We start from the raw sequence: 115,343 nt of genomic DNA, 5'->3' as shown, positions 1-115,343 counted from the left end.
TTATCAAAAGGCACAAACAATGAGCGTACATCATCGCCTTTGATGTTATTAAAACCACCATTAACCGGCGCCATATAGTTGCTTTTAAGTAACGTGCCACTAAACGAAATAGCGGTAAGGAAATAATTTTTATCAGCATAAGTATAAAATACCTGTTTCATTTGTGGCAAACCTTTAGCGGTTAGCCATATGATATGCTTAAAGCCCTTACCAAAACCATCCCGGATACCCAGCCGGGTATATTTTCTTAAACGGTAATCTTTCGACCTAATGGTATCGGCATTTACTTTGGCCGTTGCATAAATATCCGGGAAGATAAGCACACCCTTTTGGTAAACGTTGTAAGTACCGGTGTTTAAATTATAGCTGATCTTGCCGTTATTACCGAACTGAATACTTACTGTACCAATGGCGGCCGCAGGTTTTGCGCCGGCATTTACCTTAAACATAAAAGCAAAGGGAAACAGGATACCTATGAAGTATCGGGCATAAGTTTTTAGCATGTTTTTATTCAGATAACAATTAATTGGTTATGCCTTTACCGTAGAAATGGTTTTTACCTGCCCGTTTATTTTTACTTTTACCTTTCGGGGGCGTGAGGAGATTATCCGGTAATTGATCACCTTTCCGTCTTTCCAGCTAAAATTTACGGTGTAGTTTCCACGGGCTTTTAAGCCCTTAACCTCGCCCGATGCCTTCCAGCTATCGGGCACGGCAGGCAATAATTCAATAAAACCGGCATGGCTTTGTATCAGCATTTCGGCAATACCGGCGGTGGTGCCAAAGTTACCATCAATTTGAAATGGTGGCCCTGCCGATAATAAATTGGGATAAATGCCGCCACCTGCGCCATAGTTAATATCGGTTTTAAGGGTAGGTTTCATTATTTCGGTAAATAGTTTGTATGCCCGGTTACCATCATGCAGGCGTGCCCAAAACAGAAGCTTGTATGCGATAGACCAGCTTGGCCCGTCGTCTCCCCTAACTTCTAATGTTTTTTTACAGGCTTCGGCTAATGCCGGAGTTGCCTCGGGTGTTATTAACGATGCAGGGTACAGCCCATATAAGTGCGAAATATGCCGGTGCTGAGGTTCGGTTTCTTTATAATCTTCCAGCCACTCCATCAGGCGGCCGTCCTTGCTGATTTGTCCGGCGGGCGGCAGCTGTTTTAACTTGGCAGCAAGGTCTTTTCTTAACACTTCATCCTTACCTAAAAGCCTGGCCGCGGTGATCACGTTATTGAATAACTCCCTGATGATCTGGTTATCGATTGTTGGGCCAACGCAAATGCTGGCCGTTTTACCATTTGGCAGGTAAAAGCTATTCTCGGGCGATGAAGATGGCGAAGTTACCAGCCAGCCGGTTTTATCATCTTTAGTAAGCATACTGCTGTAAAACTGCGCCGAGCCTTTTAATATAGGATAGATCTCTCGCAGGTAATTCTTATCTTCCGAATAGGCATAATGTTCCCAAAGGTTATTGCACAGCCAGCCCGAGCCGGATTTGGTTACCCCCCAGGACGCACTTTCACCCGGTTCCGTAAAACCCCACACATTGGTTATTACGTGGGCAACCCACCCATTTGCATTATAATAAGCTTTTGCTGTGCGCTCGCCGGGCTTTACCATTCCTTTAACCAACTGGGCCAAAGGCAGGTTAAGTTCCGACAGGTTTGATACCTCCACCGGCCAGTGGTTCATTTGTACGTTCACATCCAGGTGGTAATCGCCGTTCCAGGGAGTGTTTATTTGATTGGCCCATAATCCCTGTAAATTTGGCGGCAACAACCCCACCCGCGTGCTGCTGATGGTAAGGTACCGCCCATACTGGTAAAAAAGCACCGGTAAATATTTATCAGCATTGGGGTTTTTATGAAAACTGATAAGCCTTTTATCGGTAGTTTCATCAGGTGCGGTGCCTGTACCCAGGTTTACCGCAACTCGCTCAAACAATTTTTGATATTTGGCAATATGTTGTGCCCGCTCCTGCGCGTAAGGCGTTTTTAACGCTGCCTCAAGGTTACTATCTACATTTTTTTTGTAATCTGCACCTCTAAAATTTGTACCGGCTGATAGGTAGATGATGACCTCGGTAGCATTTTTCACCACCAGTTTGTTGTCGTCGTGACTTAATGTACCGCCTTTTAAACGGGTTTTAACTTTGGTTAGGTACTGCATGCCGCCCGCATCTGTACCGCTTTTAAGCTGCCCGTACATTTGCAGTTCGCCATTTTTTTCGACGGTCATTGATCGCTCGGGGCGGGATAGGTCTATAATAAAATTTAATTGCCCCGGCTTATCTGCCGATAGTTTGATGATACTTACATCGTTACCAAAGCTTGTAAAATATTCTCTTTTATAGGTAACACCGTCAACCACAAAACTGGAGCTGGCAATGGCGTTATCCAGCGATAGCTCGCGTTTGTAGTTGGCAGGAGAGTTGGCCTTATCAGGGTTTGCGTAATTAAACTTTAGCTTCAGATCGCCAAGTACCTGATATTTACCAAACGGCTCGCTGCCTGATCCTGCCCCTGTGCAGATAAAATTTTTATCGACCAGGGCCTGCGCCTCGTTATTCTTTCCTTCAGCAAGCAGCTTCCTTATCTCTGGCAGGCTTTTATAAGCTTCGTAATTATTGGCATCCTGCGGCGCGCCCGACCATAGCGTAATATCGTTTAAAAGGATGTGTTCTTCGTTTATACCGCCATCGGGCATCATACCTAAATGGCCATTGCCCAAAGGCAGCGTCTCTTCCCACTGTGCGGCCGGCTTATCATACCAAAGCTTTAGTGGTTTGTTTTGTCCGTAGGCTATATCGCTTAATAAACAAATTATGGTAATCAGGTATAAGGATCTTTTCATTATCGGTTAGTTAACAAATGGCCTGTTAAACCGCCGGGGTTTGAGCAGGCTATTTTTACAATTGGTGAAATACTAATTGGCTGGCTAAAAATAAAAGCTTGTTTTCTGCTTTAAAATGGACAAATCCAGCAAATAAATGGATTATTCGTTCCTCAGGAAATATACGATGCGGCAGGCATTGCCCTTACTGTTTGGATTATGATGACCGGCTATTTTTAGCTTTAACACATGCCTGCCTTTGGCAAGGTTGCCATCAAATAATACATACCATGGCAGGTGCAGCCAGCCGCTCCATTGGGTGTACAGGTCTGTCTCTTTAAAAGCGCCACCATCAATAGAATAAGAAACCACCCCTGCGTCGCCACCCGAAACAACGCCCATGCCAATGGCTGTGCCGTTAAAAGGCAATGTAAGTTCCGCGCCTGCTTTTTCAGTAACGAGGGTTGGTACGTTTACAAAACCGGGGCGTGTGTCCAAACTATCTTTAGGTGTCCAGTTATCGTCTATCGCCCAATTTTTATCGTAATCTGCATTGGTGATGCTGTAATAGTTACCATGTTCAAAGTTCGATTTGTTTAATGGTTTAGGCAACGGCGTTACTGCGAATTTTTTAACAGGCTGCTCCGCGCAGCTTTGCAGCAGGCTTTTTATATTGGCGAAGTACAATTCCTGGCCAAACTGCGCGGGGTGTATGTCTTTAAAATCATTAAGCCAGCTAAACTCCTTGTTTTGTATCTTATCGTAAACTTCTTTCGCAAGGTTAATGGAGGGCAGGTTATAGTACTTCGCGACCAGTTCGTGGTTTGCTACTTCGGCAGGTGTTTTTCCTTTTCCGTAATCGTTGCTCTTATCCGGGTCGGCGAAGGACATCAGGATAATATCCATTAAAGGGTTGTTGCGTTTTGCATGCCTTACGATACCCTCCAGATCGCGCACCTGCGTGAGGCTGTCGGTTCCGTTCACCCGGTCGTTTACGGCAGCTTCTAAAAATAAAAGATCAACCCGGCCGGAATCGAGCACGTCGCGTTTTAAACGAAAAGCATGCGGCAAACTTCCTAATGATGGTATACCCGCCTGTATAAACCTGAACTTTGTTTTTGGATAGCGATCTTTAAGGTAACTACATACCTTATCGCGCCAGCCGGGGTTAAACGTTATGGATCCACCTAAAAAAGCGACAGTAGCAACATGTTTTTGGGTTACTGCCGAAAGAAAATGATTTAGCCCCCCTCTTGTATGGTAATAATTACGGTAAGGCAACGCTTGTTTGTAAGCTTGCTGCGCCTTAGCAGGCATTACAAACGATAGAGACACAAACATGGCAGCAATGCATTTTAACATAGGTTGATATATAGCCGGTTTATTAAAAAACAAATTTAAAGCTTTACACAAATAAACCATCCTTTGCAGGGATGGCTTATTTAATGAGATATAGCGGGGCGTAAGCTTCTTATTTTAGCACATCGTTAAAAAAAGTCATTTCGCTGATGTTGCTATAGTAGCCATCGCCGGTGGTTACATGTTTAACCCTAACGCGGATGTATCTTACAGGTGGTATCGCCGCATCAAAATTGATCTTGATGAGCGCCTGCCCGTCATCGTTACGGGTTACATCTTTTAATAGTGTCCAGCCTTTGGCCTGCATTTCGGTTGTCCAGCCGTTATCATTTGGCGACAGGTTTGTGGCAGCGTTAGTAATATCAGCTATTCCCCATATCTCAAACTGGTCGGGATTATTACAGCAGTTACGGCCGGTTTCTTCCATGCTGGTAAGCACTTTATAAACCTTGCCCATATCAAATGTAAAAGTATGCGGCATGTGGTGGTCGCCATCGCTGTGGAAGATATTTGGATAGCCCTGCGGGCCTACCGAACCATCCCAAAGTTTACTTACGCTTGTCTGGCCTTCATACGTCCCAACGTCGCCGTTCAGTTTATTTTCTTTGAATAACGATTTTGCGCATTGGCTTATACCGTTAATTTCGGGGAAAGTGCTGTAGTTTTCTACATAAAATGTATCAATAGCCCCCTTTACCGGGATATAACCCGAACGGAAACTCACAGGCTCGCCCGATTTATAATCGGTAATGGTGTAGGATGTGCTATCGGGGTCCAGGTCTTTTTCTACAACATCACCATCCCTGTTGGTATATTTTATAATGGTTGATACATTTAAGGATGAGGTATCGGCTGCTAAAAAGTTAAGTTTAACGTTACCATTTTCGGATACGTTGAACGGGTTAGCAGCATCATAAACCCTATTTAATAACCCACTTTGATAAATCGGGCCATAAACCTTAACATTATTAATATCCAGCGGAACAGATTTATTGCCTTTGGAATCAAGCGATACGATGGTGAACGAATAAATATATTCGCTAAGCCCCGGTATTACGGCGGTTACCGAATCGGATGTGTTATGGTTGGTTGAATTAACCACCAGCGAATCGGCTTTGTTATTCCAATAAATAACATATTTACTAACGCTTGGATCGGGGCTTGGGCTCCAAACCAGGGCGGTGCGTAAATTACCCGGTTTAGAGTGCGGGTTTATTACTTTACCGGGATAGGTTATTTCCTTATCGCCCAAAAATTTCTTAAACTCCTCATCCTTTTTCTCGCAACCAATAAAGGCCGCTACAATAAAGAAGATGAGACAAATACGAAAAAGGTTTTTCATAATTTCTTATTTAAATTATATATCAAATATTATTGCGGTTTGCCATAAACCGTTACTTCCATTAAATGGGCTGCATCGCCTTTACCCCAGGTATCGTGCACTAAAAGGCGCAGGTACTTTACCGCGGGTGCGGTTGCCGGCACCAGGAAATCTACCCCTGCCAATACAAATTTCTCATCTGCCTGATTGGTAAAGCCCGGTTGTAAACCCGACGGAGGGTTTGGATAACGATAATTGCCCAGATTAACCCAGTCACCAATAACTGCTCCAACAGGTGCCGACTGCGGAAGCACAACGTCCTGCGGTGAATCTACAGTAGAGCCCCACCAGCTAAAGTTTTTAGGATTACCATGGAAGAAAGCATATTCCAGCGGGCGTTCAAATATCTTTATGCGGCTTATCTGCGCGGTTACACCAATACCAAATGTGCATTGCATAGGCTTGCCGGTACCGGGGTTGGTATGCCAGCCATTGGAATAGCCATCAATTTTACCATCCCAAAGATAAGGTAGGTCCCAGCCGTACCCTATTTCGCTATCGCTTGGTTTGCGGTACACCGTAAATTTGGTTTTATCCAACTGGGTTTCAAAAAGCGGGGTGATATCCAGCAAAGTGGTATCAGATATATTGCCGTAATTATCGGTTATGTACACACCAAATTTGCGCTGCTCGGATGGAAACCCGCGTACAGAATAGTCGATGGTATCCTGGTTAGTGTAGTGCTGGTCGCTCACTTCGAGCGCCTGGGTAGAATTATCCATCGCTATTAAAATTACCCCAACTTCTTTTTTGTTAGGATTAAGCGCCTGTATATGCACACCTCCAAAATCGGTAGTGAGCGATACGGTTGGCTTTATCAATTTATAGTAAGGCACATCGGGGTTAACGGTTACCGTTAGCGGGTCGGATTTTACATTGGCCCGGCTTACGGTGTAAAGCGTTACCTCGTAGGGTTTATTAGTGGCAAACCCTTCAACCTTTACCGTATCGGTGTAATAACTGGATTTTGTTTCCCTGGATGTTTTATCGTTTATTTTATATTGAGCCAGCACGTACAAAATATTATCGGAGTTGGGCAAATTATAAGTTATAAACGCACCTCCGTTATAGTTTGTAACCTTTATGTTAGTAACTACATCGGGTTTAGTTTTATCGGTAGATACCGGCTGGGTATTGTATCCCTCGTTCTTTTTACAGGCCGAAAGCAAACAAACAAAAGCTAATATCTGCAGGCTAAACAAGGCCTTAGCGGAATATTTATTTATCTTTTTCATAATCAATTTCTTTTATAGCTATTTTTCATCTCTCACCTAATGCCTACCAGTATGGGTTTTGAACCAGGTTGTCGTTTATTATCAGGTCACGGTCTTTTATAGGCCACAAATAATTGCGAACACCAAATATCGCTGAGAACAAAGTACGCGGCTGGTAGTAATTGGCCGGCTGTGTTTCGTAAAGGTTCCATCCCTGCATTGGCTGGCTTAGCACATTCTGCAATTCCTTCCAACGGCGCAGGTCCCATCCGGATGTTCCTTCAAACATTAGCTCGAGCCTGCGCTCCTGGTGTATTATCTGGCGCAGGCCATCTTTGGTATTAACCCTATCGGGAGTTTTGGAGTAGTTTGTCCAGGCTTCAACAACCCCCGGTAAACCTGCCCTTGTGCGCACTTTATCGATATAAGTATATGCTTCAGCTGTTGGGCCATGCACTTCGTTCAAAGCCTCGGCGTATAACAGGTATAAACCGGCAAGCCTTATTAAAGGTAAACGATAGCCAATTTCCTGGAAACCATCATCATACACCGATTGGTAATGAACCAGTTTTTTTGGCCATATACCGGTAATGTTAAGCGTATTGATATCCTTAGGGCCAGCGAATGACTCGATACCGCGGGCCTCTACATGGTACATGTCGGTTAAGTTTGTTTTGCCGTTACCAAACCATATGCCACCATCAAAACCAAGGCTGGCGTAAAAACGCGGCTCGCGGTTAAAGTGCTCTTTTACTGTCGAGTAATTTTTCGCGATGTAAAAACGGCTGTTCTCGTCGCCTGTTTTTATGGAATATCTGCCAGCATAATCAAAGGTTTTATCCTCGTTAATAGGCACCCCTTTATCAGAATAGAACAGCTCCTGTATTGCAAGCGGCACCGCAAAGGTAGAGGGGTTTGAAAAAATATTTACAACACCCTTTTGTGTTAAGCGCGGCGTTGAGTAGCCCTGCCATTGAAAAGTAGGGTTTAGCGCCCATATCAGTTCGGGATTTAGCTCCCATTTTTCGGTAACCGCATTTTGTAAGGTAAGTACTTTCTTTAACGAGTCTGGTAAGGATGTAATAGTTGCAGGGGCAATAAAGCTGTAAAGCCTTAAACCATTTGCCTCGCAAATATCAATAGCCACTTTACATGCTGCGGCGGCCCTTTCCCATTTTGCCGGGTCGTAAGTGCCGGGGAAAAGTTTTTCTCCATCTTTATTTTGAACACTAATGTAGTCGGGGTTACCATTAAACAATGGGCTTGCGGCGGTTGTAAGTACCTCGGCTTTTACAGAAAGCGCGATTGTTTGAGTGATACGGCCCAATTCCTGTGCCTGGTTATTAATAACCGGCGGAAGATCAGGGATGGCTTCATCTAAAAGTGAAACAATATAGTTGAAAGTAGAATCAACAGGTGAGCGTTTAACCTTTATCTCTTCGGTAGATGCGGTAATAGCTAAATTGTTTTTTATTAATGGTATAGGGCCATACATCCGGGCCAGATAAAAGTGATAGTAAGCCTTTAAAAATTTCACTTCGGCAATCCATCTTTTCTTTTCGGCGAAAGACAGATCGATAGGTTTATCTATGTTTTCGAGCATGGTGTTACACCTGCGTATCGACCGGAAGATGGCTTTACCGCTCCTTTCGCCATCCCAATAGTTAAGGCCCGGCTGTGCGCTGTTTTGCGAGCCCCTTATCATATCAAACCCTGTTTCATCAATGGGATGTTTGGTTAAATTATCAGGGTAAATGATCTCGCCCGAGGTTGTAAAACTTGGGTTTGTGGTAGCCTCGGCAAATTGCTGTAATGTTGCGTAACAGGTGAACAAATAATTTTCGGCCTCGTTACGGTTCCTGAAAGCATACTCCAGTGTGCCCGTGTTATTGGGGGCCAGATCGAGGTACTTTTTACAGGATACACCCGATAGTAATAATACTGCCGCGCATAAGATCTGAGATATTCTTTTCATATAACTGATATAAAAATTGTAATACGTTATTATAAATTGACGTTTAGCCCTACGTTAAACACCTTTTGTATAGGGTACGAAAATCCGTTTCCGCCAATTTCCGGGTCCCATAATTTGAATGGGCTCCAGGTGTATAAGTTAAGACCGTTAAAATAAACACGAACTTTATTCATTTTCCACTTTTGAGTGATACGCGTAGGGATGGTGTAACCAACCTCTACAGATTTTAAGCGCAGGAAACTGCCATCGCGCATCCACCATGTACTATTCTGCCTGTTGTTTTCTATCTGTTTACCATTTACGCCCAGCCTTGGGTATTGTGCATAAAGGTTTTGATTATCTACAGACCAGTGATCATCTGCAAATGCTTTTAACAATTGGGTGTTACCGCTTGCGTAAGCACCATCGGGGCTTTGTATGAAAGGGCTTGTGCGGCTTGGGTCGATAAAGAAGCTAACCTGCGCCTGGCCCTGGAAGAAGGCCGAAAGATCGAAGCCTTTATACCCGCTGGAAAAACCATAACCGTAAACAATTTGCGGCACAGTAGGGTAACCTAAAAAAGTTTGATCGGCATCATCAATTTTACCGTCATTATTTAAATCGCGGTATTTGATATCGCCACCCTTGGGGGCTATACCGCCCGGGCTAAATATCTGGGTTGGCGAGTTTGCTGCTTCATTATCATCAACAAATAAACGCTCGGCAACGTAGCCAATAGAGCGGCCAAGGGTTTGCCCTACAAGGTAACGGTACGATTCGGCAAACCGGGGTTCTTCAAATTTGGTGTACTTGCTCGAAGAAACCGTTAAGTTACCCCTGGCTTGTATAAAACCGCTTTTACCTATCACCCTTTTATAATCCATTTGCAAATCAATACCTTTGGTTTCGGCGGCCCCAAAGTTGGCGCTGATATCGGCTTCTAAGCCCATTGTGCTTGGTATTGATGAGCGGGTTTGTAATATATTGGTACGGTTAAATTTGTATACCTCGGCAACCACGTTCAGGTCTTTAAACAACGAGAACTCTAAACCTAAATTTAACTGTTTAGATGTTTCCCAGGTGATCTCGGCATTAGGATAACTGTTAACTACCACACCGTTGCGGCCATAACCGTTATTAGTACCAAAGTAGGCAGGGTTACCGCCATTAAGGTCAACACGCGAAAGGTAGAAGAAACGTTCGGAACCGATCTGATCGTAACCTACTGACCCATAACTTGCACGAAGTTTTAAACGGTTGATAACCTGATAGAGGCCATCTGCCCAGAATTTTTCGTCGGATACGATCCATGAAGCGCCAATTGTAGGGAAGAAACCAAACCTATGCTGTTCAGAAAAACGTTCGGTACCATTGTACCCGAAGTTGAATTCTAAAAAGTAACGGCTTTTGAATGAGTAAGTTGCACGGCCAGCAAGGGTAAGGTTACGGTATGGCAATGAATTAAATAAGTTATCGGCATTACCGTAAAGCGTTTGCTGCTGTGTACCTATTAACGAACTGCTGATGTTATGATCTCCAAACCGTTTGCTGTAATCAATAATTCCCTGGAAGAACAGGTAGGTATTTGCCTGGGTGTTATTAAAATTGCGGCTGTAGTTTAAATACTCGGTTGCCTGGCCGGGCTGCGAGTTTAACCATGATAAGGTATAGGTGTTGCTCGGCTTATCGTACGAGCCTATGTTGTAATAAAATGGATTATACCCCATCGAAGACTCGAAGTACGAGTACCTGTTGGTGTGAAACAATCCGTGGAAATTTAAACCATTCGTCAGAAAATCAAGATTTTGGTTTAACTCCAACTGAGCCGACATGCGCGATTGCGAGAAGTTTTTATGACCTCGTAGCAGCGACGCATAGGGATTTACATAGGCTACAGCGTTTGAGCCTGTACTGCCGGCTGCCGGCGCGTTACCAAATAATATGTGTTGTGTATTTATATTAGCTTCATCTGCCGGGTACGACGGTGCAAACAATACAGGGCTTGTGTGCATGGCGATGTTGTACAGATCGGTAGAGAACGAAGCATCAGCCGTAAGCGGGCCGTTATATTCGTTAAACGTGCCTGATAACCTCACGATCATCTCTGTCGATTTGGTTAAATTAATATTTACGTTCGAACGCAACTGATAATTACGAAAATTTACGTTGTTATCGTTATTGTTCATAATATCCTGTTTTAAGATACCATGATCGATATTGTATGAACCTGCTACATAATACCGCGCTACACCACCGCCACCGCTTACACTCATGTTGGCCCTTTGGGTGTTGGTACGATCTTTAAACAGTGTTTTCAACCAATCTACCGCAGGGTAAACATATTTGTTGCTTCCGGGGGCGTTAGCTAAAGTGGCTTCGGTATTTATTATTTTGTTTTGGCTAAAAGGTATAGGGCTTAACGCGTCGCGTGTTATGGTGGCTTCGTTAAATAAGCGCATGTAAGTAATAGGGTCGGCCAGCTCCAGGTTTTTTACGGATTGCGAAACCGAGTTTTCTACCCTGAAATTTATTTGAGCTTTACCTACTTTGCCTTCTTTGGTGGTAACTAATATAACGCCGTTTGCGCCCCTCGCGCCATAAAGCGCGGTTGCACTGGCATCTTTAAGGATGGAGAAGCTTGCAATATCATCAACCTGCAAACGTGCCAGATCTGAAGTAGAAAGTTCCACGTTATCTATCAAAATAAGCGGGTCTTTTTTGTAACCGAAGGTAGTTACGCCCCTGATAAAGAACGACGAATTATCTAAACCGGGCTGGCCGCTTGGCTGGTATGCAATAACGCCGGCCACCTGGCCTGCAAGGGCATTGGTCAAGTTACTTGCCGGTATCTTAAGGTCGCCGGGAGAAATAGTTGTTACTGAACCTACAACAGCTTCCTTGCGTTGCTTACGGCCATATGCGGTAATAACCACATCTGCAAATTCGTTTCTCACAACAGCCATTGTGATGCTGTAAGTACGCTTATCAGCCAGTACAGTAAAGGTTGTTTCCTTATACCCTACATATGTAACCCTGAAAATGGTTCCGGGTTCGGCATCAATAACAAACTTACCGTTAACATCCGTTGCTGTACTTACATTTTTGCGATTGGTGGCTACTATGTTAGCGCCAATTATGCTGGTACCAGTTGTATCGGCAATAACCCCGGTAATGGTTACTTTGGTTTGCGCGTAAGTATTTGTGCTGGTTATAGCACACAATATTAATATACAATACAGCGTGCCTGCAACTTTACCAAGCGCAACTTTTGGCAGCCAAAAATCTTTTATGCGTTTGTAAAATGGTTTCATATATGTTTCCTCATAATTTGTTTTTATAGTTCTTTATAGCCTTAAAGTTTTGAGCGCTTTTATCAGAACCCTGGCATTACTATTTTAGGGTGGTGCTTGCTAAAACGGCATAAGTTTCCCATGCTGCAGCCATACCTTTAGTATCATATAGCTACACGCTCTATTTTAAATTCTGTACAATTCGATGATTATGCAGCGTATTTAAACCCTTAAATCCGCAGCAGAAAATAAGCTGCCTGGAAGGGTTTGCATCTGGCTTGGCGCGTATAATAAAAACTGACGGGGCATATTTATTGCCTGATATTTGTAAAAGTGTTTCATAATTATAAGAATTGGTTAATTGGTTCGCTAAATTTAGATGCTTAATAATAGCTTTAAAATGGATTAAGCTTTAAAGGTGATGGACTATTATATTATTTTTGTTACAAATGTAGCTTTAACAGGTAAATCATAATTATTGTAAAAATTTCGCAGAAGTTAATAACGTTATAGGTAATGTTTGCAGCACAATTTAGCCTACCTGAAAACCCAGAACAACACTACCATTACCAAAATAAGCAGCACCGATAAAAACTTATAATTGCCAAATCCGCCCCACCCCGGGCTTTGTAACGATTCCATTGGCGACTTCCAGTAAAGCTTCGAGCTTTCAATGGTGTGCTTAGCGGGGTAAGCCAGTGTAAGCCCTATTTGCAGCAGCATACAAAAAACAAACAGGTAAAAGGCCATCATCATAAATGGCACCTCTCCTATTAGCGTATGCGGCAAAAGCTTACTGTATGCAAATACCAATACACCCGCCGCCGAACCAATATAAAGCGTTAGCTGCGCTGATCTCGCAGATGCCTTGCCCCAGAAAACCCCTAATAAAAATACGCAGGTTATAGGCGGGGCAATGTGGGCGATAATATCGTTTAGTCCGTTAAAAATACTCTCGTAACTGTTTAAAAGGGGCAAAAGCAATAACGATAATACAAAGGACAAACCGGCGGCTATCTTGCCCGCGCTTACCAGCTTTTCGTCAGTAGCTTCAGGCTTGTAGCGCTTATATATATCATAACTGGCCATTGTAGATATTGAGTTTAACGCGCCCGAGATCTGGCTCATTAAACCGGATAATAACGCGGCAACCAATACACCCGCCAATCCTTTGGGGATAAGCTGCAGTATCATAAGTGTGTAGATCCCTTTACTGTTAACCACCTCTTTTCCGTCGACCACAGTTTTCAAACTGCCTACATCTAAATGCCCGGTTTGGTAAAGTGCATAAGCGAACAACCCTGGCATTACAAATATGAATACCGGCAATATTTTGATAAAGCCGCAAAACAAAGGGCCTACACGTGCATTGTTCTCGTCTTTGGCGCCTAAAACGCGCTGCACAATGGTTTGGTCGGCGCACCAGTACCAAATGCCCAAAACCGGGTAACCCAGCAATACGGCATACCAGGGCAGGCCACTACTATCGCCATGCGGACGCATCATGGATAGTTTACTCAGTTCATTCTTTTGCTCTAAAACATGCACCATGCTATCCCATCCATCCATTTTATTGTAAGCCACAACGCTCATGATAACTGCGCCTGATAACAACACTACCGTTTGGATAGACTCGGTAACCACAACGGCCTTTAAACCACCAACTATCGTGTAAATAGTTGTTATCACTGATATGATTATTACGCTGGTATACATATTAACCCCAAACAGGGTTTGTAATACAATGCCACCTGCTAATAAAGAGAATGAGATGTGTATAATAATAGCCGATAGTATGGATATAAAAGCCAGCCAGTCGCGGCTGGCGCGGTTATAGCGTTTTTCTAAAAAGTCGGGCAGAGTAGAAACGCCGGATTTGATGTAGAACGGTACAAAGAACAGGGCCAGCAAAATAAGCGTGAATGATGCCATCCACTCAAAAGTGCCGTTCAGCAAGCCGGTATCAAAGCCGCTTTGCGCAAGGCTCACCAAGTGCACGCACGAAATATTGGTAGCAAACAAAGCCAACCCTATCATTGGCCAGCGCAAGCTTTTACCAGCCAAAAAGTATTCGCTGGCTACGTTCGTTTTTTTACTTGCACTGCGGTGCCTTAAGCCCGTCCACAACCCTATTGCCAGTATGGCTATAACATATAAAATACTTACGGTGGCATCAAACGAACCTATCATATGCTATTTTATAAAAATTGATTTTTTAAACCTACCAGGTCGCAGCTGCTGCCGGCTTCCTGCGGGGTTTTATAAACACCGTTCACAATTTGCGCCGGGTGTACAAAATGCTTTTGCAAATGCGGTATATGCTCCAAAAACAATGCCTGGTGCCCCATAGCTATATGGTTAAACAACACCAGGTGCTGGTGCAGCTGCCCCATATCGCCTACGTGTGGTACAACGGGCACGCCAAACTTTTTGCACAACAGGCTAATAGTAATAAACTCGCTAACACCGCCTACCCGCACCGCGTCGACCTGCATAAATGATGACGACCCCGATTGCAGGTAATTTTTAAAGATGATCTTGTTAGGTACGTGCTCCCCCAATGCAAGTTTAACCGGGGTAATGGCCTGCGCCAGTTTAGCATGGGCGTTTAGATCATCAGGGTGGGTTGGTTCTTCTATCCAGTAGGGATTCATCCCTTTTAGCCGGGTGCAGATCTCAATAGCTTGCGGTAAATTCCATTGCTGATTGGCATCAAGCATTACTTTAATACCATCGCCGGCTACATCGCGCACGATATGCGCCCTGCGGATATCCCTGTCCGGGTCAACAGAACCTACTTTCAGTTTCATGGCGGTAAAACCTTCGGCCAGCGCTTTTTTGCAGTTTTCCCTCACCAATTCATCCGGGTAATTGAACCAGCCGATGGAGGTATCGTAACCGGGGTATCCTTTATAAAGTATGGTTTTTCTTTCTTCTTTTTGTGATTGTTGTCCTTTCAGCATTTCAAGCGCCTGTGTGTATGTCAGTTCATCTTCAAGGTAAGAAAGATCGAGCGTGTTGACAATTTGCTCCGGCGACAGATCGATAAGCAGTTTCCATAAAGGTACACCACGTTTCTTGGCCCAAAGATCGTAGCAGGCGTTTGTTACCGATGCCAGTGCCAGGTGTACAACACCCTTATGCGGCCCCAGCCAGCGAAACTGCTGATCATTGGACAGCTTTTTAAATAGTTCACCAAAATTGGCCATGGTATCCTCTATATCCTTACCCGTAAGCTGGCGTGCGTAGTATTCTGCGGCCTTGCAAACAAGGTCGTTACCCTCGCCTAAAGTAAAGGCAAAGCCTGTGCCTGTAATACCACTATCGTCCTTTAACTGTGTTACGGCGTATGAGTATACCGGGTCGCGGTGAATAGCGTCGCTGCCGGCATGGCCATCCAACGGGAAACGGACATCTGAGATCTTTACTTTGGTGATCATTATAGCTTTACTTTTTGATCATCAACTTTTTGTAAAGGCTGGCCCATATACTTACGGTAACCTAATTCGGCGCCACCCGATACCGGTAAGATACAACCTGTAATAAACCTGGCCTGGTCTGATGCCAGGAAAAGACAGGCATCAGCCACTACATCGCCTTCGGGGCAATAACCTAAAGGATGGATCTCATCCAAATAGTTTTTTATATGAGCGGCGTTTGGCTGCTGGTTGCTCCATCGCCTCAGCATGGGTGTCCACACACCGGCAGGCGCTACGGCATTAACACGGATGCCATGCTCCGCGTAATCAAGCGCCATTGATTTGGTGAGTGCGTTAACCGCCCCTTTGGTTGCGGTATAAGCCGCATGGAGTTCCTGCCCTATGTTACCAACAAGACTGCTGCTGTTAAGTATATTGCCCTTACTTGCTTTTAAAGCTTCGATACCAAACTTTGTGGTATGGTAAATACCTTTAACATTTACGTTAAATACCTTGTCCCATTCCTCTTCGGTTGTATCGCAAACCGTTTTTGAGGGGCTGGAAACACCTGCATTATTATGGATGATATCAATTTTGCCAAAACGGCTTATGGTTTCGTTGATGGCGCGCTGCACATCTGCCGATACGGAAACATCCGCCAGGATATAGTGGATATCATCATTAAAAAATTGCATGCGGCATTGATGCAGGCTTTGCGCCTTATGGGTAATGATGCTGACCTTTGCCCCGGCTTTATGATATGCTTGGGCACATTCATAGCCAATCCCTTCGGTACCGCCGGTTAAAAAAACAACCTTATTTTTTAGTAATTGCATATATAGTTTTTACAAGCGTTACCCTATATTGTATTAACCTAACAATATAAGCCGCTTTAGTATTTGTGCATATGTACCCGCGTTTAATCTAATTCGTCACATAAAAAACTACGCGCTTTTGCCGATGACGGTTATAATTGGTTTTGTTAAATACGGTGACCAAATTTAGTTTCCGGTTAAAAGGTATCTAATAGCCAATTCGTCTATTTTAATGGATAATTCTATCGGTATTTGCAAACACATGGTATTAATTTGTAAATAACTACTATCAGTATATTAAATAAAGCTTATTTTAGCTTAACCAATTGGCAATATTGCCATCCTAATGGAATATCCTATTAATAACTGTAAATAAGAACATGGCGGGTTCCTTTAAAAGAAAAGATGGGTTTGACGGCGAGAAACTAATGAGTTTACCGCAAAAAGTATTAAAAGACTTTGTTAAAAAATACCCCGCGCTTTTTAATATTTATATTACCCAGATAGGGTATTTCCCGAAGGCATCGTACCACTATAAAGAGCGGCGAAAGGGCTGCGAGGATAATATATTGATATACTGCCTTAAAGGAAAAGGTTACTATATCATCGACAAGAAAAAATTTGAGGTTATACCTAACCAGTTTTTTATACTACCGGCTACCGAGGTTTATATGCGCTATTGGGCCGATGAGGAAGACCCCTGGACGATATACTGGGTGCATTTTACCGGTAATGACATTGCCAGCTTTAACACGTCGTTAAACATAGGCTTATTTAAAGGCCCGGTACAGATCCCTTTTAATAATAAAGCGCTCGAGATCTGGAACAACATCTACCAAAACCTGGAGATGGGTTACAGTATCGAGAATTTGTGCAACGCTACTTTTTGTTTATATAATATGATAGCCACCTTTTTATTCCCGGATAAACATGTGGTGAGCGAGCAGGAAGATTCGCCGGATATAATTACTACAACCATCATCAATATGAAAAATAATATTGAAAAGAAGATGACGGTTGAAGAGATGGCGGGGCAGCATAAGCTATCAAGTTCGCATTTTTCCAGTTTGTTCCGCAAGGCCACCGGCATGCCGCCTATCGATTACTTTATTCATCTTAAAATGCAAAAGGCCTGCCAATACCTTTATGCCAACGAAGCCAAAATAAAAACCATTGCCATGGACCTGGGTTATGATGATCCATATTACTTTTCGCGTGTTTTTAAGAAATACATGGGGATGTCGCCCGAGCAGTACAAACTTAACACCAACGTGCGTTCGCAGATGTAATGTTTGGTAGAACCGGACAGTAAAAAATTCAGTATTTTATTTAAAAGCAATTAGCTTTAACGGTAATGGTGCACCCTACCTGTATTATTTACTTTCAAAAACAGTTTTATTACAGCTGATACATAATAATATTTCGTTTTAAAACAACCAAATATACCCATAAACACCTTTGTTACAATAGTGTATATATTTGATAATGTAGTGTAATCATCGGCATTTGTTGCTTCTTAACTTCGGATTAATTATTTAACCAAAATCTAATAAGTTATGAAAAAAATCAATCAAATGTCGGTAGGCGGCGTATTGCTGCTGGCCCTGTGTTTCGGCTGCGCCAAGGATGCTAACAAACCAACTACAGCAACCAACCAATCAGAAACCACTGTACCGCGCGCGGCAGTACCGCAAAGCGCGTTTAACCTTTGGAAAACCTGTAATGGAACACCCTACAACATTTCGGGCACAAACGGTATTTGTGTGCCGGTAGGCAATTGCAGCACCGATATTGATGCCGCACAACAAAAGACAGGGCAAAATGCAACCGGCCTGCAATTTAACGGTTGCTTTAAAGGAGGTTCAAATGCTTACAGTTCGGCAAGCGAGCAGGCTGTGTTCCTGGCGGATAATGTTTCGCAGTGGAACGGCAACGAGATGGGCTTTGTAAAAACCTTAAATGATAATGCTTTAAAGGCTTACTTACAGGGTGGCGGGCAATATTATACACAAGTGCTATCCATTAACGATAATGGTTACCACACTTACAAATGCCAGGCAAAATCAAACAATACCCACCAGGTTGATTTTTATGTTGACGGTGTTTATAAATGCACGCTTACTAATAACAGCGGCAGCTACTATAATAAATACTATTACTTTGTTGGCACCAACCACTGGTATGGCGGTTCGAACCCTGCCGGCCAGCAAATTGAAATGTACAATATGACCACCTACTAATCCTCATCTCAAAATAAAGCCCTCTCCGGATTTACTGAAGAGGGCTTTTACTTAATTTAATGCTATTTCTTTTCGAGCACCAGCACTACTTTGTTAAAGTCGGATGAAGCATTGATGATCTTCCTGAACTGGTCAAACTGGGTTAGCGGGTAGTACGTTTTCCGGTACTCTTCCCTAATATGAACCGAAAGTATATCGCCTTTAATTTCATACGTGGATACAAAGCCCATGGTTAGGTCGCCATTATCTTTAAATACCTGGTTCATTTTCAGGTCTTCAGCATTGCTTATGGCATATCCTTTTGGTATCACAAAGTCTATCTTCCTGTCCTCGATATGTCCAAAATCCATATTAACAGGTTCCTGCCTTTGCTTTTCCTGGTACATTTCTACCTGCGGGCCAATGGCAAGGCCAATTTTTAAAAGCAGTTTATTACCTGCCCGCTCTATCATGTCGCTGGCTTTGGTTTTGCTGTGCATAATAAAAGGCAGGTCGGTACTTTCAAAATCCTTATTCAACGCTTCCGAAAAAAGGATATGATCGGTACCCGATACCATTTTTACCATCTCTTTAGTGATGTCCTTTTTTTGCTCCTCGTTAGAAAAATTGAAGGCATCCCGGTAATTCACAGCCGGATACCCTGCATATATTTGCCTGGCATCAATAGTTAACGAATCCAGATCGTTATTAAGCTCAAGCCTGGTTTCCAGATTTTGGAACGATTTGGTGTAATCTTCCAGTTCGATGTTTTTAACTTCGGCAATAGCAGTAGTAAAGTTGCCGATCGATGTGCCTTTTAAAAATATCCCGTTTGTATCGCCCCATGCAGGGTTGATATACGGATAGCGGTAATCGGGCCGGGTTGGCGCAATATATTTGCCGGTGGCAGGGAAGTATATAAGCGGGTTATCGCAGTTGTTCCAATTCTCAAACTCCCGGTCGATAACCATTTTGGTACGGTCGCCGGTTAATACAAACTGGTAATTAACACCCAGCAACTTATAAATAGCGCCGTATAAACGCACAATGCCGGGTGTACCGCCAATTTTATTTTGAATAACGCCTTCCAGTTGGTTACCCTCGTCACTATTCAGATCCTCGTTGTATGAATAGGTCTTTTTTACATAATTTTCAACGGCTGTAACCTTTTTTAATTCGTCGGTTAATTTATCCCAGCCGTTAGCTTTAACCAGTTCCTGCACTTTCCTGGTTTCCTTTTCAGAGTAAACAGCATACATACTAAACACTCTTTTAGCTAACTCATTCCAGGTAAATAACCGCTCACCTTTTTGGTTTGCATCGTTATAAGCCAGTTTAAATTCAACTCTTTTCAGGTTTGAGCGGTAGTAGGCGTACTTCTCGTCCTCGGCGCCTGCAATATCCTTAAAAGTACATTGTATTATCTTCTTCTTATTTATGAGCGTATCTGTTGATACCTCGCTGCCATTGTAGGTTTTTACTGCAAAGCGAAGCCTTTCGGGGCTTACGATCTGAAAGGTGCTATGTTGTACCGGGAAAACACCCTGTATAGCTTCGGTACCAAAAAACGACGTAGGCCTTTTAAAGGTATAAAAGTATTCAACCTCGCAACCTTTACTTAAACCATCCATGGCAAATATCTTATAGGTGCTTCCGTCGTCTTCTTTAATATCTTTAATGTTATCCTTATTCAGTTCGATGATCTTGCCACCCGGCAGTATGGCGCGGGCCCTGATATCTACCACATCAGATTTTTCGTTAAACCCCAGGTATATTTTGTTAAAGTTTTCTATCCCCCGGTCGTCATTAATGTGGATGAGTTTATGCAGCGTATAATATTGGGCCAATTCATCTTTGGGTTCATCTATATACTCTATCCTTCTTTTATCCAGCAATATCACGGCCGATTCTTTGCTGTATTTACTGTCAATAGTGTGTATTACCGGCTTATTGGCCCAGGTCTCTTTTTCAAGGGTGTTATCCTGGCTGTGTGCAAACTGAAAAGATGCTAAAACAACAGCTAAGGTTAGTACTTGTACTTTCATTTTATCGTTTAAATTTTTATAAGGCTTAAGGTTTCTTTATATAAAGGCGACAGGTTTTCGAGCACTTTATTCCATGGCTGAAACTGGTCGCTGGTTAGTAAAAGGTTCTCGTTATCAAGTTCCTGGGTAAGTATCACATAATTCCCTTTTTGTTCGTACTGCAGGTTAAATCCCCAAACATTATTGTGGAAGCTTTTGCCTTTAGGCAGGTAACTCACCTTATAGCCGTCAGGAATTTTCAACATGGTGACATACCTTTTTATGTATTTAAAATCGAACTCAACAGGCATCGATCTTCGCGGATAATCTATCTGCTCGTTGGCGTAAAATTTAAACAGGTTTAGGTTAAGGTAATACTCGTTTCCTATTTTCTTGGCGTAATCGGGCAGGCTAAAATCTGCAAAAAGCGAAACATGATCGGCTATTTGCTTTTTATCAACGTGAAAAGTATCCAGCCTGAATTTATTCGATCCTCTTGCAAACTCGGCCTTCATGCTTTCATCCATCGTCCTGCCATTCATGTACATCAACTTGGCATAAGCGTTAGAAGCAAAATAACCCTGCAAACTCTGTTTTATTTGCCCTTTTATACCTGTTGGTGTAATCTCAAGCCAGGTAGTATCAGTAAGTACATTGGTTGCTTTTTCAATGGTGGGTACTTTCACTATTTTGTACTCGTTTTCGTTTATCGATATCATTGCCTCTTTATCCTGTATGGCGTACGATGGGGTACCAAAAACACAGGTTGGGTCGGTGCCGTCCAAAAACACAAACTTGCCATCGAGTTTTATAGCGCAGATCATGTGGTTGCTTACAATGGGTAATGGCACCTCGCTAAATTTATAGGGCAGATCGCGTGTGCCGATCCAGGTAAAGTAGGCCGGTACCCCCGCAGTGTTTATCATTTCGGTAAGGATGCTGGCCATGTCTTTGCAGTCGCCAAAACGCCTGTTACAAACAAGGCCCGCGTCGCGCGGTACAAAACCCTCCATCCCATTTTCAAAAGCAACATATTTAATATTACGCTGTACCCAGTTGTAAATATTTTTTGCTTTAACATCCGGCAGGGTGATATTCTTAGTGAGTGAATCAACAATATGCTTTAGCTCGGGGTTAATGGTTTTGTTTATAGCTTTAATGTAACTATAATTAAGCCTGTACAGGTCATCGGCGTTTGACAGGTATGAAATAGCCTTGCCGTATTGATCTTTATAATTTTCGATATAAAACAGCACATGCGGCGAAAACCATGCAAAATCCGGTGCATCAGGGTAGCGCCTTTCCGAAGGGACGTTTTTGTACATGAAGCTGTAAACCTTATTGCCATGGCTATTTTCAACCTTAATAACAATACGGCTGGTATCCTGCCCCATAAGGTGGTATTTAATTGACACATCTTTTGACACCGTTACCCTTAGCTCGCTGTTAACCATAGGCATATAGTTTGCAAAGTAATAAGGGCTAAGCAGGTGCGGATCTTTATTTTGCCATGATACCTCCAGGTTGCCTACAGCTCCCGGTTCAACAGCCGGGAAATTAAAGGTAGTACGCTTATAATCATCGTAAAAAACGGAGCTTTCTTTGCTTGTGCTGGTTTTAAACTCGGTTACCTTTAATTTTTTATCCTGGGGTGTTTTGGTGAATGCTTTATAAGTTACCAGCTTTTGGAAATCGCTATGCGAAAAACCATACTCGCTCATGTAGGCTGTAGCGCTGCTCAGTAAATATGCTATCTGCTGCACCTCGTTGCTTTCCACGTATGGTTGCCCTTCTTTTACACTGATGTTGTACTCCAGTTTCCGGTTCAGCATTACAGCTTTTTCATCGGGATACTGCTTGCGCAATTCATCAAAGCTTTGCGCTTTTAAACTATTCTGCTGCAAAAAAACACAAATAAATACAGCCCCTACATACCCAATACTCAGTTTATTTTTCATTTTTTACAGACATCAGTTTACCATAGCTATAAAGCATAGTTTTGGTAAGTTTACCACTTTCATCATAATATTTTGCCGGGCCGTGGTTAACGCCGCCAAAATAATTCATTTCTGTTTTTAGCTTACCACTTTTATAATATTCTTTACCAGGCCCTTCAACGTTATCGGCCACATAATTATATTCCGATTTTAATTTACCATCGGGATAAAAATCCTGGGCTAAACCTTCGTTGCTGCCGTAACTGGTATTATCAATGGCGCGGATCTGTCCGTTTGTATAAAACAGTGTCATTTTACCGTGCTTAACCCCCTCAACGTATGTACACTCCCTTGATGGCTTACCGTTGGGGTAAAATGTTTTAAAGGTACTGTTGCTGTTATCAATAGGTATAAAAGGTACCGGTTTGCCATCCTTGCCGGTGTAGCTGTACGATACCAGGTCGCCCTTCTCAAATATCATTTGGTAGGCTAAGGTGCCATCCGGGTCATATTTCTGGCCAAGGCCATCAAGTTCGTCGTCTTTATAGTTCGCTACAAAATCCTTGGTCCCCGTGCTGTTGTAGTCTATCTTTTCGCCCTGCAGTACATCATTTACATATATACTAATGCTTGATAACACCCCGTCTTCGTTGTACGATGTCCATTTTCCGGTTTTGTTACCTTTATGATATACACCTTCGGTGCGTTTTGCGCCGCCATAGTAAAAGCTTTTGTAGGTGCTATCTACCAACCCGTTGCTATAAAACATGCTGCTTTCCAGGCTTCCATCAAAATAAAAGGTTTTATACGGGCCTGTAAAATTGCCGTTAACGTAATTGGTTTGCGCCATAACCTTTCCGTTTGGATATAGAAGCGTGTACTTGCCCGATGCTTTGGGGAAGCTATCAACTGCGATTACCTTTCCGGCGTTATTATACTGGCTCATTTCTATCAGTGTGCCCTTATAATACTTCTGCTCGGTTGTTTTACTGCCGTCGGGTTCAAATTCTTCCCTGTAGCCGTTTAACTCACTGTCAAGGTAATACGATCTGGTAGATAGTTTGCCATGTACATCGTAGTTTAACCACTCACCCTGGTAAATCCCGTCTTTTATCCAGCCCTCTGTTTGAGGAACGCCATTTACATAAAAGCTGGTATAGTATCCGTCGTTGTCGCCATCGGTCATGTTTATTTCCGACTTTTTGTTGCCGTTTAGCCAATAATTTACAACCGGGCCGTTTACCTTGCCGCTAACATATTTGCTCACCTGTGTTATCTTTCCTGTCTCCGAAAAAACGGTGTCGGGGCCGGTAAGGTCACCTTTTTGATCGTATGCAAAACGCTCCCTTTTAATCCCCTTTTCGTTATAGGAAACGATATCTATCAGGTTGCCCTTCAGTTCTGAAGAATAGATCTGTTTGCCCGAAGGGTCAAAGTATTTTACATTTTTAATAACACCATTGTCGTAAAAATATTTAGAGTAAACCTTCCCATCTTTTGAATAAAAAACTGCTTCGCCGTTTATTTTACCTTTCTTTACGGTGTAGCTGGTAGATAGCTGGCCACTTTCGTAATACTCCTGGTGTAAACCATCTTCCTGGTTAGTGATATAATTGCGCTTTTCTTTCAGCTTTCCGCTGTCGTAAAATGATTTCCACTCGCCGTTAACATCTTCTTTAACAAAACTCATTTCGGCAGATACCTTGCCGCTTTCGTTAAAGGAGTTATACAAGCCTTCGGTTTTGCCGTTAACATACTGGCCTGCCGCTTTTAACGTACCGGTTTTGTAGTACTCTTTAGCAGGCCCGGTCAATACGCCATCGGTGTAATTATTTATAGCTTTCAAGTTGCCGTTATCGAAATATATTTTTTCGACACCCTGCTTTTTACCAAGTTTATAGCCCACGTCCAGCTTTTTTGTTCCGCTGTAATAATAGGTGGTGGCAGGCCCGTCAAGCTGGTCGTTTGTTTCAACCTCGCGCGATGATGGGTTACCGTTATCATAATAATATTCCTGGCTGCCTTGCAGCTTACCGTTAGCGTAATGCTCTTTCGAACGTAAGGCCCCGGCATAGGTCTGATAAGGCCATTCACCTTCACGGTTGCCTGCCTGGTTGTATTTTCCAACACTTTTAAGGTTACCTGCCGGATAAAAAAACTCCCACAGCCCCACAAGCGTTTTGCCGTTGTTAATGAGTGACCCTTTCCCTACAAGCCTGCCGTTATCATAAACAAACTTCCTGGTAACTGTATCCCGTTTATTGTAAACCAACTCTTGTGTGGAACGGATAAGGTTTTAATAGTCGGCGGCTTCGTTGATAAAACCCTCCATCGATTTTTTATTTTTCTTTAGATAATCCTGTATCACATCAACCTTGGCGTTTGAGAACGCGTGGTTAATAAACGGTTCGAATTTACCATCCTTATACACCTTTTTGTAGTATGGTAAGTAATATTGAATATAAAAATCCTTACTGCCGGCATCATACTCCAGTTTTTCAAACAACACCTGTATCTGGCGCGATAAAACATCATCCAGCACTATGATTGGTTTGTATTGTTTATCAAGGGCTATTTTGGACAGGATGATCTCTTCCATCATCTGGTAATTAGCATCGGGTGTTTCCTTTCGTTCGTTTTTCAGTTTTAAAACCTCGTCGGTACTTTTAGATATCTGGCTGAGTATGTTAATTGCGTTTGAAAAGTACTTCCCTTCGGGGTTTACAAAAAGATAGGCCACACTGCTCATAAAAGCCGGTATCAGTTTTCCCTGCTGCAGCGCCGCAAGGGATAACTGGTAATGCGCGCTATACATATAGGGGTTTATTAAAAGCGCTTTTTGAAACTCCAGCTCGGCATCTCGCGATTTTTCAATCTGCAGCAACACCACTCCTTTATTAAAATGTAATAACGAGTAATGCGGGTATTTGGCAATGGCAGCATCAAAAACTTTTATAGCCTGTTCATACAGCTTAGAGTCGCTTAAGGTATTGCCGTAAGTATTGTACAGGTCGGGCTCATACTCTCGCATTTCCTTAAGTGCAAGGCCTTCTTTACAATATTTAATGGCTTGGGTGTATTGGCTATCGGCCTCGCAGGTTAGCGCTTTTTGATATAGCGCCCATACATAATTTGTATCACTGCGGTTAACCTTATCAAATAATATCAGCGCTTTTTTGTATTCGCTCGAATCGTGAAGTTGAATCCCTTCTTTAATTACTTCGCCGGAATTGATCAATCCGGACTTTTGTGCTGATGCGGTAATAGACATTGTTAGAAAAACCAGCAGCACAATTGCAGTACATCTCATGTTATAGAATATCGTATTTTAGTGAGGCATTAAAGTAAATATATTTTAGGAATTTGACGGTCTGAAATATAAAAAAGTGTAATAAATTAAAACAATTGGCTTGTTTAAATTGTATGGCACCGCTTTTCTGTTTGCACAACACTGTGTATGAGATGATTAATAAAGCCCGATCTAAAATATCCCAACCCCGATATAGCATTATAAAGCTTCCTTACTAAAAGGGCCTTATTTAAAATACAAAATATGTAATTTTGAGATCGCGTGTTTTAAACGTTATCCAAGCTATCTTAATAAATGCCGCAAACCAATTTGTCTACATATAATAACCACCCTTACAAACCAGGTGGCAGCGCTGTTAAACGGGTATTGTGGTATTATGCCAGTTCGGTATTTTTTAAAACAGGTTTGTTACCAATAAGTGCATTTAAAGTTTTTTTATTACGCTTGTTTGGCGCCAGGGTTGGCAGCGGGGTGGTTATAAAGCCCGGCGTAAACATAAAATATCCCTGGCATTTAAAAATTGGCAACCACAGTTGGATAGGCGAACGCGTTTGGATTGATAACCTGGTAGCGGTTAACATTGGTAACAATGTCTGTATATCGCAGGGTGCCATATTGCAAACAGGCAGTCACAACTATAAAAAGCAATCGTTTGATCTGATAACAGGCATCATTACTATTGAAGATGGTGTTTGGATAGGTTGCGGCGCTATGGTTAACCAGGGGATAACGGCAGCCGGCCATACTGTGCTTACAAGCGGCTCGGTAGCCAATAAAAACCTGGAAGCCGGTTTTATTTACCAGGGAAACCCTGCAGTTAAAGTACGCCCCCGCGTTATTCAGTAATACTACCACCTATGCAAAAATCATACACGCCGATACACAGAATCATTCTTTTAACCGTATTTGTTGTAGTAACTGTGTTAGGCGTGCTTACCATTATAACCCCTTCCGCCATTTTTCCTGATGCCAGCTGGGGGTTCCTTGTTATGCGGTCGATGCAAATGGGTGGTGCATTTAATGTTCTTACCAAACCCGATCAGCAAAATATAGCTTCAAATGTAAGCGAGTTTATATCGTGGTGGTCGCCGGGGCAATATCTGCTGCCGCATTTTTTCAAAACTATTTTCGGCCTTAATACCGGGCAAGCCGCCGCGGTTACCACCGCCCTTTGCCAGATAATAGGGCTTGCCGGCTTTTATTCATTTTTTAAAAAAGCGGGCTTTACGCCATTAATAACCGCCTTAAGCCTGGTTGTGATCATATGCCAGCAGGCATTTTTTACACCTTATATTTTTTATACCGGCGGCGAAATATTGTTGTTTGCTTTTACCGGGTGGTTTTTATACGGCTGCCTTGTTTTCACAAAGGCCAACTGGAAGTTTGCCTTGTTCGTGCTGCTTTCGGGCTGGATAGGTTTTATTTGTAAATCATCGTTTATATGGATCTACGCGGCGGGGTTGCTTTTTACCTGGGTACAAATTTCAAAAGGGTTAAGTGGCATCAGGGCCTGGGTATTAAAAGGTTTTTGGGTGGCTATACCGGCTGTTGCTTCGGTAGTTGTTATTTACATATTGTATTTAAATAAAGGGGTTAACCCATCTTCAGGTTCAAACGGTTTCGATCTGAGCTGGAAGACGCTTGCATTCCCTATCGCTTCGCCCCTGCTCTCGGGCTTTTCGGTTGATGACCTATTTAACGGCCTTATATTTCATAATGATGATGCTATCCTGTCGCCCGGGTGGGTAATGTTAGTGATTTTATTGCTGGCTGTTTTAAGCGTGGTGCTTATTTATGCCATATACCGGAATGCGCCCAATAAAAGCTATCAGGCAATACTTATAATATTCTATAGCGTATCCATCCTGTTTTTTGGTTCGGCTTATATGCGCAAACTGGATATATCGTACGAGGCCCGGCACTTCCGGGTAATGGGTTTATTAATTATCCCCGGTTTACTGCATCTTTTTAGCCATTATAAAATGGTATTCAGGGTGGCATTGGGGCTGGCTATTGGCGGCATCATGTTTTTTACTATTCAGTTTTATTTAACAGGCTATTACGGATTAAAAAACTATACCGCTTACGGCACATCGGGTATTGGCCAGCAGTTTATAGATCAGCAAAGCCTTAATTATATTAAGCTGCTTGATGACCGGAACAAAAACGCCACATTTGTATTCTTTAGCCCCGATATTGGTTTAGAGATACAACATAACCGCGCTATTATTTTGCCCGCGCTTAGTAAAGACATCAATATAAATTTTGATGAATACCTGCACAAAGGCCATGCAGGGCCATTATATATTCTAATGCCATCGCATTATATTGGCATCAGGGCAAGCGTAATCCTCAAATCGTTTCCGGGGTATAAAGGTTTTTCGCTTAAAGAACTAAGCGATGATTACGTACTTTATTTTGCTACGAAAGCCCGCTAATACCTGACCAGGACATGTATCCATAAACGATACAGGGATGCGGCATATTCACTACGGTAAAAAGCTATTTTTGCCCTATACAAATTGCGCCCTTAAACTCATTTTTGCATAGTGTGGTATAATGTTTCAAATAAATCGGCAAGGTTTATTTATTTAACAGAATGCAGTACCGGTTGAAATTTATAAGTAATATTTGTAACTTGCTGGAATTCAAGTATTACTACCTGTCTTTTGTTTTTTGATGACAAACATTTAACCGTTGTGTAATATACGGGGGTTTAAACGGCCCATTTTGCTTTTTAAACAACCCGAAACTGTGGTGAATTTGTTCGTAAAAAATTGTAACGAGATTTCGACCGGATTTTTTTCCGTAACTCTGAATTAAATTTAAATAAAAACGGGGGAAAGCCCGGCTATTTTATACCCTGATTAAAATAAACGATTAAACCCATTATATGGAGATAACTTTACTTAAGCTTTACTTTCCCAAGACTTCGATACCAACGTTTAAACACCAATGTTAGGTGATTTAACACGCTGATTTGCCCTTACCCCATTCTAAAAAGCGATTATTGTTACCCCCTTGTAATTACTATTGACTAACTATTATATCATTCCCCAATGAGTTCATCTTTACCCATTAGCAAAAGCTTGTTATTATTAAAAAACATATGCTTTGCAACCCTGCTTAGTTTAGGTTTTAATACCGTAAACGCGCAGCCAACATTAAGCTATGGTACAGCGCAAACTTTTGCAACAAACACTGCCATTACCCCGGTAACGCCTACCGCATCTAACATATCAGCGCCAGGTTACAATTCAGCCCAGGTTTTTGCAACGCCGGCTTTCAACCCCTCATACTTCAGGATGGATTCTCAAGGCAATATTTACTTTTTAGACGCTGATCATACAGACATAAAAAAAGTTGATGTTTCCGGAAATATTTCTGTTTATAGTTCGGGTTACATGTTTCCTGCTAACATTGCCATGGATGCCAATGATAATTTGTACGTAATAGACCCCGACGCAAACAAAATAGTAAAAACCTATGCCAGCGACGGCCATACCGAAGATATTGTTATCGGTGTTAACGGCTTAATAGCAGCCAATAAAGCAGGCGACCTTTATTATACTTTTTACGACGGCACCAACACCAAACTGAATAAGAAGTACGCATCAGACGGCCATACCGAAACCCTGAGCAATACTTTTGGTAACCCGATAAGCATGGTTACAGATGCCAATGATAACTTGTATGTACTGGATAATAATAACGGCAGCATAACCAAAATTAAACCCAATAATACTTCAAATGTTGAGATATCTGTACCAACACAATCTATAGTAATGGTGGCTGTTGATGGCGCAGGTGATATTTACTGGACCAATCAGACTAATATCATTCACAAAAAAAATGTCAGCAATAACACTTACCTGGATATCCCCCTGCCAACTAACGCTATATATGGTTTAGCGGTACGCAAGGATGGTAAGGTTTTTTATGGTGATTATGGCGGCAAAAAAATTTACCAGGTTGTGCCATCAGGCGGTTATTACCTGGATAAAATATTGCCCGCTGGGCTTGTTTTTGATAGCGCTACGGGTACCATCAGCGGTACGCCTACAGCATCATCGCCAGCTAAAGATTACACAATAACTGCTTATGGCGCCGGCAGCGCTGCAACATCAACCATTAACATTACTGTATTATCAGGTAATACAGATCTAAGCGCGCTAACCGTTACCGGGGCCACTGTTAGCCCGGCATTTGATGCGGGTACCATATCTTATTCAGGTACGGTGGGCGCAACTGTAGCATCTATAGATGTTACACCAACTGTAGTAGTCGCGGGTTCAATAATTACTTATAACGGCAGCCCGGTTACTTCCGGGTCGGCGGTAACAATTCCGCTTAACGGGGGCATCAATAGCCTTCCATTTATTGTAACTGCCCCGGGTGGCGCTACAAAAACATATACCATCACTATTACCAAAAGAATAGCGCCAACAGTTAGCTATGCACCTAAAACTTTTGCCATTAACACTGCTGCTACGCCATTAACACCTACAGCGGCAAATGTTGCGACATTTGGGTATGGCGGCGCGGTTAATTTTGGAGGCACCTTTTTGCAGATCGGAAACATTAAAAGAGACAATCTGGGTAACACCTATATGCTTGATCTTGGCAATTATAAAATATTCAAATATAACACATATGGCACTACCGGGGTTGAAGTAGGAACTGATGGCGCGTACCCAAGCGCTATAACTCTTGACGATGCGGGCAACTTATATTTGGCTGATGCCGGCTATGGAGTTATTAAAAAGATAGCGGCGGGCACGAATACGGTTACTACTATAGCGACCGGCATCAGCTATATATATAACATGACGATGGCAAAAGACGGCACTATCTACATGGCCGACGGCGGAAGCGGCAGCATCAAAAAATTATCACCAGGCGCCGGTACGGCCGTTGAAATTGGCATTGCTTTTAGTAACGCAACAGATGTGGCTGTTGATGATGACGGTAACCTTTTTGTTGCTGACCAAAACAATATGGCCATCAAAAAAATATGGTACTCGACGGATAGCCATGTGGAAACTATTTATACCGGCAGCCAGGTAATTTCTTTGGTTTTTGACAAAGCGGGTAACCTTTTTGCCGGAGACGCACAATATTCGCGATTGCTTGAAATTCCTGCGGATGGCAGTGGAGTGAAAATCCTTGCTGCGGGTAGTGCCTATCAATATCCGGGTGGTTTATTTTTAGATGAAAAAGGCTCTATCTATATGGCAACCTATGCTGCCAATGCTAAAATAATTACTCCTACAGGCGGCTATTTTATCGATAGTAAATTACCTAAAGGTTTAAGCTTTAACCAAAATACGGGTGCTATTGGTGGTACACCTACAGTGCTATCGACTGCTACCTCATATAGCGTTACTGCTTATAATGATGTCGAAAGTATTACAAGCACCGCTGTCATCGGCGTAGCATCAAACAATGCCGATTTGAGCACACTTGCTGTAACAGGGGCCACCATAAGCCCTGTGTTTAATGCAGGTACAATAGCTTATACCGCGACGGTGCCTTCAAGTTTAGCATCGTTAAATATTACTCCAACAGTGGCTGATGCAAGCGCAGCAATAACCTATAACGGCGCTCCCGTTACTTCAGGTTCGGCGGTAACAGTTCCGCTTGCTATTGGCATTAATAATATTGAATTTGTAGTAACAGCAGCAGCCGGCGCTACAAAAACTTACACCATTACTGTTACTAAAGTAGTGCCACCAACCGTAAGCTATGGTACCGCGCAAACTTTTATAGTAAACACCGCTAATACACCGGTTACGCCAACGGCAACTGATGTTAATACATTTGGGTATAGCACTAATTATACATCATTGGGTAACGGTGAAATAAGCCAGGCTTATAAAATAAAACTCGATCCGCAGGGAAATGTCTATTTGTTAGATAACTCATATCCAAGCAAGTTATTTAAATATCCTGCTGATGGCAGCCCGGCAGTTGAAATTGCAACAGACAATATTTCTACAAAAGCCATGGCATTTGACGATGCCGGTAACTTGTATTTAGCCGATGCAAGCACTCATGTTGTCAAAAAGATGGCTGTAGGCACAGGCGAAGTTACTGTACTTTCAAGTTCAGGCGTAAACTATCCATTTGGTATGGCAATAGCTAAAAACGGAACAATATATGTAGCTGATTTTGGAGACAGCAATATAAAACAGATCCCGGCCGGCGGCGGTACCCCGGTGGTAGTAGGTACCGGCTTTAACCAGCCAACAGATGTAGCTGTTGATGCTGCAGGTAACGTTTACGTGGCCGACCAGGGTAACGGTAAGCTGAAAAAGATCTGGATAACAACCGACGGGCATACCGAAGATGTAACTGATATACGCCAGCCGGTAGCGGTTACTGTTGATAATGCTGATAACGTATTTGTGTCCGACCTGTCAAACTTTCGCATTTATGAATTGCCTGCCAATGGCAGCGGCCCGCAAATTATAGCTTCAGGCCTGGATCTTCAGAATATTTATGGACTTGACGTAAATGATAAAGGTGTAATATATTCAGCGCAAATAAGTAACAACCATGCTAATGTGATTACTCCATCGGGTGGTTATTTCATCAACAGCAAGCTACCTGCAGGGTTAACCTTCAATCAAAATACCGGTATTATAAGCGGCACGCCAACAGTTTTATCGCCAGCTAAAAATTACATTGTAACCGCCTATGGTACAGGTGGCGTTATATCATCAACCATTAGTGTTGCGGTTGTATCAAACAATGCCGATCTAAGCGCATTGGCTGTATCCGGGGCGGGCTTAAGCCCTGCGTTTAATGCGAATACAATAACCTATACATCATCAGTATCTTCAACGGTAACATCCGTAACTATAACCCCAACAGCAGCTGCAACCGATGCAACAATAACTTATAATGGTAACCCGGTTACATCAGATTCAGTAATAACAGTTCCGCTTGTTAATGGTACCAATACTATTGCTTTCATAGTTACAGCAGGATCGGGTGATACAAAAACTTACACCTTAACTATTAATAAATTAATACCGCCAACTTTAAGCTACGAGGCTTCAAAAAGTTTAGTAATTAACGCAGCTGTAACAATAACGCCTACAGCTGCCAATGTGGGTGCGCTTAGTTACAATAACCCGCTTACCAACTTTGGATCAAACCTGGGCGGCCAGGCCGTGAGGGCTGTGTTTGATAGCCACGGCAATGCTTATATCTTAAGTAACTTTAGAGGCAACGTAGAAGTTGTTCCGGCCGATGGCAGCCCCGCTTACACTATAGGCGGCCCATTCAATTTCCCGCTGGCATTGGCCATTGATAAAGATAACAATTTATATATATCTGACTATGCCGGCTCTACCTCCCCCATTTACAAAATAGCAGCCGGTACTACAACGTCAACGCTTCTTACATCGGCATATCAATACATATTAGGTATAACACCGGATAACCAGGGCAACCTTTATTTGGCAGATGTATATGGCCACAGTGTATCTAAATACAATATTGGCACCAATACAGGGGTTAGCATAAGTAATGCCTTTACCTATCCATGTACGGTGGTATTACGCGACGATAAACTGTTTGTACAGGACCTGCAAACTACGCAGATCTTCCGTATGGGCCTTGATGGAAGCAATATGACACAGATAATTGCTTACAGCGGTTCATCTTCATTTGATATAGATGCTACTGGTTTTATTTATTCCGGAAATTCCAATTTAATACGATGGAACCTTGATGGCAGTGGTGCATTAACTATCCCAACCGGCATAAACGATATATATACAACAAGTGCCGATACAAAAGGTAAAGTTTACATAGGTAAGATTGGCGGCAACGAAATGAAGGTACTTCAGCCATCGGGTGGTTACTTTATTGATAAATTATTGCCTGCAGGTTTAAGCTTTAATGCAAATACCGGTACAATTAGTGGTACGCCAACAAAATTAAACCCCGCTACTCAATACAGGATCACCGCTTATAACGGGCAGGACAGCACAAGTGCGCGTATTACGCTTGGTGTAGAGGCAAACAAAAATCTGAGCAACCTGGTTACCGATGCCGGGGTATTGACGCCGATATTTAACGCTGATAGTATAAGTTATAAAATAAGCGCTGATAATAGCTTAACAACAACAAATATAACCGCTACATTAAGTGAACTTAGCAACAGTTTAACTATAAATGGCACTACAGCAGCTTCAGGTACACCTGTTAGCGTAGCATTAAATGTAGGTGATAACATTATCCCTGTTGTAATAACATCACCGCTGGATAATTCGACCAAAAGTTACACGGTGAATATTCACCGGATCTCTAACGATTATAAGCTATCTGATCTTACAACCAGCGAGGGCTCGCTGACACCATCTTTTGATGCTGATGTATTTAATTACACCGTTGATTTACCAATGGGCACAACTTCGGCAAAATTAAGGCCATCGGCATACCCGCTTGCAACAATTAACGTTGCAGGTGTACCTGTTACAAGCGGTGCGGAATCGCAGATATTAACACTTATCCCAGGTGATAATAGTGTTGAGGTAAGTGTACTTGCCGAGGATGGCACATCAACCGGCACCTATACAGTTAACCTGCGCGTCCCGGTACCATCATCACTACTGTTAAGCAAAATTCTGGTAAACGGCACCTTGCGCCCAGGCTTTACACCCGAGCAAACAACTTACCATGTTGATGTACCTAACTCTTTCGAGAACGTATTTATTTCGACGGCAAGCGATGATGCATTGTCGGCAATTAAAATTAACGGTACCGATCCGGGGCCGACAGGCGAAGCGCTTATACCTATAAACCTGGGTGACAACATTATCCCGATAGTAGTAACATCAAATAACGGTGACACCAAAACTTACACAATTACCGTTACCAGGCTTATACCAGAGCCTACAAGTTCGCCTATAGCTGCGCAGCTTTATAAAACCGGCGTAACCATAACCCCGTTAAGTACAGGATTTGGTAACGTAGATGCACCTGGTTATTTGCCTTTGGCCGATACACTAACCAAAGCCATACCAACCCCAACAGGTATTGCCATTAACCAGGCAGGCGATTTGTTTATAGCCGATGTTACGGCCGGTGCTGTTTACAAAATAGATGCAGGTGGCGGTGCTCCGGTTGCTATACTTACGGGGCTAAATACACCACTTGGCGTTGCAACCGATGCCGATGGCAATGTGTATGCTGCAGCCTTGGGTAACAGCACAATAAAAAAGGTAACCCCTGGAGGCGTTATCACCAATTTGGGTAGCGGTTTATTATTCCCGACGGGTTTAACGGTAGATGCAGCAGGTAATATTTATGTTGATGAAACCGCAAACCACGCGGTTAAAAAGATAACCCCGGCCGGTATTACAACAACATTAACAACTGATCTGAGTTTCCCTTATGGCATAACTGTAGATGCCAATTATTTTTATGTTGCTGATAACTCCGCCGGAACCATTGAACGGTTTAATTTGAGCGGTGGTGCAAAAACCACCTTTATCAGCGGCCTTACCAACCCTACGGATGTAAAAATAGATGCCACAGGTAACATTTACGTAAACCAGGGCGGAACCAACATTGTTACCAAATATGATAAAACAGGTAATAACCCGGTTGATATATCTACAGACTATTCAGGCTTATTTGGTATTGCCCTTGGTAAAAACGGTGAAATTTACACCACAGATAACGGAAGGCAAACAATAGAAAAACTTACCCCATCAGGTGGGTATTACCTAAGCGACGTTTTACCTGATGGTTTAGTATTTGATACCGCGACAGGTATCATCAGTGGTACGCCAACAACCGTTACCGCGGCTAAGGATTACACAATAACTGCGTATAACCGTGGCGGTAGTGCAACATCGATAGTAAATATTGGCGTTACAACGCCAATTGCCACCCTGGTAAACCTTACCCTTAGCATAGGCACACTGAACCCTGTTTTTGATGGTGCCGTTACAACCTATACAGCTACAGTACCAAACGAAACTACCGACATCACCCCTATTGCAACAGATGCAGGCGCAATAATATCCGTAAACGGGACACCGGTAATATCCGGAACGCCACTGACGCTAACATTAGCTGAGGGCGCCAACCCTTTTACAGTGCTTGTAACAAACGGCACTGCAACAAAAACATATGATCTTGTTTTAACCCGTACAATCTCAAGCATAGCAAACGTAAGCTTTACTTTAAACCCCGTTGCTGTACTTACGCCTGTACCCGGCACAGCCGACCGTAACTTTGCTACTTCGGTATCAGCATCAACAGGATTTGTTACCATTACGCCAAAAGCCGTTGGGCCGGGTGCCATTATTACCATAAATGGTGTACCGGTAGCTAATCGCACATCATCGGGGCCAATAGCCCTTGATTTTGGCGCCACAGTTATTAATGCCCTGGTTACCGCTCAGGATGGTACTACTACTAAAACGTACAAGATCACTGTTACCCGTAATGGTTCTACCAATGCGGTAGCCAGTTTCAGACTCGACCCTAACGTAACACTTGTATCTACAACCGGGGACGCATCAACTAACTACAGCACCTCGGTAAACCCCGGCGTGAATACTGTATCAGTAACACCAACAACACTCGACGGTGCAACCGTAACTATTGATGGCACAGCGGTAGCCAGCGGCTCGGCTTCGGCGCCTATAAGGTTAAGTGCCGGCGTTACCCTTATCAACGCGGTGGTTACTTCACAAAACGGTACGGTTATTAAAACTTATAGTATAGCTGTTAAGCGGCTTGGTTCAAATAACGCTTCGGCAAGCTTTAAGCTTAACCCGGTATCAACACTTACCGCCGCAACCGGTACAGCCGATAAAAACTTTACCGCTTCGGTTGCATCGGGCACTACCACAGTTACCCTAACCCCCGAAGCAATTGACGCGGGTGCTACCATAACTATAAATGGTGTAGCAGTGGCAAGCGGCGTAGCTTCTGCCCCTATAGCGTTGGACGCCGGAGCAACAACTATAAGCGCAGTTGTAACCGCACAAGATGGTGTTACTGTTAAAACCTATAACATCACAGTTACCCGTAATGGCTCTAACAATGCAGTAGTAAGTTTAAAACTAACGCCAACCGCTATACTAACGGCAACAACAGGTGCTGCAACGGTCAACTACAGCACATCGGTAGCAGCAGCTACAAGTAGTATAACGCTTACCGCTACCGCTCAGGATGCAAACGCTACCATCACCATAAACGGGATAGCTGTGGCCAGTGGCGTTGCTTCGGCCCCTATTACGCTTAGTATGGGCGCCACTACCATTACTACTACAGTTGTGGCGCAGGACGGTGTAACAACCCGCACCTATGCTATTGTTGTTAACCGCTCCGGTTCCAGCAATGCATCGGCCAGTTTTAAACTTAGTAATAATGTATCCCTGCAAGATGCCGCCGGTACTGCCGATAAAAATTATTCAACAAGCGTAGAGGCGTCAATTGCCAGTATCCGTGTAACGCCAAAAGCAATAGATGCAGGTGCTACAATAACCATAAATGGTATGGCAGTAGTTAGTGGTACAGCATCTGACCAGATAACCCTTGCCACAGGCGAAAATGTTATTAATGCAATAGTAACCGCCCAGGATGGCACCACTGTTAAAACATATAACCTGTATATCACAAGGCAGCCAAATTCGTTTATGATTGATAAGGCAAACGCCGGTTTGTTGTTTGCCAATAAAGCAAACAACAATTTATTGCCGACAGGCGATGATGGCGTGGTGGTACACCAGGGGGTATCGCCAAACGGTGATGGCTCAAACGATTTCCTATCGGTAGAAGGATTAAGCGCCTATCCAAACAACAGGGTCTCTATCATGAACGCCAACGGCGTGCTTGTATTCGAAGCCAGGGATTACGGTAAGGATGGCTCAAACCTATTTGACGGGCACTCTAACAAAACCGGCGTGTTATTAAAACCGGGCACCTATTACTACCAGATAGAGTATAAAGCGGGTAAAGAAAACAAACGTAAAACAGGATATCTGATACTTAAATATTAACAGCAAAAATCATTAACAACAAAGCCTTTTAGGATATCTGGAAGGCTTTGTTGTATGTATATAAAACATTGTAAATACTATTTTAAAACGGGCGCAATAATAAAATAAGCTAACCATAATAAAACAAAAAACCCTTAAATCAATGATTTAAGGGTTTTGATCGATTGGTATCGCTTTCGTCGGGATGGCAGGATTCGAACCTGCGGCCTCCACATCCCAAATGTGGCGCGATACCGGGCTACGCTACATCCCGATTGGGATTGCAAAGGTAGCTTTTTTGTATAGCTGTGCAAACTTTTTTTAAAAGAATTTAAGGGTAGATATTTAACCAATTCATTTGCACAAACTTAAGGGCAAAAATATTTTCTGATACAGGCAAAATGCCTTTGTACACACAAAAAATACTACATATGTAGTATTGATGATGAGTAAAATTGATTGCAATTTTAATGCAGGCAATATTACCGGTACAAGGTATACTGCAAAAATACTTATAGCCCGAAAACTGGCGGGCCGTAAGGTTATATTATCAAAAGGTTATACTATTAAAAATAGGGGGAATATAACCGTTTGATAAAAAGCCCTGCATCAGCAAGTGATACAGGGCTTTGTTCTTTAATATCATTATTATATAATGCCTACTTGTATTTATCCTTCAAAAACTTAACAGACGAAACAACCATTTGGCGTAAAACCCCTTCGTCAATATCCGCCAGTTTTTTAACATGAATACAACTACCCGACATTTTATGCTTACCCAGGTTTTGTAAAAGTGGTTCTTTAGCATTGGCATCTTGCGCCAGATACAGCGAAAAGTCTTTTGACCGTGGTGAAAATGCCGCCAGTGGTGCATCGCCCTCGCGCCCGCTTTCGTATTTATAATGATAGCTGCCAAAGCCTACTATAGCGTTTCCCCACATTTTTGCTTCAAAACCCGATTCTTGCTGCATAATATCAGCCAGGCTATGGCCATCCTTTCGCTTAGTTTCATCTTCAATGCGGTTTAAAAAATCGGCAACGCTGTCTGTGTTTTCGGTGGTTTTATTTTTTGCCATACTGTTTATAATATTACTACAAGTTAAGTATATCCATTAAAATTATGCAGACATTATTTCATTAAAACAATTAGTACATTTTTTCATTTCATATAGCACATTTATTTCTTAAACATTTAATAATTTGAAAAATAAGAAACGTATTGCCATTTTGGGTGGTGGGCCAAGTGGTTTGTTTATGTTTAAACGGTTGGTTAATGCTAACCGGCACGACATCGCGATTGCTATTTTCGAAAAAAAGAAACAACTGGGGGCTGGTATGCCTTACAGCGCCGATGGTGCAAACGATGAGCATATCACCAACGTATCAGGCAACGAGATACCTGATCTTGTAACTTCGATAAACGACTGGATAAAAACCGTTCCTAAAGACACACTTGATAAATTCCATATCGATCCACTTAAATTTAACGAATACAAAGTGCTGCCCCGGTTGCTGTTCGGCCAGTACCTTACTGCCCAGTTCGGCTTGTTGCAGCAGCAGGCCAAAAACAACGGGATAGATTTTGAAGTGCATTATGATAGTATTGTAACTGATATAAACGACTACCCTGAACAAGGTATAGTAACTGTTGAAATAAATAATAACAGTAAATTTGAATACGACCAGGTTATTATTTGTACCGGGCATAATTGGCCGATAAAAAATGAAGGGGTTGTACCCAGGTTTTACGATTCGCCCTACCCTCCCGTCAAACTCGCTTTAAAGGTAAACCATCCCGTAGCTATAAAAGGCTCATCACTTACGGCTATTGATGCCATACGTACGCTGTCGCGCCACAACGGGGCTTATGACAAAGATGATAAAGGCAAACTTACTTACCGTATAGCGGCAGACAGTAGTAGATTTAAAATGGTGATGCATTCGCGTAATGGTTTGCTGCCGGCTATAAGGTTCCATCTGGAAGATTCGCATTTAGCAACAGGTGCATCACTTACGCCCGAAGACATACAACAAAACAGGGCCGGCAACGACGGTTTCCTATCGCTCGATTTGGTTTTTGAAAAGGATTTTAAAATTGCCTTTCGCGACAAACGCCCGGAGTTTTACGAGCGAATAAAGGATATGAGCATGGAAGACTTTGTGGAGGATATGATGGCGCTTCGCGAAAGTATAGACCCGTTTGAGTTATTTGAAATTGAATATGCTGAAGCCGAAAAGTCAATTGAACGGCGCGAATCTGTATATTGGAAAGAGATGCTGGGCGTACTTAGTTTTGCTATGAACTATCCTGCCAAATATTTTTCGGCAGAGGATATGATGAGGCTGCAGAAAGTATTGATGCCACTAATATCAGTGGTTATAGCTTATGTGCCGCAAAGCTCGGTTGAAGAAATGCTTGCTTTACACAAGGCAGGTGTACTGGAAATTATCACAGTTGGCGAAGACAGCTATGTTGAGCCTTTAAAACAGGGTGGCGCGATATACCATTATACCAGCTATGACAACAAAAAGCATGCTTATGAGTATAAAACATTTGTAGATTGTGTAGGCCAGCCGCATCTTAGTTACGATGAATTTCCGTACAAAGGGTTGCAAAATAAACGTACGGTCACCCCTGCGCGGCTGCGGTTTAAAAATGCGAATGAGGGCATTAAGGCAATAGATGAAGGCAACAAAGCCGTGGAAACTGATGGTAAAGGCAATTACTATCTTAAAGTTTCGGGTATAACCATTAACGATAACTTTCAGGCGGTTGACGATTATGGGGCATTGAACGAACGTATTTATATTATGGCTGTACCTTATATTGGCGGATATAACCCTGACTACTCCGGGCTTGATTTTTGCGAGGAAGCATCGGGCAATATTATTGCCAGTATTGTTGATAACCTTTAATGCATGGATAATATATTTTCAGATACTAAACTTAAACTTTACATGATACTTTTAGGGTCAAAGGCACCCGGAAGGCACGTAGAGCAGCACGATTTCTTTTTTGGTATAGCCGCATCTTTAAAAGACCTTGTACCTAACATTAAAGCTTTTTGGCGCAATACAGGCTCCAGTTTGCATATTGATGGCTGGCGCGAAGTAAATACTGTTGACGGGTACCGTATAAATGTGGTTTTAAAAGAAAAGGGCAATTTGATAACCGATAACCGTTTGTTTTTTATAAACCTGGGTGGTTACCTGGCCAACAAATTGGAAGAACAGCATTACACCGTACTCACGGTTCAAAAAGACCGTGCCCTTGCCATTCAGGAATCAAAAAAGGCTATATTCTTTCGTACCAACACTATCCCGGCAGTTAAAGGTGCAAATGCACATATTGATGATAAATATGGCATTGATGTGGATGATATTTACCGTATTGAAGAAATGTTGTCGCCTGCTTTTAAGAACAAATACCACATCGAAATAACCCCCTCCCCGGATTTACCCGAGGACAAGGTGCATTTGGGCTATTTTAAATTAGATAAGCTTACCTAAGTGTTAATCCCAGTTAAAATCAACCTCCCGGTTGTTTAGCTTCCATTTAGTAGGGAATTGGTTGGTTAGCCAATCCAGAGGCTCGCCGTTGGGCTGCACCCTGGCGGCATTTGCAAAAGCTTGTTTTACAGCAGCTTTTTTATCGTTATCTAAAATATCCAGTTCTGCCGATATAAATAATGGCGAGCCGCTTTCTGCAAGCAGCTGCAGCCATTGCTTGTTCTTGTCCCAGGCTACGTCTTTGGTTAGCCCTACGCAATCGCCATCGGCGGCATAAAAAGTATTGTTTTGCGGCAAACGGAAGCCCAAAGTGTTAACTCCCATTTTTTTGGTGCGCGCCCACTCCCTGCCGCTGGTATCATCGCCAATACGGTTAAGTTCGAACACTCCTGCCGATAAGTGGCTTAAAGTATTACAGCCAATAAGGTACATATCCCCTGCCGATTCGCGGATAGCACCGTAGAGGTTGTTTATGATCTCGGCATTGGTTTTGGTTTGGTCGTGAAACTTCCAGCCGGGGGCGGTAAAAGTATCTTTCATTTGCATACCCCATTTGCCAAAAATATCCCAGCTGCTGTAATCGTGCTTTACCATGTGGTAGCCCCATTGCTTATACAAAGCTATATTGCGTTTAACACGGGCAATATTCTCGGGGATGGTTGGGTCAAGTATCAGTTCGTCATCCTGGCCGCGGCCAGGTATTTTTGGCGAAAGCAAGGTTTTACTATCATCTTTGCGGGCAATTAAAGGGCGTGTCCATAAACCAGGGCGCATGCCATGGCTTTTTATTTCTTCGGCCATTTTGTGCATATCCTTAAACTTATCGTTCACTATCGAAAAATCGTCGGGCTGCTGCCAGCCATCGTCGATTACCGAAAACGGGCGGTTAGTTGTATCGCTAACAAGTTCGGCCATTGCCTTGGTCTGGTCTTTTATAGTTTGGAACGAGTTTTTGCCATAAACTACATACCAATCGTTAATGCCATAAACAGGCATTTTTGGCAACCGTGGTTTAGCGCACATAACTTTACAAAAATTTGTTGATGCGTTGTAAGGGCTTTCATTTATTTTGCTGATACCTGTTACTATATCAGCCGCATGCAGGATGCGCTGCCCCAACTTTACGCCTACCCCACCAGATTGGGTATCCATAGTTAACTCTATATTATCAGGTTTGATACCCCAGTAGCAAATGGTATTGGCACCTGTTTTTACACCAAAACAGGCGGTTTGCTTATCATCGTATAATAATGCATACCAAGGGTTTTTAGTGTTGGCTTCGGGCGCCTTCCAGGCCATATCGCCATAGCTGCGTTCCCAGTGATCGCCAAACACTTTCGAATATTTTGCAGTGTTGTACTTCCATTTAAACCTTATGGCCTGTAGTTCGCTATCAGGTGCGTGCACGTACACCGCGCGGGCATCAGTGCTGGTTTTAATCTCAATTTTTATATCCTGATGGGTAAATACCGAACCGCCTTTGCCGTTAAGCTTTACCCATTGGTCGGCAACCTGTGCCCAGGCTTCGTCTGGTTGATTAATAAGCGACCCGCCGTTAACAGTAGCATAAGTTAGCCTGCTATACATAACCGAGGCAAAGCCCGTGGCCGATAATTTTATAAAATTGCGTCGTAACATAGGATGTGTGTAAGGATGGCTAAATTAACAATTACAAACTTTTATGCAATATAACCGCCCTATTTATTGACGGGACTCTTATCAGCTCTTACGAAGTAACCAAAAAACGTTACCTGGTTATTAATTTTAAAGCTTCGTTGATGTAAAACAAGCCTTTTTCAGAGTAACTTAATGTAAGTGCAAACGCATGGCCGTCCGCATCCATTTTCAACAATGATCTTTTGAGGATGTTGATCACTTTATCGGGTTCATGTTTTGGATAAAAATCCTCGTACTGAAACTCCAGAAAAACCAGGCAAAGGGCATTTTCTATAACCTGCACTTCAGCATCCGTTTTTATTCGCTGTTTTAATATGATCTGTTTTACCCTTTCTACCTGTACATCGGTGTAACCTACCCGCCGCAAAATATCCGATGCTACACCAGCATGGTGTATAGCAAGGTTTTTGCGCCATTGCAGGTAAGCCTCCCTTCCTTCAGGATAACTTTCGCGCGGGATTTCCCATCGGCCTATGTGCTGGCTGCGGGATGCCAGTAGCAATTCTTCGCTTGCAGCGGGGTCAAGCTTTAACACCCATTGGTAAAGTTTAATAGCTAAAAAATATTCCTGCGGGCAGGCAATACCATTCCAGGTAAATATGTTGGGGTCGGTTTTATTGTATTTATCAAACAGAGCAAATGCGGTTTCCAGTTTATTCATCGCACTAAACTACTTATTAAGGTTCTGAAACAGGGTATCAATTTATTTAAATTAATGCCATAAAATAATTATACATTAAGGTAATACCTGTGCCAGTGTTTGTTTACTGCCGGCTACAATTACAGGAATTTTTTCGCCTTGATAAACTATATATCCATCATCCGGATTGCCACCAACACTTTCAATTATTTCCTTTTTATCTTTTTCGGTTTTGCAAATAATGGCCATAACGTTAGATGCTAATGGTATCTGATGCCAAAACATCTGTTCGTTATTTGCTATTACACTTGTACCCTTTACCATGTCATTAAAGCTGCGGTTCCTGGAGCTCTCGGCTTGTTGTTCCCATAGATCAAACGAATCCAAACCTGGCTCAGCCATCATCTTACCTGTTACACCCGGCGCTTTACCCATTAAATCTGTTGAGCTGTGCCTCCATGCAGGGACAGATGTAAGTATCCGTGGCCGCAAAACGATCTGTGCTTTGCTATCCCCGCTTCCAACACCCTGACCAAACGCAGGCCAGCGCGCGTGTTTTATACCCACAGCCCTTGTATAAACAGCCAACCCGCCTCCGCCATTTTTATCTGCATCGCGGCTGTAGTTTCCAGTCGGCCCCTCACGGCCATAAGCACTTGACAGATATCCTTTTTCAAATGCACCCGATATAAATTTGGTTCCTATGCCATGAACCAGCGCCAGCGTATTTTTAACATCAATAGCGGGTGGTACACCAGAGCCGGCCTTAAACCCGGGTGCTACACCCTGGTTAAAAGAACCATCTTCGTTTTGTGTAGCCGGTAAACGTGCGCGGCTTTCATCACGAGGTGAAAAGTTGATAACCGGTTTAGGAGCTGCACCACGTGATAAAACTGCTTTTTTCCTGACCAGCGATACCTCAACACGTTGCGTATCGGGTACTTCGGGAGTAATGCGGTCGGTTTTTACCAGCGGTTCACTAACCGGCAATGAAGACTTTTTAGGCGGTAATTTCCCGCTAAAACCTTGTAAAAGTGATAATATATTTGCCGGGCCCGGCCCGCTTGCCGCTGCAAATCTTTTAAAAGCCCTGGCTATGTGGTTTTCTGGTTCCATTAATGATTGTATCCCATTAAACTCAATCTGTGCAGCTAATTCTTCGGGTTTTGAATCTTTAGGTGCCCCGCCCCTTGTGTTACCGCCGGTCCCTAAAATCAATTTTATTACCTCGTTGATATGGGCATCGTCTTCATCGGCGCCCATTGCCTTTGTGTTTACCAATACGTTTCTTTTCGATGCATATTTTTGCCTCATGCCCGTGTATGTGCGTACGTATTCGTAAGAATCTGCCCCCGCTATCAGCGCTGCGCCCTGCTCATGCTCATCAAGTTCATCCCACGATTTTTTAGTTAGCGAAATTTTCCCTTTAAGTTTAAGGCATTCGGCTGCCCATTTGTAAACAGCTGGTATAGGTTTACCGTGGAGTTTACCTTTAGTATCCCTTTTAAGCTGATCATCAAACATCGCTCCCTGCTTATTTTCAGCAAGTTTGTCATCTTCAACATTATTAGCCGCATCGTGCCATAATGCCGCCATCGATAATGCCTTTAGATGCTGTTCGTCAACCGGGAATTTAAACTCATGCTTTTGAGAGATAATATTTACAAGCCTTAATACGCTTGCCGCCACTCTTATACCATGCCCAAGCCCGTGATCTCTGCGTGCACGATATTTTTCTGTAGTTACTTTTTTCTGCCCGTTAAAGCCGGTATGGTATCGGGTACGGGCCTTATTGTACATTTCATTTTGAAAAGGGTCTGCTTCTACATGCTCGGGCAATTCTTCATCATCTGTTTTTTCGCCTGGTCTTATGTGTTCAGCACCATCTTGTAAAGGCCCGAGCCGTTCAAAATGGCTCCCACTTGAGTATATCTTGATAAGCGGCCTTTCGTCACTTACATTAAAAGGATTTGTTTCCTGCACCCCACCCATAAGATCGTTCTCAAACAACTGCACACTCTTAACATGCTGTATGGCAAGTGCCTGTAACTGTTCGGCATTAAGCCAATGATGCTGGCTCTTAAGTAAGGCTATATATGCATGTTTCACAGCATCGTTTTGAAGTGCCCGTTCAACAAACATATTGCTGTTTATTTTCCCTTTAACGTATGGTTTAAGTAGCCAATATATCGACTCTGCTTTATACTTCATATTTTCGGGTAGTACAGCCTCAATGTTTTCCGGGCTAATTTCCGGCACGGCCACGGTGTCTTCTTCACTAAGGATGCCACCCTCTTTTAAAACACGCATAATATCGGCACCCGAAATATCATCAATTACGTTATCAAAAGCTGTATGCTGTACTATTTTAGTAACCGACTCCTCGTAACGCCCGGCGTTTACGTGGTGGATAGCTTTTAACAGGTTCTCTTTAAGTTGCTTTTCAGATACTGTCTTACCTTCAGCAACCTCCTCTTCTTTTGGGCCATCTTCCGCTTCAGCTAACGAAGGCTTACCTTCCGTATGATCTGTAAGAAGCTTGTTAGCAAACTTCCGGATAGTATTTTCCCGCGCCGCATTCATTTTATCCATGGCATCCGGGTGAAGCCCGCCACCCTGATAATTATCTGCAAGTGCTTCCCTGTTTTGCTGCGCGGTATCACACACTAAAGTTCCATCTTTATCCTCGCCCAAAAGCGCATGTATCGAGCAATTACCATCACCAAGTGTATCCTGAGGCTCGAGCCCTTTTTGGGCCAGCTGCTCTTTCTGCGACGAAGGCCCGGTAAGTTCGTCATCGCCATAAAATATTAACCCTCCAAGTATATTCGCTGTAATTGATTGCTTTTGATTTTCGTCAATAGAATAATTACTGATTATACCGTTAATTAATGCCTGTATTTCCGGGCGGGCGCCCTCATTGAACGGCCCGATAGATTCGATATGATCGTACAACTCATGTATAAAATTAATTAATCCGGCATCGATAGTTCCCGGTTTTTCCTGATGTATATTTTCATCAGCCTTATCAGATACAACCGATTTTTCTCCGTCATCAATTACCGGCTCTAATCCTTTTACAGGTTCATCTTTAGGCAGTTCCTTTACCGGTGGTGTTTTTTTTACGAGAGTAGTATTTGTGACAGGTTTTCTTAAAGTTTGAGGCGGAACCCTTGTAGCCGAAGATCTAACTGTGCTTTGCTGCAATGCTTTTTGTGGCCCTGTTTTTGGCCGGTTATCGGTCAATGGTTTTGGCCCGGCTGTTTTTACCGTAGTGGTACCGCCCGGCTGCGCTTGCCGCCGTACAAATGTAGCGGCCCCAGGCCGCCTGTTTGCCAGCAAAACGCCACGGCCGGTAGTAAGCGGCTGCCGCCCGGGTGCTTTGCCTGATTTATCCTCAGCTTTATCAGTTGGTTTCCTATCCATGTTTTTTGCTATCCCTGCCTATTTATTTGGTAGGTATTATTACTATTATTCGCGATAAAAGCTATTTACCCTTTCATAAACGTATACATACGACTGGTTTTTTGCTGTTTCAAAAGAATCTTCATCATGCATGGTCCTTTTACCGCCTATGTCATCATGTTTATGCCATTTGTCGTCCATGTTTTTAACATGCGACAGGTAGTGGCCGCCGCCATATACCCCGGAATGTTCTACAAAATGCACAAGCCTGTATCTTATTACCTGGTTTTTTAAGTCTCCGGCTAAACATGCAGCAGGAATAGTTAATAAAGTTGGTGCAACTATTGGTTTTGTGATTTTTTGACCTAAACCGTCCCCATTAAAACCAAATCGTTTTAAAACAATGGTTAATACCGTTGGTAAATTTGTAAACCTTACTTGTTTTGGAACCGTTATATTCCCTCCGCCATGTTTATAATCTGTTATTTGTTCAACAGACGAAAAGTTTGTAAGTGCATCCTGCATTGTGTGTATATCCCGCCCAATTGGCAATTGAAGCGTAGACTCCCGGATATTTGTTTTGCTCCCCCCAAATCCGGCTTCATGGTTACGGCCAAGTTTGCTTTGCATATGAATTTTTAAATCGTTGCCAGGTTGCAGGTAGGATAGTATCTTAATTAAAACCTCGGCTGCATCCTGCTGAACGCCCCATGATGCCGGCCTCGATTTTTTTGAAAATATCAGTAACGGTTTAACCTTATCGCGCCTAAGGCTTTTACTTGTTTCGATAGACTTACCTGCTTTAACTATTTTCTCTTTTTCAAGCATTTCAGCAGATATCTCGCTTGCTTTGGCGTCAAGCTCTTTAGGTTTTGGTGTTAAAGTTTTTGCAGCAGGTGCATGTGCATCAATTATATCCCCAATTAACCCTAAAAATGTCATGATATCTGACATTACTTTTTTAGTAACCACACCCCGGGGGTTGCGTAACTCAAGCACTGCTTCCCCTATCCTGCTTGCCATTTGAATGGCTCTGCCCTTCTTGCGGTCGGCTTGCCTTATCAGTAAATTTCCTACCGGCCCATCTTCAAGCGGGATTTGACGCCCGGGCCTAAACAGGTTTGTAAAGCGCGCATTACTTGCAAACAAATGTATTATTGCCGAAAGGTAACAAGTGTTTTGTTCGTGCATTATCCTACCCGTGTCAAACTCATCATTATCATGTTCGGATGCATTATCTTCTTCCTCTTCATCAAAATCACTACTTCTATCTTCTGAAGATGATCCCTCTTCCTCGTCAGACGAATGATCGGAAGATGATGAATCCGACGAATCTCCGGGGTCTCCGCCATCGGGTATGCGCCTTTTGCCCTTTAAGACGTTGGGCATACCTGTTGGCAAAAATGTATAGGCATCCACTTTTGACACTGTTTGTTTTTCTCCTGTAGTAGATAAATATTGCCCGTCTTTAGTAAGTATATAAACTATGCCATTGACCAGTACCTTGTTTAAACCCTTTAAACTTTCCGGAGGTACAAAACAAGCGATCTTCGGGTCCCAGTCCTTTACATAAAACATTCTGGTTGAGGATACACTTTCAGCAAGCGTGCGCATTTTTTCATTTTTGGAATCGCTTTTCGTCCCGGTTTTTATGCCTGTAATAACCCTAACCGCCCAACCGGCGTCACGCAGCCCCAGTATAATGCGCGATATATTTACATAATTGTATTTTTTCTCTTTATCAACTTCATAAATAGCCGGAAAATCGAGCAAGAAATTAACATATCCTTCATATTGTTGTTTAGCCTCCCGCCAATCGGTTTTATCTGTCAGTTTTGCTACAATTTTCCAAAAGCGGATAAGTTCAACTGTCAATTCGCGCGCGCAGCCAATGCAGGTAGACCGGTTTAAAACCAACTGCAATGTATTAAAGGATAGTTTACTTAACTTATCAGGCTTGTTCTCGCTGGCGTTAATTTCTGCTGTAAGTTTATCAATTAAATTTATCCAAGTTTGTGTACCAATCAGCGCTTGTTCAGCATGCGTATGGGAATCAACCCCTTTTGAAATATTCCCCGGCGCATGCTTTTTAAATAATTCGGCAGCAGCCGATGAACTGCCATCAACCAGGCCTTTTTTTATGCTTATTTTATCCTTACTGATTTTATTCGCTTCCTCAATATCTTCATCAGTTGGCCTAAGGCTGCTTCCAAAAACTATTGCCTCTACGTGTGGCCTTATCTGGTCGGCCAAAAATCCTCTTAATTCCTGTATCTTTTCATCACGCAGGTTAGCGTCCTTTTTATTTCTTATCTTTTTATTTAATTCATCCAACTCAAGAAATAGCTTGTTCCGTTTATCTAACAGGGGTTTAATTTTTGCTTCAACCTGCCGCATCCTTTTTCTGTGCCCAAGTGTGTTAGTGGTGCCGTTAATATTGCGTGGTACAAGCTGCCCATTTTTAAACAATGCCAAATAAGTATCGGCATGCGGCAGGCCTGTAACCAAGTCCCTGAATTCTCTGTCTGCCTCATCTATACCATACACATGCGACCGGTTGGCAACAGCCGACATTGAGAGCCTGTATTTTCGAAGGCGTTCGTCCGGGTCGTACTCTTCATCGCTCGACTCCGAATCAGCTTCGTTATCAAAAGTAGATGGTGGTTTTTTTGTGCTTTTGTCATCGTCGCCGCTCTTTTTTCTTTTGGTACGGCCTTTTGGGGCTTTAGAGGATAGCAATTCTTCGTATGCAGCCAAATCGTTTTTTGCCTTGATAACATCCTCCCGTATTTTTTTTGAAACTTTACGGTCTACTTTTGTGGTTATCAAAGCTGGTAAGGCATGCTCGATGTCATCTATTTCTTTTAAAGGCAAAGGGGTATCTTCCGAACTTTCTGCAAGCCTTTTTTGCACACTTTCTATAGTCCAGGTTTTTGGGGTGTATGGCACTTCCTTGTCCATCTCATCGTCAGCACCCGACTCGTGCAATTGCTCTCCGTTATCTTCATCTTTATCAGATAATTCTTCTTCGTCATCAGATAAATAATCATCTTCTGTTAATTGTGCATTACTTCCCTCTTCATCACTATCCAAATCTTCTTCGTCGTCACTTTCGCTGTGTAACACGCTATCCCGATCATCAGGTTTGGGCGTGCGGCTAACCTGTTCGTAAAGGCCCATCAGGTTAAATTGCGGGTCGTCAAACGGTCGTATCAGTTCGTTACCATCCTCATCCTTCAATCTATAATTTAGTTTCCCTAAAAATTGCTCCGTACCTACTATCCGGTATACAACGTTGCCCGGGCCTTTAACCCTGCGGCCCGAATGAAGCATACCGCCCGGGCCAATAACATACTGGATGATATTTGAAGATGCTTTTGAATATAAAGGCTTATTGCGCGGCGAATCACCTGCGGGTACATTAACGGTTTGCTGAAGCGCTTTCGCGCCCATTATATCGGCTTCTTTCTCTAACCCGCTATCATCATTAACATTTGCCATACCCTTCATTTGCAGGGTTGGCTTTACCCTCCCCTGTTTTTGCTGTGCCACGTGCCATGCCTCGTGGGGTAAATGCTTCTCCTGCCCCGGCCCCAGGTGAATAGACGTACCCTGGGCATAGGCAAGTGCTTTAAACTGCGCAGGTTTGCCTGAGTTATAATGCACCTTTACATCATCCATTGATATGCCCGAAAGCCCCTCGATACCTGTTTTTAACTGCAATGGCAACCCTAACTTGTTGCTATTGTTTACATTAGCTGATGCCGGTATTGAGTTATGATCAACGCCACCCCCTTGTTTTTTTTGCAAAACTGATTGAGGGCGATGGTCCTGCAAATAAAAATGATCGTTATTTCCCGGGCGGTTTTCTACCCTGTGCGCCAGATCTGCCCTGTCGTTTTTATTATTTTGTTGTTGCGGTGAGATTTTCCGTTCCATAACAATCTGGATTCAAATAAACTGCAGGGCCAATTAATACACTTTACATACCATTATAACAGGGCCAACACCACCACTGTATTCTATGGCCGATGAAAAATCCCCGTTCAATATCTGCTTTTGAAGTTTCCGGTAATAGTACTTATTAAAAGGCGATCGCAGCCTGCCGCCGGTGAACAAACTGGTTACCAGGGCATCTTCTATAACTATACAATTTAGTTCTGCGGAGTGCATGTCAACAATTTTATAACCTTTGTTCATAATATCGCCGGTTGTTTTATCAGATCTCATCATTCTTTTTAAAGCATCTGTAATCAATTTTTGCACAGCACCCAGTTCTCTTTTTTCGCATGCAGGTACCAGGTATATCTCTGTTACATTTATAAGATAGCCGTAAATAACGAGTTGCCCTTTACTCACCAGTTCGTTAAGCGTACGGGCAATCAGTATCTTATGTTCCCTGATATTACACCCATAGCCAGGATAGTTGAACGTGAATTTTAAAGTAACATCGGCAGTGTGGAGCGGCGCCCCTGCAGGCTGTTTTTGTTTGTGTGTTGAAGACTCCCGTTTTGCCATGAGTTTGCTATGATCATAAAATATTTACCCCAAATGTTTTATTATCCTTCTTATATTCCCGCCTTATACCGGCCAATAGTTCGGCCTGCGTTACAATATTATCGTTCCGCGAAATAGCCGACATAGCGCAATACCTTAATACATTGATAATAGCACCGCCAGATAGTTCAAATGTTTCTGCTATATGGTATACATCAATATCGGGATGTAACCGGCATTTTCCCGAGAAGGCGTTTTTCCATAACGTGAAGCGTTCATCCGTATCCGGCATTGCAAAATGTATCATTCCCTGAAACCTCCTGGTAAAGGCATCGTCCATATTGGCTTTAAGGTTGGTAGCCAGTATAACTACACCCGGATAATCTTCTATCCTTTGAAGCAGGTAGGATGTTTGCTGGTTGGCGTGCCTGTCATTTGACGAACTGGCGGCTGTACGTTTGCCAAAAAGGGCATCGGCCTCATCAAAAAACAATATCCAATCTTTATCCATCGCTATATCAAATATCCGCGACAAGTTTTTTTCAGTTTCGCCTATGTACTTATCAACCACAAGGGAAACATCTACCCGGTAAACATCACGGCCGGTTTGCTTGCCAATAAGCGTGGCAGTAAGCGTTTTACCCGTACCTGGCGGCCCGTAAAACAGCACGCGGTAACCGGGTTTTATTTTACGGATGAGCCCCCAGTCCTGCAATAGTATTTCGCCATGAGTTATCCAGGTGGTTATTTCGTTAACATGTGACAGGGTTACATGATCCAGTACAACATCTTCCCAATCCATCAGCGTAGATATTTTTTGAGCAGGGAACGCCGGGTCATGCGTGGGTACCATTTTTTCACCGGTAATAAAATACCGTACCCACTGTTTGTTCATAATAAGCTGCCCATCCAATGCGGGCAATCCAGCTTCCGGTTCGCCAAGGCTTATAACCTTTTCTTTGATAAGCACGCTTTCATCTGCAAGCACCCTGCTCAATTCAATGGTTTTAGACAAATCGTTAGCTGTTAGCAAAAAACTAAGCGTTTGCCCTGATGGGATGAAACCCGGGTGGTTTTTCTCCAGATATCCGCCAAACTCTGTAAAAGGCCTGTCGGTTAACTGGTTGCGGCCAAAAAAAACATCCAGCACCTCCGGGCGTATATGGGGGGCCATGGCAAGCGCCAGGGCAATTCTTTCGTATACGCTGAGGTTCCAATTTTTAACAGTATCTGCATATGGCGATACGGAATCTGTTAGATCCGGTACAGGGAGTTCTGTCCAGTTCTTTTCATAGCCATCGTGCAGCAGGTAGAACCCCACTGCTTGTTGTATAACTTCCTGCAGCCAGTTAAGCTCTGCCTGTATATCATTTAATAACCCTTCAGTTTGCATATTTTGGAAATAATGCCTCCACATCGTCAAGGTTCATATCGGCCCATTTAAAATAGAGCAGCGCGGTATTAGCGTTTAGTTCATTGGCGCGCAATGTGTCCAGCAAACTACATTCGGGATTACCGCTTATTGGATGTATATAAGGGGAAACGGAAGAAAACTGATCGTAAAAACCCAGTGCCCATTCCTGCTGCTTGCGACGCTGCATAATCAACTCGTTAATAAAAACACCTATCTTCTCGTCCTGCACAACAAGCTTTTTCGCACGGATAAACGCGGGCCTTCTGTGCTTTTCCAAATGATAGTATTCTACATTTTTCGATTGTATGGTCCTTACATCTGGGTGATCAAAAATATCCACAAGGCCAAAATTCTCTGTGGCGGTAGCTATTTCAAGCTCTGCATCAGGGCTTCCTCCAACAGCCAGGCTCCAATGCGAAGCGCTTGCGCTTTCTGTTACCACATACACTTCCCTAAACGAATAATAAACCTGTGTAAGCTTGATAATCAGCTGGTCCTGAAGATCGTTCCAGTTGCCAATCCTAACCAGATTGCGGTCGGCAGATGAGAAAACAAAGCTTCCATAGTCTGCAAAGGCAAGTACTTGTTTACTAAATTCAAATTCACCAATACCTGCCCCGTGCCCGCTGCTCCTGCCAGAATAAGGCCTGCTTATGCCATCTTCAAATTTCCATTCGGCACCGTTCAGATGCTCATCGTAGATAAGATTGATATCCTCGGGTTTAATAATTTGGCTGAAAAAAACATTACCTAAAACAACCATCTCTCCGTTCCTGATCTGAAAAAAATCTCCGGGGTAAAGCGGATGGCTCAAAGGTTTGGCTGGTATATATCCGCCGGTTTTTAAATAAAAGTTCCTATAAAACTTATGGAAAAGGTTACTCATACTGCATGTGTTAAGATTCGCTCCCCGGCACAACCGGGGGGCGAATCATGGAAAAGATACTTAAGAAGCTAAGGCGGCGGCATTTGCTGCGGCAAGGCCAAGCTGGTATGATCTGAGCTTGATTTGCGCCTGAACAAGATTTGCTGTGGCCACACTAAGTTGCTGGTTGGTAGCATCCGACGCTTTTACCGACTGGTCGTAAATCTTTTTGGCGTTTTCGTATGCATTATCCAGCAGTGTGCTTAATGAATTTTCAGCGTCTTTTTCATCCTCATCCTGTCCGGATAAAACATCATACAATTTTATTGCTTGTGTGTATTGCAGCGCGGATGCCGCTTCTGACTGTAAGTTGGAGGCTTGTGCCGCATAGGCCGACTGAAGTGCTACAAGGGTTAAAGCCACCGCATTATTTGCATCGGCCCCTGCGGTACTAACCTTGGCAACCAGGTCATCGTTAATTAAAGGGTTAAGCGCTTTTTTCCTGATGATAAGATTGGATAGCTTGTTAATCACTTCTGCCGAATATATCAATTTATCTATAAGTACTTTTACGCCAACAGCAACGTCCCTGGTTTTTGAATCGGCAATAACAATAGCGTTAAATGCTGTTTCCGAGTTTTGTTGCAGGCTTGTAGCTGATTGAAGGATCTGCGTCAGCATATTCCTGTTGCTCAGTGTCCGCGCCCTGTTATTGTCGTTAGTAACAACATATGCCTGGAAATTTGCTGCCTTAGTGGTAAGCGAATCAACAATAGCCTGCATTTGCTGCACATCATATTGTGTATCGGTAACCTGTATGGTCAAGGCATCCAGTTCAGATTTTTTCTTTTCGGTAACCCCATACCTTTTTGGAGAGGGTATTAAATGTGTAGTGCTCATACTTTTTCGTTTTTAGATGGTAATGAAGTTGGTTCATATTTAAACGGCGTTGTTTTTGCATAGTCAGACAGGGAGCTTTTATATTGCACCATATCTTCTTCCGGAACATCGGCCACAGACAAGATAACCGGAATATAACGATACCCCGGAATAAGCGGATCGCCAAAATTATCGGTTATAGCGGTGCTTAAATCTGCATGGACATGGCCATTTTTAGCATCATCGGGTTTGGCGGATGGCTTTGCAACAGTGTAATTTGCGAACGATACCTGCTCGGCTATTTTAACATTAAAATAAAAACCGGGATGGTCCTGCTTTGCAGGTTTAATGCTTTGCAATTCCGTGTCTCTTTTCTTGCGCATTGATGCTAATTCTTTTTTAAGATGTGCATATTCTTTTTTGGAAGCACTCAGAGCTTTTTGATCATCCGAACCAGAGCTTGAACTTGATGTGTTATCAGGTTTTTCGGCGGTGGTTTCATTATCGGTTGCCGCATCGGCAGGGGGTTCATTGCCGGCATCTATCCTATCACTTGTAGCATCTATATTTGCCTGAAGCGTTAATATCTCAGCTTCAAGGTCTGCAATAATAGGGTCGTATTTATCAGCGATCCTTTCCAGCTTTAATACTTCTTTTTCAATGCTGCGCAAACCTTGCTCTGATAACAAGCCGCTGATAAGGCCTTTATTATCGGGCAGATATATAACCCGGTGCTGCACATTGGGAGCTGGCTCGATAACGGTAAACTTAACCTTGCCTTCTTTTTGTTCGATAGATTTAGTTTCGGGGCTAACCAGGTCAACTGTTAATGCAAACGACTCTGATGGGGCAGACAGGTAATCATCAAAATTATTGATAAGTTTTTTGTAATCTTCCCTTAGCTGAGCGAATACGAAAATGGCATATTTTACACCAAGCTGCATCGATTGTCCATCTGAATCAACCAGGTCGTCTATTGAAACGGTAGTTTGGATCAGCCGTTTATTGGGGGACTGGGGCAACGTTACCAGCTTTCTTTGCCTGTGGTTTAAAAGCATGTTCTCGGCGTTCGAGATCGTAAATACCTGCTTTTTGCTATCCTTTACCAACATAAGGTAATAGTTTTGCACCGGATAGCTGTCAACAGTTGTTTCAGATTTGGTTGATGCATGTTTTTTTCCAAGCCCGAACGGGGCATTGTAATAGTTAAAATACACATCATAGGATATGTTGGTTTTATTTGTAATAGTGAGGTTTAGGTTTAGCTCGCGATTGTTAAGGCGGTAAGCCGACCTCACAGAAAAATATTCGGCGTTGCTTGATTCCAATGTACCTTCCGCTATTTTTTCTATAGCGCCGGCACTTGCCAGCGCCGCGTGGTCTGTTGTTACAATGGCCGCTATGGCATTAAAGTCAGCATCGGTAGCCGCCAGTAAATTTGTAACGGCAGAATTAGTGGCTGTAGCTTCATCGGCAACTGTATCTGAAGATACCTCGGCAGTATATGTTGAGGCTTCCATAGCAGTTTGAGATAGTTTTTCTGCATCGTAAGCTGTTGCATTTATCAAGCTATAGGCCATTTCGCCCTGTAAATATAGTTCACCTTCAGCATCGGCAGCCTTTAGTATACTGAAGATATTGCCAACATCGCCGGCCAGCCGCACAACCGCGTTAGACGCTATTTGTATATTGGATGCACTAACAGCAGCATTGGTAACAGATTGCGCCGTATAGCTTTTTTGCTGCATGGCTGATGCTGTTAAATTTGCAGCAATGTTTGCGTTTTTAACCGCTTGCGAGCTAATATTCTGCTGTTGTTTATATTTAACATTTGCCAGGTTAAGGTTTTCGCTTGCCGTAATAATTGCGCCTTCGGCATAATAAAGGCTAAAAATGGAAGAATCCAGGTTTGACTTGAGGTTTTTTTCTGCCAGCTCAAGCGTTTGCAGCGTTGTGATCACACTGGAATGCAGATTGTCGTTGTAAGAATTCATAATTTATTTTTTTGGGTGATTTAATTTTGTTTGTTATGCTTTGCCAAAATAATTTCAGCTGCTGTCCATTTTTAAAATGTTCTGTTTCATAAGTTCTTTATTATATCTTCCATTTTACATGAAGGGGTTTGCCCATCCACTGATATTTAATAATTGAATAAGAAAAGGGGAATTGATTGATCAAAATATCATAAGGCCTTGGTTCTACAACCAGTTCCCATCTCTCTTCCGACTCTGAAAGCAAGCCGTCGCGAACCAGCCAGTTGCCCCTAAAACCGTCTACACTTGTTTTGCCGATAGCTGCCCATTGCCCAACCATGTTAAGTATCATTCCCGATATCAATTCTTGCTGCTTGGCAGTAAGTGTTATACCGGGTGTCACAGGCTCGGCCAGCGGCAAACCACAAAAAACCTTATTCAGGGGAAGGTATGGTTCTGATGTATGCATCATTCCGGTAACTGCATATTGCAACACGTGCACCGCATCTAAACGGGCGCCGGCATTTGCAAACTCCTGCCCGGTTAGCAGGTTCATATGCCTGAAAAGCGCGGGCACATATTCACTTAGCAATACCATCCCGGCATTTTTTACAGGGATAGGTTCTGATAATATCTCCGTTTTGTTGATTAAAGCCGGTTTATCTTTCATCGGGATATCTTTTATTTTTAGGATACTTTTTTCACCTTTTGCCCCGGCAACGGTAACAAGTTGCCGTAATGCTGCCCTGTATGCCGGTGCAAGTCCATCCATCCGGCTTGCAGCCTGCAGCATTACGTTATCTTTTGATATTTTATAAGTAACAAACAAGTCCCAGATAAGCTCCTGCCAAACATGGGAAGCTGATAACAAAGCCCGGTTGCCCGATTTCCAGGCGAGCAATAATTTACGGTAAAGCAGCATTTGTACCTGCCGGCCTGATACTGTACCAAATGACATTTCTCCTAAAACTTTGTAAAGGCATTCCAGTTCGTTTGCAAGGGGTTTAATAGAATGATACGGATCGGACAACATATATATCAATCGTTGAAAAGGCACCATTCCCGCAAGTTGTTTAAGTTCCTGCGCGTTTAAGTGTTCGGTTTTCAATAGATTTAAAAGCGTGTGCGGGTAACGGCATATAATTTCTTCGGCAAGCATAGCTACCGGGTACGTTGGCCGGGCACTAAACCACGAAGGGACACGCTGTTCGGTAATGATCAGGTATAATAGCTGTTCCGTTATATTTCGTTGGTAAGCGTTGTTTAAGTCTTTTTTCAGTGTTTTTAGCGCATCCCCTTTACCTCTGTCTTGTTTGCCGTCCGCAGGCCAACTATATCCAATTTCAGCAATCCCCGATGATTTTAATCCGGCAGCATTCAACCGGCCTATCAATTGATGGTGGGCCGGCAATATTGAGAATAAGAGTTTTAGCATACCCGCAGATACCTTGAAACCGGCAACATTAAATTTACTAATGAGCTGATCGTTTATGGCAAGCCTTGAACCCCGCACTGCAAGGGCTTGGTTCAAAAGTTTATCGCGTCCTGTTCGCCAGTTTCCCTGCTGCTGATTTAACAACAGTAACTGTTTATAAATATTAAGCAGGGCATTATCCTCAATAACACCCGCTCGGGAAGTATTAAAAAGGAAATATATAAGGGCAAGGTCACCTATCCGGCCTGACAATGCTGGTGTGCTGATATTTAATTGATAAAGAACTTGTTCAAAATCGACCGTCCGCAAAAAGCGAATGATCTCTTTGTCGGACAACTTCAGTTCGACTAATAATTTACCGGGTTTACGTTGATGTGCAATTGCAGTTAACAGTATCTCTGTTAAGCTGATGCGTTGTCCGCCCCATGTAACTGTGTTATTGCCGGCTGTTATTGCAGTTTTAACCTTATAGGCGAGCTCTGCAATCTTTGAAGGCTCAAGGTCCATTAATATCATTTCGGGCCGGTGCACCCGGTCTTTCGGAGCGTTTGTTATAATACCAGCTATTGCTACTGCGGGGTAATTATAGTTGACAGCCGCTTTAAAGTTGTCTTTTAGGCCCGCGAACCCATTGCGGCACCATGATTTGCTTATAAAACATTCCCAAAACAGATCGTTTAATTTTTTTTCTACAGATTGTTTGTTCAAACCTGGGGTAATTTTAAGAACATTGTTAAGAGTGGCATTCACCATTGCTTTAACCTCATGAGCGCCATTATTAAAAAACCTGTTAAATAATAGCCCGGATAAATGACTGTCGCTGCGGATGGTATGGATCAATGGGTGGTTAACACGGTATTGATGCAGAATATCTAAAACACTGGTTAAAGGTTTTTTAACATCCTGCAAGTGCTTATACAGTAATGCAACAATCTTTTTGTTATTGTATCGGGTTTGGCTGCTTGTAATCTCATCCGTTTCATCTGCCTGTATCTGTTCAAGTCCTAATTGTTTTCTTAGTCGTATCAAAAACTCAGTATTAAACCGTCCCGATAATTCTGCCCGGGCTATCAGCTCTGTAAAAAACAACTTTGGCGGAAGACCCGGTTGAAGGATAAGCGCTTTAAAAGCCAACCGTAATGCGTTCTTTTGCAGCCATGCTATTTCGTTACTACCGGCTAAAAAGCCTGTACTGGCTATAACTGTCTTGAACTTATCAATTGCTTTAGGTACAGGTCCTTTATCGGCTGTAAGCAAGATATTTATCAGAGCTTTATTGCTTAAAACCGGTACTATATCAAATAAAACGGATCTGTTTTTCAACCCCCTCAATATTCGCAGTATGCTGACCGCATCCAACCTGATAAGCTGGCCCAAATCATATCGAAGCAAACTTAAAAACCGGCGGTCGGTTACGCTACCCGTTACCTGCAAGCAATACTTATTCAGGTTACGAACAAGATCTGCGAATGGGTCGGTATTATATTTTGTATATGTGACCTGCGCCGATTCAACTATTAAATTGTATTTACTATTTAGCAAACCGCTCTGCAAGTGACGGGCTACCAATCCACCGCATATTTTATCGTATATCTCTTCCCTGTCTATCCCGCTGATTTTTGCACATTGCGCTATGAAGAAATCAAAAAATATCTTAGGGTTAATTTTTTCTTTATAAATAAGCACATATGCTATACATACAGCCCGCATTGCACGCTGATTAATACGTGATATGATCCTGTCAGGTAACTGTGAAAAAAATGCTATTAGCTTAACCACCTTTGCCGGCCAGATATAACTGCAGGCACTGTAAAACACATCCATAAACCGATCGTCCAGTTTTTTTGCATGTTTAAGCCAGTATTCAATGCTGGTTGGTAGTGACAGCAGCGATGAATGACTATTTTGATAACCTGCCTGTACAATATTAACGGCCAATTCTTCCGGGCTTAAATTCATATACGCCTTTTTACCTTCTGACGGAAGGGTACCCAGCCGCTGCGAACCTTTACTTACGCGGTTATGCACAGATAATTTTTGCTGTTGCGACAGCATATTTATCACCGTCATAAATTCACCTTTTACATGAAATGCAAGGTTTGGCTTTACAATAGCTTTTTCTACCAATAAGAGCAAATCTTCATAATCAATATTATGACGGTGTGCCATTTGTTCAAGGATACCTCTCATAAAGGCGAGGTTATTAAATATAGTACCCCTATCGCTAAGCAGGTAATTTAATATCCACAATCTAATTTCTTTTCCCAGATCGGCAACGCTGCTGCGCACAAACTGTTCTTTATGCTGCAAGCGTACCATTTCGCCAGACAGGCAATTAATTTGATCATAACTTACAGGCTCGAACCCGCGGATAGTTTCATTAAAATTCGGCTCATCAAATTGCCATGCCATCCGTTTCCTGGCCGCGATGGATGCGCTGCCTGTTTCACGCAGTAGCTCGATCGTTTTATGCTGTTGTTTTTTAAAAAGATCTGAAACCAGCATATTAAGATCACCGCCGTTATAGTTCCAGGGCATAACCCCATTTACAAGAAAATACCGCAGGCTTTCCATTGATGCCAGGCTTTGTACCGTCAGTATCAAGTTTTGATCCGGCGAAGGATAACTCAGCATATCTGCAAGTTTTTCCCTCAAGGTTGATTCCAGCCTTTTTTTTAACTGAGCTTCGAGATCTTTAACTTCAATTTCGCCAAGGTCTATTTCAAGCGAATTGATAGATAAGGACATTCCTTTAGGGCATATCTGTTTAAAAACATAGTCCAGTTCGCCGGGCATAACAAATTTACTCCACTGGCTAATGCGATTTTGAAGATCAAAACCCAGCGCCTTGTCATCAAATGTTGTTGCCCAGCTTAACGTAGATATGATATGCCCCTCACGCTGTTCCATGATGATGTTTTTGTTTAAAGATCAATTGATTATGCCAATACATAAATGCAGGTATAAAGGCCTGTAGCTGCTCTGTCCCCAAAAAATGAATATCGTAGGTGAGGTGTACCGGCAGGCTTTGGTGTAAAAAGTATTGTATCCTTTTTTTAAAAACAGGCTGGTCTGGTGGTAAAATAAAGGCGGGGTATATCAGCTCCAGGTCGCTTTTAAAAACCGGAAACTCATCAAATTTTTCAATTTCCTTTTTCCCATCAATTTTTACTGTAAAGTAATACGCAGCATCGGGAACCTGTTTAAAATATTTATTTTTCTGCTGATCTCCGGATGCTGCAACCAAGCTGTAATGTGCCCCGTTTACATTAATACCCTCGCTCTCATAATCATCCTGATGTTCCTTATTATCGGTTAAAACCTGTACGGTTTCCCAGGCCTGGCTATAATTTAATAAATTACCAACCTGAAAATACGGGCCATCCTGCAGGTTTCTTGTAATAATAACCTGGTACGTAAAATTTCTTTGCAATAAACCATTTTCAATTAGCATTAAACCCTTACGTTCGGTGATCATCCACATGGCGTAACATAAGTTAGCTTCCTGATCTGTTTGCCCATAATTGCAAAGTATAAAGTTGAGGTAGGTCATCCGCAGGCCAAATAACAAACACATCTTCAGCTCTATTGCCGAGTAGTTTTCAAAATCGGTTACCGTGAGTTTTTCAAGAGCATCAATTTTCGCGGCATCAAATATGAAGTCGCGGTTGTTACCGTTTAATATCTGGTGCTCAAAGTCAGAAGGGATAGCTTTTGGAACACCGGCTATTTTTTTGCGGCCAGCATATTATATCCCTTCTGCCTGAAATAGGATAAAAGACCCAAATTTTGGAGATAAAGACTTTTGAAGATAACAAGGTCTTTTGATCCGTTTCCGCTGTATACCGACCCGTTAAGCATATGATCTATAGTCAACGGCGACTCACCGTGCCTGGCCAGTAAATGATCGAGCATAGCATTACGGCGTGTGATACTAATTTTTTCGTCTTCAATAAATTCAGACAATCCGTGAATATAGGCGTTATAAGGGTCGTGTTTAAAAGACTCCCAACTGTCGTAATCAAGTTCCTTTTGTGTTTTTTGGCCGGTATAAAACCGCTTTACATCATTATCTTTTAATAAAGGCCTGATGTTGGGCACATCGTATAGCGACCGGTAATAATAGGTGGGCGAAAAATAAATATACGGTGCCGGATATTCGGGAAATACCCTTTGTTCGGTATTAAGTGTACTGTAATACGAAGCTTCGTCGGTTGGGTCGGCAGAGAGCGAGTTTTTGAAAGAAAACAGGCGGCTAATACCGGCCAGTTGTGCAAACTGATTTGCCAAAACCTGATCAAACAGTGTTAAATAAGCCTTTAACTGCCGCGACTGCGCTACCGAATATTGTGCAGGATTACCGGTTGCTGCATCGCCTCCAACTGAAAATATAGCAGGGAATGTATTTTGGATAGAATAATAACTACTTATATCCCTGTAAGTACCAGATTTTACCTGGTCCTTTTGATCAACCATATCAAGGTAAACATCACCGGTGTTTATGCCGCGGGGTTTGCTGGGCTCGGTAAGTTTATAATTTGCCGGGATGGGGGCGCCTTTGTATATGATACTGAGGCCGTTCAAAAGCGAGGACGGGAAATCCAGATGGGGAAGCAAGCCCGGTGACAGCATCATTTGATCCATAACCTGCCCGTACACATACATGGTTAACTGACCAACCTGGCTAACACCTTTTACGTTACCTATAACGCCCATTAAATCCATTATATTTAGCTTTAACCTTGGGGCGCCAAGTGTTTCCTGCGTAAACCAACCGTTGCTAAGTACAGGTCCGTCAAAAATCTCCGACGTATCGTACCCCTGCTGTCGTAACTTATCGTACCCTTGTTGTACAGCAGTGGGGAAAATATACTGCTGAATGGCATTATTGATGGCAGCCAATGTTTGGTTAACTGATGCTGTGCCATCAATATCGATACGCCCGCTAATAGTAAACGGGAAAGTACCAAATGGCTGCGGGGTAAAAAATAGTTCGCCTATGTTCCGGCTTTTATTAAGACTGTAATAAGCTTCAGTACAAATATCATTTTTTTCTTTTTCGGTTAATCGTTCATCCAATAACAGGTATGCCTGGTATATATACCGCATGTATGGCAATATTGCCGGATATGCTATAACGATAGCATTTTTTATAGCCTTATTACTGTCTATTAAATACTTCCGGTAGTCATCCGTTGTCACCGCGCTGGTTGTCAATATAGCTTGCGGCAGGTAAAACTCATCATTTGTAACAATACGGCCCCTGGGGTCTGTTAAAATATCTTCTATTGGAAAATCGTTGCAATAGCCAAGTTCGGTTAATGCAAAGCAAACCTGATCAAGTATGGTTACCCCCGGATCGCTGGGGTTAAAATTTGTCCATTCGCTTCCGCTGTGTTTTTTCAGGAACGATAGTCCGGCTGATTTCAATGCCTGGAAATCCTGGGTTTGAGGTAGCGGCTGATCGACAATGAATAACTGCTGTTTCATGATGCTTTACAGTTAATGTTGTGATCAAGAAAAGAAACCAAAAGCATGGAAGGCCTAAAAGGCTTTACCTGAGTTGTATAAGCAACCCCTGACGGGTCTGTCGATGGGTCAGACCATGTTTGTAAGCGTACATTATTTACCTGCAGCACACCATTTAAACCTGCAACAAAGCCCGCTACCTGTACAGCGGTAATTTCAGTGTCGATAGCTACCTGCACACTATCTGACGATATCCAGGGGGATAAAAACAAATTAAGCTGCTGCCCTATCTGTGCAGCCACCTCATTTGTGCCATTTCCCTGGTCAACAATCAGGTCGGCGGTTACCCTGATAAACTGAAAACTAAAGTTAGATACCCCAATACTTATAAAACAAGATGATTTGGCTATAAGCAGAGCACGGATCTTTTCTTCGGCACAGGCGCTTATCAATGGTGTAAAAGCCCCTGTAACTTCCGGCCCGGTAAAAGATTTAACCAAATACACTTCATTTGTATTGGTTGTATAGTTAAAAACTGTTTTGGCATAAAAAACATCCGGGAAGGATTGGATAATGATGCGGAAAAAATCATCTGTCGAGCATGCCCGGCCCTTGGTTTTTATCCGGTTGCTTACGCGCAGGTCCATCTGCCAATCCGTTTCATCTACCTTACCGCCAAAAGAAGGGAACGGTTGTTGTATGGTAGCCAGATGCGGCACAGCAGACAATGTTTTGGAAATTGTTGCCGCTGCAAGATGTGTAACAGATGCGCCTTGCTGCTGCCCGGTACGGCAGGCAATAAAACCATTAGCCGCACAATAAATGGTTTGCGGGTATGATTGAGGGGGGGCTGATACCGAGATCGCTAACCAGCATTTTCCGGGTTGGTTTTGTAATCCATTATAATCAATATCCGGTGGGATATTGATTTTTATAATGCCCGAACAGCTAAAATCACCGGTGCCGTCAGCAAGTACCTCTAAATTTTTCCACCCTGTAGTACTCAGATAAGTATAAGATGCCGCCTGGCTTGTGTTGGCAAGTGAGTATACCCTGGCAAGTTCAAAGTACAGACTTAGCTGGGCTGGCGCAAAAAGCTTTTCGATACCTATAAAAAGGCAACCGCTACTGTTAAGCGGGGCAAACATGGGTATCCCGGTAGTATCTGTGTTTTTACCCCCGTTAAATGTATAGTTATATTTAGCGATCCCCGAGCAGGCATCATAAACCTTATAGTTTTGAAAAGGCGTATACAGGAAACATTGTATTGGATATGTGCTATCGGAGGTAGTAAATATTACTGTTGTACTGGCGCCATATGCAGCGGATATTGATGACACCTTTGGCACAAATGGTATAGGGGTAAGTGTAGTAAAAGCCGGGGGAAGAGCATCAGCAATTTGCTGCGCATTATCCAGCGTTATCTGAAAAACTATTGCAGGATATAATAAAGACCCAAAGCCATCATCAGGGCCGGTTAATGTCATTTTCAAAAATCCGCTGGTATTTTGCCCGGTATATTTCAAAGGGATACTTTGCAAGCTAACATCTGGAATAATTGCATCCTTAGGGATATATTGATAAATAGAACAGGTATCAAGTACAGAGTTTGTGGTGGAGAACATGGTAGTATCCGCAGGCGGAAGGTTTACGTTACCAACCCCTGTATCGGCAATACACCCGCCTGAATTACGAAGATCAATTTTTGCCCACAGCTGATCCTGCAGCAATTGAAAAGCTACTGTAAAACAGCAGTTGTTAAAAACCGCTTTAGGCTTTTTTACTTTTGATGCTGCCGGTTTAGTACCGGCTATGGTATTTTTAAGGTTTGTTAACCAGCATGGCTTGGCAGGCGGCGGGATATTCATATCGCCCTCCAGGTATTGGTTATACTGCAAATAGTAGGTCTCAAAATCTTTTGGAACCCCGTTCCAGTCCAATTCAACGGAAAGGCTTTTTACCGGTTTGCTAAATATTTCGCTGCTTCCGATAATAAAATTTGCTCCTTTCATCGGGGCCGGGCCCATAAACGGAAATGGCGCTTTTGTGCTGAGTGAACCATAATCATTATACAGCTGCAGACTTTTAACGCCGTTAACTAATACATCTATTTCTAACTTGGTAATTACCGGCGGGTTTGCCGGATCGGGCACCTGCTGAAACTGGATCTTAAAAAGCGGCCATTGCGTTTCTAACAGGTCCGGATTTTTTTTAAATGGTTCAATAGGAGGCTGTGTAGCATCAAGCTGAAACTGCAGTACCAGTACATTCGTCGGTTCAAGCGGTACAGGCAAAGGCGTGGCCATTACCTGCAACCAATTGTTAACAGTACTAAAATAAAAAGCGGCATTGTTAAATATCGAGTTATCGATATTTTTACCGCAGGTGATAGTTAGGGTGATGGTGCGGGCGCCTTCCTTTAACAAAAACATAGGTGAAGCAAAGGAAATTCCTGTGGCCACCAGTGCACCCTGGTTGTTGGTGTTTCCGAAGGTATTAAACCCTATAATATTGCCTTGCTGATCTTTCTGAACCGTACCAGGGGCAGGTACAGTGTTCATGTAAATGCCAGTACTGCCGGTAGTAACCTGCGATACAGATAGTGTGGCGAGACTGGTAATTATACCCGGATTTAGTATTACAGCCCCCGGGTTTGAGAACACGACCGGCTTTTTCTGATTATCTGTTCCGGCATTGAACAGGGTATTAGCAGGCAATGTAAACGTCATGCCCGGTTTAGCAAGGGTAGCACTCATATAGGCGCTGTCCGGCGATCCGGGTAAGGCTTCCTGTTGTAAAATATCCCGGTAATAAAAATCAAGGTGCTTTTTTGAAATACCGTTGAGCTGGCCCTGGTGCTGTTTTAAGAGGTCGACAAATCCGCGCAGAAGTAATGTATCGGGATAACTGCTTTTTTTTTGTTTAAGATAACTATATTCCTTAGCCGCATAACTGATACATTTTTCAAAAAAATCAAAAACTATCTCGCCGCTTTTTTGCAAAATATCAAGTACATCGGTAGGCTGGGTATTAATAGTTATGCGATGGCCCATATCAAGCACTTCCCAATAAGGAGCTTTGCCCATTCCGGTTTCCCAGATAATTTGTTCGGTATAATTATATATTTCATTGGCCGGGTTAAATGGAGCGGTTATCCCGGGGACGATGCGGGTTTTATGCATCGCTTCCTTTAACGATATCAGCGCCCAAAAATATTGGCTGTAATGATCGCGGATGTTGGTAGTAACATACCTTTTAAACTCGTACTGAATGTGCGAGCGTTCCATATAATAGACCCAGTCCCTGAAATAGCGATACACCTGGTCTATCTGGTCGAATAACTTATTGAAGGAAAAAGAGATAAAAGCAGTGGTATCCGGGTCTGTTCCATTATTATCTGCAATACAAGTATTAAGGGTTTGGCAGTTATTGAGGAAAGTAATATAAAGTTCTTTGCTATTTGTCCTGCTGATCATCGCGGTAAGAAAAACCGGATCTTTCAAAATAAACGGCACCCAGTTACCCTGTACCTGGTTATCCTGATCATAGAAGTTAATAACCGAAGCGAACTTAGCCAGGAAACAAAGCATATCCTCTTCGCTCCTGCCATCTATTAAGGTAGCCGAAGGGACGAGAGCGCTCTTTAACGAGCTATATGCGCTATTTTGATCTATCCCGCTTATCATCTCACTTCAAATTTGTTCCTTCCATTATCGAAAATGGAAATGTGTGGTTATGCCTTGTATTGGTTTGTATGTATGTATAATCTATTATTATCTCCAGCATCCCGTTAAGCATATCTGTAAATTCAACATCTACGCCCGAGACTTTTATCCTTGGCTCGTTTAACAGTAACGACATTTTAATGGTGTTGATCAGTTCTCCTTTAAGCGTCTCATCTATTTTTCTGAAAAAAAACTTTTGCAACCCTGAACCAAATTGCGGCTCCATGTTTCTTTCGCCGGTTGTTGTAAAAAGTATCAACCTTATCGATTCGTTAATATTAGCCTCGTAAGCAGTAAGGCTTACCTGGCAGGTATCCGCCGAAAAACAAACCGGGAATGACCAGCCAGACCCCAGGAAGTTCTTTTCCTTTATGACGATATGACTATCCACCTATTTCAACTGTAAAATCACCTAATAATATCGAACCGCCATGCGCAGTAGTGTCACCTATCCTGGCTGCCGGCATACCCCCTATTAAAACCGTAGCCGAACCTTTTACGATAGAATCAGGCGGGCCAACGCAAATAAGCATATCGCCTACCCTGGCTGCCGGCAGGCAGCCAATAAGCACCGTGGGTTCGCCCGGCCCTACAACCGGGCCGCCTACGTGCGGTATAGGTGCAGGTACCGCAGGTGTTTCCATCGGGCATTCATGAAAGTCGGTTAATCTGGCTGCTGGTGGCATATGCTTTAATTTATCATGATCATTGCACTTTTTAAAGTCAGTTCCATTCCACTGTTTATCTGGGCAGTTTCGCTGCCCATTGCAGAGTATTGGCTATCTGCGGTTTCTTTTATATTGATCCCGCTTATCTCTACATCCCCTCCCTCGGCTTTAAGTGTTATACCCTGGCTGCCCGTTATATTTACTTTTTGGTCGGCCTGGATATTAATATCCTTTTCACTTTTTATAGTGATCCCCGAAGATGACATGACTATGCTGTTATTATTTTCGTCCTGAATTGTTATCTGTTTGTCCTTATCGCTGAATATCATCATGTTCTTATCAGGCGTATTCATCGTAAGCACGATATTCTCATCATCGAACTGTATAAAAAGCCCCGATTTTGATACGATGGCTTTCAGTGTATTATTTTGATCAGGCTGTAGTGTATTGTAAGGCTTAATAGACGTGCCGCTGTACATACTACCCAATATAACGGGGTACCTGGGGTCCTCGTTTAAAAAGCCCAGCACCACTTCGTCCCCTACTTCGGGCAAAAAAAAGGCTCCTGCATTAGCGGTTGAATAAAAATTTGACAATCGTGCCCATATGCCAGCCCCGTTCTGATCGAACAGCGGTACACTTACCAATATGCGGTACTGGCTATCGGGGTCGTCGCTTATCTGCTTTACCGTTCCATTAAGCAACCCGCGCGCGCCGGGCAGTAAACCTGATGCAGGGGCGGCCATTACATCCGGCTCATCTGTAAACCAGGCGGGCGAAAGCCCCAGCGATGCTTCTGATATCCAGTTACCGTCAGACAGGTTATGTGTTATCCCCGAAACAAAATGATTACCGTTAAACCGGTCGCCTAATCCCTGTAAAGCAATGTAGGTGGCAATATCTGCCAGTGCCGATCCCTGGTATAATACCCTGCCCTGTATTTTAGAATATTCGCTTTTTATTACCTGCGCATTGCACCATCCGGTAAGGTCTGCAGTTTCCATAGGCGCTGTAGTTTGCAACTGGTATTCACTTATGCCTACCATTCCGGCAAGGTCTGCCGAACTGAGGTTACCGGGACCTGTTATCTGGTTTTCGGCCGAAGCTGTGCTTACCGCCTGATTTTTATAATCCCAGGTGGTGGCGTTCACTCCCGGTAATTGCGTCATCGCATTCAGATCGGCATCAAATTCCAGCAGGTTATTCCCATATGCTATGGTCAATACCGGGTCTGTACTGGCATCGGGCTTAATTACAGATACCTTTCCGTCAATAGTTGTTACCACCAGGCCATTTACTTCTGCCCGTGCCAGCATAAAATCCCAGTCGGTTGTATAATACTGTACCTGCTCGGGCCATTGGGTAGATGTGCTGGTAACGTTGGCGCTTAGGCCACTATAATTGCCTATGATAGATGAAATTATGTCGCTATCGGCCTGTTGCGAAAAGGTGAGGCATTTACGCACTACCGTCATATTTATGGACTGATCGCGGCATTCTACTTCAAGGGCCGAACCTACAGTATCGTTAATTACAATACGCTGCCCGGTAACAATTCCCTTAAAAATCACCTTTTCATCAGCATCGTATCCTGCCTGTATAGCTATAGCTGCCCCCGGTACAAACGTAGCGGAAGAGCTTACATCAAACAGACCCGTATCAGCCTCGCCATCAAGAATAATGATCCTCGCAGACGATACCCTGTTCACCCGCTTTTCTACCTTCACAGATAGTATCCGGACGGTATCAGGAACAGGCGAACCGCCAGCCGTTACGCTGAATGACGCCAGCCCACCGCTTGCAATATTAGTTGGCTGCGACATGCTGGTACGGGATTATAGGTGGAAAGGCCATTGTACTTACGCCTCTTAGGTCTCTGAATTTATTTAAGCCGTTAAATTTGGCTACCTGTATGTAGTAATTTTCGTTATTCCATACCTGCATACACATTTGCGGTAGGGTAAGCCCATCGGTAACGGTCACCAGGTGTGTCAGGTCCGGCGATTCATCAGCATCTTTCTTACTGATCACAACAGGCGAAAGGTACTGGCTAAAAGTGAAGGATATCTTTGCCCGGAGCGGGCTCCCGTCGGGCCTGAAAAGTGTATAAGAGATATCCATTGTATTGAGGACACCCTGAAACATCGTATTTTTCCCCCATATTATCTGTACATAATTTGGCCGGTGAATTTTACCCTGGTATATAAACACAATATTTTCCAGCGTGCTTATCTCCTGCGCCATATTAATACGTTTGCTATCAACAATACCTGTACAATCTATCACTATGTCAAAACTCAGCTTATCGCTTGCGGTATGTTTATACTTCTGCGCGCTTGAGCTCGAATCGGGCGGTTGCTGCTCGTTGTAATCGATGCTACGCTGCAGCTTTACCGATTCCGGGTTGATCATGACATCGTAAGGGGTACCTACGGAATTCTGAAAATTTTCATCAGAATAGCCGGAAATTTGCATAGGTTCTAATGCTGGCATTTTTTTGGTGTTTAGCGATGGTTACGAAACCTGTTCTTACTCTCTCTTATCATTTCACGGCATGCTTCTATCATACTGCGCTTCAGTGCCTGTATCTCGCGGTCGCTCATGCCCTGTTGCCGGGCCTCGCCGGATACGATCTGGGTTCTTATTACTAATTCTCTGATCTCTATGGCCATTATTGATTTTTGGGTGGTGTTGGGTAAACGATGGTATTTGTTGAAAGCTCAAAAAAAGTATACGCCATTTCTATAGATTGTATGATGATACTCCCGTCTTGCGATTTCAGATCCGAAACAGAATACTTAACTGGATAAGCGCCATTAAACGTCCATGCCAAACAAACCTCCTGCGCCGGGTTTAAAAGATTTACAGTTATAATGCCCGTAGCTATAGATTGTGTAAACCCGCCGGATAACGTGCTTAAGCACCATGCATTAAATGTTGAATTCTTCGGTAAAACCGCACTTTTCAGTACCAGGTTTTTAGAACTTGCAACAACGGGTAACCGGTATTTAAACCGGTTTTCCCCGCCGCAAGTAACCTCCTCAATGGCCATCTCCTGCGAGATACCGGATACTTCCTGAAATGCTATATTCTCATTATTGTATCCAACCTGAAAGTAAAAGTTTACCGGATAGTCGTTATGAGGACTTACCGTTGGTGATGATGAGCTGCTCATGTGCAATTTCTATGGTGTCTACCGCTACTTCGTTCCCGTCTGATTTAAGATCTGTACTGGTGATCTTAGTCGGCCATGCATTTAACAGCTGCCATTGCATAGTTATGCTGCCATTTTCATCAAGCAGTTTTATAACTACTGTTTGCCTGGCAACGGTATTCATGGAAATTTGCGTGCGCCAGTTCCAAAATGTGTTATCATTTACAAATACGCCACGTTTCATGGTAACGTTACCATATTTAACTATGCCGGGCATTTTTTCTGTTGAAAAAAGCGGGCTATTGCTGTTCCTGTATTCGATGATCTGGTGCTCTACATCCATACCGGATACCTCCTGAAAGGCTATCTTCTGCATGCTTGCTCCAAGGTCTACCTCGAATCTGAATTTAGGCATCGGCCATGTTGAGCCTTCTGCACTTCCGTTGTCTGTTGCCATTATTTTGTATGTTTAAGTTGTAATAAAATTGATTAACTTGATACTGCCATTTCCTGTTGGAAGGTGATCACAATAAACTCTGCAGGGTGTATCAGCGATACCTTTACGGTTACGTTCATAAAACCTGCGGTTATGTCATCTGCGGTCATTGTAGCACCAAGCCCGCACTCCACGCTGTAAGCATCTGCAGCACTCGCGCCCATCAGCCCGCCTTGTTTCCAAATAGAATTTAAGAAGCTGCCTATCATTGATTTTACCGCTTCCCAGGTGTTTTTAACGTTTGGCTGGAACACATAGGCCTGCGCGGCCAGTTTACACGATTGTTCAAGCATTATCATTGTGCGCCTAACCGGCAGGTAACGCCAATCGCCGCTGTTGCCATCAAGTGTGCGGGCGCCCCAAACCAATATGCCAATACCGTTAAATGAGCGTATTGCATTGATAGATTTACCGGATAAAGCATCAACGTTAAGGTTTCCCTGCTGTGCCTCGGATAATTTTATTGGAAGCGATGACACACCCACAATTGAGGTATTTGCCGGAGCTTGCCATACGCCGGCTGCCTGGTCAATAGTGGTCATAACGCCTGCCATGCCCCCGCTTGGCGGAAGTATGTTAAGGTCTAAAAGTATATTGTTGATTATAGTTTTGTACACGGGGTTGGCAATAAGAAGCGCATTGTTTAATTGCTGTACCGTCATGGTAGAAGAACCCGATTGTATAGTGCTTAAAATAGACGCAGTGGTTGGGTCTGGCGCAGAGGCAGGGTTAATTATCGGCGCAAGCTGTTTTGTATCTCCGCCAAAAAGGTTGGTATAATCAATATCGCCGGGCTGCATAATGGTTGTGCCCACAAACGGGTAATAAGCAGTACCATAGTTTAACCCGTTAGAGCCTGTGTTACTTCTGAATGTTGTGATATCGTTAGTGTAAAGGATCGGATCGGGGGCTTTACCTCCTATTATATCAAACACACTTATTGCGGTACCCATTTCAGAGTTTTGCAAAAGCATTTCCTGCATCAGGGTAGCATTATCCGCTATCGAAAGCAAGGTTGCTTCGGGGCAGATGTACATGGTTGGCTCGTCCTCGTTTTTAAGGATGTTAAGGCCGCCAAGCAGGTCATTCAACTGTACATTAGAATTAATGACCTGATCCCCTGGATTTGCCGGTTTGCCTGATGCTGCGCCATATGAACCTACCGAAACGATGTATGCATCAGCGCCGCCGTTTTGGTAAAACATCATAATACTATTGTATAAATAATACACCGAGTTAGGATCGGGTACGTACGAATAGTAGGTACCGTTAATAAGCATATAGTTACCGGTTACCGGTTGGCTTTTTTGCGCTACCAGGTAATATTGTGGTACGTATTGCTTTGCCGCAGGTGCCGGTGATGGCGGAGACGGGTAGCAATAAATTGCCTGAAAGTCTGCAAATGATGTGATCTTAAACGCAACGTTGGTGTAAGATTTACCCTCGTATACGGCCTGCGGCGTATAACCTATAAAGGCGGGGATGGCGGTAGCCACTGGGACCACCGAATTGGAGAATGCATTTTGTTCATTAATGTAAACTCCGGGAGAACTGATTGTTGAAAGGTTCATAAAGTATGTTTTAAATTGCTAATTATAAGTATACGTACATCGGCGATGAAAGCTGCTGCCGATTATTTACCAAAACCGGGCTTACAAAGTCGGGGTTGGGGTTAGGTAAGCCCTTGAAAACAATTTTGGCCGTTGTGGCGGCAGTTACGGTTCCCTGGCTTTTTGGTGGCAGGCGGTTTAAAAGGTTAAATTTATATTTAGGCCAGTTGCTTAACGGCAGAAGCCGATCACCGGATGAGAAGAGCATTGCCGTTTGGCCAAGTTCTGTCATAACTTGCTGCGGGCCATCAAAGGTATTTTTCTGCTTATCTTCTATAACCGGCGAGGATAACTCTACCGCGCTTTGATTGATCACGTAATACTGCCACTGGGTAGCCCTTGGTGTATACTCAATGCAAAACCGGGGTTGTTCTTCCAAAGAGGGAAAGTCCTCAAAATTCAAAAGAATTTTCCCGGCGTAATTGTATTGCTGGCGGGGTATTAATGTTGGGCCGAGTATAATTGAGCCATTTGCAGCCTGGCCTGATGTGTTGCCGATATTATATTCGATACTGCCCGCCCAATCAATGGGCAATTCGGTAAAATTATAAAACGAGGCATCGTTACAAATAATATTTAATTGAAAATATCCACGGCTGCTAATATCAGTTAAGCTTTTCTGCAAAGCGGTTATACTACGCCCAAAGGTATATAACCTGAAACCTCCTGCAACTGATGAGATACCTATCTGATATCTTTTAAATAACTGCTTAGTTTCAGGGTCGGGTTGAAAAGTCAGACATTCGCACCATCCCGATTCGTAATAATTATGCCCAACCATCAGGTCGAAAAATATATTGTAATTTATTTTCATGGCATAACCTGGTTTGTGGTTTGTGTAACAGCCGAAATAGTCCCCCTTACCTGGCCCGACTGAATATTTAATAAACGCACTTTATATAATATAGATGGCTGATACTTTGCTCCCATAGCTGTCCATAAACTATGCATCTGGTGAAATGCAAGCTTCACAACATCAAGGTCGAGCTTTTTGATCCCTCCGAGTATCGTAGAAAGATCAGCCGGGGTAAGCGATGTATGGCCCTGAAAATAAGCGATCACGGCGCTCAGCATTTTAAGCGACTCCCCGTAATCATCAAAATTAGAACTGAAAAGTATATCAAGGTTGTAATATTCCGAAGGGCTGCCTGATGAGTAATTGCTATCCTCTAATGGCCGGTTGTAGGTATTAAAAGGTTTATTGGTTTCCTTTTCAATATTAATAAGCGAAAGCACTACTTTATTCTGATTAATGAGGGGAATAGCGCCATCGGTTTGGATAACATTATTCATCACAACAAGGTCTTCATCAGCGTGAAAATTGTTTTTAAGGGCCTGGTTCAAAGCCTGAACTATAAACTGAAGTGCCTCGTTGATCATGTTAACCGTTTATATTACCTGAATGGGTAAAGTAAAATTACTACCTTAAAAACAGTTGCGTTAAAACCGGGCGTATACCAATCGTGAACATCAGGCAGCAAATAATTATCCATATAGACAAAACATAGACAGCCTGAATTAAGCATGTACAGGATGCCCATTTAAATAAGATCTGTCAAAAAAATTCAAGTAGTTTATCAGCAAGCCGACCTGAGAAAATTCCTCAGATCTACATCCCGGGTAAGGGATAGCTTCTTTTTAAGGCGGTAGGTGTGGGTGCGTACACTCTCCTGGTTTATTCCCAAAAGGTTCCTGATATCGTCATATGACATATTCATTTTCAGGTAACAGCAATATTTAAGATCGATAGGTGTAAGATATGGGTATTTGGCTGCCAGGAATTCAAAAAAATTAGGGTTGGCCTGCTCAAAATGCAGTTTAAAATCTATCCATAAATTTTTATCGTTTTGCACAATCTTAATAGCGCTAACAATGGATCCAAGTTCAGCTCTTAACGAAATATCGGCTTTTTGGTGCAGTTCGGCAATACGGTTTTTCACTTTGGTTAAAAGAACAGTTTTTTGATCGAGCTCCATAATATAGCGGCTAAGGTTAGCAGCAGAACCCGGCGACTGATGAACAGAAGATATTTCGGACACCGCAGGAACCGGAGGTGGCAGCGCGGCCGATGGTTCGTCCTGCAACAGAAAAATTGAATTGATGCACGAACACAGGTGGTTCTTAATTTTTAGATGTTCAATTGGATAGGTAAACATAATGTGTTGTTCTGACCAGCAGAGCCGCTCAATCTCGCTGCCGCGTGTTATACATAAAACAGGCGTTTTATATACTGATGAGCCGGGGAAACAAGTATCAATTACCAGTTGATTGTTCCAAAAACTCATCACAATAATATCGGGTTCAACCGCACCCGAAATTTTAACAAGGTCAACACTCCTGGTAACAGTTGTTATCCTAAAATTGTAAATACAAGTTTCTTTAAAAGCGCTTAATAATAAGGTCAGCCGGTCGGTATCATCACACCCAATCACTATTGATTTCTCTGCCCTCATCTTTTATTACATAAATAAGGCGTACCTGTGTCCCGAATTTTTTCATAAGAAATTAGCCCCTGAGAACAGGTTTTGAAGCAGAGAGATTTCATACAAATGGTTTAGGTACTTAACTGATTTGCTAAAGTTTAACCAATAAGCAATCAGAACTTAAAGATAATATAGCTTTTTCATATTTACAAAGGGCAAAAACAGCTTTTTTAAAATGAAAATGCTCGCACAGCAGGTAAGCGAAAAAGACTGTAGTAAGACAACTACAGGTATCCATAATGTATTATAAATTACCGCTTTATAGGAATATCATAAGCATATAGATATTTTTAGTGCAATACCCTACATTAAAATGATTGGCTCCCCTTCCAAATCACCTTACAGTTTGGAGCAGTTTCGGATAACTTTTTAATCCCGATGTCTGTTTCTTTAATACTCGTACCGGTAAGGTCAAGCCATTTCAGGAGTGTTAATTTGCTAATTTCTACCGGTGTTACCTTTAAATCCGGGTTCCAGTATAACTGCAATTCTTTAAGATTTTTTAGCTCGCCAATGTTTGGGGGCAAACCCGTCAAATCGTTACCCGAGAAGTTTAATGTGGTTAGCTTATTTAATTTAAAAATACCCGGCGGGATGGTTTTAAAATAATTTTGCGCTATATCTAACTGTTGCAGGTTTACTAATTTCTCTATCCCCGGGGGCAGTTCATCAAGGTTACAATCTGACAGGATCAGTACTTTCAAATTAGTATGATCAAAGATCCGGCTGGGGAACTCTTTAAAGTCGCGGGCGCTTAAAAATAGTGCAGTAGTGCTGTTATTTAACGAATCGATGCTGGTGCTGACCTGGTATTCATTTCCGTCAACATCCACCAGGTACGATCTGCCGCCCCGCTTCACCTTTGCAAAGCCTGTATCGTCAAATGTCTCTGCATCTGTGTACTTGTAATCTATTACAACGTCTAAGTTCTTATCAATAAAACCGTACCATTGTTTGCCATCCTTATCTACTTTTGATAAACCTATTTTATCCCTGTAAAAATAAACCGATGCTATCAGCTTTTTGGTTTTTGCCTGCAGTGCCTGTAAATTTCTGTACGATCGTATGGTGTTGTAAGTAAACAAAATAGCCATAACGAACGAAACAAACCCCACTGCAATAATTATCTTTTGCCATTTTGCATTCTTCTTTAATAATTTCTGTGTTTTTTTGAGGCTGTCGTTCTCTTTCATCAGCCGCAACTCTTCCGATCTTCGCCTTAATTCGGCAGCATGCTTGCTTTTTTTAAACAGTGTATTCTCCTCGTCGGTGAGCTTCAGTTTAGATAAAAGCGGCTCAATAAAGTTTAGGTCGGTTTCAGATAGCAGTTCGCCGGTTGCGTTATTGCGGCTTGTTCTAAACTTAAGGATACTTTTTGCCTCCAGTTGGGCAATTTCCTGTTTGCTTCTTTTTTCGGCGATGCGCTTGGCAAGCGAATCGTGCGCCAGTTCGTACCTGTCGGCATCCTCATCGTAACGGATAATACGCCTGTTAATAAAGGCTTCCACTACCGTATCTATCGAGGAGTTATCTACATTGGGCAACCTGTCGTACAGGCTATTTTTGGTTATTGGGTCCTTGGTTCCGTCCAGCGTAGCAAAAGGCGAAAGCATATTCCAAATCGTTTCGGGCGTAAGGTCGTGATCCGTGGGCAGCATCTTCGCGCTGATGCCGGTTACTTGCTCTTCAAGAAAGTTTTGAAGTATATCCCCTATTTTACCTTGTTTACTAACTTCTTCAAAATTAAATACAGCCGGTGTTTTCCTGTTTTCATCTTTAGTGATCGACAGGTAAAAGCGGTCTAAAAAAACCTGCAAGTAAGGCAGTTGGATAGTTTTTGACCTTTCGGTGATCTTTAATTTTTCAAATATCAGTTTAGCTACCTGTTCTTCTTCCCCGGGTGCAATGGTAACCAGGGAACTTTCGTTAGCAGTAGCCCGATGAATAACCTGCTTTATCTTAGTATCGTTCATGGGTTCTACCCTCAGCTTTTTACGCGTAAGCTGCGGCACTTCCCGTTCAAATTCATCCAAATAGCCTAAAAACTCCTCGCGGATAGAGAAGATCATCTTCACCGGCTGCTCCACCATCAATATCTGCTTAACCGATCTTATAAACTCCGTCTGTTCCTCTTTCGTTCCAAAAATGTATAGCTCTTCAAACTGGTCGAAAATAAGGTAAACCGGCTTAAACGCGTTAAGGTATATATTTTTAAGGGCTGTTATAATCACCGTATCCCCACCCATGTTATCGGTGGCTGTATTCTTCTGTTTAAATTTACTAAGCCAGCCGGGCTCTATGGTTTCCGCATGGGTTTTGCCGCCGGCATCGGCAAGCACTTTTTGCAGGCTTAGGTTGATATTGCCGCCGCGCCTTATGGTAAGCGCCATCCAATCGTGCGAGGCAAACCTGCTGGCCAGCCCGCATTGTATCAAACTGGTTTTACCGGTACCAGATGCCCCGTAAACCAATAGTATGGGCGATTGAAATACCATCTCGTAAAGCTGGGCTATCTCCTCGTCCCTGCCCGAAAAAAATTTCGCGTCATCTTTACTGTATGGGTCTAAAAATTTAAAGGGGTATTGTTTCATGATGGCTGCTGTTCTGCCCCGGTTATTGCGCGTTGGGCATCTTCAAATAAAGTGATCACATCTAAAGACCGGCTGGCATTAAAACCTGCCTGACTTTGATCTGGCGATTGCGTAATGGAAATAAAATTCTCCCTATCTTCCCAAAAGCTGTATTTTAAACTCCCATCGGCACCTGCCGACGAATAGAAATAGATCTTGGCACCTTTTTCGGCCGCGAGCGCATTCGCATCAATAATGAACGGGAACAGGTTTAACTTAGGCTGATAAGCGATACGGGTATTTTTTAGCAGAACCGCGTAAGTATTAAGGGGGGCATCCTGCTGTTTTACCAGGTCGATGGTTGTATTCTCATCGCACCCCAAAGCGGTATAATTGTGCACATAATACTGTTTTATATTACGCAGGCCAAAGTACTCCACATTTTTTATCGATTCCATGGTGTAATTGGTTAAAAAGCTCAAATTCTCCAGCATCACCGTAAGGCTGCTTTCGGCCTCTTTACAATCCTCTTCGGTATATTCCGATCGCGACATGCCGTTCAAGCTATCACATGCCGCTATAAAGTCGGTCCCGGGCGCCATATTCGCCGCGAAATTTTTGAGTTCGCCTATTGGGTATTCCAATTGCTTTTCATCAAACATAGCCAGCAGGGTTGATAGTAACTTTTTGTAACCGGCCAATGGCATTTCTACCGGGCTGTTAAAAAACTTTCTAATCATATCTACCTGGCCAGCTTCGTAATGGTGGCCTTTGTTCTTTTCATCCCATAATTTTGAAAGCAGCGTAAAACATAAAAGCTGCATAGCCCTAAGGGCTGTTAGGTGGCATATGGTGATATAGTTTTTTTGATTTTCCAGTACTGTGCTTTGGCCTTCAGCGGCGTTATCCTGCGCGCCAATGGCCATTAACTTTCGCAGCTGCACGCCAAGCACACCATAGGCGCTGGCAATTATGGCCTTGGCTTCTTTGCGGTAGGCAATATCGTTCTGCCACAGCACCTCGTTCATCTCGGCTATCTCAAAAAGTTCTTTAGCACGTTCGTTTTTATCTCTAATAGCCTCAAACAGCCTAAAGCTTAATATTTCATTATAGGCCCGCTTGGTTTCGGTATTTACCACTTCAGATCTGGGGCCACTCTCTGCAGGGTCAACTACTGCTGTTTGTACATTAGCAAACAGGGTTGGGTATTTATTATCAAGCTCTACTTTAAACTGGTATTTTAAATGGTCGATGTTATTGTAACTGGTACGGTAATGCATCAGGTCCTTTAACTTCTTCTTAAAAGCAAACAGCGATCTGATATCCTCCTCTTTTATCAATTCGGGGTATAACGCCTCATTTTTAAAATAGGTCCAGATTTTGGGCGCGTTATTTTTTTTGAAGGCCGCCATAGCAGCATCAAATTCCTGGTCGGTAAATACCCCCACCTTTGAAAATATCAGGAATACCGCCATATCGCACGCACACAATGCTTTATTATATTCGGCTTGCAGCCCGGCATCCGATATCGCGTTTGAGAAATTCTCAAAGCCTACCACTTCTAAAAAAATGTCAGATGAATTGAGCCTTGCGTTTTCATCCGCAATAAATATTTTAAATTGTTCCCTATCGGTTTTTAACTCTATTGACGAGGCAAGAAATATCCGTATAGTTTGGCCGGCCATAAGCGGAAGGTTAGGTTTTTTTTCAAATACTAAACCAGTATTTGTTTTTTTATAAACTTATATATTATTATATATAAATAGCAATTTAATAGCTATTTATTTTACTATTTTTATTGAAAATCTAAACCATGGATAAGATCCTTTTTGACAAGTACGTGCAGGAGCGCTACATTAAACAGATGGAGTATTACAGCAACTCATCTGCAAAAAATCAAAGCAAATACAATAAATTTCAATGGGTGCTAATCATCCTATCGGCATTAACACCCGTGTTTGCGGCTTTAGGTGGATTTAAAACAAAAATCATATCCGGCAATGAGGATATATTAAACTTACTGGTCATCATTGTATCCGTTATTGTGGCTATTTTAACAACCGGATTAAAAACCTTTAATTACCAGGAACTATGGGCGAGTTATCGCTCTACCTACGAATTGCTTAAACCCGAAATACATTATTATAATTTTAACGTTGGCCCTTACGGCGCGGCTGGTGTTGATAAAGAGTCGCTTTTTGTTACCCGGGTTGAAGGCATACTAAATAGTGAACACGTAAATTGGCCGGCCGCCAAAAAACAGGCGGATAAAAACGACAAACCTAAAGATAACGGTGAGGAAAATCCACCGGAGAAGGCCCCTCCTACCAGACAAGAAGCCGGCCAGCCCGCAATAAATTTAGCCCCACCACAAACTGATGAAGAAAAGCCCGGTAATGATGAGATTTTACCTGATAAGGTATAAATACAATAACTGTTTATTGTAAAACAAGTCTGTACATATAGCTTTCGGCTTTTCAATTTTGTTCATATTGCACAGTGAGTTCGTTACTTTTATAGGGATTAATTTATAATGTAGATATGTACAAACATATATTTTTTTATGTTTGTCATTAAGATTTCTGCGTTTAAACAACGTTGATTTAACATCTATATAAATACATTATGAAAAAACGGCTTTTACTGCTTTGTCAGCTTTTCATCCTATCTATAACATACTTATATGGGCAATCAAAAGAAAAACCTGTGTGGAATATTGGCAGAACTGATAACTCCGGATCTGAATTTGCCCTTGCCCCAAATGGGTTTAAAAAATTTGTTGGGCGGGATTTTGGTTACGAGGACAAATTTTTTGTAGTAGGGTTTTCCAAAGAAAAAAAAGACTTTCCATACGTACTTCCCGGCCCGGTAGATACCTGGGGCGGCACCTGGCCTACCGCCGGCTGGCGTACAAATCAGGTAAATATTTTATTCAGTGTGGATAACCTGACCGCAAACGGCAGCTACAAGTTGGTCATTAGGTTGGCAGATTATGCCAAACACTTTTTGCCAACACTTAAAGTAAGTATTAACAACCAGGACGAAAGGATACAACTAACCGCAGCAGGGTACAATGTAAGTAAGCAACCAAGCCCAAAGCTTGATGAAAAACTTGTAGATACCGCATCTATCACCGGGGATCTATCATCTGCAACTCCAAAAACCATCGAAATACCAATCAATCGTAATATCATAAAAAAAGGCGGCAATAGCATTATTATAACGGTTGTTGAAGGATCATGGATAATGTTTGATAGGGTAAGTTTGGAAGGGCCTGCGCACATACACATAAAAGCCCCCGGCCAAATGTTTATTGGTAACGTAAAACCGGCACAGTATCAGTTGGTAACAAAAGGCAAACAGGTGCAGCCGTTATTGATAGATGCCAAACATTTAGCCGGATCGCCAAAAATTAGCGTTCAGTTAGATGGCCAAACTATTTTTAGCGAAACGCTGGAAAAAGGCGCTTATCAATTTGAGGCTCCAATGCCTGCAGTTACATCTCCCAAAACAAGCCGTTATACGATATTAGAAAACGGTAAAGCAATACAAACCGGCTTTGTAAACCGATCTAAACAAAAGATACAAACCCTTGCCGATTATGTAGATACGCGCATGGGTACGGCGCACTCCCGCTGGATGATTGCGCCCGGCCCCTGGATGCCCTTTAGCATGGTAAAAATGAGCCCGGATAACCAAAACCCCGGATGGCAGGCCGGCTACCAGCCTACTTTTGAAAGTGTTGGCACGTTTAGCCACATCCACGAGTGGACAATGGCTGGTTTAGGTATTTTCGCCACTAACGGCAAGTTGAAAACCAATATTGGTGACGAGCAAAAACCCAACTCGGGCTACCGGTCGCTTATTGATAAGCGTACGGAGGAAGCGCCAATAGGTTATTATAAAGTAGAGCTTAAAGATTATAACATTAAGGCTGAAGTTACCGCGACAACCCGCTGCGGTTTTGAACGGTTCACCTTTCCTCAAAATAGAGATAGCGCCCGCATACTGGTGGACCTGCACATACCTGCCGAATACAATTACCAGTTAAAAGAGATAAAACTTAAAAAGGTAAGCGACTACAGGATAGAAGGAACGGCACACCAGTTCTCGCCCGGTGTATGGAGCAACGATGCGGAACAGGATTACAACCTGCATTTTGTAATAGAATTTGACAGGCCTGTAAAAAAGATGGGCGGATGGCTAAATAAAAAGATAGTTTACAGCGACACATTTGAGGCTAAGGACTTAAAAGAAGCTGGCTTGTTCCTGGAGTTTGATGCGAATAAAAACCCTGTGGTACAGGTCAGGTCGGGTATATCATTGGTAAGTGTTGATAACGCAGGCGAGAACTTAAAAACAGAGGTGACCGATCCGTTTGGATGGGACTTTAACGCCGTGAGGCAAAACCAGCTTAACACCTGGAATGATATTTTTAACCGCGTTAAGATAACTACTACCAATAGGTTAGAGAAAGTGCGCTTTTATAATTCGATGTACCGGTCTGTTTGCAGCCGTAATACATGGAGCGATATTAACGGCCAATGGCGTGGAACCGACGGAAAGGTTCAGCAACTAAAGAACAAGGACGATGTAGCCTTGGGATGCGACGCATTCTGGAATACGTTTTGGAATTTAAACCAGATGTGGAACCTGGTGACTCCCGAATGGAGCAACCGCTGGGTAAACTCGCAACTGGCCATGTACGATGCTTATGGCTGGCTGGCAAAAGGCCCTGCCGGCATGAACTATGTGCCGGTGATGGTTGGCGAACACGAGATACCCCAAATGGTATCGGCTTATCAAATGGGCATACGCAGGTTTGATGCCAATAAGGTGCTTGATGCGGCGGTAAAAATGCAAACTACCCCTGCGCAAAAAGTTTTTACCGGCTTTGCAGGTAATAGGGATCTGGTTCAGTACGAAAAGCATCAATACGTACCGGCAGACAGTGGCCGTTTTTCAAACACTATGGAATACTCATATGATGACTGGACCGTGGGGCAATTAGCCAAATCGTTAGGGAAAACAGCAATATATAACAAGTTTAACAACCGTGGTTACTGGTGGAAAAACGCCATTGATACGGCAGGTTACAGCCATATGAAACTGGCCAACGGCGAATGGACAAAAGATTTCGACCCATTCCGCAGCGGTGCTAACGAAGAGTATGTTGAAGGTAATGCCTGGCAGCTTACTTTTTTTGTTCCGCAGGATATACCGGCGCTGGTGAGCAAAATTGGTAAAAAGAAATTCATCGATCGCCTGGAATGGGGATTTAAAGAAAGCGAGCCATGGCGCTATAATGGCATGAACGACCAATACTGGGATTATCCCGTGGTGCAAGGTAACCAGCAATCCATGCACTTTGCATTTTTGTTTAATTGGGCAGGTAAACCCTGGTCAACACAAAAATGGAGCCGTTCCATTATCGATCGTTTTTATGGTTATGGTGTTGCAAATGCCTATTTAGGCGATGAAGACCAGGGACAGATGAGCGCGTGGCTGGTGATGGCATCAATAGGCCTTTTCCAAACAGACGGGGGCAGCAGCGCTAAACCTGTTTATGAAATAGCAAGCCCACTATATGAAAAAATAGAGATTGACCTTGGGCAAAGGTTTGGGCGTGGTAGAAAGTTTACTATTATAGCCAAAAGTGCTTCGCGAAATAACATCTATGTGCAAGCAGCTACAATAAATGGAGCAGTTTTAAACTCATTTAATTTCCCTGCTTCAGAGCTATTGAAAGGTGGTTCTTTAGTGCTAACCATGGGGCCAAAGCCAAATCAAAACTGGGGTATTTCAAGGTAGATAGTGCTAATTTCTTGAAACTCTTTAATTTCAAAAAAGCAGACAGAAATAGATTGCCGAAGCAAATCTTCGGTTAGAATTTAGCCCGGCATTTAGTTTAAAAAATAGTGAGTTTCGCATCCTTAAAATATTAAATAAATACTATTCTTGTTACTAAATAAAAACACATACTTTTTTTATTGAACTCGCAGGATAGTTAAGCATGGCAGGCATAGGGATTTTTGAACAATGTGTTTATGGCAACGGCAACAGGATGGGTTTTTCCCGCTTCAGGGATTTCGAAAAAAGTAAAAGTAGTTTTTCCAGCGTCGCCATAAAGTATGTGATTGAAGGCAACGAGCATTATGCATTTAATAAGTCGGAATATAATGTTGCCGGCGGGAAGTTCTTACTTATTAATCCGCAGCAGTGCCATGATGTTTTTTTAAAGGCCGAAAACGATGTAACAGGCATATGCCTTAACATAGATACCGCAATAATTAATGATGTTTACCGGGTAAACCACCGTTCGTTAATGGAGTTACTGGACGAACCGGAAATTATTTACAACGATTGTTTGGAAATGCATGAGCAAATTTATGATGTTCGCGACTCTGATTTTGGGACATTATTAGGCAACCTGGGGAAAAGCTTTACAAGCAAAGGCGTTGAGCTTGCATTAAACTCCGAACATTTATATTTCAGCCTGGCCGAAAAACTTCTTAAACAGCAATGCCTGATCCAAAATACTTTTAGCCGGATGCAGGCCGGGAAGACCAGCACAAAAAAGGAACTGTTTAAAAGAATAGAAAGAGCAAAGGAATTACTGGAAAGCAATTTATTTACGAATATAAATATGGTGGAAATAGCATCCACCGTAGCTATGTCGCCCTTTCATTTTAACAGAACCTTTAAACAAGTTTACCAGGTTGCCCCCTACCAGTATGTAATCAACAAAAGATTGGAAAAAGCCAGGGGGTTTTTAAAGGAAAACCATTTATCCGTAGGAGAAATTGCGCATCAGATTGGTTATGCAGATCTGTTTAGTTTCAGTAAATCTTTTAAAAAGGCATTCAAAATTTCCCCGACAGCCTACAAAGCTAACACCCGTTAAGCTTAAAACAGACAAAAATCTTTTCATCACCCACAATAAAATAAAACGGCCAGAGATTATTACCCCTGGCCGTTAATTGTTGATCAGATTAATTTTAATACTTCAGTACGATATAGCCGGTTTTGCGTTTGGTTTCTTTACCAACTTTATACTCTAAAGAGTAAAAATAGGTACCCGGTTGCTGCAGTTTACCGTTGCTGGCGTGGCCGTCAAATGTCTTATTAGCGTTATCGTATCCCCTGGCTTCGTATACCAGGTTACCGTTACGGTTAATTATTTGCAGTTTGTTATCCGGGTAAGCTGTTATACCTTCGATATGCATGGCATCGCCCTGGCCATCGCCGTTTGGCGATACATTTTGATGAACTATAATGTCGTTAACAGCATCTCTCCGTGCAAAGTTAGCCGCGAATCCAGACGGCGCTGCCTGCCTTGTTACCAATATTGCGTAGGTCTTTTTAGTTGTTCCATCCTCAGCTGTTACCGTTGTGAAAATGGTTGTGGTGTCTGAATTTAACACTACAGCTCCCGAAAGCACACCCGAACTTACAGGCGCGCCGTTTACGGTTATCTTAGCAGCAGGCTGCTGTGCGGTTGCAGTTATTTTAAGTGAATTTGTTGCATTGGCCACTGTTGTCGCATAATCTACATAATTAGGCCCGGTAACCCGTGTAAGTGTCGAAGTTGGCGTAGTTGTTATCGATGCCAATGTAGCAACGTTCGATGGCTGGCGTGTTACCAATATAGCGTAGGTTTTTTTAGTTGTACCGTCGCCCGCTGTAACTGTTGTATATATAGTGGTGGTATCTGCATTTAAAGTAACCGGGCTGGAAACCACGCCCGAATTTACAGCGACACCGTTAACAGTTATTGTTGCGGTAGATTCCCTAACAGTAGCGTTAATACTCACAGAGGTAATTGTACTTTTAATAGTGGTAGTATAATCGCGGAAGTTAGTTCCTGTTGCTAAGGTTAGCTTTGATGACGGTGATGTTTGTATAGCAGCAAGCGTAGCATCGGTTGATGGCAGGCGGGTCACCAAAATAGCGTAGGTTTTTTTGGTTGCGCCGTTTTGTGCAGTTACAGTTGTATAAATAGTAGTGGTATCTGCATTTAAAACAACCGGAGCGGAAAGCACGCCGGAATTTACAGCAACCCCGTTCACGGTTATTGTTGAAGTTTCATCCTGCGCGTCGGCAGTTACACTTAGCGACCTTGTCGCGTTAGCTACGGTAGTAGTATAGTCTGCATAATTAACCCCGGTTACGCGTGTAAGTTTACCGGTTGGGGTTATGCGTATCGTAGCAAGCGTAGCCACGGTTGAGGCGCGTTGAGATACCACAACTGCATACGTTTTTTTAGTTACCCCATCACCCGCGGTTACCGTTGTATAAATTGTAGTAGTATCTGCATTTAAGGTAACAGGTGTAGAAACCGCGCCCGAAACTACAGCAACACCGTTAACGGTTATAGTTGCCGTAGCCTCCCTGGTGTTTGCTATAATACTTATTGGTGTAGCAGTACTCTTCACTGTGGTTGTGTAATCACGGAAGTTAGTTCCCGGTACCAAAACCAGTTTGGTTTGTGGTGATGTTGCAATAGTTGTAAGTGTGGCATCAGTTGATGCGCCGCGGTTTACCGTTAAGGTGTAGGTTTTATCGGTTGTACCATCTTGCGCGGTAACCTGCACATCTATTGTATTGTTGCCTACGTTAAGCGGTAATGACGGCGATGGGTTGCCGCTGGTTACTGCATTAAAGCTTCCGCCGTTAACACGTACCAGCAAATTGCTGATATCGGCGTCATTAGTGGTTGGCGTTACGGTTACCGATGTGGTTGTATTTGGAACGCTTGCGGTATATCCGGTAGTTACATTTGAGTCAAATGCAGGTGCAAATCCGTTTGCTGTGGTAGTAAGGTTGCTTAGCGTAGCATCTGTTTTTGGTTCAACGGTTAGCGTACCTGCAACATAATTGATAGCATAGTCATCTGCTGCAGCATCGGCTGCTGTAATTGGATATGGACCCAGACCCGATGCCGCTGTTGCGGTAGTAGTCAGCGTTGGTAATGTTGTTAAGTTAGCTTCGGTATCACTGTTAACAAAACCAGTGTATGATGCTGTTAATATTGGCACTGCCGCACCATACAACTTTGTAAGGTCGTCGGCAGTGATGGTTAAAGGCGCTTTATCAATGGTTAACGCGCCGTCTGTATAGGTTATAGCATAGTCGGTATCAACCGCGCCCGAGGCCGTTATCTGAACCGGGCCTTCTAAAACATGCGTTGCGCTGGTAGCCATTGTGTTTACAACAGGTGGGGTTGTTAAACTTGCCCCTGTATCGCCGTTTACCAAACCCGTATAACTTACTGTTAGGGTCGGCAATGCATCGCCATAAACTTTTGTCAGGTCATCCGCTTTAATAGATAAAGGAGCGGTTGTTACGGTTAGCGCACCCGCCGTGTAGCTGATGGCGTAATTTGCATTAGCCGCACCGCTTGCTGTTATGGCATACGGGCTGCCTGCAACATGTGATGTTTCATCGCCGGCAGAACTAACAACCGGTGGTGTGGTTAAAGTCGATTCGTCATCGCCATTTACAAAGCCTGTGTATTGTACCGTTAAAGCCGGCATAGCTGCGCCGTAAACTTTGGTTTGGTCGTCTGCTTTAATAGTAAGCGCCGCTGGGTCAACTGTTAATGCCTGCACAGCGTCGGCTGCGGCCGAGTGTGTAGCATCAGCTGCCTGCGAAGCGGTTATGTTTGCCGAGCCTGCGCCCACAATGTGGATGTTGCCTGAAACGATAGTAGCAACCGCAGGGTTATCGCTGCTATAAGTGATGTCGACACTATTGTTGTCGCTGGTAGCTCCCGGCGCGAAATCGGCATCACCATAAGTTTTAGCCGGTAACGCGTTAAAAGTGATATTTTGAGCGGTAAGCGCCAAAACAGCAAGATTGCCTGTTTCCATTCCAGCGGAAAAAGCGGTAGTGCCACCATTAGCCGAAGATGGATTTGCAAGGCTCCTTGCAACATTGGTTGATGCTGTACCGGAGCTTTGGTCCCAACCCCTGAAAAGGATCGAGGCGGTTTCGGCCGAAGCTCCGCCAATGTACCTGATGTAAGTGGTAGGCGAAAGTAACAAAGCGGAAGCTACACTAACACTGCCGACGCTGCTCCAGGTAGTGCCGTTAGTTGAATATTGCCATGTGCCTGTTCCGCTGGTTATGGTAACAGCTATACCTTTTGAGGTAGTAGCGTCGGAATCGGTATAAGTTAGGGCATCCAGTATACTGCTTACCATAGTTGCAGGCGAAGCTACGTTTATGCTTGTTGATGCAAAGGTATAAGGCCCACCGCTTAATACAGGTGCATCATTAACCAATACCATGGTAACAGAACGGGTCTTAGATACAGTTGCACCTTTACTATCGGCCAAAGCTAAAGTAACTACGCGGGCGGTAGTAGAAAATGTCTCGCCAGGGTTTTTAAAAGTGATAGCCCTCATTAATTTTTGGATACGCGCGTTGGTAGCATTATCATTAAATGTTACCGTAAGCGTGGTGCTACCTGTAACAGTACCATCTGATGTGCTTACCGTTCCAAAAGCTGTTGCCCCATCGCTTAATATACCGCCACTAACGGACAAACCGGTAGCGGTTCCAATTGTTAATACATCCGCGCTTTCAGAATTAGAGCTTACGGATGCCGTGAAGGTTCCGCCGCTCCAGTTACCATCTTCGTCTCCGGCAATTGCGGCCGGCGAAACCTGTACTGCGGCTGCATTTTCGGTATAGGTTTGATTTGTACCCTCTATAGTAGCAAACGGTGCCGAATTGGTAATATCAACATCCTTAACAATAAATGATTGTGTAGATAATGTAGTAACCGCACCGCCTGTCAGCGCAACTTTCTTTACAGCATAATTACCGGCTTTTGCATCGGTAAAATAGGCTACTCCGTTAGCTAAATCTATCGCCAATGCTACCGGTGCTGCGGCTACCGATGACCCGATGTTGCCAACCGGGGAATTATAACCTCCTTCACCATTTGACAGCATTACAAAAAGCGCGTCGGCAGGTTTAACTGCATTAACGCCACCGCCTATCTGCCTGTCTGATGCAAGCACGTATATGGCATCTTTTTGCAGGCTGTAAACCGTACCGGTAGGCGGGCCTGTCATTGATGAGGGAGAAATAGTTGTTATTGCCCCTGTTGAAAGGTTAATGCTTTTAATGTAAGCGTTCGTTAGTTCCTGGTTACCGTAAATGGCGCGGTTATTTGTAAAGTCAAGCGTCATTGGGCCGGGTTTGGTATCAATTGAGCCGGCAATTTTTACATTGTTCGAGCCATCGGCCTGTACCCTCCACAAAGCTGTATTTGTATTTTGCCCGGCCGGGTCTGCAGTTACGTAGTAAATGTTGTTGTTTTCGGGGTTGTAGTCGATTGATGTGATTGGAAAGCTAATGCCTGCTGACAGCACCGACGTAATGGTTCCGGTATTCAGATCAACTTTTTTGATAGCATAAGTTGCAGCAGCATCATCGGTAAAATAAGCTACATCGTGCAATATGTCTACCTTCATTACACCCGGCGATGCAGTAATCGACCCGGCAATTTTAGTTGTTACACTTCCATCGGCTGCTATTACGTAAAGTGCATCATCCGTCCCTGCCGAGGCAGCCACGCCATCCGAAGTCATGAAATAGACCGATTGTGCATTTGCATTACTAAATGCAGCCAAAAGCATAACATAGCATACTATCAGCACTCTGCCTGCTTTAGATAAACAAGAAAAAGAATTACGTAAACTTTTCTTCATGAGTTTAGGTTTAAAATAATAGTTTTTTAGGGTTGTATTAAACGGTAACGAAAATATCTAAATAAACTTTAAGTATTATTATTTTTTTAAGAAAATAATAATTTAACGCTAAGTTTAATATTTAGTTAAAATATTTTTAACCGTTAGTTTATGCATTCACATTCGTGGTATCAATGCACTATCTCTGCAAATGCCATAACACAATAATATATAAAAATCGGGGGCAAGATTTGTCAAAAATTGCTAAGTTAAATGTTATATGAATAGTTTTATTAGGTTAAAAAAACAATAATTTATAGTCTATCAGTATTCCAAATAATTGCAGGGCATTTTTCTAAAACCAGTTTATTACAGTATTTGTGCCTAACAACGGTCTGGTTCTCAACACCGTTAACTCCGGGTTTATTATTTATTATTTTCTTCGACTTGTATTATATTATTTATATTGCTGATGATTAGCTATTTAACCAAATAGCGATTGCCTTAACCTTAAAACAATTTACAATGAGCTGGGATAAAACTTATGCTACCTGTGTATCCGTTTATGGAGCATTGGACGATTTACAACAACTTCCTGCATTAACAACTTTTGAAAGCGCCGGGCCTATGTCTATGCAGCAATTAAAGTTTTATAATCCCCTATCATCCGGCAACATTAGTAATGCCGTTGCAATGGCCCTGGCCAAAGTATTAGAAAGCAGCCTATCCAATACTTATGCCGGCACCTATAAAGATGGCTTGAATAGTAACAGCGCCACCACAGCAATAAAAGCAGTGCTGCAAATACCGACAAAAACTGTCGAAGACCTTTCTGATACTGTAAATAATATTTATACTTTCTGATGAAGGCCTTTTTAAAAAGATGGCTACTTATCCTGGGGATAATGAGTCCTTTATCAATTTTCGCGCAGATCAAATCTTTTGAAGAAGTTAAGGACCAAGTACTAAATAAGCTTACAGACCCGGACTTATTAAATTCGACCATGGCTAAATATATGGCCGCCTTAAAAGGAAAAGATACCACAGCCTATAATTATGTGCGCGACCTTAATCTAAAATTTAAAACCTTCCAGGCAGGTAATCAGCCGCCTGGACTGGGTTTTAGCTACCAATATGATAACAGCTGGACAAAAAACAGTATTGGTAACGGGCATGATTTCAGCCAATCTTTTAACCTGGACCTGAATGGTAATATAGCGTTCAAAAAAGTGTATAACCCCGCCAATTTCCTTGAATCTAAATTTGTATATAACGGCACATTTTTTTGGGGCGGGCTGGCGAAAAAAAACACCAAAGCCCAAGCTGATCAATTGAGAGCGTTAAAGCTGGAACGGAGTGACGCGATTGCCAGCGGCGATGCAGGCAAACGGGAAGCCATTGAGGCCGAAGCTGCCAAGCTAACGCATATTACCGATCAGTTCTATCTTGGCATTAACGGCTCAACTTCGTTTGAGAGTAACCAGGATTTTTCTAAAACGCAATTTGTACCGGGCATAATTATCAATGCCGGGGCCAGTAGTTTTCAGAAAAACAGTACCCTATCCTGGCTTAACCTGCCCGACTACCCTTTCGCCTTGTTGCGTTGGATAACAAACACCGATGACCATTTCGCCGTATCCGGTGTAGCCTTTCCGGCAGCCTTGTTTGGTTTAGATTACGTAGTGCCAACTAATGATAGCTTGCGAAGGGCCGTTACCGGTAAATTAGATCCATTTACGCGTTTACGTTTCGAGGTATCCTTTAAAACCCAGGCAGCGGGTGTTGCGGGACAAGTTTTTTGGTTTAGCGCCAATTATCGCTGGTATCACCAATTAAACGCCGCCCAATCGATACGTACCGCCGGGATCGACCAATCCAACTACGTGGTTTGCGCACTTACATCCAGCAGCGGCCTTTTTGTAAGTTACTCCTACGGCAAACTCCCTTTTGACAGGAAGAACGAGGCCGTGTATGGATTGGGTTTTAAATATGATTTAGGTAACTGGAATAATAAATAACGATATGAAAAAGTTAATAATTACACTAACACTATTTATTCTGGCAGTGAATTTTGCTATGGCACAAGCACCGGCCACAACCAGTACACCCGCCAAAACGCAAATAACTACCCCGGCAGCCCCGGTTAATCCGCCACCGGCTCCTAAAACGCCTTATATCCTGGCAGTACAGGCACGTAAGCTTGAGAACCGTGATAGTCTTTTCAAAACAATCCGGGTGGATGATCTGATCTTGTTACAGCTGTCGAACCCCAAAGAATTTATGGATAGCCGCCCTACTGATGCCACCAAGCTTACCTTGTATGCCGATGGGATAGCACTTAAAGGGATCACTTCCGACCTTTTTAACAGCATTCGCAAGGATGAATTCAAAACCACAGACCAGGTTATCTGGGTAACTTTTAGGCTCAAGCAGGATTCCAGCACCAAAGCGGCATGGGATAATCTATACAAACTGGCCGACTCCTGGCACAGCAATAAATTACATGTACACCTAAGCATGGCGTGGGACGGGATGATGCCCGTTAAAACAAGCTCAGAAAACCTTGCTAAAACACATGTAACCATCGTTTACTTCAAATCCGGTACTTTTATCGCCATGAGCGTGCTTTACCTGGGGCTGATCATTTTAATCCTTTACTTAGCGGTACGTTCGGATATCTTGAAAGAAGAACCGGGCGGCGCATATAGTTTGTCACAAACCCAACTCGCATACTGGACGGTCCTTATCATTGGCGGTTTTCTATATTCGCTGATGCTAACCAACATTCCGTCTACGCTAAATTATTCTATTCTACTGCTTTTGGGCATTAGCATTACAACAAATGGTACTGCAACTTATATCGATTATTTTAAGCGTAGTAAAGCCGGCACAACATATACACCTAAAAAACCCAAAGGTTTTTTCAATGATATTTTGGGCGATGGGGAAAGTATGAACATGCAGCGCTTTCAGATCTTCGCCTGGAATATCGTATTGGGTGGTTATTATATAATCTTTACAATTAATAATAAAACTATGCCGATGATCCCGGATGTATTGCTCACCCTGGCCGGTATTAGTTCTTTGGGTTATGTAGCGTCTAAACCGGCTGAAGCCTAATAATCATGGAGAAAGTAGTGACCCGATATGTTTGAATATATTTAAGGTTGTCCAATTCTCAAACGTTAATTTGGGGTAAATGATATTTTATCAGGCGTATTGATAAATCACTTATTATAAACGCCTGCGGTAAGCCGCGTTTGCGAACATCGTATACTTTTAAACATTGTAAGATCTAACCTTTCTAACTTACACAGATAAATAACACCTCAGCATCAAAAAAAATGGGCAAGCTACGTAAAACGTGCTTGCCCATTTTGGCTTTTAATAATAGATTGTTTTCGATTTAAATACTTAATGGTATAAATGACGAGGCCTGCCCCATCATTAATACTTATCAGTTTAATATTTCAATACAATATACCCTGTTTGTCGTTTGGTTTCTTTACCAACTTTATATTCTAAAGAATAGAAATAAGTACCAGCTTGTTGCAGCTTGCCATTGTTGGCACGGCCGCTAAAGGCCTTGGTGGTATTATCATATCCTTTGGCTTCGTACACCAGGTTACCACTACGGTTCATTATCTGCAGTTTATTGTCTGGGTAAGCAGTTATGCCTTCAATCTGCATGGCATCGCCCTGGCCATCACCGTTTGGCGATACATTTTGATGAACTATAATATCATTAACAGCCCCTCTTCGTGCAAAATTAGCTGCGAAACGCGATGATGATGGCTCCCTTGTTACCAATATCGCATAGGTCTTTTGGGTTGTTCCATCTTCGGCCGTTATTGTTGTGAAAATAGTAGTGGTATCAGTATTTAAGGTAACCGGCGCAGAAAGCACCCCTGAATTTACAGGTGTACCGTTCACGGTTATCTTAGCCGCCGATTGCTGCGCGTTTGCTGTTATGCTTAATTCGGTTGTAGCGTTTTCTACGGTAGTTGTATAATCCACATAGTTAGATCCTGAAGATCGTTCAAGCGGAGATGATGGCGTAGTTGAAATTGTTGCCAGTGTGGCAACATCTGAAGGCAAACGCGTTATCAATATGGCGTAGGTCTTTTTGGTTACCCCGTTGGCTGCTGTTGATGTTGTGTATATGGTAGTAGTATCTGCATTTAATGTAACAGGGGCAGATAACGCACCCGAAGCTACAGGTACACCGTTTACAGTAACTGTTGCCGAAGGCTCCCTGGTTGTTACAGTAACGCTTACAGCAGTGGTTGTGCTCTTCGCGGTGGCTGTATAATCGTGGAAGTTAGTGCCGGCTACAAGTGTCAATTTAGATGAAGGTGTTGTTTTAATGGTAGCAAGGTTGGCAACATTTGAAAGTTTGCGGGTAACTAATATAGCGTAGGTTTTTATGATCCTGACATTTGCAGCTGTTACCGTTGTGTAAATGGTGGTAGTATCTGCATTTAACATAATAACGTCAGATTGCACACCCGACATTGTAGGTACGCCGTTTATGGTGATAGTTGCACCTGGATCCTGCGCGGTAGCTGTTACGTGCAGCGCACTTGTTGCAGTTTCTACCGTTGCGGTGTAATCTGCATAATTGGTACCGGTTGTGCGGATAAGCTTAGCCGATGGTGTAAGATTGATTGTAGCCAGTGTAGCAATGGTTGAAAGCTGACGTGTTACCAATACCGCGTAGGTTTTTTTGGTTGTACCGTCGCCGGCTGTTATTGTAGTGTAAATGGTAGTGGTATCTGCATTTAAAGTAATAGGATCAGATAGCGCACCCGAAGCTACCGCGACACCGTTTACAGTTATGGTTGCCATAGGCTCCCTGGTTGTTGCTGTAATGGCAAGCGTGGTTGCGTTATACTTTACTGATGCTACATAATCGCGGAAGTTGCTCCCTGATACTAATGTTAGCTTTGTATTTGGCGTAGCTGCAATTGTTGTAAGGGTAGCATCGCTTGAATAAGCGCGGTTAACTGTCAATGTATATACCTCTTTAGTTACGGCATCCGGTGCGGTTGCCTCCACTTCAATGGTATTGGGGCCTGCAATTAACGGTAGTGGTGCAGAAGCCGCTCCGCTTGTCACAGCGGCATATGTGCCTCCATTAACCCTTACCTGAAGCGTTGTGCCCGCGTCAGCTGCCGTTGGCGTAACGGTAGTTGAGGTAATTAGTTCACCTACTGATGCTGTATAACCGCCTGTGGTAAGCGGGTCAAAAGTCGGGCCGAATAAATTTGCAGTAGTAGTAAGGTTGCTTAGCGCACCAACAAAAATTTTAGCTGATGGCCCACCTGCATCTGCAAGGTTACCGGGTATATCTTGTGCTGTATTGGCAGCTACCGAAAAACCTAATGTACCCGAACCGGTAATGCCGGTTACGCTTACCGTGTAAGCAGTGCCCGATCCGTTAAGTTGTATAGTACCGTCGGCCGTACCGGTTTTATCCAATGTAATATCGCCTGTAGATAAAGTGCTGAAATTAAAGTTAGCATCGGTGTAATTAAGTGCATAATCTACCTGGTCTGTTAAATCTGCAACTCCAGCATGCACAGGTGCGCCGATATTAACTACAGGGTTGGTGCGGTCAAAAGCAAGGAAAGTGCCAAAATCATTGTTCGTATAATTTCTTACATTGCCTGCAAGGTCTGTCGCCTGGATTGTCCAGGGCACATTGCCTTCATTATCAGTTCCGGTAGCTGTGTAAACTGCAGTAGAGTTTCTGTTGCCATTAGAAGGTGTGGTTGCTACAGCATTTCCATTAATGGTCATGGTGCATGATTGCAGCACTTCGTTAAAACCTACAGTCAGGGTTATATTATCATTTACTTTTGCATATTGGCTGGAATAGCCGTTGTTAGAGAAATATGAACCGGAGGTAAGTGTCGCCGGGGTAGTATCAATGGTATAGCTTTGGCCGGTAAAACCAGTTTCAGCTATCGGGTCGTTAGTATCATCACTTAAAATTCCTGTACCGCTGGCATTAAGGTTTAAGCCTAAATTACCATTGCCCGATACGCCGTTAATAGTAACCGTATAGCTGCTACCAGTACCGGTTACCTGCAATACCGAACCGTTGGTCCCTGATTTTACAACAGTAAAATCAGATGCATCTACGCCATGCACATCTGTACTGAATGTTACAGTAAAGTCAACACTGGCAGCGTTTGTAGGGTTGGCGCTGGCAATATTAATAGATACTATTGCCGGGGTAACGCCCGAGGCCATAACAGTGCTAAAACCAAGCGTTAGCAATAGCATTAAAGGCACGATTGATTTTTTCAAGACGGACACCGCCGAAAAAGCAGGCTGATTGAGGGGTTTAGATTTCATGATACATTAGGTTAAAAAATTTAATAGTTATTGGCACAATTCAATTTCAAATGCTGTACTTCATTCCCGCAACTGGCACATATTAACAGGCGAAAAGCTATATTTTTGCCGCCCGCATTTATGTAACCTGAATAAAAAAAGTACGGAATAATTTAAAGCGATCTGTAATTTGATTGCTAATGACTAAGATAAAATAATAAACCCGTTATTTATTATTTATTTAACATGTTAAGAATAATATTTACTTAATTACTGGTTAACTTAAATAATTGATTTTGGATGGGTTATATAGATAAATAATAAAAATATTAATCATTAAGAAACCCGATCGTTTATAAAGGCATAAAATTAATATATATAACAGCCTTAAAGCCATTTGGAATAAAATTTCACGAGGCAAAAAACGTCGTTTTTTTCTGAATTCATTAGTTTTTTGATACGGCCAACCGAAGCAATCATATCTGTTTTTGATTGTTCAACTTTATTAATGCCCGGGTCTTATTTAGGTTGTATATAAAACAATCAAACTGCATCCTGTCAAAATCATACCTGTTACGAAAAATGCGCTTATTTAAGACCAAATTCGTAAATTTGAAAAAACTGCAATAAGGTCTGCCCAGGCTATACCTACTGTTGTGAGGATCAAAGCGGCGATATCATTGATGGACGAAACACAAAAGATCATAAAAAAATTACCTAATCAGGAAATTGATTACTTCAAGATCGGGAAGATCCTGATCAGTCGTTGGTATTGGATAGCGGGTTCGCTTATTCTTTTTATCCTTGGTTCATATGTTTATTTGTGGTATACCCCAAAAACCTATGCCACCTCGGGCACTATGAAGCTCGAAGAAAAAAAATCAGAGATTTCTGACCTGGTAAATGTCATAGGCAGTGCTGACAGGAGTCCCTCAAAAATACAAAGCGAAACATCCGTTATACAGAGCCCTACAGTAATTTTAAGTGCCATTAAGGACCTGAACTACCCCATAAGCTTTTACATACAGGGACGCGTACGCACAAGCGAGATATATCCGCAAAAGCCCCTTAACATACAGAACCTGCAGCTTGATAGTTTAAATTTCTACAGAGGTATTATTACTTTTAAAGCCATTGATAAAACCACCTTTAACATATCCTACCAGGTAGCCGAAAAAGAATTTTCAAAAAATTACCTGTACAACAACCCTGTAACGGTTGGACAAACTACATTTTTGATTAAGGAGCCGGCAGCAAGCTTAAGCAGGAACACTATTTACCTGTTTAAGTTTAATACCCCCGAAGATTTTATAGGCCGCGTCAGGGCCGGGCTGCGTACCAGCGAACTGGCAAAATACTCCAACATTCTGTTGTTACAGCAGACCGACGCAAACCCTCAGTTTGCGGCTGATATATTGAACGCGATAATGAAAGAATATTTGATATACGATCGTGACCGCAAAACACAATCAGCTACGCAAATGATCAACTTTATTGATGACCAGCTGCAATACCTATCAGATAAAGTAAAAGGTTCCGAAAAATCAATTTTGGAGTTTAAACAAAAAAATAAACTGATGGAGGTTAGCTCGTCTGCTGAAGCCGCTTTGAATAAGGCTAAAGATATAGAAGCTCAGCAGGCGATATTAAAATTGCAGTTAATCGCCATAGATCAGTTAAGGGAACAAATAGATAAAGAAAAGAATAATGTAAACCTTAACTTCAACGCTGGCAGCGGCGTTGATCCGGCATTAACAGCCTTGATAGGAAAGCTTGATGGCCTGTTAAACCAGCGTTACGAGCTTCTAAAAACCTATAACTATAATTCGCAGCCTATTCAGGATATTAACAAATCTATCTTACAGATAAAAGGTAATGCCTTAAATAGTATTAACGCTACCTACACTACTGTTAAAAGAAACCTGGATTATTTAAGCTCACAATTATCGGTTGTAAATAAACAGATCTCTATTTTCCCGGTTGCCGAGCGGGACCTGATCGCATTGAATCGCCCATACGAGGTAAATGAAAAAGTTTTATCTTTTTTATCAGAAAAAAAACTTTCAGCCCAGATAAGCCGCGCGGGTATCTTACCCGGTGCTACCATTATTGAACAGGCCCGCACAAATTTTTCGCCTGTATCGCCCGATGAGCATGGCATCCATCGCTCGGCTATAATTTTTGGCCTGCTTACCGGCCTTGGGCTAATCATACTTATCAGGTTATTAAACCCGTACATATATGATAAAGAAACGGTAGAAAGCCTTACCTCTGTCCCGATTTTAGGTGTGATCAGAAAATTCCCCGAAAAAATAGATGAAAACAATTCGCAGATACTGGCCATAAGCAAGCCTAAAACCATGTTTGCTGAATCGGTTAGATCTGTACGTACAAACCTGAATTTCCTGGCATCAGAAAAAGACAGCAAGGTCATATGTATCACATCTGAAGTTGCCGGTGAGGGGAAATCTTTTGTAGCTGTAAACTTATCAAGTACGCTCTCGCTGATAGATAAAAAAGTGATACTGATAGGGGCCGATCTGCGCCGTTCAAAACTTCACAAAACATTTAATGTGCCAAATGACATCGGTTTAAGTACATACTTATCACACCAATCGCTGCTGAACGACATTATACTACCTACCGGGCAAAAAAAACTTGATATTATTATTTCAGGCCCGGTGCCGCCAAACCCCTCAGAACTTTTACACAGTGAAAGAATGAGCGAGCTGATACGCGACCTTAAAACGAGGTACGATGTGATTATGATCGATACTGCGCCAATTGGTTTGGTATCAGATGCTATTCCCATTATCCGCGTGAGCGATATTAATATATTTGTTATACGATCCGGAAAATCCAAGTATTACGCGGCCACCATCCCGCAGCGAATTGCGCAGGAGTATCACCTGGATAACACGGTGATCGTGCTTAACGCCTTTGCCGAAGACCTTCTACATTCAAGATATTATACAACCCGGTTTACCGGCGACAATTATGGCAAATACTATTACTACTCTGATTATAGCGGCTATGAAAGTTCTGGCTACTACATCGAAACTGAAAAAAAGAAGTGGTGGAATTTTAGTCGTTGGTTCAAATAATAAATATTCTTTTACAGTATGGCTTTAACGGTAACAAATAGTAACCTTAAGTGGTATCCTGTTTACACCCACCCCCGCGCCGAAAAAAAAGCTTATACCGCTTTATTAGACAAGGGAGTTGAAGCATACCTGCCCCTGCACCGGCGTTTAAAGCAGTGGAGCGATAGGAAAAAATGGGTAGAGGAACCACTTATTAAATCGTATTTATTCGTTCGCATTGCAGATAACGCCCAGTCAGAAGTATTAATGACCAGGGGAATTGCCAGGTTTATATACTTTTCGGGCAAGATCGCCGACATGCCCGACAGGCAGATAGATGAACTTAAATTACTGATGACCAGCTCGCTTGAACTTGAGGTGACCGAAGAGAATTTATTACCCGGTGAAAAAATAAAGATCAAAGCAGGCCCTTTAAAAGGTATTACCGGAGAAATAATAGCGTATCGTTCCCAAAAACAGTTATTATTACGATTAGAAAACCTGGGCTGTTCAATTATCGTAAACGTTGCAGCATCATTAATTAACAGGCTTTAGCTTTTTTATCAGCTAAAGTAAAATACACAATTGGCATATTTATTATGCTGATAATTAATAAGTTAACAAATAATTTGTGACTTACGAGGCGAAGCTATATATATTAGGATAGGATATAATATAATGTGCAGGATTGCAGGACTGGTTACAAACCGGTTACAGGTGGATGAAGTAAAAAGGGCTGTAAAAGTTATGTGCGAGGCATTGCAACATGGCGGACCTGATGACGAAGGCCTATTTTACAGTGCGGATGCAAATGTGACTTTTGGGCACAGGCGGTTATCAATTATAGACCTTAGCAAAAGAGGCCACCAGCCCATGGCCGATCAAAACCTTAAGGCGTGGATCACTTTTAACGGCGAAATATACAACTACAATGAGTTAAAAACCCAACTTCAGCAGTTGGGTGCAACTTTCAACAGCGACACCGATACCGAAGTTATTATACAGGCCTACTTGCATTGGGGCACAAACTCTTTCAGTAAATTAAGGGGGATGTTTGCTTTTGCCTTGTACGATACAATAAGCGGCGCTGTTTATTTAGTACGTGATAGTACAGGTATTAAACCCCTGTACTATTACGCAACAGAGGGCCAAATATCATTCGCATCAGAAATAAGGGCATTCAAGGCCGCCGGCCTTGCCACTGATGAAGATACAAGATGGCCGGTTTGGCTATTAGCCTTTGGTCATATCCCCGAACCTTACACTACCTTAAAAAACGTCCTCAGTATCCCTAAAGGACATTTTTTATGTTGGAATAAAAATGGAGCCCATACCATTGAAAAATATCAACAAACAGCAATAACCGATTGCATTACCGATATACAAAGTGCGCGCGAGGGAATTAACCACTATCTTAAAAAAGCTGTAATAAGGCAGCTTATAGCCGATGCACCTATAGGCGTATTTTTAAGCGGTGGGATCGATTCCAGTTTATTGACCCTTTTGGCCGCTCAAAAAAAGCAAGACCTGAAAACTATTTCTATATTTTTTAATGAGAAAGAATATGACGAGCGCGCCTACCAGCATGCCGTTTTAGATAAACTAAGTGGCAGCAATTTTACACACCTGGTAAAACAACACGATTTTGAAACACATTTACCGAAAATACTGGGCGCTATGGATATGCCCACTACCGATGGCATCAACTCATGGTTTATTAGTAAATATGCCCGCGAGGATGGTTTGAAAACGGTACTATCAGGTATTGGTGCCGATGAATTATTTGGTGGGTACCCCTCCTTTGATCGCATAAAATATTTGCGTTACTTAAAAATGCTCCCAGCTGCTCCTTTCACCTTAAGCAAGCTGTTTAGTGACGATCGCGTTAAAAAGTTTGGGTATCTTAAGCAGGATAATACCGCAGCCGACTATCTTTTTTTACGTGGCTTGTATGCACCTGTGGACATTGCCAAATTAATAGATATGGATGAAGATGAAGTAAACAGCACCCTTTTTGATGACCTGGATATCCCTGCATTAGATAAATATGATAAATTAAACGCCGCCTGGCTGGAGACCAATATGTACATGCAAAATCAGTTATTGCACGATACTGATATAATGAGCATGAGCCATGGTCTTGAGGTAAGGGTGCCGTTCCTCAATGAAGATTTTCAGCAATATGTTTCGCAGATACATCCATCCATACGGTTTCATGGTAATCAACCAAAAAAAATACTGATAGACGCGTTTGAAGGCCTTGTACCCGAAGTGGTATGGAACAGGCCAAAAATGGGGTTTACCTTCCCACTGCAAAAATGGATGGCAGCAAATGAGAGTATAAGTAATAAGAATAATTACAAAGGTACAGCAGCTAAAAAAATTATAAATAAATTTAATAAAGGAAAAATACATTGGTCAAGGGCTTTTGCACTATATCAGGTTCAGGGGCATGTTTAAAAATATTACGCTCTTCTCGTTACAAACATTCAGCACAACCGGCGGCATCCAAAAAATGACCCGTACAATGGCGCATTCGCTTAATGCCATTTGCACAAAAAACAACTGGAATTTTAAGCTTGCCTCCTTGTATGATGAGGATAGCGACCTGATGCCACAATATGTGCCCGCCCAAAATTTTAAAGGGTTTGGCAAACAGCGCATTTTATTCATCATTAAAACGGTATTCGCGGCTAAAAAAGATGATGTAGTGATTTTAAGCCACATTAATCTTGCGCTGGCAGGCCTGCTAATTAAGCTCAGGAGCCCAAAAACAAAGGTTTGGTTAATAGCCCACGGCATTGAAGTTTGGCGCCCGCTATCTGCCCATAAAAAACGCTTTTTAACCCAATGCGATAAGATCATCTGCGTTAGCAGCTTTACAAAAGCTAAAATGGAAACCCTGCATAAAACAGACCCAAATAAATGTGTGGTTTTAAACAACGCTTTAGATCCGTTTATGAAGCTGCCCGATAATTTCGGGAAGTCTGCTTACTTAATGGAACGTTATGGTTTAACAAAAGCCAACCCCGTAATTTTTACGCTAACCCGGCTTGCCTCTACCGAACTTTATAAGGGGCATGATATTGTTATAAAATCATTGCCAAAACTCAAACATAAATTCCCGTTAATAAAATATATACTGGCCGGTAAATACGATGAACTGGAAGGGTTGCGCGTAAAACAGCTTATCGAAGATACAGGCGTAACCGAACAGGTAATTTTAACGGGCTTTATTAAAGAAGAAGAATTGCCAGACCATTTCTTAACTGCCGATGTATTTGTGCTGCCAAGTAAAAAAGAAGGCTTCGGCATTGTTTTTATTGAGGCACTGGCTTGCGGCCTTCCGGTTATTTGCGGCAACGCCGATGGCAGCATTGATGCTATACGCAATGGAGAACTTGGTACTGCTATAAATACCGACAATCAACAGGAACTGGAAGATTGTATTACCAACCATTTAAAAGAACCGTTGACCTTAAAAAAACGACGGCATTTAAAAGATACCTGCCTGCATTATTTTAATGAGCAAACTTACATTAACAAACTGCAACAAATGCTGATTGATGACTGAGCCTGACGACTACTGGGACCTTGAGATAAAGCCCAAAAGCAGTTTGTTTGACCTGAAACTGAAAGATGTTTGGAGCTACCGCGACCTGCTGTTATTGTTAGTGCGCCGCGATTTTGTTTCTTTTTATAAGCAAACCATTCTTGGGCCGGTTTGGTTTTTTGTACAGCCGGTTATAACCATACTGGTATACAACCTTATATTTAGCAACCTTGCAGGCATTAAAACAGACGACATACCCGGCCCTGTATTTTACCTTGCAGGCACCATCATCTGGAATTATTTCTCGGAATGTTTAACTAAAACATCAACCGTTTTTAAAGATAATTCGGCCATGTTAGGCAAAGTTTATTTCCCGCGCTTAATAATGCCGCTAAGTATCGTATTCTCAAACCTCATCAGATTCGGTGTTCAGCTTCTGCTGTTTATTGTATTACTGCTTTATTACATGGTGTCGGGCTATCACATCGCACCTAATATTTACATTGCCCTGTTTCCATTCTTAATATTGATGATAGCAGCCCTCGGCCTTGGCCTTGGAATGATCATATCCGCGGCAACCACAAAATACCGTGATCTGGCTTTTGTGGTGTCGTTTGGGGTGCCGTTGCTTATGTATACAACCACAGTAATATATCCCTTATCAGAGGTAATAAAAAAATACCCCGCCTACTCCTGGCTTATAAAATTTAATCCACTAACCGCGGTGATAGAAACATGCCGTTATGGCTTTTTAGGCAAGGGCGCTTTTAGCTGGGACCTGTTATTATACAGCTCGGCAGTAACCATCGTAATTTTGTTTACGGGTATAGTTATTTTTAACAAGGTTGAAAAAACATTTGTTGACACAGTATAATGGCTAAGGCAATAAAAGCAGACAATCTTTCAAAAGCCTACCAACTGGGCGATTTTGGTACCGGCACCATATCCCGCGATCTGGAAAGGTATTGGGCCAGGCTGCGGGGCAAAGAAGATCCTTTTCTTAAAATTGGCGAAACCAATGACCGCACCTCTAAAGGCGAAAGCGACATAGTTTGGAGCCTTAAGGACCTCAACTTTGAAATAGAACAGGGCGATGCCGTTGGCATCATTGGCCGTAATGGTGCCGGCAAAAGCACCTTGTTAAAAATACTTAGCCGGGTAACATCACCAACCACCGGCAATATAAAAGTTAAAGGCCGTATAGCCAGCCTGCTTGAAGTAGGCACAGGCTTTCACCCGGAACTGACCGGCCGCGAAAATATTTATTTGAACGGCGCCATTTTAGGAATGCGCAAGGCCGAGATCAAACGCAAATTTGATGAGATAGTAGATTTTTCTGGCGTGGAAAGATACATAGACACCCCCGTAAAACGATATTCATCGGGCATGTATGTGCGCCTGGCATTTGCTGTGGCCGCACACCTCGAGTCGGAAATATTGATAGTTGACGAGGTACTTGCCGTGGGCGATGCCGAGTTTCAAAAGAAATGCCTTGGAAAAATGGGCGATGTAAGCAAAGGCGAAGGCAGAACGGTACTTTTTGTAAGTCACAATATGGAAGCTGTGAGCAACCTGTGTAATACCGGCCTTTTGCTTAATAATGGGGAAATAGCATTTAGCGGCAGCACGTATGATACTATTGCCAAATATTCTGTTGTGGCCGATGAGATCTTTAAATCAAAAATAACGCACCATGCTTTAAGCCCGGATGTTACGGTTGACCTTTTTGAAATTGATAAAAGCGAAATAACTACCGGCGATCACCTGGCATTTAATTTAACCCTTAGCTGCAAAACAAACAATAATTTCCAGTCGGTAGCCATATTTATATATGACGAGTATGACCAGAAAGTAAGTTTTATAGACCTGCGCAGCAACGATCTGTTTATGGTAAGCGGGGTAAAAACCACCTTTAATATCAGCGGCAAACTGCTTCACCTGCCCTACCTGCCCGGCAAATATAAAATAGGACTGCACGTGCAATCTAACCTGTTATTGAAAGATTTTTTTGGCCTCCTTCATTTCGAAGTTGTACAAAAACCAATGACGGATGATATATTGCCCTACCCGCTGCATGTACGCGGCCGTACAGAAATTGACTATAGCTTTACTATCAAATAATAAAAAATGGATTATAACGACCAATACGGCCACAAAGACAAGATGTATTATTTGCACCGGCGTACCGAAATACTCCCGTTTGTGCCGCATGGAATAAAAAGCGCCCTTGATATTGGTTGCGCCACTGGTGGCTTTGGCGCTTTGTTAAAAGAAACGTTTGGTTGTGAAGTATGGGGTGTTGAACCGGATACAGTATCGGCTACCGAAGCTCAAAATAACATTGATGTGGTGATCAATGATCTTTTTACGGATAACATGCCGCAGCTGGCCGCTAAAAAATTTGATGCGATCTTCTTCAATGATGTTTTAGAGCACCTGCAAAACCCTGATAAAGCACTACTGGCCTGCAAAAAACTGCTTAATCCTAACGGTGTAATTATAGCATCAATACCTAATATACGCTGGTACCCTGTGGTGCTCTCCCTGCTTAGATATAAGGATTTTAAATACGAAGACGCAGGTGTTATGGATAGGACTCACCTGCGCTTTTTTACAAAAAAAAGCATGATCCGCTTATTTGAAGAAAGCGGCTACAGTGTTACTAAAATACAGGGCATTAACAAAAGTAATTACAAGTATTATAAATTATTAAACTTTATATTGTTTAACACGCAGCAGGATATGAACTACCCGCAATTTGTAGTAGTGGCTAAACAACCAGCATAATGCCTTTAAAGGTTGATATTATTATACTTAGCTATGCCAAAGACGAAAATTTGAAGGCATTAACGATGCAAACGGTTAAAACCCTGTTTGAATCTGAAGACCCAAATGAGGTGGAGTTTAAGGTGCTTGTGGTAGAGTCAAACAAAGCGATGCAACCTTACCAGTTTGACAACACTACAACCATATACCCTACAGAAGAATTTGGCTTTAATAAATACCTAAACATTGGCATAAACCGTACTTCTAACCCTTATATCTGCCTGTGCAATAACGACCTTATCTTTCACAAAGGCTGGGCTACCGGGATATTAAAAGCAATGGAGGGCAACCCCACTATACTAAGCGCAACCCCCTATTGCCCCGTGTACCACAAAAGTGCAGGCTTTAACCCTGACGGGCCTGCCGTAGAAGGTTATTTTGGCACTTTTATAGGATGGTGTTTTATGGTGAAACGAGAGTTATTTGATATTATTGGCCCGCTTGACGAAAAGTTCACCTTTTGGTATAGCGATGCGGATTATTGTAACACCCTTGCCAGGTATGGTGTTAAAAATTATCTGGTGCCCCCATCAGTTGTTACCCATATCGGTAGCGAATCGCTTAAAGCGACAGATAATAACGAGTACAAAAAACTAACACAGCTTCCGCGTTTTTATTATAGTTACAAATGGCAGCACCATTCGTGGTTAAAATATAAAATACAATCTGCCCTTTTTAAACTTAAATTATTGATTGGCTTATGAGCTTAAAAACCAAGATACATAAATTATTCCCGGCCATCCCAAAAACTAACCTGGCAATTGGGCAAAAGTTATACGCGTTAAAAATAAAACGGAACGAAGGGAATGTGATACAAGCACTAAGCAGCCAAACGGATATATATGGCAATATTGGTTGTGGTGGGGTTGGTTTGCCAACGGGTTGGGTAAATATCGATTTTAGTATATACGAGAATGTAACTTATGGGTTTGATTGCAGGAAGAACCTCCCCTTTGCCGACAACTCTGCCAAAGGTTTATATACCGAGCATTTTTTTGAGCACCTGGATTATTTTACCGAAGTGCCTTATTTCCTGGCAAGTTGTTACCGGTCGCTTCAAAAAGGTGGTGTATTGCGTATTGTTGTGCCCGATGCCGAAAAATATTTGCGCGGTTACTGTACAGATAACTGGGATGAATTAAAAAGAACACGCCCCCTTAATAACGATTTGTACGACGAAGGGATGGGGATAAAATTTGAAACCAAAATGCAGCTGGTAAACGAGGTTTTTAGGCAGGGCGGCGACCATAAATACGCCTGGGATTATGAAACGCTCAAACTTAGTTTGCTTAAAGCCGGCTTTAACCTTACTCATAAAATGAGCTATATGCAGTCTAATGACGCTAAACTACAAATAGACCAAGCTAACCGCGAACCCGAAAGTTTATATGTTGAAGCAATTAAGTAATTTGCCGCTCTAAAATTATAATGCAAAATAAATTTACAGATGATTACTCGGTTATTACGTTTGCTACTAATAAGCTTACTTATGCCCTGTTTGCGCTAAACTGTGCCCAATCTGTAGTGATACATAATGATATTAAGGTGTTCATTGTATCAAATCTTGATTTCCTTATCCCCGCAAGGTTTCAAAAAAACATATTCATCATCCCTGCGAAGGCCGAACACATACCATTGGGGATAGAAATAAAAATGCATATAGACCAATACCTGCAAACCACACATACGCTTTTTATTGATTCGGATTGTATTTGCTTTGGCGATTTGCACGAGGTATTTGACGCTGCCAAAGGCCAGGATGTAACCGTTGCAGGTAATATTGTCCCTTCCGAAAACTGGTGCGGCACAGAGCAGGCCGAAACAATAAAAACACACTTTGGGCTGGATAAGCTGATACGTTTTAACGGTGGGATATTTTACTTCAAAAGATCAGCTTTAACAACCATCATTTATGATAAAGCCCGCGAAATAGCAAAGGATTATGACGCTTACGGCTTTCACAGAAATAATAACAGCGTAAACGAAGAAGGGCTGTTGTCAATAGCCATGATGCTGAACCATCAGCAATCCATCCCGGATAATGGCCGCGTGATGACCGATATGCATACGGACCTGAGGCCCAGAACAATCAACGTATTAACCGGGGCAAGGGTAATGCGTAATCCCGCATATCCGTCACCTCATCACCGGGCCTGGTACCCGGCACAATACTCGCCGCTTGTACTGCATTTTGGCAGTGGTAATTTAAACGCGTACCCATACAGGTCGCAAAGCCTGCTGATAAAATTGTGGATAATGGGTGTACCGGTAGCTTTAGCAACAATATTTGTAAGTATATTTATTCATTTCCCATACAGAACGTACCATTGGCTAATTGGCTTGTTAAAAAAATTAAAAACCAGTTTCTAAAACTGCAAAGAAAGGCTGATGCCGTTAAGCTTAAAAAGTTTAAGGCAACTTTAAAGCATTGCGGCGAGGGCACATCTATACAGTTACCTGTAAAATTTGAAGGACCGGAATATATTTCGTTAGGTAAAAATGTGTCAGTAAATGCTTTTATACATATGTGGGGGCATGGCGGTATAACAATTGGGGATGATTGCCTAATTGCATCGCATGTATCTATCACCAGCGTTACCCATGATGCTTCAGCAAAACTTTACAGGAACACCGTTATTGAAAAGCCTGTTATTATTGGCAATAACGTGTGGATAGGCAGCCACGCTGTTATTTTACCAGGTATAACCATTGGCGACAATGCTATTGTTGGCGCGGGTGCTGTAGTTACTAAAAATGTACCACCCAATGCAGTTGTAGCAGGGGTACCTGCAAAAATTATCAGATCATTAAATTGAGCATCACTTTATCTTACATCATTTGTACCAAAAACAGGTTGCCTTTTTTAAAGGTGTTGCTTGGTAATTTATTAACTGTATTAAGCCCTGACGAAGAGATAGTAGTGGTTGATGGCAATAGTAGTGATGGTACGCAAGGGTACTTGCAAAACCTTCTTGATGCGAATAAAATCCATCAATACATAAGCGAACCTGATAAGAACCAGGCACACGGTTGGAATAAAGCCTTGTTAATGGCAAAAGGTAAAATCATCAAAAAACTGATTGATGACGATGTGCATCATATCAACACGATACGCAAATGCCGGGATTTTATGATGGCCAACGCAGATCTTGATCTGTGTATTTCTAATCACCTGCAAAGTCACTTGATCCATCCGGACCAGGTAAGTATTACAGGCAGGTTGGAAAACTACCGGGATTGGAAGGCCGGAAAAGTAAGATCATTTACCTTTAGCGATGTTACATTATTGCAACGCAGAGCCTCCCTCAGCTATTTAGGCCTGTACGACACCCAATTTAAAATGATGGATTGGGAATACGCCTTACGCGTAACTTATCTTAAAGCTAAAATTGCATACTATACTGGCTATAACTCGCTCTCGGTAGCAACACCGGGCAATGTAACATCTGGTGCAAGCCCGCAATTGCTAAAATACGAGGGCGCTATTGGCATGGTTAAATATGATTACGCAGGCGACAATGCAGGTATCAGCAGGTTCTCGCGTTTGAAAGTATGGTTAGGCAACACCTGGCATCGTTTAAAAACCAGGCAGGCACCTGTTAGCCACCCTGTTTTACCTGACGATGCCGAACTGGAAAAAATTTATGCCTCGTACTATCAAATACTTAATGAGTATAATAACACAGGTACATTCCACTTTATACAATAAATGCCTAAAACCATCAGTATAAAATTTCAGAACGGGATAGACAAGCAAATTGCTTTGAATGATATTCTTACTGAGCTTAATGATGATTTTATATTTGAAGAGAGCGATAAACCTGATTTTATATTATTTGGGCCTTACGGTAATGATATCCCGCCGTTGGGCAATTATACAAGAATTGGATATTACTGCGAAAACATACAGCCCGATATGCAGGCTTGCGAATGGGCTTTTGGTGTGCCGCGCGAAGAGATAGTAAACAACCCGCGCTACAAAAGGATCCAGTGGCATGGCTTAAACCCGCAGGTATTGGTAAAACCGGTAAACATTGATGCTGATGGTATACTAAAGCGAAAAAAGAATTTTTGCAATTTTTTATACTCCCATAAAGTCCCCTACCGCGAAGAATTTTTCAGGCAGTTATCTAAATACAAAAAGATAGATGCGCCCGGCAGGTCCATGAACAATATGGCAAGCATCGATAGCTTGTATAGTGGCGACATATGGCAGCGTAAACGGCAATTTTTAAGCAGCTATAAATTCACTATCGCTTTTGAGAACTACGTTTACCCCGGCTATCAAACAGAAAAACTGTATGATGCCATGCAGGCAAATAGCTTACCTGTTTACTGCGGCGACCCCAATATTGGCGATATATTTGATACCGCCAGCTTTATCAACACGGCAGATTACGTAAAAACCAACAATTCTGCCTTTGTAAACTGGTTACAGCAAAAAAGCCAGCCCAATTTTAAAGATATACTCCCATCCTACCACAAGGGCCCGCAACACCGCATCAGGCGTAAGTTAAAAACAATAGGCCGGGGATTAAAAATGCATTATCAGTTTCAAAAACTGGACTTCAGCCCATTGATCGACCGCATAATTGAGTTGGATAAAGATGATGATAAATACATTGCCACCTTACAGCAGCCATGGTTTATAAATAACCACCCCCCTGCCAATGCTTCTCTTAAAAATCACTGGATGAAAATATTTAATAGCAGACCTAAGCATTAAATGCAACAACCTTTAGTTTCTATTATAATACCGGCATACAACTCGGCAAAATACCTTGCAGATGCTATACAGTCGGCATTAAACCAAACCTGGGGCTACACGGAAATTATTGTGATAGATGATGGCTCAACAGATAATTCGTTAGCTATTGCAAAAGGTTTTGAATGTGAAAATGTAAAGGTATTCAGTCAGCCCAATAAAGGTGCCGGCGCAGCACGTAATAAAGGCTTACAGGAAGCAAAAGGAGATTACATACAATTTCTTGATGGTGATGACCTGCTTAGTCCCGATAAAATAGCCGTGCAGCTTGCGGCTTTAGCGAATAACGAGGGCCGGATCGCGGTTTGCAGTATTGTACATTTTAATGATAACGATTTAACTGAAGCCAACATACCATCACCTTACGAAGAATCCTTTTTAAACAATGATGACGACCCGGTTCATTTTATTACCGACCTGTTAGGTGGTTATCGCGAAACGGGTTCCATGATAGCCATACATGCCTGGCTGATTTCAAAAGAAATTATAGATAGCGCAGGCCCCTGGAATGAGGAATTAACCATAGATGACGACGGCGAATACTTTTGCAGGGTAATATTAAATTCAAAAGGCATAGTAAAAACACCCGGATTTTGCTATTACCGAAAATATACTGATGCCGATAAGGTATTTGCATACAGGCGCAATAAAGAAAAGCTATTTAAAAGTGCCCTCAAAGCAGTTTTGTTGAAAAGAGATTATTTACAATCCCGTACAAATACCCCGGCCATACAAAAAGCGATATACAGGCAGCTAATGCATCTTGCCGTGTTATTTTATATAGAGCAGCCTGCATTATATAAGCAGGTTATAAAGGAGTTGAAACATTACCCGGTTTATAAGTTTAAACCGGTTTTGGGTGGCAGGGTTATTAATTTCATATCGGGTGTATTTGGGTGGAGGGTTTCTAAAAGACTGCAATTCTACTACGTTAAAATTTTAAGATAACAATTCACTTATAATGATAGCCATCGTTTCATCAACCATAAAACCTTTAACCGGGCCACAACAATCAAAAAGTTTTTATACTTATGAGCAACGGGTAGAACAAACCAGGTTTACTTTGCAACGCCTGCGCGAGTGTGGTTTTACAAAGATCTTCCTTATTGATAATTCACCCCTTTTGGACAAGACACAGATCCAGGATCTTTTAACCGGATTCCCGGAGGTTGAGGTACATCATTTGCTGCAATACCAGTTTGAAAACAAAGGCATAAACGAATTATTGCTGTTGTTATATTTAGTTGAATACCTGCCGGCTAACCAACCTGTTTTTAAAATAAGCGGCCGCTATTACCCTACAGGAGATTTTAAGAAACCTGATTTTGAAGACCTTGCCGTAAAAAAATATCATCATGCCCGCAATAACAGCAGCATATCTACCAGGGGGTATTGGGTAAAAGATGCCGATACGCTGCACCGGTTTTTAACGGACTGCCTTTACGAGCATTTTGCTTACTCGGAAAGGATAGTTGGGTTAGGGAGCCTGATTAGGGTACTATTTAGCAAAAAAGATAAAAACACCCCTCACTTTAGTATCTCAATTGAGTTTGCAGCCGGGCATATTTTAAGAAAAGGCGATTATGAGGTTACATTTATAAATAAAATTGGGATAGAGGGGTTAGTTGCCGGGGCAGACAATGTAGAAAAGTTAACTGAATAATGATTTATTTGCTTTTTTAATCCGATACAGGTGCTGTATATAATTCCGTGAATCATGATTAAAGTAAGTATCAATTAAAAAGCAAAAGCTTAATTATAAAAATCAATTATATGCGCTTATCATTATTTTATGATCCATTCATTATCATAGATCGTTTGGCTATCGCGATTAACAGAAGAAAACGGAAAAATAAATTAAATGGCACGCCCGCTGCAAAACTTAAATTAGGCTACCTGGATAGTCTTGAATTGTTTGAGATAATTAAGAATGAAAATAATAAAATCCAAACTATTTTTGATGTTGGAGCTAACATTGGTACCTGGACAATTTTAGCGAAGTCGTTTTTTCCGGATGCCGCGATATACGCATTTGAGCCGTTAAATAAGCATGTTCAAAAGTTCAACGACCTGACTAAAGAATTACAAAATGTCACTATCCATCAATATTGCTTAGGAAACGAAAACACAAGCACTACTATCAATGTATCAAGCTTTTCTGATTCATCAAGCATATTAGACGCAACGCCGCTTGAGTTTGAGTTGTTTGGTATAAAAAAGGAAAGTGAAGAAGAAGTACAGGTTAAGCGCACCGATTTTTTAATAGATGGAAATGTGTTACCTGTACCCGATATTATAAAGATGGACATTCAAGGTTTTGAGTTAGAAGCATTAAAAGGAACAGGTAAATACCTTAATGATGTTAGCTATCTAATAATTGAAGTGTCCTTTAAACAGTATTATGTTGGCCAGCCCCTTTTCCTGGAAATTGCTAACTACCTGGCAACTTATAACTTTAACATCCACGCATTTGGCCAGTCAACCCCTGTGGGCCAGGAACTTTGGCAAATTGATGTTTTGTTTAAACGTATTTAAGTGAAGATCTTTCTGTCTTTTTTCCAATCAAAAACTAAACACCCTATACCGGCATACAGCTTTTGGGAATATTACATTAAAAACGGCATAGAAGAAGCTGGCTACGAATGGATGGAATGCCCGGATGTAGATTGGGCCTTGGGTAGGGTGCCTAAAACCAAACAGGCGCAAATAAACTGGAAACAGGATGCATGGCAAAAAACAGTTGATTATTTAAAGGCTAACCCCGCCGATCTTTTTTTAAGCTACTTGTACCCTGATCAGATAGATACTTCGGCAATTGATCAGATCAGGAAAACCAACATCCCTTGTGTTAATTTTTTTTGCGATCACATTCGCGATTTTATCAAGCTTCCAAAAGAATTTGCAGCTTTTGATTTGAATTGGGTTCCCGAGTACAAGGCTATTCAACAATATCAAAAAGCAGGTTACCCTTACATTAACCTGCCCATGCCAATGTGGGTGGCGCCCCAATATCGCATTTTGCAGCCCGAGATAAATTCGCAAATAACATTTATTGGTTCAAAGGATATTCAGCGCCATTTAATGTTTGAAAACATAGTTAAGCAAGATCCAAATATTGATTTAGCTATTTATGGCGGCGGGTGGATAGCGGCTGCTCATACTCAACAAGAGTTACTACCCTATGGGCTTCACAAAAAACTGTTGTTTCAATTTAAGCTATTAAACAAATACGGCATTAACGGATATACCGAAAAGTTGAAACAGCGGAATTATACCGGGCAGATAAGCCGTACTTTACAGTTAAAAACACATGGTGCACCTTCCGCAGAAGAATACAACCGGCTTACCGCAGGCAGCCTGGTTACCATTGGTGTTAACAGGTATCCGTCTTACTTATTTCCTTTGGCTAAGCCAGATACCTACTCAAGACTGCGCGATATTGAAGCCCCAATGCTTGGCGCATGTTATTTAACCGAATGGACAGATGGCATAGAACAACTGTACGATATTAACAACGAGATAGAAACCTACACAACCCCCGAAGATTTTCTGCAGAAAACAGAGCTACTTAAAAATGATGCCGTTAAACGCAAAACATTAAAAGTAAACGGGCAAAAACGGGCTTTAAAAAACCATAGCATACCCGCTTCTTTAAAAGAAATATTGTGGACGCTAAATTTATAAGCTTTTTAAATCAGTTTGTTAAATACCCGCATTAGATAAGATTTACTTTTTCATTGCCGATACTTTTAAAACCATAGTGCAACCAGTCATCAGGAAATTATTGATCCGATAAATGAACAGGATACATCTCTATTTCCGTTCCCAAACCGTTACCGACCGCTTTTTACCGGGCGACAGGTACATAATACCCGCTTTACGCAAATTGATCAAAGGAAGCCGGGTCTCTGGTATCGAAAAAGTATTTATAAACCTTTGCAAAGGGTTTGATGAACTTAGGGTTAATTACGATATAAACCTGCCATTCAAAAAAATACAGCCGGATGAGCCGGTTGTGGTTTTGGGCAATGGCATGCATGCATTGCAGGGTTATCATCAGCCCAATCCAGTTATTGCGGGTATTGGATTAATGTCTCACCCTTCAGGATGGCCAAATTTTTTTACCGATTATCCTATAGCTAAATATCTGCAGCATTCTGTATGGACAAATAATATTTACCTCCCATATTACGGTGAGGGTAACTGCGCAATATGGCCAGCCGGTATCGATACTGATAAGTGGGCACCTAAGGCAAAAGCTATAAAAAAGCATGATATACTGGTTTATGATAAGATCATGTGGGATAAGAATGATACCCGCAAGCAACTAAAAGCACCCATATTAGCAAAACTAAACACTCTTGGGTTATCATATGCAGAGATAACCTATGGCGATTATAAAGAGGCAGAATACTTCGAAATTCTGCAACAAAGTAAGGGTATGATATTCCTTTGCGAGCACGAGAGCCAGGGCTTTGCCTGCTGCGAAGCAATGGCTATGAATGTACCTGTATTTGCCTGGAACCAGGGCCAATGGTTAGATCCCAATCGTATTGCGTGGGGCGAAACAGAGGTTGTGCCTGCCTCCTCCATTCCATTTTTTGATGAGCGATGTGGGATGGAATTTAAAAATCCGGAAGATTTTGAAGCAAAAATCGATCAATTTTGGCACAAGCTAATTAGCAATGGCTTTAACCCTCGTGAGTATATTTTGGAAAATCTTACGCTTAAAAAAAGCGCGCAAATAATGCTGGATATCATAAATAGCGTTTATCCATGAAGATTCTCCTCATTATGGATCCCGGTATCCCGGTTCCACCAAAATTATA

74 protein-coding genes, 1 tRNA gene and 1 pseudogene (2 of these 76 cut by a window edge) are annotated in these 115,343 nt (G+C 42.5%); 32 read left to right on the top strand and 44 right to left on the bottom strand.

The window, feature by feature from the left end; translation table 11 throughout:
* The 10 genes from EWM62_RS07015 to EWM62_RS06970 all read right to left on the bottom strand — a co-directional run.
* Positions 1–503, bottom strand: partial view of an alpha-amylase family protein gene (locus EWM62_RS07015; RefSeq protein WP_129875939.1) — the 5' end (the start) only. Its footprint begins 1,537 nt before the window's first position; 503 of the gene's 2,040 nt are visible here — the first part of the coding sequence; its start codon is at positions 501–503; the stop codon falls past the left edge of the window.
* Between the two features lie 27 nt (positions 504–530).
* Positions 531–2,861 carry a glycoside hydrolase family 95 protein gene (locus tag EWM62_RS07010; RefSeq protein ID WP_129875938.1) on the bottom strand — a complete coding sequence of 777 codons (2,331 nt, stop codon included), beginning with the start codon at positions 2,859–2,861 and terminating at the stop codon, positions 531–533.
* A 141-nt stretch (positions 2,862–3,002) separates the two neighbouring features.
* On the bottom strand, positions 3,003–4,202 hold the full coding sequence (locus EWM62_RS07005; RefSeq protein ID WP_162499797.1) for an SGNH/GDSL hydrolase family protein: 1,200 nt from the start codon (positions 4,200–4,202) through the stop codon (positions 3,003–3,005).
* Positions 4,203–4,311: 109 nt separating this feature from the next.
* Positions 4,312–5,541, bottom strand: a complete 1,230-nt coding sequence (locus EWM62_RS07000; RefSeq protein ID WP_129875936.1) for a DUF4998 domain-containing protein — start codon at positions 5,539–5,541, stop codon at positions 4,312–4,314.
* 29 nt (positions 5,542–5,570) lie between these two features.
* Positions 5,571–6,815, bottom strand: coding sequence for a DUF5000 domain-containing lipoprotein (locus tag EWM62_RS06995; RefSeq protein ID WP_129875935.1), 1,245 nt, complete (start codon positions 6,813–6,815; stop codon positions 5,571–5,573).
* 43 nt (positions 6,816–6,858) lie between these two features.
* Entirely contained in the window at positions 6,859–8,769 is a 1,911-nt protein-coding gene (locus EWM62_RS06990) for a RagB/SusD family nutrient uptake outer membrane protein (RefSeq protein WP_129875934.1), read from the bottom strand.
* Between the two features lie 29 nt (positions 8,770–8,798).
* Positions 8,799–12,059: a SusC/RagA family TonB-linked outer membrane protein gene (locus tag EWM62_RS06985; RefSeq protein WP_129875933.1), complete on the bottom strand. Its 3,261-nt coding sequence runs from the start codon at positions 12,057–12,059 to the stop codon at positions 8,799–8,801.
* Between the two features lie 516 nt (positions 12,060–12,575).
* Positions 12,576–14,228: a sodium:solute symporter family transporter gene (locus EWM62_RS06980; protein ID WP_129875932.1), complete on the bottom strand. Its 1,653-nt coding sequence runs from the start codon at positions 14,226–14,228 to the stop codon at positions 12,576–12,578.
* 8 nt (positions 14,229–14,236) lie between these two features.
* A complete protein-coding gene (locus tag EWM62_RS06975) occupies positions 14,237–15,478 on the bottom strand; it encodes an enolase C-terminal domain-like protein (protein ID WP_129875931.1) in 1,242 nt (413 codons plus the stop codon).
* The gene (locus tag EWM62_RS06970; protein ID WP_129875930.1) at positions 15,478–16,293 is read right to left on the bottom strand and encodes an SDR family NAD(P)-dependent oxidoreductase; all 816 of its coding nucleotides are present in this window, start codon (positions 16,291–16,293) and stop codon (positions 15,478–15,480) included. The genes EWM62_RS06975 and EWM62_RS06970 overlap by 1 nt, the downstream gene beginning before the upstream one ends.
* Positions 16,294–16,652: 359 nt before the next feature.
* On the opposite strand from EWM62_RS06970, the gene EWM62_RS06965 reads away from it, so the two are divergent.
* A complete protein-coding gene (locus tag EWM62_RS06965; protein WP_129875929.1) occupies positions 16,653–17,561 on the top strand; it encodes an AraC family transcriptional regulator in 909 nt (302 codons plus the stop codon).
* A 267-nt stretch (positions 17,562–17,828) separates the two neighbouring features.
* Positions 17,829–18,512 carry a hypothetical protein gene (locus EWM62_RS06960; protein WP_129875928.1) on the top strand — a complete coding sequence of 228 codons (684 nt, stop codon included), beginning with the start codon at positions 17,829–17,831 and terminating at the stop codon, positions 18,510–18,512.
* A gap of 62 nt (positions 18,513–18,574) precedes the next feature.
* Here EWM62_RS06960 and EWM62_RS06955 read toward each other — a convergent pair whose 3' ends face one another.
* From EWM62_RS06955 to EWM62_RS06940, 4 genes are read right to left on the bottom strand one after another with little or no spacing between them, the layout of a single operon-like run.
* Positions 18,575–20,536 (bottom strand): DUF3857 domain-containing protein, encoded by a 1,962-nt coding sequence (locus EWM62_RS06955; protein ID WP_129875927.1) that lies wholly within the window; start codon positions 20,534–20,536, stop codon positions 18,575–18,577.
* An 8-nt stretch (positions 20,537–20,544) separates the two neighbouring features.
* Complete coding sequence (locus tag EWM62_RS06950) at positions 20,545–22,473, bottom strand: DUF3857 domain-containing protein (RefSeq protein ID WP_129875926.1); 1,929 nt, start codon at positions 22,471–22,473, stop codon at positions 20,545–20,547.
* On the bottom strand, positions 22,463–24,724 hold the full coding sequence (locus tag EWM62_RS06945; protein ID WP_129875925.1) for a toxin-antitoxin system YwqK family antitoxin: 2,262 nt from the start codon (positions 24,722–24,724) through the stop codon (positions 22,463–22,465). Before EWM62_RS06945 ends, EWM62_RS06950 begins: the two co-directional genes overlap by 11 nt.
* Positions 24,725–24,748: 24 nt before the next feature.
* Complete coding sequence (locus EWM62_RS06940) at positions 24,749–25,723, bottom strand: tetratricopeptide repeat protein (RefSeq protein WP_129875924.1); 975 nt, start codon at positions 25,721–25,723, stop codon at positions 24,749–24,751.
* A 333-nt stretch (positions 25,724–26,056) separates the two neighbouring features.
* On the opposite strand from EWM62_RS06940, the gene EWM62_RS06935 reads away from it, so the two are divergent.
* The 3 genes from EWM62_RS06935 (at position 26,057) to EWM62_RS06925 (ending at position 37,794) form a co-directional block, all read left to right on the top strand.
* The gene (locus EWM62_RS06935) at positions 26,057–26,608 is read left to right on the top strand and encodes a WcaF family extracellular polysaccharide biosynthesis acetyltransferase (RefSeq protein ID WP_129875923.1); all 552 of its coding nucleotides are present in this window, start codon (positions 26,057–26,059) and stop codon (positions 26,606–26,608) included.
* 11 nt (positions 26,609–26,619) lie between these two features.
* Positions 26,620–28,200, top strand: a complete 1,581-nt coding sequence (locus tag EWM62_RS06930; protein WP_129875922.1) for a hypothetical protein — start codon at positions 26,620–26,622, stop codon at positions 28,198–28,200.
* A 621-nt stretch (positions 28,201–28,821) separates the two neighbouring features.
* Positions 28,822–37,794: a cadherin-like beta sandwich domain-containing protein gene (locus EWM62_RS06925; protein WP_129875921.1), complete on the top strand. Its 8,973-nt coding sequence runs from the start codon at positions 28,822–28,824 to the stop codon at positions 37,792–37,794.
* A 179-nt stretch (positions 37,795–37,973) separates the two neighbouring features.
* Here EWM62_RS06925 and EWM62_RS06920 read toward each other — a convergent pair.
* Together EWM62_RS06920 and EWM62_RS06915 are read right to left on the bottom strand one after the other, a co-directional pair.
* Positions 37,974–38,047 (bottom strand) — tRNA-Pro (locus tag EWM62_RS06920).
* A 385-nt stretch (positions 38,048–38,432) separates the two neighbouring features.
* The gene (locus tag EWM62_RS06915; protein WP_129875920.1) at positions 38,433–38,849 is read right to left on the bottom strand and encodes a DUF1801 domain-containing protein; all 417 of its coding nucleotides are present in this window, start codon (positions 38,847–38,849) and stop codon (positions 38,433–38,435) included.
* A gap of 124 nt (positions 38,850–38,973) precedes the next feature.
* Between EWM62_RS06915 and EWM62_RS06910 the strand changes: the two genes are divergently transcribed.
* Both EWM62_RS06910 and EWM62_RS06905 read left to right on the top strand, forming a co-directional pair.
* The gene (locus tag EWM62_RS06910) at positions 38,974–40,689 is read left to right on the top strand and encodes an FAD/NAD(P)-binding protein (protein ID WP_129875919.1); all 1,716 of its coding nucleotides are present in this window, start codon (positions 38,974–38,976) and stop codon (positions 40,687–40,689) included.
* Positions 40,690–40,692: 3 nt separating this feature from the next.
* On the top strand, positions 40,693–41,283 hold the full coding sequence (locus EWM62_RS06905; RefSeq protein WP_129875918.1) for a DUF1543 domain-containing protein: 591 nt from the start codon (positions 40,693–40,695) through the stop codon (positions 41,281–41,283).
* A 3-nt stretch (positions 41,284–41,286) separates the two neighbouring features.
* Here the strand turns inward: EWM62_RS06905 and EWM62_RS06900 are convergent, their stop codons facing one another.
* The 26 genes from EWM62_RS06900 to EWM62_RS06780 form a co-directional block, all read right to left on the bottom strand.
* Positions 41,287–42,921, bottom strand: coding sequence for an alpha-amylase family protein (locus EWM62_RS06900; protein ID WP_129875917.1), 1,635 nt, complete (start codon positions 42,919–42,921; stop codon positions 41,287–41,289).
* Between the two features lie 109 nt (positions 42,922–43,030).
* On the bottom strand, positions 43,031–43,621 hold the full coding sequence (locus EWM62_RS06895; protein WP_129875916.1) for a DUF4202 domain-containing protein: 591 nt from the start codon (positions 43,619–43,621) through the stop codon (positions 43,031–43,033).
* Positions 43,622–43,696: 75 nt separating this feature from the next.
* Positions 43,697–47,026, bottom strand: a complete 3,330-nt coding sequence (locus EWM62_RS06890; RefSeq protein WP_129875915.1) for a hypothetical protein — start codon at positions 47,024–47,026, stop codon at positions 43,697–43,699.
* Between the two features lie 45 nt (positions 47,027–47,071).
* Positions 47,072–50,944, bottom strand: a complete 3,873-nt coding sequence (locus EWM62_RS19270) for an eCIS core domain-containing protein (RefSeq protein ID WP_162499796.1) — start codon at positions 50,942–50,944, stop codon at positions 47,072–47,074.
* Positions 50,945–50,977: 33 nt separating this feature from the next.
* Positions 50,978–51,523 (bottom strand): hypothetical protein, encoded by a 546-nt coding sequence (locus EWM62_RS06880; protein ID WP_129875914.1) that lies wholly within the window; start codon positions 51,521–51,523, stop codon positions 50,978–50,980.
* Positions 51,524–51,536: 13 nt separating this feature from the next.
* A complete protein-coding gene (locus tag EWM62_RS06875; RefSeq protein WP_129875913.1) occupies positions 51,537–52,895 on the bottom strand; it encodes an ATP-binding protein in 1,359 nt (452 codons plus the stop codon).
* Entirely contained in the window at positions 52,885–53,802 is a 918-nt protein-coding gene (locus tag EWM62_RS06870) for a hypothetical protein (protein WP_129875912.1), read from the bottom strand. Before EWM62_RS06870 ends, EWM62_RS06875 begins: the two co-directional genes overlap by 11 nt.
* A gap of 60 nt (positions 53,803–53,862) precedes the next feature.
* Positions 53,863–54,681 carry a hypothetical protein gene (locus EWM62_RS06865; RefSeq protein ID WP_129875911.1) on the bottom strand — a complete coding sequence of 273 codons (819 nt, stop codon included), beginning with the start codon at positions 54,679–54,681 and terminating at the stop codon, positions 53,863–53,865.
* Entirely contained in the window at positions 54,678–56,654 is a 1,977-nt protein-coding gene (locus EWM62_RS06860) for a hypothetical protein (RefSeq protein ID WP_129875910.1), read from the bottom strand. Before EWM62_RS06860 ends, EWM62_RS06865 begins: the two co-directional genes overlap by 4 nt.
* A gap of 100 nt (positions 56,655–56,754) precedes the next feature.
* Positions 56,755–60,978, bottom strand: coding sequence for a contractile injection system tape measure protein (locus EWM62_RS06855; protein WP_129875909.1), 4,224 nt, complete (start codon positions 60,976–60,978; stop codon positions 56,755–56,757).
* Positions 60,965–61,621 (bottom strand): hypothetical protein, encoded by a 657-nt coding sequence (locus EWM62_RS06850; RefSeq protein ID WP_129875908.1) that lies wholly within the window; start codon positions 61,619–61,621, stop codon positions 60,965–60,967. Before EWM62_RS06850 ends, EWM62_RS06855 begins: the two co-directional genes overlap by 14 nt.
* A 173-nt stretch (positions 61,622–61,794) precedes the next feature.
* Entirely contained in the window at positions 61,795–63,558 is a 1,764-nt protein-coding gene (locus EWM62_RS06845) for a hypothetical protein (protein ID WP_129875907.1), read from the bottom strand.
* The gene (locus EWM62_RS06840; protein WP_129875906.1) at positions 63,555–67,223 is read right to left on the bottom strand and encodes a hypothetical protein; all 3,669 of its coding nucleotides are present in this window, start codon (positions 67,221–67,223) and stop codon (positions 63,555–63,557) included. The genes EWM62_RS06845 and EWM62_RS06840 overlap by 4 nt, the downstream gene beginning before the upstream one ends.
* Before the next feature lies 1 nt (position 67,224).
* Positions 67,225–67,653 (bottom strand): GPW/gp25 family protein, encoded by a 429-nt coding sequence (locus tag EWM62_RS06835; protein WP_203234994.1) that lies wholly within the window; start codon positions 67,651–67,653, stop codon positions 67,225–67,227.
* On the bottom strand, positions 67,646–67,948 hold the full coding sequence (locus EWM62_RS06830) for a PAAR domain-containing protein (protein ID WP_129875905.1): 303 nt from the start codon (positions 67,946–67,948) through the stop codon (positions 67,646–67,648). The genes EWM62_RS06835 and EWM62_RS06830 overlap by 8 nt, the downstream gene beginning before the upstream one ends.
* A 5-nt stretch (positions 67,949–67,953) precedes the next feature.
* Entirely contained in the window at positions 67,954–69,753 is a 1,800-nt protein-coding gene (gene vgrG, locus EWM62_RS06825) for a type VI secretion system tip protein VgrG (protein ID WP_129875904.1), read from the bottom strand.
* A complete protein-coding gene (locus tag EWM62_RS06820) occupies positions 69,737–70,423 on the bottom strand; it encodes a CIS tube protein (RefSeq protein WP_129875903.1) in 687 nt (228 codons plus the stop codon). The genes vgrG and EWM62_RS06820 overlap by 17 nt, the downstream gene beginning before the upstream one ends.
* An 11-nt stretch (positions 70,424–70,434) precedes the next feature.
* Positions 70,435–70,602: a DUF5908 family protein gene (locus EWM62_RS19265; RefSeq protein ID WP_162499795.1), complete on the bottom strand. Its 168-nt coding sequence runs from the start codon at positions 70,600–70,602 to the stop codon at positions 70,435–70,437.
* Positions 70,602–71,105 carry a phage tail protein gene (locus tag EWM62_RS06815; RefSeq protein WP_129875902.1) on the bottom strand — a complete coding sequence of 168 codons (504 nt, stop codon included), beginning with the start codon at positions 71,103–71,105 and terminating at the stop codon, positions 70,602–70,604. The genes EWM62_RS19265 and EWM62_RS06815 overlap by 1 nt, the downstream gene beginning before the upstream one ends.
* A complete protein-coding gene (locus EWM62_RS06810) occupies positions 71,068–71,541 on the bottom strand; it encodes a phage tail protein (RefSeq protein WP_129875901.1) in 474 nt (157 codons plus the stop codon). The genes EWM62_RS06815 and EWM62_RS06810 overlap by 38 nt, the downstream gene beginning before the upstream one ends.
* A 32-nt stretch (positions 71,542–71,573) precedes the next feature.
* Entirely contained in the window at positions 71,574–73,151 is a 1,578-nt protein-coding gene (locus EWM62_RS06805) for a phage tail sheath family protein (RefSeq protein ID WP_129875900.1), read from the bottom strand.
* A 22-nt stretch (positions 73,152–73,173) separates the two neighbouring features.
* Complete coding sequence (locus EWM62_RS06800) at positions 73,174–74,004, bottom strand: hypothetical protein (RefSeq protein WP_129875899.1); 831 nt, start codon at positions 74,002–74,004, stop codon at positions 73,174–73,176.
* Positions 74,001–74,570, bottom strand: a complete 570-nt coding sequence (locus tag EWM62_RS06795) for a DUF4255 domain-containing protein (protein WP_129875898.1) — start codon at positions 74,568–74,570, stop codon at positions 74,001–74,003. The genes EWM62_RS06800 and EWM62_RS06795 overlap by 4 nt, the downstream gene beginning before the upstream one ends.
* Before the next feature lie 197 nt (positions 74,571–74,767).
* Positions 74,768–75,643, bottom strand: coding sequence for a helix-turn-helix transcriptional regulator (locus EWM62_RS06790; protein WP_129875897.1), 876 nt, complete (start codon positions 75,641–75,643; stop codon positions 74,768–74,770).
* 338 nt (positions 75,644–75,981) lie between these two features.
* Positions 75,982–78,264 (bottom strand): nSTAND1 domain-containing NTPase, encoded by a 2,283-nt coding sequence (locus EWM62_RS06785; RefSeq protein WP_129875896.1) that lies wholly within the window; start codon positions 78,262–78,264, stop codon positions 75,982–75,984.
* Positions 78,261–79,928, bottom strand: coding sequence for a hypothetical protein (locus EWM62_RS06780; RefSeq protein WP_129875895.1), 1,668 nt, complete (start codon positions 79,926–79,928; stop codon positions 78,261–78,263). Before EWM62_RS06780 ends, EWM62_RS06785 begins: the two co-directional genes overlap by 4 nt.
* Before the next feature lie 128 nt (positions 79,929–80,056).
* Here EWM62_RS06780 and EWM62_RS06775 point away from each other — a divergent pair, with 128 nt between their 5' ends.
* From EWM62_RS06775 to EWM62_RS06765, 3 genes are all read left to right on the top strand, one after another.
* Positions 80,057–80,668, top strand: coding sequence for a DUF4231 domain-containing protein (locus tag EWM62_RS06775; protein ID WP_129875894.1), 612 nt, complete (start codon positions 80,057–80,059; stop codon positions 80,666–80,668).
* Between the two features lie 200 nt (positions 80,669–80,868).
* On the top strand, positions 80,869–84,054 hold the full coding sequence (locus EWM62_RS06770) for a GH92 family glycosyl hydrolase (RefSeq protein WP_129875893.1): 3,186 nt from the start codon (positions 80,869–80,871) through the stop codon (positions 84,052–84,054).
* A gap of 202 nt (positions 84,055–84,256) precedes the next feature.
* A complete protein-coding gene (locus EWM62_RS06765; RefSeq protein ID WP_129875892.1) occupies positions 84,257–85,147 on the top strand; it encodes a helix-turn-helix domain-containing protein in 891 nt (296 codons plus the stop codon).
* Positions 85,148–85,241: 94 nt separating this feature from the next.
* Here the strand turns inward: EWM62_RS06765 and EWM62_RS06760 are convergent, their stop codons facing one another.
* Entirely contained in the window at positions 85,242–89,966 is a 4,725-nt protein-coding gene (locus EWM62_RS06760; protein ID WP_129875891.1) for a cadherin-like beta sandwich domain-containing protein, read from the bottom strand.
* Between the two features lie 504 nt (positions 89,967–90,470).
* Between EWM62_RS06760 and EWM62_RS06755 the strand changes: the two genes are divergently transcribed.
* Genes EWM62_RS06755 through EWM62_RS06745 form a run of 3 tightly spaced genes read left to right on the top strand, consistent with a single transcriptional unit; the run spans position 90,471 to position 93,065 of the window.
* On the top strand, positions 90,471–90,809 hold the full coding sequence (locus EWM62_RS06755; protein ID WP_129875890.1) for a hypothetical protein: 339 nt from the start codon (positions 90,471–90,473) through the stop codon (positions 90,807–90,809).
* Between the two features lie 41 nt (positions 90,810–90,850).
* The gene (locus EWM62_RS06750) at positions 90,851–91,963 is read left to right on the top strand and encodes a hypothetical protein (protein ID WP_129875889.1); all 1,113 of its coding nucleotides are present in this window, start codon (positions 90,851–90,853) and stop codon (positions 91,961–91,963) included.
* Between the two features lie 4 nt (positions 91,964–91,967).
* Positions 91,968–93,065, top strand: coding sequence for a hypothetical protein (locus EWM62_RS06745; protein ID WP_129875888.1), 1,098 nt, complete (start codon positions 91,968–91,970; stop codon positions 93,063–93,065).
* A gap of 342 nt (positions 93,066–93,407) precedes the next feature.
* Here the strand turns inward: EWM62_RS06745 and EWM62_RS06740 are convergent, their stop codons facing one another.
* Positions 93,408–96,308, bottom strand: coding sequence for a cadherin-like beta sandwich domain-containing protein (locus EWM62_RS06740; protein ID WP_129875887.1), 2,901 nt, complete (start codon positions 96,306–96,308; stop codon positions 93,408–93,410).
* 635 nt (positions 96,309–96,943) lie between these two features.
* Here EWM62_RS06740 and EWM62_RS06735 point away from each other — a divergent pair.
* The 19 genes and pseudogenes from EWM62_RS06735 to EWM62_RS06645 form a co-directional block, all read left to right on the top strand.
* Positions 96,944–99,391 carry a polysaccharide biosynthesis tyrosine autokinase gene (locus EWM62_RS06735; protein ID WP_238989294.1) on the top strand — a complete coding sequence of 816 codons (2,448 nt, stop codon included), beginning with the start codon at positions 96,944–96,946 and terminating at the stop codon, positions 99,389–99,391.
* A gap of 18 nt (positions 99,392–99,409) precedes the next feature.
* A complete protein-coding gene (locus EWM62_RS06730) occupies positions 99,410–99,925 on the top strand; it encodes a UpxY family transcription antiterminator (RefSeq protein WP_129875886.1) in 516 nt (171 codons plus the stop codon).
* A gap of 123 nt (positions 99,926–100,048) precedes the next feature.
* Positions 100,049–101,830 (top strand): asparagine synthase (glutamine-hydrolyzing), encoded by a 1,782-nt coding sequence (asnB, locus tag EWM62_RS06725; RefSeq protein ID WP_129875885.1) that lies wholly within the window; start codon positions 100,049–100,051, stop codon positions 101,828–101,830.
* Positions 101,823–102,944: a glycosyltransferase family 4 protein gene (locus EWM62_RS06720; protein WP_129875884.1), complete on the top strand. Its 1,122-nt coding sequence runs from the start codon at positions 101,823–101,825 to the stop codon at positions 102,942–102,944. Before asnB ends, EWM62_RS06720 begins: the two co-directional genes overlap by 8 nt.
* Positions 102,937–103,797, top strand: coding sequence for an ABC transporter permease (locus tag EWM62_RS06715; RefSeq protein WP_129875883.1), 861 nt, complete (start codon positions 102,937–102,939; stop codon positions 103,795–103,797). The genes EWM62_RS06720 and EWM62_RS06715 overlap by 8 nt, the downstream gene beginning before the upstream one ends.
* Positions 103,797–105,044 (top strand): ABC transporter ATP-binding protein, encoded by a 1,248-nt coding sequence (locus EWM62_RS19565; protein ID WP_238989293.1) that lies wholly within the window; start codon positions 103,797–103,799, stop codon positions 105,042–105,044. Before EWM62_RS06715 ends, EWM62_RS19565 begins: the two co-directional genes overlap by 1 nt.
* A gap of 6 nt (positions 105,045–105,050) precedes the next feature.
* Positions 105,051–105,710 carry a class I SAM-dependent methyltransferase gene (locus tag EWM62_RS06705; RefSeq protein ID WP_129875881.1) on the top strand — a complete coding sequence of 220 codons (660 nt, stop codon included), beginning with the start codon at positions 105,051–105,053 and terminating at the stop codon, positions 105,708–105,710.
* Positions 105,710–106,453, top strand: a complete 744-nt coding sequence (locus EWM62_RS06700; RefSeq protein ID WP_129875880.1) for a glycosyltransferase family 2 protein — start codon at positions 105,710–105,712, stop codon at positions 106,451–106,453. The genes EWM62_RS06705 and EWM62_RS06700 overlap by 1 nt, the downstream gene beginning before the upstream one ends.
* Positions 106,450–107,157, top strand: a complete 708-nt coding sequence (locus EWM62_RS06695; RefSeq protein WP_129875879.1) for a class I SAM-dependent methyltransferase — start codon at positions 106,450–106,452, stop codon at positions 107,155–107,157. The genes EWM62_RS06700 and EWM62_RS06695 overlap by 4 nt, the downstream gene beginning before the upstream one ends.
* 20 nt (positions 107,158–107,177) lie before the next feature.
* Positions 107,178–108,119, top strand: a complete 942-nt coding sequence (locus tag EWM62_RS06690; RefSeq protein WP_129875878.1) for a hypothetical protein — start codon at positions 107,178–107,180, stop codon at positions 108,117–108,119.
* Positions 108,120–108,400: 281 nt separating this feature from the next.
* Positions 108,401–108,553, top strand: a pseudogene (locus EWM62_RS19780) (DapH/DapD/GlmU-related protein); the annotation flags it as partial.
* A gap of 8 nt (positions 108,554–108,561) precedes the next feature.
* Positions 108,562–109,458, top strand: coding sequence for a glycosyltransferase (locus EWM62_RS06680; protein ID WP_162499794.1), 897 nt, complete (start codon positions 108,562–108,564; stop codon positions 109,456–109,458).
* Complete coding sequence (locus EWM62_RS06675; RefSeq protein WP_129875875.1) at positions 109,459–110,475, top strand: glycosyltransferase family 10 domain-containing protein; 1,017 nt, start codon at positions 109,459–109,461, stop codon at positions 110,473–110,475. It begins immediately after the preceding gene.
* A complete protein-coding gene (locus EWM62_RS06670) occupies positions 110,476–111,462 on the top strand; it encodes a glycosyltransferase family 2 protein (protein ID WP_129875874.1) in 987 nt (328 codons plus the stop codon). It abuts the gene before it with no gap.
* 13 nt (positions 111,463–111,475) lie between these two features.
* Complete coding sequence (locus EWM62_RS06665) at positions 111,476–112,177, top strand: hypothetical protein (RefSeq protein ID WP_129875873.1); 702 nt, start codon at positions 111,476–111,478, stop codon at positions 112,175–112,177.
* 110 nt (positions 112,178–112,287) lie between these two features.
* On the top strand, positions 112,288–113,049 hold the full coding sequence (locus EWM62_RS06660) for an FkbM family methyltransferase (protein ID WP_129875872.1): 762 nt from the start codon (positions 112,288–112,290) through the stop codon (positions 113,047–113,049).
* Positions 113,050–114,198: a glycosyltransferase family protein gene (locus tag EWM62_RS06655; RefSeq protein WP_129875871.1), complete on the top strand. Its 1,149-nt coding sequence runs from the start codon at positions 113,050–113,052 to the stop codon at positions 114,196–114,198.
* Between the two features lie 112 nt (positions 114,199–114,310).
* The gene (locus tag EWM62_RS06650) at positions 114,311–115,294 is read left to right on the top strand and encodes a glycosyltransferase (RefSeq protein WP_129875870.1); all 984 of its coding nucleotides are present in this window, start codon (positions 114,311–114,313) and stop codon (positions 115,292–115,294) included.
* Positions 115,291–115,343, top strand: the start of a protein-coding gene (locus tag EWM62_RS06645) for a glycosyltransferase family 4 protein (protein WP_129875869.1). Its footprint extends 970 nt past the window's final position; only the first 53 of its 1,023 coding nucleotides appear in the window; the start codon lies at positions 115,291–115,293; its stop codon lies off the right edge, out of view. Before EWM62_RS06650 ends, EWM62_RS06645 begins: the two co-directional genes overlap by 4 nt.

It is taken from the genome of Mucilaginibacter terrigena (assembly GCF_004168255.1).
Lineage (GTDB): Bacteria > Bacteroidota > Bacteroidia > Sphingobacteriales > Sphingobacteriaceae > Mucilaginibacter > Mucilaginibacter terrigena.
The sequence above is the reverse complement of the archived record's forward strand: the minus strand, read 5'-3'. Positions and strand labels throughout refer to the sequence as shown.

Excerpts from the sequence above, each read along its gene's own strand:
- EWM62_RS07010 (WP_129875938.1), bottom strand. The coding sequence starts at position 2,861 with ATGAAAAGATCCTTATACCTGATTACCATAATTTGTTTATTAAGCGAT.
- EWM62_RS07005 (WP_162499797.1), bottom strand. The coding sequence starts at position 4,202 with ATGTTAAAATGCATTGCTGCCATGTTTGTGTCTCTATCGTTTGTAATG.
- EWM62_RS07000 (WP_129875936.1), bottom strand. The coding sequence starts at position 5,541 with ATGAAAAACCTTTTTCGTATTTGTCTCATCTTCTTTATTGTAGCGGCC.
- EWM62_RS06995 (WP_129875935.1), bottom strand. The coding sequence starts at position 6,815 with ATGAAAAAGATAAATAAATATTCCGCTAAGGCCTTGTTTAGCCTGCAG.
- EWM62_RS06990 (WP_129875934.1), bottom strand. The coding sequence starts at position 8,769 with ATGAAAAGAATATCTCAGATCTTATGCGCGGCAGTATTATTACTATCG.
- EWM62_RS06985 (WP_129875933.1), bottom strand. The coding sequence starts at position 12,059 with ATGAAACCATTTTACAAACGCATAAAAGATTTTTGGCTGCCAAAAGTT.
- EWM62_RS06980 (WP_129875932.1), bottom strand. The coding sequence starts at position 14,228 with ATGATAGGTTCGTTTGATGCCACCGTAAGTATTTTATATGTTATAGCC.
- EWM62_RS06975 (WP_129875931.1), bottom strand. The coding sequence starts at position 15,478 with ATGATCACCAAAGTAAAGATCTCAGATGTCCGTTTCCCGTTGGATGGC.
- EWM62_RS06970 (WP_129875930.1), bottom strand. The coding sequence starts at position 16,293 with ATGCAATTACTAAAAAATAAGGTTGTTTTTTTAACCGGCGGTACCGAA.
- EWM62_RS06965 (WP_129875929.1), top strand. The coding sequence starts at position 16,653 with ATGGCGGGTTCCTTTAAAAGAAAAGATGGGTTTGACGGCGAGAAACTA.
- EWM62_RS06960 (WP_129875928.1), top strand. The coding sequence starts at position 17,829 with ATGAAAAAAATCAATCAAATGTCGGTAGGCGGCGTATTGCTGCTGGCC.
- EWM62_RS06955 (WP_129875927.1), bottom strand. The coding sequence starts at position 20,536 with ATGAAAGTACAAGTACTAACCTTAGCTGTTGTTTTAGCATCTTTTCAG.
- EWM62_RS06950 (WP_129875926.1), bottom strand. The coding sequence starts at position 22,473 with ATGAAAAATAAACTGAGTATTGGGTATGTAGGGGCTGTATTTATTTGT.
- EWM62_RS06940 (WP_129875924.1), bottom strand. The coding sequence starts at position 25,723 with ATGTCTATTACCGCATCAGCACAAAAGTCCGGATTGATCAATTCCGGC.
- EWM62_RS06935 (WP_129875923.1), top strand. The coding sequence starts at position 26,057 with ATGCCGCAAACCAATTTGTCTACATATAATAACCACCCTTACAAACCA.
- EWM62_RS06930 (WP_129875922.1), top strand. The coding sequence starts at position 26,620 with ATGCAAAAATCATACACGCCGATACACAGAATCATTCTTTTAACCGTA.
- EWM62_RS06925 (WP_129875921.1), top strand. The coding sequence starts at position 28,822 with ATGAGTTCATCTTTACCCATTAGCAAAAGCTTGTTATTATTAAAAAAC.
- EWM62_RS06915 (WP_129875920.1), bottom strand. The coding sequence starts at position 38,849 with ATGGCAAAAAATAAAACCACCGAAAACACAGACAGCGTTGCCGATTTT.
- EWM62_RS06905 (WP_129875918.1), top strand. The coding sequence starts at position 40,693 with ATGGATAATATATTTTCAGATACTAAACTTAAACTTTACATGATACTT.
- EWM62_RS06900 (WP_129875917.1), bottom strand. The coding sequence starts at position 42,921 with ATGTTACGACGCAATTTTATAAAATTATCGGCCACGGGCTTTGCCTCG.
- EWM62_RS06895 (WP_129875916.1), bottom strand. The coding sequence starts at position 43,621 with ATGAATAAACTGGAAACCGCATTTGCTCTGTTTGATAAATACAATAAA.
- EWM62_RS06890 (WP_129875915.1), bottom strand. The coding sequence starts at position 47,026 with ATGGATAGGAAACCAACTGATAAAGCTGAGGATAAATCAGGCAAAGCA.
- EWM62_RS19270 (WP_162499796.1), bottom strand. The coding sequence starts at position 50,944 with ATGGAACGGAAAATCTCACCGCAACAACAAAATAATAAAAACGACAGG.
- EWM62_RS06880 (WP_129875914.1), bottom strand. The coding sequence starts at position 51,523 with ATGGCAAAACGGGAGTCTTCAACACACAAACAAAAACAGCCTGCAGGG.
- EWM62_RS06875 (WP_129875913.1), bottom strand. The coding sequence starts at position 52,895 with ATGCAAACTGAAGGGTTATTAAATGATATACAGGCAGAGCTTAACTGG.
- EWM62_RS06870 (WP_129875912.1), bottom strand. The coding sequence starts at position 53,802 with ATGAGTAACCTTTTCCATAAGTTTTATAGGAACTTTTATTTAAAAACC.
- EWM62_RS06865 (WP_129875911.1), bottom strand. The coding sequence starts at position 54,681 with ATGAGCACTACACATTTAATACCCTCTCCAAAAAGGTATGGGGTTACC.
- EWM62_RS06860 (WP_129875910.1), bottom strand. The coding sequence starts at position 56,654 with ATGAATTCTTACAACGACAATCTGCATTCCAGTGTGATCACAACGCTG.
- EWM62_RS06855 (WP_129875909.1), bottom strand. The coding sequence starts at position 60,978 with ATGGAACAGCGTGAGGGGCATATCATATCTACGTTAAGCTGGGCAACA.
- EWM62_RS06850 (WP_129875908.1), bottom strand. The coding sequence starts at position 61,621 with ATGACCTACCTCAACTTTATACTTTGCAATTATGGGCAAACAGATCAG.
- EWM62_RS06845 (WP_129875907.1), bottom strand. The coding sequence starts at position 63,558 with ATGAAACAGCAGTTATTCATTGTCGATCAGCCGCTACCTCAAACCCAG.
- EWM62_RS06840 (WP_129875906.1), bottom strand. The coding sequence starts at position 67,223 with ATGATAAGCGGGATAGATCAAAATAGCGCATATAGCTCGTTAAAGAGC.
- EWM62_RS06830 (WP_129875905.1), bottom strand. The coding sequence starts at position 67,948 with ATGCCACCAGCAGCCAGATTAACCGACTTTCATGAATGCCCGATGGAA.
- vgrG (WP_129875904.1), bottom strand. The coding sequence starts at position 69,753 with ATGTCGCAGCCAACTAATATTGCAAGCGGTGGGCTGGCGTCATTCAGC.
- EWM62_RS06820 (WP_129875903.1), bottom strand. The coding sequence starts at position 70,423 with ATGCCAGCATTAGAACCTATGCAAATTTCCGGCTATTCTGATGAAAAT.
- EWM62_RS19265 (WP_162499795.1), bottom strand. The coding sequence starts at position 70,602 with ATGGCCATAGAGATCAGAGAATTAGTAATAAGAACCCAGATCGTATCC.
- EWM62_RS06815 (WP_129875902.1), bottom strand. The coding sequence starts at position 71,105 with ATGAGCAGCTCATCATCACCAACGGTAAGTCCTCATAACGACTATCCG.
- EWM62_RS06810 (WP_129875901.1), bottom strand. The coding sequence starts at position 71,541 with ATGGCAACAGACAACGGAAGTGCAGAAGGCTCAACATGGCCGATGCCT.
- EWM62_RS06805 (WP_129875900.1), bottom strand. The coding sequence starts at position 73,151 with ATGAACCTTTCAACAATCAGTTCTCCCGGAGTTTACATTAATGAACAA.
- EWM62_RS06800 (WP_129875899.1), bottom strand. The coding sequence starts at position 74,004 with ATGAAAATAAATTACAATATATTTTTCGACCTGATGGTTGGGCATAAT.
- EWM62_RS06795 (WP_129875898.1), bottom strand. The coding sequence starts at position 74,570 with ATGATCAACGAGGCACTTCAGTTTATAGTTCAGGCTTTGAACCAGGCC.
- EWM62_RS06790 (WP_129875897.1), bottom strand. The coding sequence starts at position 75,643 with ATGAGGGCAGAGAAATCAATAGTGATTGGGTGTGATGATACCGACCGG.
- EWM62_RS06785 (WP_129875896.1), bottom strand. The coding sequence starts at position 78,264 with ATGAAACAATACCCCTTTAAATTTTTAGACCCATACAGTAAAGATGAC.
- EWM62_RS06780 (WP_129875895.1), bottom strand. The coding sequence starts at position 79,928 with ATGGCCGGCCAAACTATACGGATATTTCTTGCCTCGTCAATAGAGTTA.
- EWM62_RS06775 (WP_129875894.1), top strand. The coding sequence starts at position 80,057 with ATGGATAAGATCCTTTTTGACAAGTACGTGCAGGAGCGCTACATTAAA.
- EWM62_RS06770 (WP_129875893.1), top strand. The coding sequence starts at position 80,869 with ATGAAAAAACGGCTTTTACTGCTTTGTCAGCTTTTCATCCTATCTATA.
- EWM62_RS06765 (WP_129875892.1), top strand. The coding sequence starts at position 84,257 with ATGGCAGGCATAGGGATTTTTGAACAATGTGTTTATGGCAACGGCAAC.
- EWM62_RS06760 (WP_129875891.1), bottom strand. The coding sequence starts at position 89,966 with ATGAAGAAAAGTTTACGTAATTCTTTTTCTTGTTTATCTAAAGCAGGC.
- EWM62_RS06755 (WP_129875890.1), top strand. The coding sequence starts at position 90,471 with ATGAGCTGGGATAAAACTTATGCTACCTGTGTATCCGTTTATGGAGCA.
- EWM62_RS06750 (WP_129875889.1), top strand. The coding sequence starts at position 90,851 with ATGAGTCCTTTATCAATTTTCGCGCAGATCAAATCTTTTGAAGAAGTT.
- EWM62_RS06745 (WP_129875888.1), top strand. The coding sequence starts at position 91,968 with ATGAAAAAGTTAATAATTACACTAACACTATTTATTCTGGCAGTGAAT.
- EWM62_RS06740 (WP_129875887.1), bottom strand. The coding sequence starts at position 96,308 with ATGAAATCTAAACCCCTCAATCAGCCTGCTTTTTCGGCGGTGTCCGTC.
- EWM62_RS06730 (WP_129875886.1), top strand. The coding sequence starts at position 99,410 with ATGGCTTTAACGGTAACAAATAGTAACCTTAAGTGGTATCCTGTTTAC.
- asnB (WP_129875885.1), top strand. The coding sequence starts at position 100,049 with ATGTGCAGGATTGCAGGACTGGTTACAAACCGGTTACAGGTGGATGAA.
- EWM62_RS06720 (WP_129875884.1), top strand. The coding sequence starts at position 101,823 with ATGTTTAAAAATATTACGCTCTTCTCGTTACAAACATTCAGCACAACC.
- EWM62_RS06715 (WP_129875883.1), top strand. The coding sequence starts at position 102,937 with ATGACTGAGCCTGACGACTACTGGGACCTTGAGATAAAGCCCAAAAGC.
- EWM62_RS19565 (WP_238989293.1), top strand. The coding sequence starts at position 103,797 with ATGGCTAAGGCAATAAAAGCAGACAATCTTTCAAAAGCCTACCAACTG.
- EWM62_RS06705 (WP_129875881.1), top strand. The coding sequence starts at position 105,051 with ATGGATTATAACGACCAATACGGCCACAAAGACAAGATGTATTATTTG.
- EWM62_RS06700 (WP_129875880.1), top strand. The coding sequence starts at position 105,710 with ATGCCTTTAAAGGTTGATATTATTATACTTAGCTATGCCAAAGACGAA.
- EWM62_RS06695 (WP_129875879.1), top strand. The coding sequence starts at position 106,450 with ATGAGCTTAAAAACCAAGATACATAAATTATTCCCGGCCATCCCAAAA.
- EWM62_RS06690 (WP_129875878.1), top strand. The coding sequence starts at position 107,178 with ATGCAAAATAAATTTACAGATGATTACTCGGTTATTACGTTTGCTACT.
- EWM62_RS06675 (WP_129875875.1), top strand. The coding sequence starts at position 109,459 with ATGCCTAAAACCATCAGTATAAAATTTCAGAACGGGATAGACAAGCAA.
- EWM62_RS06670 (WP_129875874.1), top strand. The coding sequence starts at position 110,476 with ATGCAACAACCTTTAGTTTCTATTATAATACCGGCATACAACTCGGCA.
- EWM62_RS06665 (WP_129875873.1), top strand. The coding sequence starts at position 111,476 with ATGATAGCCATCGTTTCATCAACCATAAAACCTTTAACCGGGCCACAA.
- EWM62_RS06660 (WP_129875872.1), top strand. The coding sequence starts at position 112,288 with ATGCGCTTATCATTATTTTATGATCCATTCATTATCATAGATCGTTTG.
- EWM62_RS06650 (WP_129875870.1), top strand. The coding sequence starts at position 114,311 with ATGAACAGGATACATCTCTATTTCCGTTCCCAAACCGTTACCGACCGC.